The sequence below is a fragment of the Vibrio viridaestus genome, from assembly GCF_003856525.1.
GTDB lineage: Bacteria > Pseudomonadota > Gammaproteobacteria > Enterobacterales > Vibrionaceae > Vibrio > Vibrio viridaestus.
The window spans coordinates 346029-461371 of record NZ_RJVQ01000003.1 but is presented as its reverse complement, the minus strand read 5'-3'; the positions used below and the strand labels follow the sequence as shown (position 1 = coordinate 461371).

Sequence of the window (115343 nt, the reverse complement as noted above, 5' to 3'; positions counted from 1 at the left end):
AAACCTGTCTCCTTACAGCTTATAATTTGCCCATAACGTCACCACGGAAACCATAGATGATCCGTTCACCATCGATTTCAACTAACTCAACCTGTCTTGATTGTCCGGGTTCGAATCTCACAGCCGTTCCGGCTGCAATGTTTAAACGCATCCCCTTCGTTTTTTCACGTTCAAAATCGAGTGCAGGATTGGTTTCGTAAAAATGGTAATGACTACCAACCTGAATTGGCCTATCACCGTGATTAACGACAGAGACTGTTGTCGTTTTACGCCCTTTATTTAATTCAATCGGGGTATTATCAAGAATGTATTCACCTGGAATCATCGCGTTCGCTCCCTATTGAATCGGATTGTGGACGGTGACTAGTTTGGTTCCGTCTGGGAAAGTCGCTTCAACCTGAACCTCGTCTAACAATTCAGATATCCCATCCATCACATCATCACGACTTAATAAGTTGCGTCCTTCACTCATAAGTTGTGACACTGTTTTTCCTTCGCGCGCACCTTCCATGATGGCAGCGGAAATGTACGCGGCGGCTTCTGGATAATTGAGTTTAATCCCTTTGGCTAGACGTCTTTCAGCCAGCAAAGCTGCAGTGAATAACAACAGCTTATCCTTGTCTCTTGGTGATAGTTCCATAATGAATCCTCTAGGTATTCCATATTCTGGGAGGGCAAGCAGGTTTGCCTAACAACATAGGGCGAACCAACGTCCAGCAGTGTCTTAATTGTTGTTGTGCTTCTTCACTACAATGACCGAGGTAACGAATAACGAGCACGCCCATACGATAACTGGCGCTTAGCGTACCGGGTATCTGTGAGTAATGTTCTCTGATAATCGCCAGCGCTTCATCAGGGGTCTCCAGACCGTAGATAATCATTGTTCCTGATACTAAATTGCCGTTGAAACCACTCATTGCATGAATCAACGGATCATCAGCAGCAATGTACTGACGTTCGAGCAGTATCGGCGTTTGCTCTTTATAAATAGCGAGGCGCTGCTCGACACTTCCTGATAAAAAAGGGAGATCGCTTTTAGGTCGTCCGAGACAAAACACATCTATTCCGACAAATTTCGCGTTACCAAAGAGATTAACGCGAGTTTCAAGACGTCCATGAGCCCCATCAAACACAATCGTTTCCATGGGTAACCATTCAACACAGGCATCATTGACATCGATATTAACCTGCTGCTGTTGCACACCTTTTTTGCTATCCGCCTTATAGATTTTGCCTGCAGATGGAGTGGTCACTAAAGCATGTCCCTGCTCTGATGATTCAATATCAATAACGAGTTCATCACCCGAAACCAAACCACCAGGTGGGTGAAGCAGATACACATGACAAACATCGCCTTCAGGAAAAAATGGTCGCTGTACGCGCAGCGGACCATGAAACGACATTTGATGCATTCTTGTTTTACCATGTTGATAGTCGAAGCCCAGCGACAATCTGGCTGGCCAATGTCGCTGCGACTGTGTCGACAAATCAAGGTTTGGAAGAATCGTACTCATCACTACACCGTCAGATACTGTTTGACCAACTTATCATCAAGTGAGCTCATTTCACCTGATGCCACCTGTCGGCCACGGTCTAGAATACAAAAGTTATCAGCAACTTTGCGCGCAAATGGCAGCTTCTGTTCAACCAACAGGACTGTTAACCCTATCTCTTCGTTAAGCCGACGAATAATATCGCCTATTTCAGCAACCACATTGGGTTGAATACCTTCGGTTGGCTCATCAAGAATAAGCAGCTTTGGATTAATGACCAGAGCTCGACCAATCGCTAATTGTTGCTGTTGACCGCCCGATAAGTCTCCACCACGACGGTGAAGCATGTCTTTTAAAACCGGGAAGAGTTCGTAGATAAATTCTGGCACATTGCGGCTTTTATCACTGCGCATCGGTAAACCAATACGCAAGTTTTCTTCGACTGTTAGTAATGGAAAAATCTGACGTCCTTGCGGGACATAGCCAATCCCCATCGGCGCTCGTTTTTCAGCTGCCACTTTGACAATGTCATCACCCATAAATGAAATAGAGCCACTTTTAACGGGTAGAAGACCCATCACACATTGCAGTAATGTCGTTTTACCGACGCCATTTCGCCCCATCAGACAGGTACACTTTCCTTCTGGCACTTCCATATCGAGATCCCAAAGAGTGTGGCTCTGTCCGTAGAACTGGTTGATTCCCTGAATGCTTAACATCACTCTTCTCCCAAATATACTTCGACCACTTTTTTGTTGTTCTGTACTTGATCCATGGTTCCTTCGGCAAGTACTGAGCCCTGATGGAGTACCGTCACATCACGGGCAAGTGAACGAACAAAGTCCATATCATGTTCAACAAGGACGATCGTCCTCTCACCTGCGAGTTCAGTCAGCAACTCACCAGTTCGATCCATCTCCTGATGTGTCATGCCCGCAACAGGTTCATCTACAAGTAGCAGCTTGGGGTTTTGCATTAGCAGCATGCCAATCTCCAGCCACTGCTTCTGTCCATGGGACAACGCACCCGCTAGCAAGTAGCGTTGTTTGTCCAACCCAATTTGCTTAAGAACATGATCTATATAGTCTAGTTCACTCGACGATATTTTCGCGGTTAATGATGACCAAACCGTTTTGGGTCCTGCCATAGCAAGTTCAAGGTTATTAAAAACGGTCTGCTGCTCAAATACCGTTGGCTTTTGAAACTTACGGCCAATACCCGCCTGAGCAATTTCAGGTTCTGACAATTTAAGCAAATTAATGTTCTGTCCAAACCAAGCGGTTCCACAGTCAGGTCGAGTTTTACCAGTGATAATATCCATCATGGTTGTTTTCCCCGCACCATTGGGACCAATGATGCAGCGCAGTTCACCCTCTTTGATGTATAGATTGAGATCATTAATGGCTTTAAAACCATCGAATGTAACGCTAATCCCTTCCAAATAGAGTAAATAACCATGCCCAACATTGAGCATTGGGTTCTCCTGTGGACGAACAAAATCATATACATGTTCACGATCTTTTAGTGAGCGTGCTACATCGAGAATACTCATGCATTTGCCTCCTTAGAACGAATAAGACCTACAATCCCCTTAGGCAAAAACAGTGTAACTAACACAAACATGGCACCGAGGCTGAAAAGCCATACTTCAGGCAATGCAGCTGTAAGGTAAGTTTTCGCATAATTGACAGCGATGGCACCCACAACAGCACCATAAAGTGTTGCCCGCCCGCCCAGAGCAACCCAGACAACAAGCTCAATGGAGTTAAGCGGTGAGAATTCCGATGGATTGATAATGCCTACCTGCGGTACATATAAGGACCCAGCAACGCCAGCAAGAATGGCTGAGAAACAGAAGATGGCTAGTTTGACATACTCAACTTTGTAGCCAGTAAACCGAGTTCTCGCCTCAGCATCTCGAACTGCCATAGCGACTCGGCCAAGTCGGCTCACAACGATGAAACGACAAGCAATGTAGCCTATGCCCAAAGCCAGTCCGGATAGCACAAACAGCGAAAGACGCGTCGAATCGGACTGTAGGTCAAATCCCAGAATATCTTTGAAATCGGTTAGCCCATTATTACCACCAAAGCCCATTTCGTTGCGGAAGAAGGCCAGCATCAACGCGTATGTTAACGCCTGAGTAATGATAGAAAGATAAACACCGGTAACTCGCGAGCGAAAAGCAAACCAGCCGAACACAAAGGCTAGGACCGCTGGAGCCAATACAATCATCAGAGCCGCGAAGCCAAAGTGTTCGAAACCATGCCAAAACCAGGGTAACTCTTTCCAGTTGAGAAATACCATGAAATCGGGAAGATCAGGGTTACCATAAACGCCTCGATCACCGATTTGCCTCATTAAGTACATCCCCATTGCGTACCCGCCAATAGCAAAGAACGCCGCGTGACCCAGGCTAAGAATTCCGAGATATCCCCAGACGAGATCAACAGCCACTGCGAGTAATGCATAAGTCAGATATTTACCCATCAAGGTAATTGTGTATGTCGAAACATGCAGTGCGCTGCCAGGAGACAATATCAGGTTCAAACTCGGTATAAGACAAATAGCAACAGCTAATACCAATAAAAACGATAGCGTTGAACGATCAAACAACTTAGGTTGTTGTTCCATGAATTAACCCTCCGCCGAGCGGCCCTTCTGAGGGAACAAACCTCGGGGCTTTTTCTGAATAAATAAAATGATGAATACAAGCACAAGAATCTTAGCCAGTACTGCACCGGCCCAGGGTTCCATCACTTTATTCGCAATACCTAATGACATACCTGCAACCAGCGTACCCCACAGATTGCCCACCCCACCAAAGACAACGACCATAAAGGAATCGATGATGTAAGCCTGTCCAAGGTTTGGACCTACGTTGGTTAATTGGCTAAGCGCAACACCAGCGATACCGGCAATACCAGAACCCAATCCAAAGGTCATTGCATCAACCCATTCTGATTTAACGCCCATAGCTCTGGCCATACTACGGTTTTGCGACACAGCGCGAACTTCAATCCCCAAACGCGTGTATTTCAAAATCATGAAAAGAATGGCAAACACAATCAGACAAAACACAATAATGTATAAACGGTTAAGCGTCAGACTGAGCATTGGGTTTAAATGAATCACACCTTGCATCCACTCAGGAGTAGAAACGGAACGGTTTAATGGAGAGAAGATCGTTCTAACCGCTTGCTGTAGGACAAGACTAATACCAAATGTCGCTAATAACGTCTCCAAAGGTCTACCATACAAAAAGCGCATCACACCTCTTTCTATAGCGATACCAACCAAGCCCGAGACTATAAATGCCAAAGGTATTGAAACAAAGATTGATAAGCCGATGTGATTTGGCATCAGTGTTTGCACTACATACGTTGTGTAAGCCCCCAGCATAATTAATTCGCCGTGTGCCATGTTAATCACACCCATTACACCAAACGTAATTGCCAAACCAATCGCCGCAAGGACTAATACCGAACCTAAGCTCAAACCGAAAAATAACGTCTGAACCCAATCGGCAACATTTTCACGCTGCTCAATAAGACCAAGCGATTTTTTAGCTGCAAGAACGAGTGATGAATCGGCATGAGCATTGATAAAGAGTGATAGTGCATTTCGAGCGTCTGGCTGATAACTCGTTCCCAGAGTCTCTATTGCTGCAGCCTGAACTTTCTCATCATGACTATTTTTTAAGTCAAAAATCGCTAACGCCGTATTGCCCAGATCAGCAACATCTGAGTCTTCTTCGTCTTTGAGCTTCTGACTTAGCAAGGCGTACGAATCCTCGTCCATGCTGCCCATCAGCTGCGAAATCGCTTTGAGGCGTACTTCTGCTTTAGGGCTGGATAGGCTTAAGCCCGCCAACGATGATTTGATCGATCGACGAAGATTATTATTGATAGCAATCTTTTTGATTTTACGCTTTGAAAGCGTTTGTTGCTCTGAAGAATCTGTCGAAAACAAAGGAGCAACAATATAATCTCTGCCATCCTTACCGTGTATTGTTACCAATACATGGTCTGCTTTAATTTGATAGAGATCGCCACCAAGTAGTAATGTTAGAACGTCAATTGCTCTCTCATCTCCACTGGTACTGATTAACTCCACCGCCTGTTCAGTTTTACTAAACCCAGACTCAACAAGCTGCTGCAGTCCTTGATCGAATTTACTAGCAGTATCGGTAGTATCGGCTTGTACCCAAAAAGAAACAAAAAATGAGAGAACAGCAAATAAAGAAAGTGCCCTTAACTTCGCTTTCCTACCGCCTGAATCCGTGCGATTAAATAATGTCATTGGTCTGCCCTTATAAACAAAACACGCCAAAGGGTGACGCTGTCACGCCACCCATATTAATCAAAAGTGTTGATTAGTAGTTTTGTCCAGAGCACTTACCTGTTTTAACGTTGTAGTTACCGCAGCTTAAAGGTTCGCGCCAATCTGAGATAAGATCTTTAGAGCCCGGTAGATAATCGGACCACGCATCACCAGCGACTAGACCCTTGGTTTTCCATACGGTCTGGAATTGACCATCGTCTTGAATTTCGCCGATAAGAACAGGTTTAGTAATATGGTGATTTGGCATCATTGTTGAGTAACCACCAGAAAGGTTTGCTACCGATGTACCAATAAGCGCCTTCTGTACAGCGGCAGAATCAGTTGTACCCGCAGCCTGAACAGCTTTAACCCACATATTGAAACCAATATAAGTAGCTTCCATTGGGTCATTGGTTACACGATCTTCATCTTTCGTATACTTGTGCCATTCATCAATGAATTCATCATTTGCTTCTGAGTCGACACTTTCAAAGTAGTTCCACGCAGCAAGGTGACCAACAAGTGGCGATGTATCCATACCTGACAGCTCTTCTTCACCAACCGAGAATGCAACAACTGGAATTTCATCAGCCGTGATACCTTGGTTAGCTAACTCTTTGTAGAAAGGAACGTTTGCATCACCGTTGATGGTTGAGACAACCGCGGTTTTCTTACCTTGCGAGCCGAATTTTTTAATATCAGAGACAATAGATTGCCAATCAGAATGACCAAATGGCGTGTAGTTGATCATGATATCTGCGTCAGCAACGCCTTTCGCTTTCAGATACGCTTCCAAAATTTTATTGGTGGTACGAGGATACACGTAGTCTGTACCTGCCAGAACCCAGCGTTTCACGCCTTGATCCAGTAGATAATCGACAGCAGGTATAGCTTGCTGGTTTGGAGCTGCGCCAGTGTAGAAAACATTTTTAGAAGACTCTTCACCTTCATACTGTACTGGATAAAATAGGATGCTATTAAGCTCTTCAAAAACGGGAAGTACAGATTTACGTGAAACCGATGTCCAACAACCAAAAACCGCTGATACTTTGTCTTTCGAGATAAGCTCTCGAGCTTTTTCTGCAAATAAAGGCCAGTTAGAGGCAGGGTCAACGACAACAGGCTCAAGTTTTTTTCCTAGCAAACCACCCTTTTTATTCTGCTCGTCAATGAGCATCAACATAGTATCCTTCAGTGTGGTTTCACTGATAGCCATTGTTCCGGAAAGAGAGTGAAGTACACCAACCTTAATCGTATCGGCCGCGAGCGCATGCCCACTTAACAAAGAGGCCGCTAGAACGGCAGTCGATAGAAATGTCCTTTTCATTAGTTTCTTCCTTTAGTTTATTGATTATTACAAACAAACACACTTAACAAACTCGACATCTAGTATTAAAGAATATTGGTGATATGAATATGCGCGATCAGGGCACAATTTCTACGTAGAATTACGCATATTTTTATTGTTCAATTAGGCGTATAATGAATCGCTATTTATATCTTTATAAATAAACCAATTCCCCGCGCTTTACATGGCACCACACTGAATCATGGATGAACAGTGAAGAACAAAAATCGCAAAGTCCCGGTTACCCGACGTAAATACAATAAGCTGGTTGCAAACGAGCTATTAGAAGATTTCGCTCTTCGTTTCACAGCAAAAAGAGCCCGCAAGTGGTCGGCGAGTTGGATAGCAAATACCGCACTAGGCATTGTTTCCTTTCTCGTTCTTGAAGCTTTGGGTGGTACAATTGCGCTAAATTATGGAGTGGTCAATTCACTGTGGGCGATAGCAGGTGTGTCTGCCGTTGTGTTCATTAGCGGCGTTCCTATTTGCTACTACGCGGCAAAGTACGGAGTGGATGCAGACCTATTAAGTCGTGGCGCTGGATTTGGGTATATCGGCTCGACAATCGTATCGCTTATCTACGCGTCGTTCACATTTATCTTTTTTGCCCTCGAAGCAGCGATCATGTCAATGGCATTGCAATTGCTGTTCGGTATTCCCTTGTTTTGGGGCTACATTATCAGCGCCATTATCGTCATTCCCCTGGTCACATTAGGTATTACTCAAATTGGTCGCTTCCAAATGTGGTCACAACCGCTCTGGTTAGCACTGCAAATCCTGCCGCTATTCTATGTGTTTAATCATCCGGAAACACAAATATCCGACTGGCTCAATTTTGGTGGGTTACACGATTATCCCGCTCAATTTGACTGGCTACTATTTGGCTCAGCTTCCGCGGTGTTACTTTCCGTCATTGCTCAGATAGGCGAACAAGTGGATTTTCTTCGCTTTATGCCTGAGCAATCTCAATGTGGAAAATGGAAATGGTGGGGAGCCATGTTACTTGGTGGACCTGGCTGGATGATTTTTGGCGCGATGAAGATTGCATTAGGTGCCTTTTTAGCTTGGCTCGCCATCAATCACGGTGTTAGTCCGTCTCTGGCTGGTGACCCTGCGCACATGTACCTCAATGTGTTTGGCTATATGACCGATAATCAAAAACTGGCTTTGCTGTTTGCTGGTGTCTTTGTCATTATCTCTCAGCTTAAAATCAACGTAGCTAACGCTTACGCCGGCTCACTCGCCTGGTCAAATTTCTTTTCTCGCCTAACCCACAATCACCCCGGTCGTGTTGTCTGGATGATTTTTAATGTCCTCATCGCCTTACTATTGATGGAATTGGGTGTTTATCAACTCATAGAAAAGACGCTCCAGGTCTATTCGGTATTGGTATTAGCCTGGATTGGTACTATCGTTGCCGATCTTGCGATTAATAAACAAATAGGCCTGAGTCCAAAACATATCGAATTCAAGCGCTCCAAACTGTACGACATAAATCCGGTTGGTCTTGGATCTATGACGATTGCATCCATCGTCGGTTTCACCGCTCATTTGGGAGTGATGGGAATTGAGATGAAAGCGTTCGCATCTTATGTTTCTTTCGCAGTGCCTTTTTTTGCGGCGCCTTTGATTGCATTACTGACAAAAAGTCGTTTCTATTTAGTACCCAATAACATTATTATTTCATCAGCTCATGAAGAACATACGTGCACAGTTTGCGAACATACTTTTGAACACGAGGACATGGCTTACTGCCCGGCATACCGGGGCTATATCTGCTCATTGTGCTGTTCACTGGATGTGCGATGTCATGATAAATGCCGCCCACAAGCCACGTTTCATGCCCAGCTAAAAGCATTACTTAACCCAATACTTCCGCACCGATGGGTAACACAATTATCCTCTTCTGTTAGTCAGTTCATTATGGTGATGTTACTAATGAGCCTCACCATTGCCGCTATTTTAGCCCTTGCATACAGTCAGGTTCCTATCTTAGAACAACCAAGAATGGCAGCTCTTTCAATGAGTCTGGTCAAAGCCTTTTCTTTACTACTGATACCCATTGGCATCATCAGTTGGCTATTTGTATTGGCTCGAACCAGTAGCCGATTAGCCATGAAGGAACTTCAGGCCCATACTCAGTTACTTACCGAAGAGATTGATGCGCACGAAAGAACCTCGATTGAACTTGAACGTGCCAAGAAACAAGCTGAAACAGCTAATAACGCGAAAAGCCGGTACCTTGCAGGTCTGAGCCATGAACTGAGAACACCACTGAACGTGCTACTCGGTTATGCTCAATTATTAAGCACTGATGTTGAACTCAACGAAGAAAAGCGCAATTACGCCAAGGTATTACAACGTAACGGAAAACACCTTGCTGACTTGTTAGAAAGCTTGCTTGAAATATCGAAAATCGAGGCGGGTCGTCTCGAACTCCATCGTGATGAATTTAGTCTCCATCAACAGATCGATCAGCTAAGTGATATGTTTGCAATGCAGGCAGAACGGAAGGGGTTAACGTTTGAATACAAGCGCTCTCCTTACCTGCCAGAGTTTGTTGCAACGGATAAACAACGTTTACGGCAAATACTCATCAATTTGCTCAATAACGCTGTAAAATACACCGAGTTCGGAAAAGTAACTTTTTCCGTAATATACCGAAACCAAGTCACGCAGTTTATCGTCGAAGATACCGGTATCGGTATTTCAGCTGAAGATCAAAAGTTAATCTTTAAGCCTTTCGAACGAATTCAAACGGAAAGTACGACTCACATTTCCGGGACCGGATTAGGACTGACAATTTCGAATGCCCTGGCTGAACTTATGGGCGGAGATATTACCTGTGAGAGCCAGCTTGGAAACGGAAGCCGATTTACACTTAAAATTCTGCTCCCTACGATTTCAGATACACAGGTCCAACCCGAGCTACCTAATACTGATGTCTGTGGTTACCAAGGATCACCCAAAACCATTTTGGTTGTCGATGATCTTGAAGACCAAAGAGGTTTGATTAAGCATATCCTATCGCCAATAGGATTTAGTGTGTTAGAAGCTAACAGTGCAGAGTCAGCTTTGGCTCTCGCCGAAAGTCAGGCAATAGACTTGTATATGCTTGATATTTTCATGCCTCATGTGAATGGCTGGCAACTCGCTATTCAACTGCGTAATAAAGGAATAACCCAGCCTATTTTAATGCTGTCTGGCAATGTACAGGAACTGGAAAGCAGCAATCACCTTCAGCATCATCACAATGGCTACTTAACCAAGCCCGTATCAATACCGGAGCTTTTAGCAAAACTAGGAAAGTTATTAAAACTGGACTGGCAATACACCGCATCCTCTATCGATGTTGAACCGGTGATCGATCAACACAAGGCGGTACCAGATGCAGCACAACTAGATAAACTAAAGCGCTTTGCTGAAATAGGCTTTATGTCGGCACTCTCCGAAGAACTTGATATACTCGAAAAACAAGGATTAAAAGGTTCAATATTTATCGAAACTCAACGTGAGTATCTCGAACATTGCCGCTTTGATAAAATTATTGAGCATATAAACGGACTTATGAATGAATAACTTTTCCGATAACAATATTATCGTTCTGGTTGTGGATGATTCTCCTGAATCATTGGGCATGTTAAACGCAACTCTTAATAAAGCTGGTTTAACCGTGCTTGTCGCTCTTAGTGGGCTGCAAGCCATTTCGATTGTCAGTAAAGTTCAGCCTGATGTAATTTTGCTTGATGCCATTATGCCCGAAATGGATGGTTTCGATACCTGCCTCAAACTCAAAGAACTCCTTCCCTCCACCCCAATTATTTTCATGACCGGCCTTAATGATTCTAAACACGTAATTCGAGGCTTTGAAGCGGGAGGCGTCGATTACATTACTAAACCGGTAGTGCCTGATGAGGTTCTCGCGAGAATCAAAGTACACAGCTATAACGCCCGCCTCGCTAAATCGGCGCAGATAGCCCTAGATTACGCAGGTCAATACATATTGTGCGTGTCTACTGTCACTGGCAATCTCGAATGGTACACTCCGCACGCGCAGCAACTGCTGGCGGAAATAAGTAATTCAGCTGATATCGCCGCAGTTTGGCAAGGCATCCAATCGGAAATTGCCATATGGCTTTTGTCTAATGATAAAAAGACGCCCCTGTTACTCGATCAGTTTACCCAACCAATTGAGGCGATTTACGCTGGGGACTACAACACACTGCATGCGTTGGTCCGTATCAGCCCGCCTAAAGTTGTAGGTACCGAAGAAGACCTTCGCCAAACTTTCAATATCACTAAACGCGAATCTCAGGTTCTCTATTGGCTCTCTTTTGGTAAAACAAATTGGGAAATTTCTCAGATATTAGAGATGAGCCCACGAACGGTAAATAAGCATTTAGAACAGGTATACAAAAAGTTGGAAGTGGATAATCGAACCTCTGCTGTAAGTATGTCTATACGTGTTTTGGAGTCGAAATGACCGCCGTAAAATCACTCTTACAGATGATTTAAAATACAAAAATACAATAAACATATAACACTTGATCAGGTTGTAACATCTAGGTGACAATCCTTTGGCGTTGCCATAAATCGTTCATTCTCTCAGGCAACCCTTCCCTTGTTAGCCATAAGCATAGATGTAAAAAGGAAATAAGATGATCGGTCCTTTCGTAAATGCCGCTTCAATTATACTTGGTGGTGTTATTGGAACTGTTGCGGGTTCTAGATTCCCGAAAAAAATGCGGGAACGTATGCCTCTGGTATTCGGACTGACCTCAATGGGTTTAGGTATCGCGATGATAATGAAAGTTCAACTGCTACCCGCAATGGTACTTTCTATGTTGATTGGAACGGTCATTGGAGAGATTTTCGATCTCGAAGAAAAGATCAAGAAACTGGCCGAAGGTCTTAAAGGTTTTATTGAAAAAGCCCTACCAAAACCGAATGCAAGTATCAGCCAAAACGAATACATCGAAACGTTCATTTCTGTGTTAATACTCTTTTGTGTCAGCGGCACTGGTGTATTTGGTTCGATGAATGAAGGGGTTACCGGTGACCCGACCTTATTAATTGTGAAATCTTTTCTCGACTTCTTCACCGCGGTTATTTTTGCGATTCGACTTGGTTTTCCTGTTGCGTCTTTGGCTATTCCACAAACTATTGTCCAGATGATATTATATTTCTCAGCGTCGGCCATCATGCCACTAACTAATGATGTCATGATTGCAGATTTCTCCGCTGTCGGTGGATTGGTTATGTTCGCAACTGGATTTCGAATTTGTGGTCTGATGCAGTTCCCTGTAGCCAACATGTTGCCAGCATTAATTATTGCGATGCCAATATCAGCATTGTGGGCGTCGTTTGTCTAATACTATCAAGGTGATGTTGTGACTCTTCTTATTGATCAAATGGCAGAACGAGCTATTCAGAAATCGATAGAAAAAGGCGATTTAGATAATCTGCCAGGTCGTGGTAAGCCTTTAGAATTGGAAGACGAAACCTTCATCCCAGAAGAGCTGCGATCAGGGTATCGAATGTTAAAAAATGCAGGCTATTTACCACCTGAGTTAGAACAGCGTAACCACGCTATTCAACTCTGCGATCTCATTAATAGTGTCGAAACCGAAACACAAGAATTGCAACATTCAATCACTGCGCTACGTAACCTAGAACTAAAAATGCGCATGAAAGGTATTAATACCCGGTTTATCTATCAATACCTGACACGTTCACTGTACAACAAGACTATTTAGACTCAATAAACTTTCCTTTGCCTGAAACCGTCGCAACTCCGTTAACAATCAACTCAGCAGATAAAAAGATAATTCTCTTTTTCCTGCCTTCTATTCGCCCGCGTACTTGTACTTTGTCACCAACATGAATCGGTTGATGAAACTTCACGGTTAACTCAGCGGTTAGACCATTAATTTGCTTCCTGAGCAGACAGTAGGTCATGACGGAATCCAAAAGTGTTGAAGCCAGTCCTCCGTGGAGCAGCCCAGTGTAACCCTGATGAATATCGCCTACCCTAAAATCCCCAATCAGATCACCATCTTCACCTTGGCAGTACTGCATACCCAGACCAGTAGCCACCGGCCCACAGGCAAAGCAGTATTGGTGTTGTGTATACTGCGCACTGTGCTCAATATTCGCAGTGCTCATTTTTTACAGTATCTGTGGTGGTTTTTTCTTTGTCTGCTTAACGAATCGAGCGACTGACAACAGGAATTTTCTAGCGCATTTTCATGTCCGTGCTGTTCACAACAACCACCTTCAAATTGCTTACGATCAAAATTAATCGAGGTTCTAGCGCGTGATAAGTCAACCAGTCGAGTTACGTTAGGATCTTCCAAGAGTCCCTGCAGGTTACTCCGTCTGCCTTTATCTGTCATTAGCACTTCAATTTTGCTCTCAAACAAGCGAGATAACATCTTAGCTCCGATGTTCTTCACCACTACTCTATCAGCATGATTCGCTAGCAACATATCAACAAGGTGTTTTTTACCTGAACAGCCAGCTCCTAAAGAAGGATTTGGTGCAGAGCAGATGAGTGCTCCGTTATCATCAACAAAAACAAAATGATGAGCTTTAGTGAAGTGGTTAGACAGTTGGTTATCCACAATAGGTAAAGCAGTAATCATATTAACGCTCCTTAAATTAAATAGCATAAGCTAAATATACCCCAATAATAAGCATATGCCATTTAATTTGCGAAAATTTACATTTCACCATCGTGTAATCGGGTACATGACATTCTAAACATCTAAACAACAGACATAAAAAAACCACAGCCAGTTAATAGCTGTGGTTTTTGAAACTTGATGAAACAGGTTATTCAGAAGTGGTCATCATCAAAGCTTTTCCGTTCAATAGGCAGTCAGAAACCTTTTGTCTTCCTGCTTTTACTAGATTAGCCAATGTTTGGCGGGAAACCCCCATGACAGAAGCGGCTTCTAGTTGTAACATTCCCTGATAATCTACCAGTCTAATTGCTTCAAACTCATCTGGATTAAGAGTGATGCGCTCTAAATTTCCCATTGGGATACCATTAGGCTTAAAACAACTGTTCGCCGGAGCCCCACAAATATTTCTAGGGATTTTTGGTCGTCCCATAGACTTGCCTCTTTTAGACCGAAATAAGAATTAATCGTATTGTCATATTCAACAAGAAAGTTCAGCAAAACTCAAGTTTATTTAGCCTATTCTCAATAAAATAACAATTAAATAAGTTTGTTACATTGTCATGGTTAATAGATAAGCAACGATAACGTTTACATTGGGTTGAATTTTAGACAAATCCACTACAGCAACCATAATCCACATTTTTTGTGTAGTTGGTCAGAATATCTAGGCCATCGGCAAACTTCAATAAGCAACAAGACTTATTAATCAGTATTTTCTGTCGCTGGTACAGTAAAGGCCATATTCGCTTCAAGAAGAGATTTTATCAGCGAAGTCATTTGCGCCGTGTCATCATTCGTTTCATGTTGATAGATAATAGGTCCACAAATATCTTCAACTTCTAAAGGGCGTCCTTTCTCACGGTCCACCAACATCGACGTTTTAATGGCATCAAAATTGGAGATCAACTCAAACATTGAATCGATATCAGTTTGAGTAATTTCTACACCGGCATAATTTGCAGCTCGAGCGGTTTCCATCATTAACTGCAGTACAACATTTTTTAGATTGGGATCGGAGGTAATACGCTTTGTGTCTAGTCCGGTTAAAGCCGATAAAGGATTCACACTGTTATTAATGATTAGCTTATTCCATAGCGCATGTTCTATATCTTCGTGAACGGTTGTCGGAATACCACTTTCATCAAATATCTTCGCAAACTGAAGAACATCATTTTCAAGCATTGGAGACATTCGATGATTAGGCCACACGCCCATTTCTATTTGCGATATCCCCTTTACTTCCACGTGACCAGGAGAAACAATATGACCGCCAATACGCACAGCTAAACCACCAATAGTCCGCTCATTACCTAATACTGACGCAATTTTAGACTCGTTAGTTACGCCGTTTTGGATCGACAGAATGGGAGTGGTGCCATTTTTTGCCCAGTCATCTAACTCATTGAGGAAGTCATCAGTCGCAGAACTTTTGCTTGCGAGAATGATAAGGTCAAAACTGGAGCAAGAGAATTCGGTTTTTAATACATCCACATCGACGGCTGTCACTTGCTGAGAAAAGGCAAAATCCTTATGTTCAACACATAGCCCATCCGCTCTCATCGCATCTAAGTGTTCACCGCGAGCAACAAAAACAACCTCATGCCCACCAGACAGAAGTCTTGCTCCGTAATAACAACCAATTCCACCAGCACCTAAAATCAAAAATTTCATGTCATCCTACTCCATTAGTTGTTGAGATGTGACCAAGGTACATCCAGCTCCGGCCATAACTTGTAATGCGGCTTCTACATCACCTGGACTCATATTTACACCTTTAGTTGCGTCCGTTATAACGTATGTTTCAAACCCTAACTCAACCGCATCTAACGCGGTAAATTTGACACAGTAATCGGTCGCTAAGCCTGTAACATAGACTTTATCTATCCCCTGAGAGCGTAGGTGTTCAGCCAGGCCTGTATCATTGATTTTTTGGTTATCAAAAAACCCGCTATAGCTATCAACATCGACATGGGTCCCTTTATGAACAACGTGATCAATCTTGTTTGTCTGTAAAGATTCGATGAATTTCGCTCCGTCAGATTCCTGTACACAATGAACAGGCCAGACGATTTGCGGTATCCCAGCGAGTTCAACTAACTCGCCCGGCTCCTTGCCTTTATGCTGCGTTACAAAGCTACCATGATTCTCTGGATGCCAATCCAACATAGCAACCACAAGATCAAATCGATCGAGAAGTTTATTTACAACCGGCACTATCTTGTCACCTTGCGGTACAGGAAGCGCTCCTGAGGGAGAGAAATCATTTTGAATGTCGACAAGCAATAGTGCCGTTTTCATGTTTGTATTCCTTTTGGTATTAGGCTTCCTTAAGAAAATTGAAAAGAGACAACGTTGATTGAGTATGGGGATCAAGAAAGTCGAGATGCATACCCTGCCTTATTTCAGTATAACGAACATCGCATTTGAGGTTTCTAGCCTTTTCCATGTACTTATGAGTTTCCGCGACGTCAACATACTCATCACTATCCCCATGAATAACAATCTGGGGAACGTTATTTGGTAGCAGATCGATTGGTGAGAAAGATTGATATCGACTTAGATCTTGTTCAGGAGTGGTTTTGAGGAGCTGACCGACAGCATCCTCTCCCAGCTGTGCTCTGTGGCTTGCGACTAAATCGACCACAGGCGCCAATGCGTAGATTCTGTCTAATCGCACTTTAAGAAATTTCTGCTGATAACCCAACCACAAAGCCAAATGACCTCCAGCTGAGTGACCGACTATTTGTACATTTAATGGTATAGGCAAAGACAACTGGGAGATGAAATTTACTGCAGCAACAACATCTTCAAACGTATTTGGCCATCCGCCATCGCGCTCTCGTACTCGACGATACTCGATATTCCAAACGTAATATCCATCATCACGTAATGAATTCGCAATAGCGTTCATCTGCTCTTTTGAATGAGGATAACGCCAGTATCCACCATGAATCAGACAAATGAGTCCTTTGCAGGTTTTGGCCGAGTCAGGGCGATATAGATCAACGCACTGACTCTCTTCTGTTCCGTATTGATACGTGGTAAATCCATCTGCCATCTAAATTTTCCGATAAATATTTAAACTACTTAACTTTGTGATAAGTGATGTTTAATAGCCCTTTTTCTTGAATCAAAGTTTTGTCATCAACAATTTTCCAAACGTCGACTTCCTGATTGTTACGTTCAAAAACAAGGTATCTTTTACCGCCTGACGAGCGCTCAAAAATCTTATCGAACTGAGTCCGTTTACCTTCAATATCAATATAGTCCTCACCAATAACAATATTATCTTGTGGCGCATACTGAGCGATATTACTCAAAAGTTCATTATTCGCTCCAGTCTGAGCGGAATACTCACCTTCAAAACCATTTTTACAACCGACTAAAGCTAGCGCTAGCGCGATCACTAAACCGACTTTTTTCATTTATGTAGTAATCCTGTAGTAACAATCTTAATTATTTATGAGTCTTTCAGAAACGGTGAGACAGCATCTGCAATAGTGCTTTTACCGTCGGTTAACTCTAGTATTTGTTTTTTGATTTGTGGCGAGTCAATCAATTTAGCTAAGGTGTTTGCTACGTTTCCCCGCTTAACACTGCCATAATTAAGTGACCAACCGAGCGCGATTTTTCCATCTGCATCTTCATGAAGTAACGTCCCAGGGCGCAAAATTACCCAATCTAAATCGCTTGCGGTAACGTAGGTATCTGCCTGCTTTTTCACTTTCATGTAATGTTCAAACCCAGGTTTAGGATCGTTACCTCTTCCTGCTTCTGGAAACGCAGACACTAAGTATATACGTCGGATTCCATTACGCTCAGCCGCTTCAACCATCTTGACTGGGCCCTGCCCATCTATCTCACTAGTTCTAGGTAATCCGCTTCCAGCAGCGCCTGCGGAAAAAACAATGATATCGCAGCCTTTAGTCATATCTGTCAACTGTTCAGCCGTCATTTCCATCAGATCGGCTTTAACGGTTTCACAACCTATGGCTTTAAGCGTTTCTTTTTGTTCATCAGAACGGTACATGGCTTTCACCTTATGCCCGTTGTGAATAAGTTCAGGACAGAGTCTATGTCCAACACCGCCAGTTGCCCCTATCACAAATACTTTTGACAAACGTTTATCCCCCATTAACTCGGCTTTAAGCATGAAAACAATGTTAGCATGATTAAAACGCATAATTGAGACACACTATGTCATCGTTTTGATAATTGTTCTTCCAGATGCCAAGCGTATTCCATTTGCCTTGCAACCTTGGTGGCGGTTTCATTTGTTGTCAACGTAGCCAGAATCGTCAAACTCATGTCGATTCCAGCTGAAATACCACCTGATGTATACAAATTTCCCTGTTTAACAACTCTTTGATTTTCGACCACATTGAGTTCTGGATAGCGTTGCTTGAGATCTGAAATATCTTCCCAATGAGTGGTCACGGTTTGGTGGGTTAACACCTTGGCTTCAGCAAGTAAGAACGCCCCCGTACAGACAGATGCGGTAATTTGAGCGCTTATAGCGGCTGATGATATCCATCGAATTAAAGAACTGTCGTTCATCACATTGAGGTGAAAACCACCCACTACGATCAATACATCAATATCTGGACAGTCATGAATAGAATAATGCGGCAGGACATTATAGCCTCCACGAGCTTGAACAGTATCTGAACTTGCTGCAATCAAGGATACGTTCCAATCCAGAGCATTAATTCGTTTTGCGGTGGAGAATACTTCGAAAGGACCAGAAAAATCGAGGACTTCTGCATCGTCATAAATCACAATACCTATGTGCATACAACAATCCCTATGCTGCTATATGTATAGTAAAATATAACGTGCTGTATCAAAGTGTAAAGAGGTTATTGAGCGATGAGCCACTGCATCATGGTATATGCAGTGGAATCTCAAAATTCGGTGAGAGTTTTTCTAATTAAGAATGTCTAAATCGCTAAGTTTCGAATGCATTAGTTCAAAGTAACGTTACTTCCTTTAGCGCCAAGTTCACCAGTTGTGTACTGAGCCACGCCTTCAGCAAAACTCCAGTCTCCGCGTTCATTGGCAAAGAACGAAATCATCAGATCGGTCTCTTGCAAACCACAACGCTCTTTCAATTTTTCACATAGAGACTTCATGAAACGCTCTTTCTCTTCTACTGTTCGTGGACTGGTAAACACTCTCAGAACAACCATATCTTCTGTACGAGTGAAACCCAAACCTGTATCTTGAATTACCATACGAGTTGCTTTGTTCTCGTGAACAATTTGGTAACGGTCACGTTGAGGAACGTTAAACGACTCAACAACCACTTCGTGCGTTGCGTCTAGAAGCTCTTTGATCTCTTCATCACTACGACCTTCAACTACATCAAATACTAACAATGGCATAATGTTTTCCTTTTATCTAACTGACTATAACTCAAAAACGAAATTTAATTTTTAGTGATCTATGTCACAGGGTTAATATTAAGGAAATAAACGTTTCGTTTCAACACAAAATGAAATAATATTTTCAAATATGCTAAGAACTAAATCGAATAAGGCTCATTAATTCGCTTTCAAGTTCGAACCATTCGCACAGTTTTTCTCTATATTACCGTCAAGCGCTGCGATTAAATTGTCGGTCGCACACACAGCCATAGCATGACGCGTCTCATGTGTAGCGGAACCAATATGAGGAAGCAATACCGCATTAGGAATACTCATCAATGGTGATGTCTCAGGTAATGGCTCGACTTCAAAAACATCTAAACCCGCAGCAGCTATTTCTTTCGATAACAGCGCATCAACCAAGGCTTTCTCATCGACCACAGTCCCACGTCCAACATTGATAAACACTGCGCTCGATTTCATGAGTGCAAATTCTCTAGCTCCAATAAGGTGAAAGGTTTCTTCTGTGGCCGGAAGCAAGCTGACGACAAAATCACACTGTTTGAAGAGTTGCTCCAAAGGTAGCCAAGTGGCATCCAATTCAGCTTCTGTCTGGTCGTTTCTAGAACGATTATGATAGTAGACTGGCATGTTAAATCCCAGCTTAGCTCTTTTGGCAACGGCTGAGCCAATTCGGCCCATACCTATAATACCGACTGACTTTCCTGCAACGTTTAGCCCGTATAACTCCTCTCCAATACCGCTCTTCCAATCACCACGCAAAATGTAATTGGATAGCTCTACTGCTCTTCTTGCTGCACACATCATCAACATAAATGTGGTATCTGCAGTTGTTTCAGTCAGTACATCCGGCGTGTGCATGAGTGGAATACCTCTCTCATTTAAAGCAGCAATATCAAATTGATCAACACCAACTGAAATTGTAGAGAGAGCTTGTAAATCAGGTGCAGACGAAATTAATGCACTGTCAATAATAGCCCCAGAACCTATCGCACCGTGACTACAACGAAATGCCGTAACAAACTCTTCTTGGTTAGCCGTAGCATTATCAATCACCTTTACTTCATAGCGTTGCTCTAATTTTGATAATTCTGTTGCTGGCAAATCTTTGTACACCAGTACTCGCTTTTTCATGTTTATTTCCTTTAAACGTCACGAACTAATTTTGGTTACTGACTCTCTGTAATGACTTACGAGGGTCTCTTCCACCAGTCAGGCGTGCGAAGATAAGTGGACTATATTTGGCGCACACATGTGCCAAGCCAAAGACAACAAGCAAACATAATGGAAAGTTGATGTAAAAGGCATAGGCTTTGTCAAAATACGCATACGTAATATCACGCATGTAAACCAGAGGCACAAAGTGGAACAAGTAGGCAAAAAACGTCAGCCCTGAGAGATAAATAATCGTTTTATTATTTGCTAGATAAACAGATAACTGCATAAGCGAAATCACGCCTACAGCAATTGCCGTTTTATATATCAAGATAGACTGTAATGTATAATCATCGTCATACCAAACATTTATTTTAGGATCGATATATACACGGACTGCAGTTAATATTAACCAGACAAATAAGATAAATGATTTATATAACCCTTTAATATTCACTAATGCAAAAAACTTATCTTTATTATCGTAGGCAATTCGACCCAGCATAAAGTAAAACAGTGTTTCGATATTGACTAGATACCAACCAGACACAACGGGTAATGGCTGATAATCGAGCCACCACGAAACACCCATAATCGCTGTCGCACCATATGCCAAAACCCTTTCTTTAGTAAATAAAATAGGCGATGCCAGCGTTAGTATAATCAGATCGCGTAAAAACCAAAATTGGATCGATTTAGGGTGCATCACTATCACATGAAACAGATGTTCAGGGGAGATAGTCGAATTGCTTCGAGCTGGGTCTATCCACTTGACCGTTTCAGACAGAACAAATATTGCTGTAGAACCAATAACATAGGGAAGAATAAGTGTTTTTATCTTGCCAGAGTATATCGTTTTATAGGTTCTGTCAGATTGGAGCTGCTTAGCAAGAAAAAAGCCCGATGTGAGTGCAAAAAATGGCACCGCGACTCGCGATATACCATTAGAGAAAAACTCTTGAAACAGATAATTCCAACTTTCTAATTCTGGTCCATCTACATGGATTTTAGAACTGTAATGAATCGCTATTACAAATAAAGTAGCGATAAAGTTAGCGACCATCATGCCTGAAGTTACCGCTTTATTATTGTCCACAAGATCCTCTCTACTCTGGTTTTGTCGACAACAACATTAGCACTCAAAACTAAATCCGATATGGAAAACAATAAAAATTTACATATTTCTTACGTTATTATAAAAATAAATTTTCTTAGCGTAGTTTATGTAAACTTTAATTAAAAACCAAAAAACAATAATAAGAAAACTTATATATTGTAGATAAATAAAAATTTAATTAAATATGAAATAATTACACTTTAAATGTAGAAATGTAATATATTCAGTTTTATTAAATTAATTTAAACCTTTAAAATCAACCACTTAAAATCTGGCACATATATCGCTTAGTCCATTTCATACTTTCAAGAACGACCCAACTAGGAGATAACAAATGAAAAAATTACTTCCTGTAGCAACTGGCGCTTTTGCATTATTAACGCTTTCTGGTTTCGCGCAAGCTGCTGATAACGATTATGGCCTTTATGTCGGTGGTAATTATGGATATGTCAAAGTCGATGGTCAGGATGACTTTGATGACGATAATGATGTTTATCAGGGTCTACTGGGCTTTCGCTTTAACAAATACCTCGCTTTAGAAGGTAGTTACATTGATTTTGGCGACTACGGTAAAAGTGGCGCGAGTGCCAGTACCGATGGTTACACCGCCGCACTTAAAGTGATTGCTCCTATAGGCGAGCGAGTTGAGCTTTACGGTAAAGGTGGTCAGCTCTGGTACAACACCGATTATAGTGTCCTTGGAGTGAACGGGAGCAGAGACGATGAAGGTGTTTTTGCAGGTGCAGGTGTAGGCTTCAAAGTGACAGACAATTTCCTAGTTAACGTCGAATACACATGGTATGACGCAGACATCGACGCCGATGCCGTATCCAACGGTGCAGACACGGAAACAGACTTCAAACAGGCATCTGTCGGTGTTGAATATCGCTTCTAAAATCTCAAATCACTTTTCCATTATAACTTAATCCAATGCCTTTACAGCTACCCATTGGTAGCTGTCTTTTTTATTACGGAGGAAGCAATGAAGTTGAATCAAATCGGTATATGTAGCTGGACTCTCGGTATAAACGATCTCGATGAGTTGATGAAGAAGGTGAAGTCTCTGGGTCTCAATTCCATTCAATATTGTGAACCGATGGAACGACATAACCCAGAAGATGTGAAACAGGCAGCTGAGAAATACGGTCTAGACATTCTCGTATACGACCCGTTTGGCTATGGTCCTGGAGGTATTTACGGTGACGGTAATATCGAAAGTGCCATCACTATGTATAAAGATGTTGTTGATTATGCTCACGCTCTTGGTTGTGGAGCCACTCTACAAGGTTTGAGTGTATGGACAAAGGGTTGCGACAGCGATAAGGAAGCGTGGGATCAATTAGTCCGAAGCGTCCAAGTTATCAGTGACTATGCCTTGTCTAAAGGTGTCGATTTATCGTATGAGCCTTGTAATTTATATGAGGTACCCTTTATTCATACAGCGGACGAGTACCAGAAGCTAGTTGATGAAACTGGCTGTTCAGAAATAGCGGTTTTACTAGATAGCTTTCACATGAACATAGGTGAGAGAAATCCAATGAAAACGCTGCATGAGTACAGTAAACGCAACTCGATCTTTCATATCTCAGGAGCAAACAGAGAAGGTATAGCACAAGGTAATCTTGACTTCTTTGCTTATCACAAAGGTCTGGAAGATGGCGGCTTTGAAGGTCCGTTTGTCTTTGAATTTGTACTCAAAGGTAATCCAGTAAACACTCCCCCTCGCAACGACGCGGAAATGGAAGAACTTTCTCAACAAATTACTCAGTCGTTAAATATATGGAAGAGTTACTTTACGCAGCAGCAATAATTGATACAAAAAAAGCCAGCATTGCTGGCTTTTAAATTAAGTACGATGTGATTCTCGTTATACGGTTAGCTTTTCAAAATCTCTTTCATCTCACCAGCAATAATTTCTGCTTGCGGTCCCAGAACCACCTGGACGTTATGAGCATTAAGTTTAACAATACCGCTTGCTCCTAACGATTTAATTGTTGCTTCATCGATACTTGCCATGTCATTTACTGACAGGCGTAAACGAGTAATACACGCATCAATCTGATCCAAGTTTTGCGCGCCACCTAGTGCGGAAATGTATTGTCTTGCTACAGCCACCATGTCACCATTCTTACTTACGCTACCACTATTGCTGATACTTGTTTCTTCTTCACGGCCAGGAGTTTTAATGTTGAAAGCCTTAATCATGAAGTAGAAGACAACAAAATAGATCACACCAAAAATCAAACCAACCACAATCAACAGCGCAGGTTTAGTTGCTAAGCCCCAGTTGATTACAAAGTCAAACAGACCAGCCGAAAACCCGAAACCATCCAGAATACCCAGAGAGTTCGTCACAACTAAGGAGATCCCGGTCAGTACAGCATGAATTGCGTATAAAGCGGGAGCAAGGAACATGAAGGTAAACTCAAGTGGCTCGGTTACACCAGTCAAAAAAGCGGTTAGAGCAACTGAGGCAAGTAACCCCCCTACCTGTTTACGACGACTTTTCGGTGCGGCGAAATACATTGCTAGTGCTGCACTTGGTAGACCGAACATCATGATTGGGAAAAACCCAGTCATAAATACTCCAGCATCAGGATCACCAGCAAAGAAACGGTTTAGGTCTCCACGAGTTGTTTGTGCAGCAATCTCTTTAATTAGGCTACCATCAATATTTGGCAATGCTGCACCAATTGAGTAAGTTTTAGCTAATGCCGGATCAACACAGATGTTTTGAATCGCACCAGCCAGCTCATAAGTAACCTTAGTACACTCACCTAACCCAAACCAAAAGATCGAATTCATTACGTGGTGTAAACCAACCGGGATTAGCGCACGGTTTAATGTACCGTAAGCAAACTGTCCCAAAGCGCCAGAATTGGCAACCGCGTGACCAAAAGAATCGATACCATTCTGAATTGAAGGCCAAACAACACCCATAATTCCAGCTAGAATCAATGAAATTAAGCCAGTCATGATAGGGACTAAACGTTTACCACCAAAGAAAGCCAAATAAGCAGGCAAAGTAACATTGTAAAAGCGATTATAAGAATGACCTGCCACAATACCGGCCACGATACCACCAAAGAAAGACATATTAATATCTGCATTAATGGTTTTTGCAGCTTCAGTGAGAACTAAATAGCCAATTGCACCGGCAAGACCGGCGGCACCGGCATCATCTTTTGCCAGACCCACAGCGATCCCAATAGCAAACAATAAAGGAAGTTGCCCAAATATTGCACCACCACCTTGAGCCATAAACGCAATATTGAGCATGTCAGGCTGCCCTAATCTAAGTAGTATTGCAGCGACGGGGAGAATCGCGATCGGGAGCATGATCGCCTTCCCTAATTTTTGTGTGTATCCCAGTACGTTCATAGCTTCCTCCAGTTGAATTCTGTACTGCGAATAAAGTTTGTAATCATACTTTATCCATTGCTCACTCTTATCTTAGTTCATCCAATAAACTAAGTGTTAATATTTATGTCACACTTTTACTCTTATTGCAAAATTTTTCAGCTAATAACTTGCCAAATACAATTACTTTATTCAATATGTAAACAAAGAACACTAAATTTGATGATTTGAACGGAGAATGAACATGCGCTTACTACCATTAAAAAATAAAGTCCAGGTTGGAGAGTGGACCGCAAATTACATCGTAAAAAGAATTAATCAGTTTTCTCCTTCCAAAGAACGCCCTTTTGTACTGGGTTTGCCGACAGGCAGCACTCCTCTTACTACATATCAAGCATTGATTCGCCTTTATAAAGAAGGGAAAGTAAGCTTTAAGCATGTTATTACATTTAATATGGATGAATACGTAGGCTTGGAGTCATCCCATCCTCAAAGCTATCACGCATTTATGTTCGACAACTTTTTTAACCACGTCGATATCGACAAAAATCACGTCAATATCCTAAATGGTATGGCAAATGACCTTGATACAGAATGCCAAGCATATGAAGATAAGATTCGTAGTGTGGGTGGAATTCACTTGTTTTTTGGCGGTGTTGGAAGCGATGGTCATATTGCATTTAATGAACCAGCTTCATCTCTTAGCTCTCGTACTCGCATAAAAACATTAACCCCAGAAACCATTCAGGATAACGCGAGATTTTTTGATGATGATATCGCTTCAGTTCCTAAAATGGCCCTGACTGTGGGTGTAGGTACACTACTGGACGCGAGAGAAGTGCTTATTCTAGCAACTGGTGCTAATAAAGCACTTGCCGTACAAGCTGGCGTAGAAGGTGCAGTTAATCACTTATGGACGATATCTGCACTCCAGCTCCATGCTAAAAGTATTATTATTTGTGATGAGCCAGCCTCTATGGAGCTAAAAGTAAAAACTCTACGTTACTTTCAGCAATTAGAAGAGAAAGAAATCCGCGCCGTTGATGAGGGTAAATAAGTATGCTCGCTTTAACTAACGGTATAGTTTTTACTGGCTTTGATACCCTGCATAACAAGGCAGTCTTAGTAGAAAATGATACCATTGTCGATATTATCGACGAGACAGGAATTCCCGGCAGCGCGGAGATATTTGATACTCATGGACAGTGGATATGCGCAGGCTTCATTGATCTTCAGCTCAATGGATGTGGCGGTATCATGTTTAATGATAAACCTGACGTTGCTACTCTTGAACACATGCATCAGGTAAATTTGAAGAGTGGAACCACGAGCTTTTTACCCACCCTGATTAGCGACAGTGATAATACCATCCGATTAGGAATAGAGGCCTGCAAGCGCTATATGAGCCAACATAAGCATCAAGTGTTAGGCATGCACCTTGAGGGTCCTTACACCAACCCCAAACGTAAAGGAATCCATCCTGAAGCTCAGCTACGTCAGCCAAATGAGGAAATGATCTCTTGGCTAGCAGAACAATCCCAGTGGCTAAAAAAAATCACCCTCGCCCCAGAGATGAACAAAGAGGAGCATATTAAACAGTTAATAGATGCTGGGATTATCGTTAGTATCGGCCATACAGCAGCGACGTATGATCAGGCTCGTCGTGCGATTGAAAATGGCGTGTCATTTGCAACCCACCTTTATAATGCGATGAGCCCTACATCAAGTGGACGTGAGCCCGGAGTTGTGGGGGCAGTGCTTGATGCTCAACATATTTATGCTGGAATTATCGCCGACGGTTACCATGTTCACTGGGCAAACATCCGAATCGCTAAGTCTATTATGCAAGAAAGGCTTTGCTTAGTAACAGACGCAACAGCAGGCGCTAATGCGCCTAAAGATATGTCTTCGTTTGACTTTTGCGGTAGTAAAATACTCATCCAAAATGGGAAATGCGTTGATGAAAACGGAACCCTCGGTGGCTCAGCGCTGACTATGGATGAAGGCGTCCGTCTGTTAGTAGAGAAGGCGAATATTGCAAAAGAAGAAGCAATACGAATGGCAACACTCTACCCGGCTAAAGCGATTGGCGTAGATAACTCACTGGGACAAATCAAACCAGGATACACAGCAAACTTGATCGTTATGAATCAAGACTATAAAGTGTCAGCGTCCATAGTGAATGGAGTGATAATGAGGAATTAATTTCGATGAGTAATATTAGTGGTCAGGTTAAAACAAACGAAAAGGTTAAGTTTAATAACGCAGCCTTAGTCTACCAGCTCATCGACCTTAACGGACCGGTATCGCGCGTCAATATCGTACAGCAAAGCAACCTTGCCCCCGCAAGTGTCACTAATATTACTCGTCAGTTGATGTCGCATGGTCTTGTATCGGAACTTTCTCAAGAAGCTTCGACTGGTGGGCGGCCAGCTATCGCATTGACCACGAATCAAGCCTCACTTCACTTTGTCTCCTGTCGACTGGGTCGAACGGAACTGCATGTTGCAATGATGAATCTCGCAGGAGAAAGTCTCTCCCACGAGCGCATACCTCTGACAAATCATGATCCGAGCAGTATTGTTTCAACATTAAATACTGTCATTGGAGCTTCAATCAAACAGCATTCTAACGTTAAAATCATCGCCGTTGCGGTAACCCTAGCAGGTTTGATCGATACCCAATCCGGCCTAATACACTACTCACCCAACCATGAAATTGGTGGCCTTAATCTGGTCGATTCACTCAACGGATTTAATCTGCCGGTTTTCGTTGGCAACGACATCAGAGCTTTGGCACTTGCTGAGTACTATCTTGGTAATGCAAAACACTGCGACGATTTTATTCTCATATCGATCCACGGTGGTGTTGGTGCTGGAATCGTGTCCGATGGAAACTTACTAAGCGGTAAACAAAGAACCGTTGGAGAAATTGGCCACGTGCAAATCGATCCGTTCGGAGAAAAATGTCATTGTGGCAACTTTGGGTGTCTCGAAACTGTTGTTTCTAACCGAGCTGTTGTGTCCAGAGCAAAAACGCTCATTGATAGAGGACACCCTACTTCTTTAGCGTTCGATTCTTTATCCGTAGAGAATATCTGTGCTGCTGCGGAACATGGCGATGAAGTCGCAGTACATGTTGTCGAAGAAACAGCCCAGTATTTAGGTCAGGTCCTCTCTATCTTAGTCAACGTCTTTAACCCTGAGAAAGTTCTGCTGGCTGGTGAAATTATTGGTAGCTCTCAGATATTATTCCCTGAACTTCAGACTCAAATTGAGCGTAAAGCATTGAATAAATTTAATAAAGAAATGTTTCTATGTGTCGCTAAATTTCAGGAGCAAGGGACTATGGGTGGGTACGCACTTGTCAAAAGAGCAATGCACAACGGAGAGTTGCTATCACTTTTATTAGAAGAATCTTAATAAATTCAAGTAATTTGACGAAAAAAAGCATAATGCACTATAGTTAATTTGTTCCACATTAATTTTTAATGCTTTGTTACATCGTAAATTTGCACGTCAATTACGAATGAGGCACGATGATTGGTGGTATTTTCACCAAGGAGGCCAAAGGGTTATGCGCATTTTAAGTGTACTGTTTCTTCTTCTCGTAGCTGGATGTTCGAATGATGATTGGAGAACAGCAAGTCGAGCCCCCGCAGGTATAGCTATAGACCCAACAGAATATTCTGATGCCGTCATCGAAGCTTACGCGGCTAATGCGTATGGATGGAGAGGTATTTTTGCTGTGCACACATGGCTGGCAGTGAAACCAGAAAACGCCAAGGAATACACAGTTTATGAAGTAGTTGGATGGCGTTTGAAGCGTGGCCTACCCGCACTCCACGAATATCAAACTGCAACGCCGGATCGTTATTGGTACGGAGCGAAACCTAAAAAGTTCCTGTCGTTAACAGGCGAACAAGCAAAGGAGCTGATCCCGAAAATTGCAGTCGCAGTGTCGAATTATCCTTGGTCTGATGAATACACAGTCTTTCCGGGTCCAAATAGCAACACATTTCCTGCCTGGGTGGGAAAACAAGTACCAGAATTACAGCTTGATATGCCCTTTAGAGCAATCGGTAGTGGGTATGCGGAATAATGAACGCTTCAAAAGAAAACAGCCTCTTTATGGAGGCTGCTTTTTTATCTATCTATCACATGCGAACCAGTTATCTGGCCAATCCCAAATTAATTTATTATTAACCAGAACTTTCACTTTTCCATTGGCAGCATCTTCAGTATAGCCAACAACAACATCATCAAGGCTAACTTGGCACACTTTTGTACCACGTCTCAAGACTTTAGCGCGTGTATCAATACTTGCTTTCTGCATGGCCTGTAATCGAGCTTGACGCTCTATCTCTCTGTCATACTCAGCTTTCTTTTTAGCTAATTCCTGAGCTTTTTTATCATCAATACTTTTTTGTTTTGCAGTCTGAATTGAGTCAACATACCCTTTCTCCTTTGCTAGATTGAGAGCGTCATTCTGATCTGCGTTTTTTGGCACAATTGAATAAAAATCAATATCATACGCGCTAATATAATTACTATTCAATGAGCCTGACAGCTTATAATAAAATGCGATAATATCAGGATCCGAACTCAGTTCACATCCACCGTTATTCATACGTCCTTTTAATGTATGGCAATAATTATCTACCTGACTACGAATTTTAATCGGACTCGTGGGGGTAATATATCTCGCTGTAATAACAGAGAAACTACCGTGATCGTCTACATTGACATCAGACGCAAGCAGTTGATTGAGGAGCTTATCTCCCGGACCATAGGAATCATTAACAATTTTAACCAAGTGGTCTTTGATTCCGGGATCAATAGATATCTTTTTTGGTTGCTGTTGTTGAACGACTTTTTGTTCAGTGACCTGGCTAGTGAATGAAGTACACCCAGCCAACACTAGAGGACAAAGCATCGACAAACATATTGTCAGTCTACTTAACATATATTTACTGTTTTTATATCCAGTTGGATTCTTGTTATATCAAATTTAAGAACAATTTCAAGACGCTTGTGTCTCTTATACTAACGACTTACTCATAGGCAAAGCATTGATTGACATTAAGCTTTCATCACATATGCAATTCTGCTCACAACAATCGTAGCGAAGCTCAACTTTCGTCATAGAATGAAGGATTATTCGTCTCTTAAAATCACCCTAGCACAAATGCGATATAATACGCTTTAACAAGATATTTTTCTACTCCTTGATAAAACTATCTACACTTATATTAATTGATTCAAATTTTAAATAGTTGTCATTCACTAAATAAATATGACATTAAAATCAAAAGCTTAAAATCAAGAACAGCTCCAATAACAAAATTGACTTCAAAAACGATAGGCCTATTATATTTCTCGTAAAATAGATTTTATAATTCCTAGAAATTCAATGTTTCTCCAAATATAAAAATCACTTTGTATAATTTAAAGATAATTAATATTTAATAAATTTTAAATATTAGAAGGAGCATATAATGTCCAATATTGACAACTCAGATTACAGGCGATTATGGACTGGTAACTTCATCTCGCTTATTATTACAAACGGAGTGTTTTTTGCTGGATTTCACTTATTATTACCTGTTCTGCCTCTCTATGTATCTAAAATGGGTGGCACTCCAACTGAAGTAGGTCTTGTCGCAGGTATCTTCGTATTCTCTGCAATTATTATCCGAATGTTTTCAGATATAGGGAAGAAATACTTAGGTACCATTGGTTGCTTATTTTTAGGTATCATGATTTCTCTATTATGTGCTTGGGGATATTCATTATTTCCGAGTGTAGATGGAATACTGTCAATACGTATTCTTCATGGTGTAGGGTTCGGTATTGCAACAACATTTTATGCTACGCTAGCAGCAGTAATTATACCCCGCGCTCGAAAAGGTGAAGGTATGGGTTACTTTGGCTTAGGTACCACCGTAGCCATGGCAATAGCACCTGCATTTGGATTATGGCTGGCAACTGACTTTAGTTTTAACGCTGTATTTATATTTGCAGTTTCATGTCAAATCGTTGCTTTAATTTGGACTTATTTTTGCCACTTTGATAAACACTATTCATTTTCTAGCCAAGTAGTTGGTAATAAAATATCATTTTCAGACCAATTCGCGGTAAAAGGCGCACGATTTCCAGCATTGTTAACATTGTTATTTGGAGTTGGTTACGGAAGTATTTTAAACTTCGCTTCTGTTTTTTCTGAGGAGCAAGGAATAGGAAATGCAGGATATTTTTTCCTTGTTTCTACTATATGCGTCTGTATCTCTAGAGTATTTTCAGGAAGAATTTACGATAAGAAAGGGGCTGCATTCACTATTATTCCCGGAATCATACTCTTTTTAATTTCGTTCTACTCTTTGTACTACGTAAGAACACAGTTTAGCTTTTTACTCTGCTCTATTTTATATGGCTTTGGCCTAGGCGCCCTATTCCCAGCATTACAAACAGAGATATTGAATAGAGTCCCTGAAAGTAGAAGTAGCTCTGCAAGTGCAACATTTTACAACATGTTGGATATAGGCAATGGTTGTGGAGCAATACTATATGGCATGATCGCGGTAAACACAGGCTATGCCAAACTGTTCACCCTCTCGGGTGGCGTAATGACTTTAATGCTAATCCTTTATAGTCTAAATGTAGTGAAACGGAGAAACGTAACATCCAGTATCGAGGATGCGGTTCCTGAGCCTGTGATAACGGTTCCTGAATCAGATCTTTAGTGGCTATTCATAATGCGCAGCTCAGATGGTTATTTTAGGACTGGTCTGAGCCGCCTTGCTGACGCATCTCACGCTGTCTCATGGGCATTCTATCTATCTCACCAAACAGCTCTTTGAGCTCCATTTTATTCAGCCGTTGTTTTACACCACCATCTTTTCCAATGAGAAGAACGGCATCTTTTCCAAGACCGTAGCGTTCTTTTGAGTTCATATAGAGATCATTGGACACTTTACCCGTGTAATTAGTTTTAACGCCATCAGGTTGAAATATAAACCACACTACATCTCTCTCAGCAACGCCCGATACGCTATTTTGAAAGTAATTAATTGAATTTAAGTTATGTTTAGTTTCATCGACTAAAATGACTCTATTTTTCCACTGAAGATTTGAAATATCAGATAACTCAGATGCAATAGAGATATTCGCTGCCATGGCTAACGATACGATAGTGACGAACTTTGCTCCCTTCATGAGGTTACTCCCTTCAGATACACTTTTATTTGTAATATATTCACTTCCTGCAATCTTAAAGGTAGTCAAGTAACACTTATTTTCAATAACTTTGTAGCACATAAAATCATCAACGAAACTATACCGTAATACCGAGGTTCGCTAATTCTTGCTCGCATTGTCTCGCAGAATAAAATTGAATAGCTTGAATCCCAACAGCTTCAGCTCCCTTAACATTAGCTGCCATATCATCCAAAAAGACGCTCTCTTCCGCACGTAAATCAAATCGGTTAAGTACCGACTTATAAATAGTGGGATCGGGCTTAAGAACGCCTTCGTTAGCAGAAATAATGGAGCCTTCAAATAGGGACCAAAAGTCATAAGTTTTCTTTAAATAATCAATAATTTCAGTCACATTATCGGTTAATGCGTACAGCTTGTATCCAGCCTGCTTTAGTTTAAGTAGTAGCTCCATAGACCCATGCAACAAGATCTGAGTTGCTTTGACGTAATAGAACAGTGTCTCTGTATCGTCAGGACTCAAACTGAGTTTAAGTTGGTACTGTAATTTCGCTTCCTGCTCGGAAATAATACCTTGATTGAGTTTCAACCAAATTTCACTCTGAAATACCTGTTTAGTTTTATCATAAGGGCTAGGATCTTGAGGAAATGTCAGAGCAATAATTTCAAGAGGATTCCATCTAACTATTACATTTCCGATATCAAAAATTATATTTTTAATCATAAACTTACTTTAAATACCTCATCAATTGATAAAATTAATTTGGAGTTAAACATTTTAAATATAGTGGGGTCATCATTAATTTTTACATTGTAAATTTAAATGCTGTATAAAAAAACAGTATTGATGGTTTTTACATTTTCTCAAAGGGAGAATACTCTATCGTTAATTATATAAAACCAGTTCAATCTATGAAAAATATACGTCCAGCGACTGAAAGTGACATTTTGTCAATCGCACATATTGAAAAACTCTGCTTTCCTGCGGCAGAAGCTGCCAGCCTTGCTTCATTTAAATCTCGTTTTAATGCGTTTCCCGAATGTTTTTTCGTACTTGAAATAGATGGTGTTGTTGTCGCACATACTAATGGTTGTCGATTTAATCAACCCGCTTTGCCAGACGAATTATTTGAAAACGCTACACTTCATGAACCCAGTGGTAAATATCAAACTGTTTTTGGCCTGGCAGTTCTACCCACCTATCAGAGTAAAGGACTTGCTACTGAATTGATGCAACATTTTGTAGATGTGAGTAAGAGTAGAGATCTTTGCGGTATGTTTTTGACTTGTAAAGAACACCTTATCCCCTTCTATCAGCAATTTGGCTTCACAAATTTAGGGGTATCTGACTCTTGCCACGGTGGTGCAAGATGGTTTGATATGCGCCTAGATTTTTTGTAAATCAATAATAACTAGAAACTATTCAAAACTGCTTAAACATGTAAATTTTGCTATGTTTAACCTAAAGACTAAAATTAAGGTTGGCCAATGCAGCCCGAACTGCTCGACATAAAACAATTTCTGCTCCAATACCCTCCTTTCTCTGAAATACCTGAGGAGGAGGTAGAGGAACTCGTTCACCATATCGAAATATCCTACTATCGAAGTGACACTGACATTATTCCATTTGGTGGCAAGCTTAGAGACTTGTATATCATCAGGAGTGGTGCTGTTGAGCTATACCGAAGAAAAGGGGAACTCTATAATCGTCTAACTGAAGGCGATTGTTTCGGCCAAATGGGACTGCTCACTGACAACAAGGTCGTTTTCCCAGCAAAAGCGATTGAAGATACCCTTGTTTATTGCTTACCAGATACGTATTTCCAAGAACTATATGAAAAACACGAAGCATTCGCGGAATACGTCGAAGTTGATGATAAAGCCAGGCTTCGTCAGGCTGTATCAAACACAGGTGAACAAAATGACTTGACCACATCCAAAGTGAAAAAGTTATTAATGGGTGGCTCACCGTGGATAGATAAAAACTCCACTATCCGTGATGCTGCTCAAAAGATGGCTGACGAAAATTATTCCGCTCTACTCATCCTAGATAATGAGATTAATCTTGATACTGAAGAAGACGTCAGTTCCCTAATCGGAATCATCACAGACCGGGACTTGTGTACTCGTGTTTTAGCCACAGGATTAAGTCGCGATGAAAACATAGCAGAAGTTATGTCGACAGAGCTTATTTCTCTTGATCACAATGCGTATGTTTACGAAGCTATTTTAGCCATGCTGCGCTACAAGGTTAATCACCTGCCAGTAATGAAAGAAGGCAAACCGATTGGCATCATAGAGACATACGATATTGTTCGTTACGAATCGCAAAACTCTTTGCTACTAGTTAACAGTATTTTCCATCAAAACAGTATTGAAGAACTTGAAAGTGTTTCAAAACAAGTTGATGAAAGTTTTGTACGTATGGTCAATGAAGATGCCAATGCACATATGATCGGGACAGCTATGTCTGTCGTCGGAAGGAGTTTCAAGCAGCGAATTATCGAGTTGGCTGAAATTGAATTGGGTGCCCCCCCCATACCCTATTGTTTTGTCGCCATGGGGTCTATGGGACGAGATGAGCAACTTCTGGTGACGGACCAAGACAACGCAATTATTCTTGACGATAAATACGATGAAGATAAACATGGCGAATACTTTGCCGCCTTATCAACAATCGTATGTGATGGACTTGCTCGTTGCGGTTACAGCTACTGTACCGGGGATATTATGGCTTCCAACCCGATGTGGCGAATGACTCGCAAAGAATGGGAAGAGTGTTTCGCTGACTGGATAGATAATCCAAATGCCAAAGCCCTGTTAAACGCATCCATTTTCTTTGATTTAGATGGTGTATACGGCCGAGTAAAATGGGCAGAGCAACTCAACAGCTTCATTGTGAGAAGGGCTAAGAAAAACAATCGATTCCTTGCATGTCTCGCAAGAAATGCTCTAAACAGAACGCCTCCATTAGGATTTTTTAAGAACTTCGTGATGGAAAAAGACGGTCGACATAATAATTCAATCAACATGAAACGACGTGGGACCGCACCACTCGCTGACGTCATTCGTGTGCATGCTCTTGCTGTAGGGTCACGAGCTAAAAACTCTTTTGAGCGATTAGATGACATTATAGAAGCAGGTGTGCTGCCTAAAGGCCGAGGAGCCGATTTACGTGACGCAATGGAGTTTATATCCATGGTACGTATTCGCCACCAAGCCTACGATGTCGAAAATGGAATAGACCCAGATAATAACGTTGAGCCAGAAAATCTCTCTGATTTTGAAAGGCGAAATCTCAAAGATGCTTTTCAGGTTTTAAGTAATGCCCAGAATTTCTTAAAATATCGCTATCAAGGAAATAAGGGTCTGAAATAATGGGACTATTTAGCTTATTTAAACCGCCAATCATAGACTGGCCGAGTAAGTATGCCGCCAGAGAACAGCGTTCAGACAATACACTTCTGACGTCATTTTATTCTTCTGGTCTTCCCGCTCCTACTACTCCGATAGAAGAGATCGAGTTTCTCGCTATTGATTTAGAAACAACAGGATTAAATAGCCAGAAAGACGATATTATTAGCATTGGTGTCGTACCTTTCACACTTGATCGCGTCTATTTAGGTCATGCCAGAGAATGGATGGTCAAACCACGACGTAAGCTCAGTGAGGAATCGATCGTAATCCATGGTATTACACATAGTGATATAGCCAATGCTCCTGATTTTACGGAGATATTTCCAGACTTATTAAAAATGATGGAAGGCAGGATTATGGTTGTCCACTACCTAGAAATTGAGCGTACATTTCTTGATAAAGTGTTTAAATCAAGAGTGGGTGAAGGTTTCGAGTTCCCTGTTATAGATACAATGAACATAGAAGAAAAAGTATTGAAGAAGTCACAAAAAGGATTCTTCAATTTTCGCAATTCGCCCGAGAAAATTTCAACACGTTTAGCGCTCAGCCGACGTCGGTACGGCCTACCGAATTACCCGCCACATCACGCTCTAACCGATGCAATTGCAACGGCTGAACTACTTCAAGCTCAGATTGCACATTACTTTAATGCCAAGCAGGAAATCAGTCAGTTTTGGCTATAGAAAACAAAAGGGAGCCACTGGCTCCCTTTTATATTTATCACGGCTAACTGTCATTATACTTTGAAACGACGAATCTCTGATTCGAGCTCTTGCGATAATGACGATAGTCGAACCGCTTGTTCTGCTGCATCCTTGGCTTCTGCGGAGAATGCGTTTGAGACATCGCGAATGCCCTCAGTATTACGCGTAATTTCAGAAGTGACAGATGCTTGTTCCTCAGCAGCAGAAGCAATATGTGTCGCCATATCACTAATCGCAGAAACAACCTCTTTGATCTGTTCTAACGATACCGATGCACTGCTTGCGTCAGCGACACTCGTAGAGGCTAACGCTCGGCTATCTGTCATGATAGAAACCGCTTTACCTGTTGTTCCTTGAAGAGTTTCAATCATTTGTTGAATTTCTTTCGTCGATGCATGGGTGCGTTGACTAAGAACTCGAACTTCATCAGCCACAACAGCAAAACCTCGTCCCTGCTCCCCTGCACGAGCTGCTTCGATAGCCGCATTAAGAGCCAGCAGGTTGGTCTGCTCAGCAATGTCCTGAATGGTTGAAAGGATACTGCTAATCTGATTACCATGACCTTCTAACTCTTCAATAACACCTGTTGCAACTTCAACCTCTTTCGCAAGATTTTCGATAGACGACTGTGTCTGAGCTACCTGGTTTGCTCCGTCCTTACATGCAAAGACGGCATTATTTGAACTTCCAGCAGTTTGTTCAGCATTTCCCGCGATTTCATGAGTCGCTGCAGACATTTCGTTGATCGCAGTCGCGACCATATTGATTTCATCCTGCTGCTGTTGAATTCGTGCATTGTTCTGCTCAGATTGCTTAGCGGCTCTAACAGACTGCTCAAGAAGTTCTGCTGATACATGACCAAGTTTGGTCACCATTTGATGCATATTATCAACGAACTGGTTAAAGCTATGCGCTAACCGTCCCACCTCATCATCTGAATTAATCGTTAAACGTTGAGTTAAGTCGGCGTCACCCGACGCAATTTCTTCCAGAGCTTTGCTGACCCGAGATAAATCTCTTACTAGAAAATTCACTAACCATGAGACAGCTAAGAGTACCAACAATGTAATAACAATAGCAGTTGATATTAGCCCCCAGAGTAAGGAATCAGCTGATGCCATCTCCGTTTTTTTGTCTAGTTCAACGGCGAATATCCACTGCGTTCCTGGTACCGATTTAAAATAATACCATTTCGATACACCAGCTAACTCGACAGGAACCAAAGTCTGGTCTCTAGCGGCTTTATCAATCGTATTAATATCCAGTGACTGAGAAACCGTAGAAACTGGCTTTAGTGTTAAATCCTTATTCGGATGAGCTAACCAATTTCCATCTTGGGTATCGATTAACATCGTTCTAGCATTCTCGCCAGCATCAAACGAAAGGACATCAGAAATCAGCTGATCGATCAACACATCTGCACCAACGACACCAGAAAACTGCCCATTAATAAGCACCGGCTCTGCTATCGTGATCAAAAGCGCACGAGTCACCGCATCTTGATACGCTGTAGTCAGAATCATCTTTCCAGCAGAAGAAGCATCAATATACCAAGGACGTTTACGAGGATCATAACCGGCCTGATTTCTCTCTGGGTGCGAGCGGTACATGATTCCAGCAGTGGTTCCGTAATACAACTCATCAAAGCCGCCAGCAACACGCCCTTGCTTTAAAAATGGGATAGGATCACTGACGTCCGCATAATCTTTGAAAGCCGCTGTTATTGACTTGCGATCAGATACCCAATCTGAAATACCCTTGGATGCAGTAGCCGTTAATGTTTCGACCCTTTCCCGCATAGATTTTTGTGTTTGCTCGTATAGTCGATCGATAGACAACCATGTTAACGCGCCAGCCATAACCACTACAGCAGTCAGACTCGCTCCAATTAACTTTTGTTTTAGTGTAAATCTCATATTTAGTAGTTACCCACACATTTATTATTCTGTCGTGCGAGATACTAACCGCATTTTATCTAATATGCACTAATTATAGTAATTATAATTAATATAAGCTTTTGTTTTATATGGTAATAAGTCAAAAAAATGACTAAAATACAAAGAGGGCGACGTAATTCTGTCGAAGAGGTTATTTGTTGAACTAACTGTAATTTAAATAACAAAAAAACCAGCCGCACGGCTGGTTTTTGATTAATAATTGCGCAGTAAACTATCAGCGATAATCTTCTGTGCTCATGCCTTTAATTAAGCTTATACACATTAGAAGGAGGATAACTGTAAATGGTAATGCAGTAGAGATAGCACCAGCCTGAAGAGCTTGAACCGACTCAGTACCACCTACCCAGAGCAATGCCATTGCAATTGCCCCTTCAATAGAAGCCCAGAATATTCTTTGCGGTACTGGTGCATCAACTTTACCACCCGCAGTGATACTATCAATAACCAAAGAACCAGAATCTGAAGACGTGATAAAGAAGACCAGAACTAACACAACACCGACAAGAGAGAGCACTTTCCCGTATGGAATAACATCAAACATCTGGAACATCGCTAGAGAGACTTCAGTTAAGCCGTTTGCTCCCAGCTCACCAACTTTGTTGACTACCTGGTCTATTGCCATACCACCGAATACTGACATCCAGACTAGTGTAACTAGCGTTGGAACAATTAACACAGCAATCAGGAATTCACGTACTGTTCTACCGCGAGATACGCGAGCAATAAACATACCCACAAATGGTGACCATGAAATCCACCATGCCCAGTAGAATACAGTCCAACCTTGGAACCATGCTTCATCTGTACGTCCGTAGGGATTACTTAGAGGAAGAATATTTTCGATGTATGCCATCAATGTTGTTGGAATAGAGCTGAACGTTACTGAATAACCGATAAATGCAACAGCTACTAAAAGAATCAGTGCGATTACCATGTTGATGTTTGAGATGACTTTTACCCCACCATCAATACCACGAACTACTGATACGATCGCAAGTAACGTAACGCCAACAATGACACACATTTGTAGTGTCAAACCTGAATCAATGCCAAAGACATGGTGAATACCACTTGCAGCTTGCTGAGCGCCCATACCTAATGATGTCGCTAGACCAAATAGTGTCGCAACAACCGCTAAAATATCAACGATGTGTCCAGGCCATCCCCAAGCTCTATCACCCAGAATTGGATAGAAAATTGAGCGTATAGATAATGGTAAGCCTTTGTTGTAACAGAAAAACGCTAGTGATAACGCCACTACACCGTAAATAGCCCAAGGGTGCAGACCCCAGTGGTACATCGTCGCACCGAGAGCGAGACGAGCAGCTTCGGGAGTATTTGGCGTAACACCAAGTGGTGTCTCATACCAGCCTGTTAAGTACGCAACAGGTTCCGCAACACTCCAGAACATAAGACCAATACCCATACCGGCAGCAAATAACATAGCCAACCAAGACATAAATGAGTAGTCAGCGGTTGCATCTTGCCCTCCCAAACGGATTCTCCCATATGGGGTGATGATGAGTACCAAACAGAAAATAACAAAAATGTTACCAGCGTCAATAAACAGCCAGTCAAAATTGCCAATGATACTCCACTTAATTCCGTCTAATACCCCCTTTGCTGTTGCTGGGTCGGTAACAAGTGTCGCGATCAAAAAGATCAGAATTAAGCCAGCACTGATACCAAAAACAGGATTATGAACATCAAAACCCCATTTCTGAACATTATCTTGGCCAACGGTGTAATCAGTATTATCAATACTGTATTTATCTATACCTTTGGTCATATCCCCTCTCTAGTCGATTAGGTTAACAATCATTTATTGAAACGTACTATAACTAATTAGAAAAATTCGACATCCAATTAATTAGTACACATAGAAAATTATCTTATTAAAAACCGCTTAAATTTACACAAAATTTCCTTAAAAGTCCAATTTAGCGGACAAAAATCACAGATAAAGGCAATTTAAGGCGATTGTTTCACCAACTTTAACATTCTTGAAAAACATTACTTTAATTTGTACTCAAATGTTTTACAGTCGTTAATTACTACCTTACACTGTTTAGATATGAGGTTGATTTAATATACAAAGGCTCGACTACTATGTTTCGAAATTAAGGGCATCGTTTTCTTCAACCGAAACCTTCACATTAGTATAGAATATTCATTTGTACTCAAATATTTTAATCTCGTCTTTCACCAAGACCGACCATTACTCGAACAGTAAAAAAAAGAATGACGTCAATGCTTTCATTCTTACGTTATCTGAGGTAATGTCCGCGTATTAATTTGTTAACCTCAGCTTGGATTTTGATTTTGGAAAAACATGAAGAAGTGCTGGTTTCAATCCGCCAGATAATCAGAGCAATTGATTTACACTCCAAAAGACTTAGTAAGGTTGCTGGCCTAACTGGCCCGCAGCTAATTCTAATGCGCTCGATTAAAGAACTCGGTGAAGTGACAATTAGAGAGCTGTCTAGTCATACCAATATGAGCCAAGCAACTGCAACGACCATTCTCGATCGCCTCGAAAGAAATGGATATGTGACCAGAGTGAGAAGTGTTAACGACAAAAGAAAAGTACACGCACACTTAACTGAGTCTGGTGAAGAACTATTAAACAGGGCTCCCCAACCTTTGCAAGAAGAATTTGTAACTCAGTTTCAACAACTTGAGGATTGGGAACAAAGCCTTATCTTGTCTTCTGTACAACGCTTATCAGGTATGATGAACGCTGACAACTATGACGTTGCTCCAATGCTAGAGATTGGGAATATTGCCCACTCCGAGTAATATGATTTGATTCACTCTCTTCAGATATAAAAAAACCTCCTGAGTGGGAGGTTTTTTTATAGTAACTTAAAGTGATTTATACAGGACTTTGTTTCCTGCTAACTGCACTTTCTCTACTAGATTTTCGTCTAGAAGCTTTTTCAATGCACCGGTCGCCCAAGATGCCGCTTTTGAATCATCCTGTCCGGCTTCTAATCCAATTGATTTAGGATTTATGCCGTCAGAGAAACGAGCGACTATATCGAGCACCTGTTGCTGCTTAGGAGTTAACGCGACATCTTTTGATACTGTTTTAGATACAGATTCCACTTTTTGAGGCTGTGCGATAACAACAGACTTAACTGGAGAGTTTACTTGCGATTCTGAGCGAGCTAAAGTAACTCTCATCGCTTGGATTCGCTTTTGTAATTTCTTCTGTACCTTACGCTTGTGAGCTAGTCTCATTCAATGTGTCTCCGTGTTACTGCTAAGCGCAGTGTTAATTTGAAAGCGCGTTTTATATCAAAATTCGGGAGCGATTTGTAGCCTATTGCCGATAATTGCGGTGAAAAAGCCCCATTATGACAGCAACTGTGCAAGAAATAATCAATATAGTTTAATATCGATACTATACTATATTGATAATATTATTACTTTCAGGAGTGATTGATGAAAACGGTTCACGTCGCAAATTTCGAGTTCGATCCTAAAAGTAGACGCATACAGATCATCCTGCTTTTATACACGATCATCTCGCTTTCAGTAGTCATGTTTGCCGCCACGTTTACTCTAGCTGTGTTTTTCACTGTAATACTGTCGGCATTCGGATTGTTTACTTACTGGTTGGTTATGAAAAGCCAGGTAAGATATACGCTTACACCTACTCATTTCCAACAACATCTGTTTAAAGGTGGCTGGGTCGTCAAGTGGAATAATATTAGTCGCATTGATATCTGCACATATCAGAACCAGGGCTGGCATCAACCCCTACCTTGGATCGGTATCCGGCTAAAGCATTACTCTCCATTTTTAAACAGTATTTGCCCAAGGATTATCAGTGAATTGTTACTTTCTCAGAGAGGGCTGCTTTATTTAGGGATGAAACAAAGCGGAAGTGCGACTAAGTTTGAAGATATTGTGCTCGATCCTACAACGTTTGTTGCGGAAGATGGCAAGCGTTATAAAGGTTTACTTGCGATGCTAGCTAATCGAATGAAGTACCAACGTCAATATCACGGTTACGACATTTTTATATCCGTTGCAGATTTAGACCGTAAAGGCGACGAATTCGTTGGACTCAGCAGACGCTTTCTGGCGGCTGCTGAGCCAGATAGAACACTTTATTAATATAAAGGCATTTCATCAGCGACAAATGGATTACTTACTCGCTCTTTACCAAAAGTCGACGAAGGACCATGTCCAGGGATAAAGGTCACATCATTCCCCAATGGCCACAGCTTGTTCTTAATGGAACCAATGAGAGTATTAAAATCCCCTTTGGGAAAATCTGTTCGTCCAATACTGCCATTGAAAAGTACATCACCAACGAACGCCAATTTAGCCTCATCACTATAAAGTGTTACATGGCCCGGTGTATGACCAGGAGTGTGAATGACCTGTAAAGCCTGCTTGCCAAAAGTGACAACGTCACCCTCATCTAGCCATTGAGTCGGTTCAAATGATTTTGTTAAAGGGAAACCAAACATTTGGCTTTGACTTTCCAAACCTTGTAGCCAGAAAAGATCTTCTTTATGAGGCCCAACAACTCTTGGACTACTCAAGTAGCCAGCTAACTCCTCCGTTCCTCCAACATGGTCCAAATGACCATGAGTGAGAACAAGCTGAGTAACCGTGATCCCTAATTCACAAATGAGATCATATAGCTCTTTCGCATCACCACCGGGGTCGATAACAATTCCCTGACTCGTATCATCGCACCAAACGATCGAGCAGTTCTGCGAGAAAGACGTAACAGGAACTACTTTATATTTGAGAGACATAAGCAACCTTGTTAATAAACCAATAGGAATACTATGACATTGCTCTCATTTTATGACAAGAGATTCAACATATTCTGTAAGGAAATGGATAGAAGTTTAACGAAAACCTAACAGAATCATGTTGCAATGGCAGACCAATGATTATCCCATTGTACATTTACTGAACGATATCTAGGTTTTTCCGGATAATGGTGGGTTACAACATTTGCAGAGCCTGAACTGATCAAGAACGCATCATCATGGACGACAACTCCAGATGCATCTGGTAATGACGCAAGTTCAACTAACTCCCCAGAAGTCTTTGACCAAATTCCATAACAGCTCCCAGGAGGGGACGTCGCGAGAATCCACTTCTCATTTGCTGCGATACTAGCGATGTAATGATGAAAACGCGCCCACTCCTCCGGCTCAGCTCTCAAAGAGAGCATTGGTTTACCCGGCTGATGCATAGCAATGAGAGATGGGTAACTATCAGGCTCTCCCCTATACTGCTGTCCACAGAGCACTGTTTCATTTCCATCATGAGCTAAGTGTCGAATACTAAGATGATGATCACTTAGTGACACTTGCTCTAACACGAAACCAGTCGAGGAAAGATAGGTTAAGGATGGCTTCATTGTTGCGATATTTTTTGGCGTTCTACCATCCGTGTCTACACCTCCGACACCGACGACAAGGGTGCCATCAGCTTTTAAGATAATTTCGTGTGGACCGATACCAAAGCCACGAAACTCATCCACTTTTTTATAGCGCGAAAACGTATCATAAACGCCAACAATACCTTCAGATGTTCCTTTAACGCCTTCTGTCGTATATAACCACTGCCCATCATGCGAATAGACACCATGCCCATAAAAGTGTCTATCTGGCTTGCTCGGCAATAACGTCAATGCCTTTCCAGATACATAGTCAATGACCATCATAAAGGTTCCAGGACGCCGCCCGAACGCGACTGCATGTTGACTAATTGGCGAAATAGCAACCCCATGCCCCCGTGCAGGAAGTAAGACTTGATGAATCGGGATACCGTCTTGGTTTGCAACAACCATGTAGTATTTCCGGTTCCGGCCTATCGAACAGCCAATTAATGCGGGTGAAGTTTTTGTATCCTGAGCAGAAGTACAACCGAACGGCAGTAGCGGAACCGTCATTCCCGCCAAAGCCAATTTAAGTAAATCACGTCGGGTATTATCAGTCACCATCAGTTGCATTGAACCCCACTGTGACGCCCAGAGCAACGGAAACCTCATCGTGCATTAGGTATTTAAGTTGTTCGAGTTTGTTTCGTAACAGTAACGCTTGCCTGTATCCTGCTTTCGTTTGTAATGAATCGAACAGGTCATTGGATTCGGGCCAAGAAGATATCAAGTTATCAAGTTGCGATAGGGTTCTATCCGCAACATCATCATACCCTTTGGCTCTCAATAAACTATCGAGACCATAGCCATCAGCAATATACAATGTTCGGATTGCTTTTACATTGGACTTCATATTGGCTAATGACATTTTTGAACGCCAAGATTCGGCAAAATATGGACGTGGTTTTCCAATGTTAGCCATTGGGCGTACTAACTTAGAGAGAGAAAATTCAAGCTGATTTGAAAGAAGAGAGACATATTCAGATAGCCATCCAGCATGATCTAACTGTCTCCAAGGGTTTTCTTTCCAAGCGTTTGTCACATTCTCGGTGTTATTCGCTAAATTTTCACTGATAAGGGGCATCACAATGCAACCAGATGCATATTTATTATTCATTAGTGGCGATAAGTTATCGAATAGTAGCCACTCCAAAGCGCTTAGCCCTTGAATCGTTACACTACCTTTCTCTACATCCTCAAGCGTCACCGTTTCTTGTTCTAGCAACTGAGTCATTTTACGACCAGTGGTATTTTTCTTATCAGGCCAAAACTGTATATTCCAACTTTGCTTTAAGGCATCAGCGGGTCCACGTTCCTGACCTTGTAATGCCATCCATGATTGCATCGTATCCATCCACTGGTTTTGTAATTCCTGTAGTGATAGTGAATTAGAGCAAAATTCACTTACCTGCTCATTTAGGATCTGGCTCTTTCGCATTAAATTATTAGCAGCAAGGAACTCCAGCTCGTAAACATGCTGACTTTCATGGTTCGTTTTCTGTGCTTGAACCTCTCCTGATGATGACGTAATTGATTGACATCCCATCAACCCTACCGTTATCAGTCCTAAAGCGGCGATATTAATCTGTTTCATAGAGCCTCATTAAAGAGAGTTTAAAAAATCAATCAGAGCATCCCGCTCTTTCTTGGATAATTGAATAAATGCCTGCTTCGCAGGTTCCGCCTCACCACCATGCCACAGAATTGCCTCAAGCAACGTTCTTGCACGTCCATCGTGCAAATAATTTTCTATTTGACTTACTTCTTTTGTATAGCCGATTCCCCAAAGCGGTGGTGTGCGCCATTCAGAACCAGATGCCTCGGCTTCTGGTCTATGGTCAGACAGACCGTCCCCCATATCATGTAAGAGTAAATCCGTATATGGGTGAATCACTTGATTCGACAACGCGGGCCTATCCTTCACATTGCCAGTTTTGATATTCGAACGATGGCACGCTGAGCACCCCGCATCATTAAAGATATTTTTCCCAAGTATAACAGACTTACTTTCAATATTTCGACGTGACGGAACGGCCAGATGCTGACTATAGAATTCGATGAAGCGCATAATTCTGTCACTTACTTCAGGTTCTCCACCATGAGGTAGCTCAGTACATATACCCTGCGTTTGGCTGCAGTTTTGGTTTGGAAACAACGTAGATGTTAACCCCACATCGCCACTAAACGCTGCCGCATTTTGTTGCATCAATGTAGGCTGCCCAGCTTTCCATCCAAAACGGCCAACTTGATATTGTCTAGTTTTAAAATTCCATACCCGATTCAATTTACCCGATATTCCATCGCCATCCTTATCATCGGGATCAGAGAATGAACGCAACGTCTCTTCGGGTATCGCCTCTAGCAAACCTAATCCAATCATTGGCGGCGCAATTCGAGCCGAAAGCATCGTTTGGGGGTGTAAAGGACCGTATCCTAGATCAATGATTGTCACCGTTGGCTTACGTAAGCTTACGATTTCTCCATCAGATAACGTGATTGGAACTTTCGAATACGTGATATGAACCCTACCTTCAGGAACTTGGTTTGCTACTGCGAAATCTTGTAGCTGATCGCCATAATTAGGTTCAGGGACAACGCCAAGCTTAGCATAAAGACGACGATCGGCTTCATTCATTACGGGCACACTCATCCTTACGAGCATAGAAACGGCCAGATCGTTGTTGTCTTTTGGAGCGTGACCTCTCCCATCTTTAATATGGCAGTTTTGGCAACCATTTGTATTAAACAATGGTCCCAAACCATCTCGTGCCGTTGTCGATGAAGGAGCGGGTACCCAAGGATTACGAAAGAAACTATTACCGACACTAAAATCCAGTTTCTCAGCGAGAGGGAGATTGCTTGCAGGCTGCGAGAATGCATAAGGTCCCGATTTGACTATTGTTGTATCTCCACCAGACAGAAAATCATCTGCATAAGTTGAGAACGACACGAACAGCCCAGCAAGAAAAAAATGTGTCACTTTATTCATGGCAATTCTGTTTTACTAAAAACACAACAACCCAATACCTCAAGTCCATCATGGACTGCCGGTATTGGGTTAATTTAAAAGTCAGTATTTGGGTATTAATACTGATTAAAACTCGTGATCCGCCGTATCAGGGTTTAGATTATCGATACCAATAATCTTAGCAGCCTGTTCAATGGCCGCCGTCTGTTTAACCAATGCCTGAATAGCACCTGTGACTAGCTGATTACCCGCAGTATTGTCGGATGCAATTAACTGGTCAAAGTACACATGCTTTTCCTCAGCCGATTTAACTAATTCACCGACTTCAGAACGAGTCACATCAAACTGATTTTGGATATCGTTCGCCGCACTCTTATTAGATTGTGCAACCAAATTATTGATACTTGCGCCAGAAACTAATGTTCCATTCACACGTGAGTAAGAGCCCGTGTAAACATTGTAGATGCCTTGTTCATTGAAATAGTGTGAATTATGAGTATTGTCAGAGAAACAATCGTGCTCGTCTTCAGTAGAATTTGCTTCTAGAGCTACCTTCATGCGCTCGCCAGCTAATTCACCTAAAGATAGCGACCCCATACCAAACAACATTTTACGCAAGCCGTTCTCAGCGTTGTCGCTTAATAATGTTTCACGATAGTTGCCTTTTACGCCTTCAGCCCACTGCTGCTCCATCCATGCTAAATCAGAAACAAGTAATTCTGCGGCGGCTTTAAGGTATTGTCCACGACGATCACAGTGACCGTTAGTACACTGCGACCCTGTAACATAGTCAGTGTATGGGCGTTCGCCTGCACCTGGATTTGTACCGTTTAAATCTTGTCCCCACAATAGAAACTCAATTGCGTGATAGCCAGAAGCAACGTTTGCCTCTGACCCACCCAGTTCATTTAAACTCGCTATTAGCTCAGGAGTGATCTTTGCCGTATCGATGGTTGAAGAACCAATCTTTATTGAGGTATTAGAAATGATGTTTGCTGTAGCGCCTGCGTTACCCAATTCGTGTTGATAATCAGAAGAAACGTAGTCGATCAGACCTTCATCCAGAGGCCAAGCATTTAGTTGCCCTTCCCAATCATCAACCACAGCATTACCAAAACGAAACACTTCCGACTGTTGGTACGGAACTCGAGCTGCAAGCCACGCTTTTTTAGTTGCCTCTAACGTATCTTTCGACGGAGCGGCTAGAAATGCGTTAATTGACTGCTGAAGTGCTGTTGCAGTAATCAGCGAATCTTCAAAGACAGCATGGGCGATAGTCGCGTAGTTTTCAACAACTTGCTGTTTAGTTACGTCAGCGGAGTACACAGAGGTAGATGACAATGTCGCGCCAGCAACTAAGGCCGCGATTAATGCGGATTTAAATTTCATGGAAAGGCATCCTTGTTTACTAAACTTTACTAATAATGTTAATAGTTATCATTTGTTTTATGAATCATACAAAGATACGTAAATTTTTCAATAGCCAAATATAAAAAAACCCCACATATGTGAGGTTTTACATCATTTTAATAAATGGTAAGACGCTATAATTTGAGGTTATGATGTCCATGACAGACTTTCGCTTTCAAGTAGTTTTCATTACCGTGTTTGATATGCGCAGCCGTGTTAACAACCTCATCGATCTCTATGCCAAACTCTTTAAGCTCTTTTACTTTCTTGGGATTATTTGTGATTAATCGGATGTGATTAATACCTAATGCATCAAGCATCTGTGCTGCTTCATAAAAATCGCGCAAGTCGTCAGCAAATCCCAAACGATTATTAGCCTCGTATGTATCTAGCCCTTCACTCTGAAGCTTATACGCATCGATTTTATTGTACAAACCGATACCACGACCTTCTTGGCGAAGATAGAGAATAATGCCACCTTCTTTACCCATCTTATTAATGGTTTCTTCCAGCTGTTCTCCACAGTCACAGCGTGAAGAGTGAAACACATCTCCGGTTAAACATTCAGAGTGCATACGAACTAATGGAACAGACTGAGTCTTATCGGCCGATTTAAAGATAATCGCTACGTGCTCTTTATCTGTTTTTAAACCTTGAAAAGATAATATTTCTGCATCTATGTTGCTTTTTGCGCCGACTTTAAGGTCGACCCTGGCACGTACTTCCGCCATATTGTTTCTCACTTACTTTCATTATTTCTAAGATAGTTGGAGATTCACTATCATTTGATATGTTTAATACACCGAGATGAGTCATTTTACAATGAGAAAGATATTTGAAAACGATTTTGGGCATTAAATTAACTTGTTATAATATAACAATATCAGAAAACAGCAACAAAAAACCCAGTGTTTTACTCAACAACTGGGTTCATTAAATAAAAGAATCTGCTTTGCGGAAGGTTTTTTATCGCGACTGTTTCTGTTGCCACAACACAAGTTCAACCCATACTTTAGCGAGAGAACGAATTTCTTCTTCCGTGAGAAAAGACACTGTTGCTTTACAAACTGAACCATTTCCTGTACTGGGCTTGAGGTCAATGGGTTCAATTTGACGATAAAAATCTTCTTTAAGTTTCGTCGCTGTTACAGTCACCGCTCACATCCAATCTTTCGGCTAAACGTATAAAAATATTATCATTTTCTCATCAATTGTCTGTAAAATTATGAAAAATATGGAGCAATATCACATTTTAATGGGAAGGTATTTGTTAGATACGCCTTGAAATAAAAGATCTTTTAAGTTCAATAAGTTGATCAATAATTAGATCGAAATAAAAAAGGCCGATTATATAACCGACCTTTTAACATTAAATCACATTAATGTTTAGTTTTAGTCTTCTGACTCACCAGATGAATCATCTGAGCTTGATGTAGGCTCATCTGATTGTGGGCTATCCGCAACCACTTCATCAGATTCAGCCGAATCAACAATGTCTTCTTCATCAACTTCTTCGATACGTTGAAGTCCAACGACATGCTCATCTTCCGCTGTCTTAATTAGAGTAACACCTTGAGTGTTTCGTCCAACTTGACTAACTTCAGAAACACGTGTTCTCACTAGTGTGCCTGCATCAGTGATCATCATAAACTCATCACCTTCGACAGCCTGTACAGCACCGACAACCTGACCGTTACGCTCTGATACTTTAATTGAAACGACACCCTGCGTTGCTCGGCCTTTTTCTGGATATTCAGAAATAATGGTTCGTTTACCATAACCATTTTGAGTTACGGTTAGAATATCACCGTCTGTACGTGGAACAATAAGTGAAACCACCTTATCACCGTCGGCAAGTTTCATTCCCCGAACACCTGATGCTGTACGTCCCATTGGACGGACACCTTTGAAGTTAATAATTGGATTACCATCTTCATCAAGTTTTTGGTTGCCATTCTCATCAAGAGCTGGGATCTCTTCAGCTTCTTTAAATCTGACCACTTTACCAAATTTGGAGAACAGCATGATGCTATTTTCGCCATTCGTAATATCGACACCGATCAGCTCATCATCTTCACGCAGATTCACTGCGATCAGGCCATTAGAGCGAACATTAGAGAACTGATCTAATGACGTTTTCTTCACGGTACCGTCAGCAGTTGCCATCAAAATAAACTTATCTGACGAATACTCAGAAACAGGTAATATCGCAGTAATACGTTCATTCGCTTCTAAAGGAAGAATGTTGACAATGGGCTTGCCTCGCGCAGTACGCGTTGCGTGTGGCAATTGATATACTTTCAGACGATATGTTTTACCACGAGTGGAAAAACACAGAATATTGTCATGAGTATTTGCAACCAATAACTTCTCGATGAAATCTTCATCTTTCATCTTAGTGGCACTCTTACCTTTACCACCACGACGTTGAGACTCATATTCACTTAGAATTTGGTACTTAACGTAGCCTTCATGGGATAACGTAACAACAACATCTTCTTTCGCGATCAACTCTTCCATATCGATATCGTGAGTCGCCGCTGTTATTTCTGTACGACGAGTGTCGCCGTAAGTACTACGAACGATTTCTAGCTCTTCACGAATCACTTCCATCAGTCTTTCTGTACTAGAAAGAATATGAAGTAACTCTGCGATTTCGTCTAATAGGCCTTTGTATTCCTCAAGGATCTTATCGTGCTCTAAACCAGTCAGACGGTGCAGACGAAGATCTAGAATAGCCTGTGCCTGCTGTTCTGTTAGATAGTATAAGCCATCGCGAATACCATATTCAGGTTCAAGCCAATCTGGTCTTGCTGCGCCATCGTCACCAGCGCGATCGAGCATTGCAGCAACACTACCTAATTCCCAACCACGAGCAAGAAGACCTTGCTTCGCATCAGCAGGAGTCTGGGCCTGACGAATCAGCTCTATAATTTCATCGATATTAGCCAGAGCAAGTGCTAAACCTTCAAGGATATGCGCTCTATCTCTTGCTTTACGTAATTCGTAAATAGTTCTTCTGGTTACTACTTCACGACGGTGATCAACGAAGCACTTCAACATATCTTTAATGTTGAATAACTTAGGTTGACCGCCATCAAGAGCAACCATATTGATACCGAATGTTGTCTGTAGCTGAGTCTGAGCATACAGGTTGTTCAATACAACCTCACCAACAGCATCACGCTTACACTCGATAACGATGCGCATCCCGTCTTTATCAGACTCATCTCGAAGCGCACTGATGCCTTCAACTTTCTTGTCTTTTACTAGCTCAGCGATTTTTTCGATCAAGCGAGCTTTATTCACCTGATAAGGAATTTCGGTAACAATAATCGTTTCACGACCATGTTTGTCCGCTTCAATATCAGCTTTTGAACGCATGTAAATTTTACCGCGCCCAGTTTTATAAGCGTCTATGATTCCCTTACGACCACTAATTAAGGCTGCCGTTGGGAAATCAGGACCAGGAATGTATTCAATAAGCTCATCTATGGTGATGTCTTCATTTTCGATATAAGCAAGACAACCATCAATAACTTCCACCAAGTTATGAGGTGGAATGTTGGTTGCCATACCAACCGCAATACCAGATGAACCATTAACTAATAGATTAGGAATTTTGGTTGGTAGAACTGCCGGAATTTGCTCAGTACCATCATAGTTAGGTACATAATCAACCGTCTCTTTATCCAAATCCGCTAGCAATTCATGAGCAATCTTCGCCATACGTACTTCCGTATAACGCATTGCCGCCGCAGAGTCTCCATCTATTGAGCCAAAGTTACCTTGGCCATCTACCAACGTGTAACGAAGTGAGAACGGCTGAGCCATACGCACAATGGTATCGTAAACAGCGCTATCACCATGCGGGTGATATTTACCGATAACGTCACCCACAACACGGGCTGATTTTTTATAAGGTTTATTCCAATCATTACCTAGTACGTTCATCGCAAATAAAACACGACGGTGTACAGGTTTTAGGCCATCACGCACATCAGGAAGAGCACGACCCACGATGACTGACATCGCATAGTCCAGGTAAGAACCTCTCAGCTCTTCTTCTATGTTTACGGGCGTGATCTCTTTAGCTAGATCGCTCATAGAGCCATTATCCCTCTATATTTTGATCGTATATTGATACGTATAAGGTACGAAAATATAACACAGAATTCTGATTTGGGGGACTCCTTTAAATGAGGTTTTCTTGTGTTCTTACTCTCGTTCTGTGCTGAGTGATTACAAAATGTTCAATCTTAGCTTTTTATTCATACTCGGTCTGATGCACAGTGGTGAATAATGCTGTTCTGAGTATAATGCTCTGATTAACCGAAAAAGATGAGGATGCTCGTAAGTGGGCGTTCTGCAAAATAGAAGAGTATTTACAATGACTGACACTATTAATGTCGATCTTGACGAGATTAAGAAATTCGAAGACATGGCGTCTCGTTGGTGGGATTTACAAGGAGAATTCAAACCTCTTCATCAAATTAATCCTCTGAGACTGAATTACGTGCAAAAAAATGTTGGTGGTCTTTTCGGGAAAAAAGTGCTCGATGTCGGCTGTGGTGGCGGTATTCTTGCGGAATCAATGGCTAAAGAAGGGGCAACAGTGACTGGACTCGATATGGGTAAAGAGCCCTTAGAAGTGGCCAGATTACACGCACTAGAGTCTGGAGTTAAAGTCGACTACATCCAAGAAACAATTGAAGTCCATGCAGCACAAAATCCTCACAGCTATGACGTGGTAACCTGTATGGAAATGCTAGAACATGTTCCCGATCCCCTGTCGATTGTTCAATCGTGCGCCAAATTGGTCAAGCCCGGTGGCCATGTGTTCTTTTCGACATTGAATAGAAATATCAAATCGTACTTGTTCGCTATCGTCGGTGCTGAGCATGTGATGAAAATTGTGCCTAAAGGAACTCATGATCACAATAAGTTCATTCGCCCCTCAGAGTTAATGAAGATGGTCGACCACACTCCGTTAACGGAACAAGGAATTACAGGACTTCATTATAACCCGCTTAATGATAGCTATCGACTCGGTAAAAACGTCGATGTGAATTACATAATCCATACTCAGTACAACGTTTAAACAGCGTGTGATTTCTGCACTTTATAGGTGCAGAAATCTTCGAAAAATGAGCAGCATTTGTGCATTCGATTACTCTCTCATCAACGTCATTTTTGGTTCATTTTTTTTCTAAAGATCAAGCTATTTTTTTTTGATCATGTTTATGATTCCATCAATCTTTGATTCCAAAAATTAGTTGGTCTTTATCTAACTAAACTCGTCGGTGAGTAGACACTAACAGAATTTTTTTAAATTTTAACTTATCCACAAGCTGTCCCAGATCTGTAACTTGCAATGATGTCGGATTGGCTCTATCTTGTAACTCGACAACGTTACACCCCCTACATATTGTGTTTACCCTTCAATATGTAGTATTCCAAACAAAGCCGCACTTCATAGAAAAAATGCTAAAGAAGGACAAACGGCACTAAAAATCAGTTTGTAAGGGAAATTAAGCAGCATGAACCACCAACTTACAGTCACTAAACGAGATGGACGTAAAGAGCAGATCGATCTCGAAAAGATCCACCGTGTGATCGCATGGGCCGCAGAAGGTCTCTCTAATGTTTCCGTCTCTCAAGTTGAGCTACGCTCACAAATTCAGTTTTATGATGGAATCACGACAAGCGATATCCATGAGACTATTATCAAATCTGCAGCGGATCTTATCTCTGAAGATTCTCCAGATTACCAATATCTAGCGGCTCGTTTAGCTATATTTCACCTTCGTAAGAAAGCATACGGCCAATATGAGCCACCAACTCTTATCGATCATGTCCGTAAGCTGGTTGAAATGGGCAAATACGATAAGCATTTAGTAGTCGATTATTCTGAGCAGGAATGGCTAGAACTTGGCGCTTACATCGATCACACTCGTGACTTAAATTTCTCCTATGCAGCGGTGAAACAGCTCGAAGGTAAATACTTCGTTCAAAACCGAGTTACAGGACAAATTTACGAAAGTGCACAGTTCCTTTATATACTTGTTGCTGCCTGTCTTTTCGCCAAATATCCGACAGAAACTCGCCTTGATTACATCAAGCGTTTTTATGATGCGACATCAACGTTCAAGATTTCATTACCGACGCCAATTATGTCTGGCGTTCGTACGCCAACACGCCAATTCAGTTCGTGTGTTCTTATCGAGTGTGGTGATAGCTTAGATTCGATCAATGCAACAGCAAGTTCGATTGTGCGTTACGTTTCTCAACGTGCTGGTATCGGTATCAACGCAGGTAGAATCAGAGCTCTTGGTTCGGAAATCCGCGGTGGGGAAGCCTTCCATACAGGTTGTATCCCTTTCTATAAATATTTCCAGACTGCGGTAAAATGCTGCTCACAAGGCGGTGTTCGTGGTGGTGCGGCAACTGTCTTCTATCCACTATGGCATAAAGAGTCTCAATCACTTTTGGTTCTGAAAAACAACCGTGGTGTTGAAGAAAACCGTGTGCGTCATATGGATTATGGTGTTCAGCTTAACAGAACGATGTACTCTCGTTTAGTTAAAGGCGGTAACATTACGCTATTTTCACCTTCGGATGTTCCAGGGTTATACGATGCGTTCTTCGAAGATCAAGACGAATTCGAGCGTCTGTATGAAAAATATGAGAACGATCCTTCAATTCGTAAAGAAACCGTTAAAGCAGTAGAGCTATTTTCTCTACTCATGCAAGAACGGGCATCAACTGGCCGTATCTATATTCAGAACGTTGACCACTGTAATACGCATAGTCCATTTGATTCGACTGTAGCGCCAGTGCGTCAGTCTAACCTATGTCTAGAAATTGCATTACCAACAAAACCACTATCAAATGTAGAAGATGATCAGGGTGAAATTGCTCTGTGTACTCTCTCTGCATTTAACCTAGGTGCGATAACAACGCTCGATGATTTGGAAGAACTATCTGAGTTAGTCGTACGCGCTTTAGATGCATTGCTTGATTATCAGGACTACCCTCTTCCGGCCGCTCGTCGTTCAACAATGAACCGTCGTACTTTGGGCGTTGGTGTTATCAACTACGCATACTATCTTGCGAAGAACGGTGTTAAATATTCTGACGGCAGTGCCATTGGTCTAACACACAGAACGTTTGAAGCGATGCAGTACTATCTGTTAAAAGCGTCAATGAATCTTGCTAAAGAGCAAGGCCGCTGTCCATCGTTCCATGAGACAAATTACGCAAAAGGCTTAATGCCAACCGATACGTACAAAAAAGACATCGATGCAATATGCGATGAACCCCTACATTACGACTGGGAGCAACTCCGCAAAGATATTATGGAGTTTGGTTTGCGTAACTCTACTCTGACAGCTCTTATGCCATCAGAGACTTCATCACAGATTTCGAATGCAACGAATGGTATCGAACCACCTCGTGGTTACGTGTCAGTAAAAGCATCTAAAGATGGTATTTTAAAACAAGTTGTACCTGAGTTTACTGAGCTGAAGAATAACTATGAACTTCTTTGGAACATTGGTTCTAACGATGGCTACTTACACCTTGTTGGTGTCATGCAAAAATTTGTTGACCAAGCCATTTCAGCAAATACAAACTACGACCCAACACGCTTTGATACTGGTCGAGTACCAATGAAGCAGTTATTAAAAGATCTTCTGACAGCCTATAAATTTGGCGTTAAAACACTGTATTATCACAATACTCGTGACGGTGCGAAAGACGACCAAAAAGACTCAGCTCCAGTAGTGGAAGTCGAGGACGATTGCGCTGGCGGTGCATGTAAGATCTAACCGCAAAAAGAATACTTGAATAACGTATCCCCTTCTTCCGTAATAAAGAGGGGGAAAATAGAATTGAGGCGATCATGGCATACAGTACATTCACTCAGAAAAAAAATAATCAGTTAAAAGAACCCATGTTTCTTGGACAGCCAGTTAACGTGGCACGTTACGACCAACAGAAATATGAAATTTTTGAAAAGCTCATTGAAAAACAACTGTCTTTCTTCTGGCGTCCAGAAGAAGTTGATGTATCAAGCGATCGTATCGATTACAACAAGTTGCCAGAGCACGAAAGACACATCTTCATCTCAAACTTAAAGTACCAGACTCTTCTCGATTCTATTCAAGGACGCAGTCCAAACGTAGCATTGCTTCCTTTAGTGTCTCTACCAGAACTTGAGACGTGGATCGAAACATGGTCATTTTCAGAAACGATCCACTCGCGCTCATACACGCATATTATTCGTAATATCGTGAATGATCCTGCGGTGGTATTTGATGATATCGTTGAAAACGAGCACATCGTTAAACGTGCAAAAGATATTGCTCATTTCTACGATAACCTTATTCAGTTGACTAACGACTATCATCGATACGGTGAAGGCAAACATCAAATTAATGGTGAAACGGTTGAAGTCAGCCTAAACAAGCTGAAAAAGCAGCTTTACCTTTGCCTGATGTCAGTGAATGCGTTGGAAGCTATTCGTTTCTATGTCAGTTTTGCCTGCTCTTTTGCCTTTGCTGAACGTGAATTGATGGAAGGAAATGCAAAAATCATCAAGCTTATCGCTCGTGATGAAGCACTCCATCTCACCGGTACACAGCATATGATTAACTTGCTACGCAATGGTCAGGATGATTTTACCTTTATCCAGATCGCGGAAGAATGTAAGCAAGAGTGTTTTGATTTATTCAAAGAAGCCGCAGAGCAAGAAAAAGAATGGGCATCTTACCTATTTAAAGACGGCTCAATGATTGGTTTGAATAAAGACATTTTGTGCCAATATGTCGAGTACATTACTAATATTCGTATGCAAGCTGTTGGTCTGGAAGCGGCCTATCCGAATGCAACAAGCAATCCAATCCCTTGGATTAACGCTTGGTTATCTTCCGATAACGTTCAGGTTGCTCCTCAAGAGGCAGAGATAAGCTCATATCTTGTTGGACAGATTGATACTCAAGTAAGCGCAGATGACTTTGAGGACTTCGAACTCTAATGTCAAAAATTAAAATCAACGGTGTTATCTCCATTGAATCTAACCCATCAAACACGTTGTTAGAAACAATGGAAAATTCAGGAATGGAAGCGGAATACCATTGTCGCGACGGACATTGCGGAGCATGTAAATGTAGATTGGTATCTGGAGAAGTAGAATACGTTGGTTTTGCTATGGCATATACACAGGAGAACGAAGTTCTGCCGTGTATATGCCGGGCAAAAGGTGATATCGAGTTAGACTCAGTTCACTATAAACAAAAAGTAAAACGTGCTTAAAGATGGTGATGCAGAACTAAGGAACCAATCCCGCTTCTGCATTATCAATAAGTAGCGTGTCAGCAGTTAACATCGAGATTGCCTTGTCTGCAATCTCTCTGCCGTCGTCACCTATCAGAGATATCCCAAACCCAGGGTCTCCCAAATTCCCAAGTATAGAGGGTGTGTTCACCCACAATGATGTAAGTGTATTATTTTCGGTAAAACGAGCCTCACCTAATACTATCCGTTGAGTCGCAACCCGGTACCAAACTAGAATCTTTGAATGTGTTTCCATCAATTCGCCTCCTGCCACAACGATCCGTGAGCTTTTATATTAGACTGAATTTCATGTAATGGATCATCGCTTAAATGAGAAAAATGCAGATCAATTCTGAATCAGAGAGTTAGAGGTTAGAGTAATTTCTCATATGAGATGAGAAAATAAAGCATAAAATAATATGCTTTATTTTCATAAGATTAGATAAGAATTATTTTAAAACCTTCGCTGGAAGGTGCATTTTTTTTACTTCTTTCGCGATATTGTACTGACCTATAACGGGTTTTCCGCTTAGGTATCTGAGTAGCATATCAGTTGCAATTGTACCAATAATGATCTTCATTTCTTCTATCGAAAATTGACGGCGGCACTCTAAGATTTGTCCCCACTCCCCTTCAGGTGCAGACAACGCCAAACTGAATTGTCCATCTTCAAGTCTTCCAGTAACCAGAGCTAAATCTGTCTGACTTTTAGAACGAGTAGCACCAGCTAATGCTAAAGAAGCCGCCAGAGAGTCTTCTCCCGCCATGTTCTGCACAACAGCAGGCCCCAACACCCAGCTACTACCAATACAAGAGTGAATATAGGCATTATTAGATAAATAATTCGCTAACCAACCTGATGTGCTTTCCTCCGCTAGCGCAAAACACAACTTTTTATCTGCTAACAGCGATTCAAGTTGTTCAGGCATAGTCTTATCAATACTGACCGTCCACTTAGCCACCCGTTTATAGATATTCTCAATAACCTTAAAGGCTGTCTCAGAATCACCACGTGGACCAAACAGCTTAATTTCAATAAATGGGATATAAGATCGATAACCGAGCATGTAACCTTCAGGTAAGGCAAGCGGGTCTAGAAGCTCGGCAAGTTCTGATTCGGAACTTCCAAGTGTGAATATTTTATGGCAATCCATACCTTGATGACTTGGAAAAGAACGCTGTAAATCAGGAATGATTTGCTCTTTTACCATTCGCTTAAATTCACTTGGGACACCCGGCGTAAAATAGCACTCACATTCATTGATACGTAATTTAAAACCGCAGGCTGTACCAATTGGATTATCAAGTAACGTTGCTTTTTCCGGTAGCATTGCCTGTTTCAAATTCACTTTAGTCACTTCTTTACCGCGCTTGGCAAAAAACTCCGTCAAAGTATCGAGCCAGTATTGGGATAGAACGAGCTCCTGCTCAGTAATCTCAGCAGCTATTTGCGTCGTGAGATCATCCGTTGTTGGACCAAGTCCACCATTAACTACGACAATATCAGAATTAAGAGATAACATAATTAGCTCTTCTCTAAGTCTGGCTGCACTATCTCCCACTGTAGAGCGCTTTGTTAACTCGAAACCTTCTTCGAAGAATAAACGCGATAGCCAGGCTGCGTTTGTATCCACGATATCACCGTGCAGGACTTCCTCTCCTGTACTGAGCATTGCGATTTTCAACATAATAGATCCTGTTAGATACGGTCCTGAAGACAATCAATATCAGAGTAAGTGATTATAATCATAACGTTTCTGTTTTCTATTAAAACAAAAACCTTAAATATGTCGCAAAATTGGGTTGGAAACTTATCGAATACAAGATCCAAATAGCAAAAACCTCCGCTTCCCACCATCACTATCAAATTGCAGAACTAAACTTTCGATAGGAAACCATGCTTTGAAAGGTGACATCATGACGTTAGAAACATTTATCGTTGGTTTTACTGGCATAGCTACACCCAAGGATATAAAACGTTTTGCGGCAATTACGCATGATAACGGTGGAAAATGGCTCATCAGTAAGATTAATTATATTGATGAAAACGTAGCGGGCTTAATCAAAGTTCAAGCCCCATCAGAAAGCAGCCAATTGATTAAAGACGGCTTTCGCTCACATGAAGGAATTACGGTCGAGTTTACATCGGGAGAAGAAAACGATAACAAGCATCAGGATGTGTATCATTTGCGGTTTGACGCAACAGATCGATTTGGTATTGTAAATGAAATAACACACCTTTTAGATAATCAGAGAATTCGTGTTATCGATATGAATTGTCAACGTATTTTCATTTCAGGCGTAGACGGAATCAATACCAATTTATTTTCTGCAAATTTAACTATAAAGTTACCGAACAACATGCCGATAAAGGACGTTGTGAATGAATTAGAGTCTCTCAGTGAAGATACGAGAGTGATTATCGAGAGCTAGGAGTAATAAATGTGACCGCTCTCATTAATTACAAAAATCATAATAATCAATAAATAAAAGCATAAGTATATTGTAAATCTATTTATGTGAATAAAAGCATACCTTTACACACAAAAATTTATGTAATCGACTATTACTTATTACTAGATAACAAAAAGTAATAGTCACAAACAACGTCTTATAACCAATGGTGGTACGTCATGTTGATGCTAAGGAATATGAAGGTCAGTGTAAAACTGACTAGCCTAATCGTGGTTTCCGTAATCGGATTTATTCTTCTTTTAGTCGTTTCTGATAACGCTTTAAAAAGAAACCTAATGCAAGAAAAGGAAGCTCGTCTCGCCGCAGTAGTAGATTCAACAATCAGTCAAATCAACGCATTAAAGAAGCTCTATCCTGAAGCGGAGGCGAAAGAAAAAGCCAAGGCACTGATAGAAAATACTCGTTTTGATGGCGATAACTATACATTCGCTGTCAATAACAATCGCTACATGCTTGCGCATGGAACTCAGCAAGGATTGGTGGGTCAACAGATGGCTGCAGGTAGTAATCGCAATGCTGTCGATGGATTTTGGTTTGATATTATCGATATTGGTTCTCAATCAAAAGGTGGCGTTGTTATCTATCCTTGGAAAGGAACTAACGGCAAGCCCTCAGACAAAATGACGTTTGTTAAAACAGAGGGTTCATGGGGTTGGATCATCGGTTCAGGAATGTTGCTTGAAGATATACAAACAGAAATTCTAAACCAACAATTAAAAATGGGTGGGTTCACGTTACTCATCATCGCTGTCATGGTTATTTTAGGCTTTGTTATTACCAAAGCCGTCACAAAACCTCTGAATTCAATTCAAGAAGTGATGGCAAAAATAGCAAAAGGTGATCTGACAGCAAAAGTTCCTGTCTTAGGCAAAGATGACATAGGAATCGTAGCTGATCAAATCAACAAAAGTATCGCTTCTGTAAGAGATGCATTACATGAGTCGGTTCACTCAGCAAGAATGCTATCAGATGCAGCGACCCGAATCGCTGCTTCTGCAGAAGAAACCAGCCAGGCAGTCACATCGCAAAGAGACCAGCTGAACCAACTTGCCACGGCCATGAATGAAATGAGTGCAACAGTCTCTGAAGTCGCAGACCACGCAGAATCAACAGCAAGAGACACTCTCGAAGCCACCAACGAAGTTGGGTTGGGTAATAAAGATGTGGCCTCGAGCGTTTCGAGTATAAAAGCACTTTCTGTCGAGTTAGAAGCGGCCGTAAGTCAGGTAAACAAACTGAAAGAAGGCGTAATGCAGATAAGTGATGTAACCAACGTCATTAGCGGCATCTCGGAACAAACGAATCTGTTGGCTCTAAACGCTGCAATTGAAGCCGCTCGTGCCGGAGAACAAGGTAGAGGCTTTGCGGTTGTTGCTGATGAAGTTCGGAACCTAGCAAGCAGAACGAATCAATCTACCGAAGAAATACAAAGTACGATAAACCAACTTCAGCAACTGGCTGTTGGTGCTGCGTCTACAATGCAAAAATCCCAAGACCTCGCTTACGAAAGTGTTCAATGTGCTGAAAGTTGCGGTACGGATTTAACTTCGATTGTTGATCACATTCAACACGTAAGTGATAAATCGACCCAGATTGCAACGGCTGCAGAAGAACAAAGTATGGTCGCCGAGGATATGAATAGAAACGTATCAGGAATCAATGATTCGGCTCTGGAAATGTCTCAAGCAGCGAATCACCTAGCAGAAGAAAGTGAAACGTTGGCGGATATGTCACGTCAACTCGATTTAAAATTATCGTCATTCAAGCTTTAATTTAACGATGATAAAAAGCCCCATAGTGAAAACACCATGGGTTTTTTTGTTATTTAACTCGACTTATTTCACTGACCACTGAGAAAGTGTGCGTTTGAAATCTTCGTAACCAAACTCATTTAACTTTTCAATAGCACCATTAGTACGCTGACAATAAACAGATGGCATTCTCAAACCATTAAACCAGTTGAGTTTAACCATTGTGTAACCTGCACTATCCAAGATATGCAGCTTTTGCCCTACTTCTAATGGCTGTTCAAAGTTAGCAACACAAAACTGATCGCCGGCTAAACAAGAACATGACCCAATGACGTATTGGTGCTCACCACTGTCATTGGCTTCACCGATAGACGCTGGCTCATTATAGATCAACGTATCCAAACGATGAGCTTCAGTTGCAGAATCAACGATGGCTGTTTTTATCTCGTTCTCTACGATGTCGACGACCGTCACCACTAAATCCGCTGTTTTAGTAATAATCGCTTCACCCGGTTCAAGATAAAGTTGCACATTATGTTTTTGGGCAAACGCTTTTAACGCCGCACCCAACTTCTCAACATCATAACCTGGCCATGTAAAGAATACTCCACCACCTAGACTTACCCAACTGAGCTTATCAAGGAAGTGACCAAAATTATCTGAAATAGAGTCAAGCAGATTAATAAAGGCGTCCGGGTCTTTGTTCTCACAGTTCATGTGGAACATCACGCCATCAATAGAATCGAAAATACTTCCATCAATATGATCTGTCTGAACACCCAGGCGAGAATATTTACGTGCTGGGTTAGCTAGATCTTGTCCAGCGTAACTCACCCCAGGATTCAAACGAAGACCAATTGACGCTTTGCCTTCAACAATGTGACGATATGCGGCCATTTGAGACTGGGAATTGAAGATCATTTTATCGCAAATATCGGCAACTTCCCGGACGTCATCTTCACTATATCCAACGCTATAGGCGTGCGTTTCACCACCAAACGTCTCATAGCCCAATTTAACTTCGAATGGTCCAGAGCTAGTAGTACCATCGAGATAAGGCTTGATAATGTCAAAGACGCCCCATGTGGAAAAACATTTGAGAGCCAGAACAAGCTTTACACCAGAGATATCCTTCAGATGCTTTGCTACTTCCAGATTGCGCAACAGGCTGGCTTCATCGATCATGAAATATGGGGTTTTTAAGTCAGATTTGTTCATAATTCGAGACTCATTAAGTAAGAAAACAGCTGCGCCGAAGGCAAGCAGCTGTTTGATTGTATTGATTCACCTAAAGGTGACTATTTCAGGATCTGAATATCTGGCTGTCCAGGTTCTAGCTCTTCAAAATCCCATCCTAAGCCAATAGAAGGCATTGTTTCAAGGAACGGATCCGGGTCAAGTTGCTCCATATTGAAGACACCATGCTCTGCCCATTGCCCTTTGAAGTATTGTAAAGCGGCAGTAATCGCAGGAACACCCGTAGTATATGCGATCGCTTGATGCTCAACATCCTCATAAGCGACTTCGTGGTCGGCGATATTATAAATAAAAACACTTCTCGCTTTTCCGTCTTTCAAGCCCTGTACCCATGTACCAATGCATGTATTTCCTTTATACCCAGGAGCTAAAGACGTTGGGTCTGGTAATAATGCTTTAAGCACATGCAGAGGCTGGACTTCACGACCATCAGGTAAAGTAATTGGGTCTGGACTCAATAAACCAATATCACGCATGCAGTTGAAATAATTCAAATAACGATCACCAAAGCCCATCCAAAACTCGATACGTTTCGCTGGGATGAACTCTTTCAGTGAGCGAACTTCATCGTGTGCCATCGAATAAACTTTATGTTTGCCGACGACAGGAAAATCAAACTCGTGCATTCGAGTATGGCAACCAACACGCTTCCAATCACCCTTTTCCCAGTAAAAAGAGTCACCTTGGATTTCTAACATGTTTGTCTCTGGATCAAAATTTGTCGCAAATTTCTTACCATGGTCTCCAGCATTCACATCCATCACATCGATTGAATCTATCTCATCGAACAGATGTTTTACCGCATAGGCAGCAAATACGCTGACTACACCTGGATCAAATCCTGCTCCCAATATCCCTGTAATACCTGCTTCCTTGAATTTATCTCTGTATTCCCACTGCCAATCATAAGCTTGAGGGACAAGTTGACCTTCGGAACAAAGGTCAACTGCAACAGAAGTATCAAGATATGAAACTTTGGCCTGATAGCAAGCTTCCATGATGTTCATATTCACCCATGGAGGACCTACGTTGATAACGAGATCAGGCTTAACTTCATTGATCAAAGCTACTAACGCATCTACGTCATCGGCATTTACTGCACGAGCTTCGAGCTTCTTGGTAGAGTCTTTCAGGTTATTGCGACCTTTAATTGACTCAATGATTTTCTCGCATTTTGAAATGGTGCGAGACGCAATAGTTATATCACCCAGGACGTCGTTGTTTTGAGCCGCTTTATGAGCCGCAACCCAACCAACACCGCCTGCACCAATTTGTAGAATTGACATTTTTTCTTGTTACCCTTCTTAGTCTAGCTCAACTGCTAGATCCTCAATTTGTGAAAGTAAAGCATCGAAGTCTGACATGTTTAAACATGGGTTCAGAATAGTGAACTTAAGCGCTGTTTTGCCAGCAACAACCGTTTCACCCAGAACTGCGATACCACGGGTCAAAGCTTCCATTCTCAATTTCTGGTTTAGTTTATCCAGATTTTGTGAGGAAGACTTCACGACACGGAACAGCACTGTTGATAAACATGGCTGTGCCAATAGCTCAAACGATTCACTTTCGCTTACTCGTTGAGCAACTTGTTGTGTTTGCTCGATCAGATGGTCATACATTTGACCAAGTTCCTGAGGTCCAACACTTTGCATTGTCATATACACTTTCAATGCATCGAAACGTTTAGTCGTTGCAATAGATTTGTCGACCAAGTTAGGCAACGTATCATGCTCGCGATTTAGGTAGTCTGCGTGATGAAGAAGATATTTAAAATTATCTTTATCATTGACAAGCAGAGCACCACAGCTGATTGCTTGATAAAACAGCTTATGGAAATCAACCGAAACAGATTGAGCTCTTTCGATACCAGATAGGCGATCTTTATGGCTACTTAAAATTAACGCGCCGCCATAAGCACTATCCACGTGCATCCATAACTCATACTGTTGAGCAATATCAGCAACCACATTTAAATCATCAATTGCACCGTGATCGGTTGTACCTGCCGTACCAACAATCGCGAATGGAATTTCACCGCGAGCTTTTGATGCTTCGATAACGTCAGCAATCTTAGTCGCATCCATTGTTCCATTCTCATGAGCAGGAACCGTAAGGATAGACTTCTCACCCAGCCCCATCCAAGAGGCAGATTTCTGCACAGTAAAGTGAGCGTTTTCAGAACACACGATACGTAGCCTTGAAGCGTACTCAGGTAAACCGAGTTTCTGAACTGAATGGCCTGACATTTTGTCTGCAATCCAGTCACGCGCAAGCAACAGTCCCATTTGGTTACTCTGAGTACCACCACTGGTCATAATGCCATCGGCTTTTTCACCAAGGTGATATTTCTCACACATCCAATCCATAACACGCTGTTCCACATATGTCGCAGCGGATGCCTGATCCCAAGAGTCCATTGACTGGTTAAGTGAACCAATCATCGCTTCTGCAGCGATAGATGCCAATAGAGGTGGTGTATGTAAATGTGCAATGCAATTCGGATGCTGAACGATGATAGAATTCTTCGCCACTAAATCAGTCATATCAGATACAACATCGATCAGCGAAGAGCTGTTGTGATCGAGCTCAACTCGATTAACGGCTTTTTCAAGTTCCAGGGGATCTAGGCCAGAATATGGCGCTTCAACCTTCTCGAATACCGATTTCAGAGCCGCCGTCGTGTGATGCATCACTGCTGAAAACGACTTACTACCCTGTGCACCTGTTTGAATGAAGTGTTTTTTCCATTCAGCTTGATTATCTTCTTGAGTCTTCTTGCCACCGCCAGCGACAAGAATCGCTTCTTCTAGAACGCGTAAGGCGAAATCAATCTGTTCAAATGAAATAATCACAGGTGGTAAGAAACGGATCACAGAACCTTCACGGCCACCTTTTTCTACCATCAAACCACGCTCTAGCGCTGCACGCTGAATGCGTAATGTTAATGCGCCATCCGCTTTAGGCTCACCGAATTTATTCAACTCACCAGCAGGATCTTTAATTTCAACACCTAGCATCAAACCTTTACCGCGAACTTCTGCAACGCAGTTAACGCGGCTTTGAATCTTTTCTAGACCCAGGCGTAAATATTGACCAGCGATGTTTGCATGTTCAACAAGATTATCTCGTTGAAGAATTTCCAATGCTTTTGCACCTGAAACCATCGCTAACTGGTTGCCGCGGAATGTTCCAGTATGTTCACCTGGTTTCCAAGTATCGATACCGCGTTTAAGCACAAGCATAGACATTGGTAGACCGCCGCCAATCGCTTTCGATAGACAAAGAATATCAGGAACGATACCAGATTCTTCAAAGGCAAAGTTGTAGCCTGTTTTACCGACACCACATTGAATTTCATCAAAAATTAGTAGGATACCGTGTTCATCACAGATACGACGTAATTCTCTCAACCAAAATGCAGGAGCTGGAATTACACCACCTTCACCCTGAACAGGTTCAACAATGATAGCAGCAGGTTTCATGATACCGGCTTCATCATCACCTAATAGACGCTCGATATAGCGAATACTGGCACGAGCGCCCTCATCACCACCCAAACCAAATGGACAGCGTAAGTTGTATGGATAAGGCATGAAATGTACGTCAGACATCAGGCCGGTGCGGCGAGATTTTGTACCCAGGTTACCCATCATACCCATCGTACCGTTTGTCATACCATGGTATGCGCCGCGGAAAGCCATCATCGTATTACGACCAGTTGTCTGCTTAGCTAACTTAATAGCCGCTTCAACCGCATCTGCACCAGATGGTCCACAGAACTGGATAACACAATCATCACTCAACTCAGCTGGCAGAAAACTCTTAACGCGCTTGATATAGTTATCTTTTACTGGCGTTGTGATATCAAGAGTCTGATATGGCAGACCTGAATCTAAGTGTTCTTTTAATGCTTGGTTGATCTCTGGATGGTTATAACCCAACACCAATGTGCCAGCACCAGCTAGACAATCAAGAAATACCTGTCCACGAGTGTCTTCCACCAAAACACCGTAAGCACGTTTAATAGCAATAGGTAGACGCCTTGGATATGAACGAACCGACGATTCGTTCTGCTCCTGATCAAGTAATACCTGGTCTGGGGTAAGATCATAAATTCCGTCTACCTGAGGAATTTGGCTTGAAAAAATGCTATTGGCAGAATCGCCAACTTCAAAGGCTGTGCTCATTTATATTTGCCCTTAAAAAAATATTTACACTCTACTTGGACGCATAGTTGCGAAGTAGAAACAGCAAAACATCCACTTTTAAACAGAGTAAAAGCGGCGACATTGGGTCATTAAGAATGACAAGATTGATTGCTCGCCAGTATCAAGGTTCAGTTATACTGCTATCTTGTAATACAGGACATTCAGGTAACAAAAAGCTGATGAGTGATGGTGAAATATGTCTATTCAATGTTGGGTTTCCCATTTAAAGTCGCTCCCACGACAACAGTATCCCGTCTACTAGTAAAAGGCCTTACTAGTACCTACCCTACGTAGTTTTAACAATCAGCTTGAATGTTCACTACGCGTTTCCCCCAGATAAACTTACTCCCTCCGAGATTGTTCGCGAAATTAACACAAAAAGACTTTGTAATGCAAACATTTTTATTACTCTTAATGATAATTAAGACACCTCAGATTTTCGGACTTTCTATATCACATTGTATTTGCGCTAATTTTTGTGCCATCCCTTGTGCTATAAGGGGATGGCACAATATTCAATTGAATTAGGAAGAGACTTCTTCGCTTTCTGTAGCACGAGCCTTCGGTAAACTTTTACTCAACATAAAATAGCCAATAATTGCAGCAGTCGTTGAGCCAACCAAAATCCCCAATCGAGAATACGTGTCGAAGTCCGTTTCAATACCACTAAAGGCCAGTGACGAAATGAATATCGACATTGTAAAACCAATACCACACAGCACAGAGACGGCGAATATATGGGTAAACGATATGCCCCTTGGAAGCTGAGCGATTTTTAATTTAACTGCTAACCAGCTGAACGAAAATACACCGAGTGGTTTCCCTATAAAGAGCCCCAACGCGATACCGAGCGGCACGGGATGCGCTAATGTATTTAATGAAATACCCTCTAGAGATATGCCCGCATTCGCAAAGGCAAATATTGGCAATATCAGGAATGATACGTAAGGATGCAACATATGCTCTAAATGTTTTAATGGAGAGTGCTGCCCTTCTTTGCCCTTCATCGGTATCGCAAAGCCAATAACAACGCCAGCAAGCGTCGCATGTACCCCGGATTTGAGTACAGCTATCCACAATATTGTACCGACAATTAGATACGCGGTCAGACTGGTAATATTTTTGATATTCATGACCATCAAAAGCACTGTCATAGCAAAACCGATGATTAGCGCTAAAACAGAAAGATCACTACTGTAAAATAAAGCAATGATTACGATAACACCTAAATCATCAATGATCGCTAAGGCAAGAAGAAATACTTTGAGGCTAATTGGCACCCGATTGCCCAGTAATGCCATTATACCGAGAGCAAAAGCGATATCCGTCGCTGCAGGAATTGCCCAACCACCAATTGCTACCGGATTGCTATAGTTAAAGATGCAGTAGACCAAAGCCGGAGCAATCATCCCGCCAAGCGCTGCAATAGCTGGGAAAATGGCCTTTTCTTTGGATTTCAGCGCTCCAGAAATGAGTTCTCTTTTTACTTCCAGGCCTATAAGTAAAAAGAAGATTGCCATTAGACCATCATTGATCCAATGAGATACTGACATCCCACCAACATAGGCGTGGAGAAAATCATTATAGGTTGACGACATAGGTGAGTTTGCCGTAATCATTGCCGCCGCAGCAGCAATAACGAGCAGAATACCACCGGCAGATTCAAGCTTAAAGAATGCACGGATGATACCAATCATAAATAAGTCCCTTCTATTTAACACAGAGTTAACAAAACGCCTAAGAGTGTATCTAGGGAATGACAGATAGAAAAATCGATTGTTCGGATATAACTCTTCGGTTTTTCCGAATAGTCCGCCATTTAAACTTGTAAATAACGAAATACCATCAATATAAATACTAGGAAAAAAGCCAGAATAGTCAAAATTTTAGGGTGAGTTTACTTAAAGTGCATCTCTGAAGTACTGCATTGGGGAGCGAGTTAATAACTTAATCAGAGGTATGACGCCAGCGGAAACAAGTGCAAAAAGCGAATAAAAAATCGTTTTCGCATATTCAAGATAAGCCGGGTGAAGCTGAATCGACCAGCCAAACGTTTCTTTTACTAACGTATTGATGACCATCTGTGATAAGCCAATGCCGAGCGGCAAAGCAATCACTAATGCAATCACGCCAAATATCAACAACTGAAGGCCACCTATAAATATCAGCTCTTTATTGGAAACACCGAAGCAACGCAATAATGCAAAATGGCGCTGCCTGGTCACTTCACCGGCAATAGTCGCGAAAAAGATACCAACAACGGCGATGACCAACGTAATCGTTCCCAGAGCTTTTGCTGCAGCAAAGGTCCGATCAAAGGTATCCATCACTAAATGTCTAATGGTTCCAACACCATATATGCGTTCAGAGTCTAGCTGGTAACGTTGCATCAGCGCCTGCTCAATCATAGCCTGACTATCTGAGCTATGTTCCTTCGTCGCAACAGACAACGTAATATCCCCTTCGTCGGAGAAGAAATGCTGCCATTTTCTTGTGGGCATTATTACCTGATAAAACGGATTACCATAATCATAATAGACGCCAGCAATGGTCCATTTACTGTCTATAGGTTGTGGCAGATAGATATTATCGCCAGGTCTCAAATGCAGTTTTAAGGCAGTTGACTCGCTGATCATTACGCTACGACTATTGTGTAATACGCTCCAGTAATCAGGAACTGCGACTTTCACTGTCAGGCTAATTCTTTCTGCTTCTGACTTGCCAACACTGACCATCTGCAAAATGCCATTATCTGTAGTCAGGTCTCGTTCCCAACGTTCCCAAACATGGCTAATATTAGGCTGTTTCTCCAGCCAAGTTTGAATTGGCTGATAATTCTCTGGAGAGGCATATATATAAAGATCAGCAGATAGTCGCTTACTCAACCAATCTCCGGTTGTCGAGCGAAAACTCCCTGTAAGCGTTTCAACACCGATATTAGCAGACAAAGCAATGAGAAATGCCATAGTTGCAATACCTCGGTAACTCATACTGGCAGCAGCATCCGCAAAGAACCAACGTTGCTTAACCCCCTTTAACCGATATGAAAAAAAATCAAAAGCCTTCCAGATGATATAAGGCGCAAGCAGAGCGACTGCTATTAGTACAAGAGCCAGAATCATCAAAGCGGTTATTGGTGTCATTGTAAATTGATACATAATGACTGAGATAACAATCAGAATAAGAGCGATAATGGCCTGTATTGAACATTCTGACCCCGCAAATCGGATGAGAGACAGTCTGGCAGTTAACCTAATTGGTCTTGATTTAAGAAGTCTGAATAATGGCCATACGCAAGCACTTGCTGCACCAAATGAAGCAAGAATAAAGCTTAGTAAGCACCAGGTCCATTTCCATTCAATGAAATTGAACATACTTCCAGACGCAACATCATCGAGACTGATATAGAAATGAGGAGCGAGATACATCGATAAGATATACCCCAATATGTTTCCACAAATCCATGAAATCACAATAAACGTAAATAGCTCAATGGCTAACGCTCGCATTAAGTCCAGTCCAGATACGCCCGCTTGACGTAGCATTCCCACCAGGGGTTGTCTCTGCACAAAAGACAATGACATGGCTTGGTAGAAAATAAACAGTCCGACTAAAAAGGCAAGCATCCCCATAGCGGTAAGATTCATATGAAGTGCTTTTGTGTATGTGCCAAAATTTGAACGATGATTTCGCACCAACATCATTGTTGCTGGTAAAGCGCTTTTTAGGCGCTGTAAATCTTCAAATGGCATTTCACCGCAAGTGATCGCGGTTAAGTCCGTATTCGGTTTAAAGAGACGAGTATTCTTCGTCAACGTTAGGAGTCTATTGCCATAAACGACGTTATACCCATCAACGAGCACCGGGCCAAGTTTTTTCCCTGTTGATAATATTATCGTTTCACCACTTTTCACTCCCAATGTCTCAGCAAATTCGGAACTGATTAAAACCGTATGCTTGGTAGCTGAACTTTTGAGCTGTCCATGAGAAAGGGATTCTATTGATAATCCAGCGTGAGGACTGGCAGACTTCACTCCAATCAAAGTAAGTTCTTCACCTGAACGAGAATAAAGTTCCGCCCTTTCTAAAGGTAAACACTGTGAAAAACCGAGCTTAAGAATGTCGTCAAATGCGCTATGGGGAAGCTCATCATTCAGGTTTCTTGAGATAATGTGATAAGGAAGCGGATTGGCAAATAATTTTTCGCCGTGTTGATAGCTCTTAAGAATATGGTGGTTGATGGCGATAACACCAGTAAACAAAGACACTCCAAGTGTTAAACCCAACCAAACCAGTACAAATTGCAGAGGGTAACGACGATAGTGACCGAGAAGTGCTTTAACTACGGGCCACGACATGTAACACTCCTCCCTGTAATTTAACGCAACCTTCCATGTGGCTTGCGACTTTCTGACTGTGAGTAACCAGTAGCAGAGAACAATTAAGTTGTTTCGTAAGTGAGGTCAGAAGACGCATCACAGCAGCAGCATTACGTTCATCGAGACTTCCAGTTGGCTCATCCGCTAGCAGCAATTTAGGTTCCATGTATAGAGCTCTAGCGATTGCCGCCCTTTGCTGCTGCCCACCAGAAACTTCCTCCGGATATCGACCGAGCAGCGACATTAAATCAAGTGCCGACATGATTTGGCGCCACAAGCCTGGATCTTCAGGCAATCCACGCAACTGACGACAGAATCGAATATTATCAGCAAGGTTCAGTGTGGGAAGGAGGTTAAACTGTTGGAAAACATGCCCTATATAGTGCCTTCTGAATGCGGCCCTATTATGTTCAGATGCTTTATGCATGGGAAAATTGGGAAACCATATCTCCCCGGAATCCGCTTTATCAAGCCCTGCAATCAGGTTTAATAGCGTACTTTTACCGGAGCCACTTTCTCCCATAAGTGCTAGCTGTTCGCCTCGATTTAATGTCAGCTCGGTCCCCTGCAAAACGGGATGAAATTCACCACCATCAACATAGCCTTTGCAAAGGTTCGACAACTGTAACATTAAACTCTCTCGACGTTTGAAATTGAACTGGGAATCTACACTAAAATTGCGAGGATAGAAAGGTCTTTAAAATAACCACAAAACCATATTCTATAGGTACCATATAATCGTTCTAAAGTTAATACCACTAAGAATTATACCCGCCCGAAATCGGAACTTAAGTATTTGTATTTCAAGTTAGAGTATTATCCTTGTAATATAATATTGCTAATCCGTGAATCAGGAACGAATTCAATGATAAATAAGAATGTACTCGTATTGGGCGCATCAGGTTACATTGGTTCTCAACTTGTACCGATACTTTTAAAATCTGGTTACATTGTCACTGCAGCATCGAGAGAATCAGAGTTGCTCAATGATAAGTTTCCAGAACACCCCAATCTAAAAGTCTGCCATGTTGATCTGGAAGATAAAACGTCACTAAAGACACCATTGCAGGGTCAAGACATCGTGTATTTCCTTGTTCACGGAATGGCCCACAGTTCCGATTTTCTAGACTATGAAACAACATTAGCGTTAAACGCAGTAGACGCGATGAAAAACACACCATCGCTAAAACACGTCATTTTTTTAAGTGCGATTCAACCAAATAGTGGCGCGTCTCAACATATCGAAGCAAGAAAACGCACAGGCGAAATACTGCGTCAACTCTCGATTCCTGTAACGGAATTACGGGCCGGAGTTATTATAGGTCCAGGGTCAGCCGCATTTGAAATAATGCGTGACTTTGTCTATAACATGCCAATCTTGATAGCCCCTATTTGGGTTGATTCCAAAGCGAACCCCATCGCACTAAAAAATCTCAACCACTATTTAATCGAGTTAGCTAAAGCATCCCCCTCATCACACCGAATATACGAAATAGGTGGACCGGATACCGTAAGCTATCGCGAACAATTCAAAGTAATTAGCTCTCTGGCGAAGAAACCCTATCGGTTATTCTCTACGAAACTTCTCACCCCTCAAATCGCTTCGTATTGGTTATCATTAGTCACCTCTGTACCAAAAAACATTGGTCAAGCATTACTCTCAGGGCTAGAACATGACTACATTGCACACACTGGTGATATAGCGTCAATCTATCCACAAAATTTACTCTCTTACAAAGATGCCGTTGAAGACACATTATCGAAAGAGGGGCGATTTATTATCAGTAATGTGTGGGGTTTCGATCCAAATGCGTACAAACGGTGGCAACCGGGATATGGATACTATCCTAAAAATGCCGGCGCGAGCGAAATAACGCAGGCGTCAACACAACAGATATGGTCAGTCATAGAGAAAATAGGCAGTAAAGAAAAAGGCTACTACTTTGCCAATATTCTTTGGAGAACAAGAGAATGGATGGATACCATTTTCACCTGGAAAAAGCCTGTCAGACAATCACCTTTGGGGGCCGAACTGCAAGTCGGTGATTACATTGACTCTTGGAAGGTGATACGCTGTGAGAAAAATCGTTTTCTTTCTCTTTTGTTTGGGCTCACTGCACCAGGGCTTGGTCGACTTGAATTTCGAATCATAGAGCAGGGAACAAATAGAAAATTGGATATTAGAGCGTGGTGGCACCCAAAAGGTTTTCGTGGTCTGCTGTATTGGTTTGCCATGATGCCAGCGCACCTATTCATATTCCGCGGTATGGTTCGCAAAATATGCCGAGAAGCAGAACAAGAAAAAAGTCACTGACTTGCAGTGACTTAAGTGTAATTACGGTTGATAATCGAGAGGAATTTCTGCAAGAAATTCACCTTTGTTCTGCGGGTATATCAAATACTCGCCGTGATACTTAACATTCGATTTGTAATCGGTACGTTTATGGACAACGAAGCCCGCTTCCCACGCTTTCGTTATAAATTCCTGGTGATTCCCTCGGACAAACCAGCTCATAGGTTTAATCAGAACTTCCCCGTCAAAACAGGATTCACACTGATTTGAGCACAAAGCTAGAGAGTTATTCAATTCGGTAAGTATCTGAACTTTCCCCTCATTGACTAGCGGCTCGGAAGTAGAGACTTCCCAATCAGCGGCTTCCATCGTATCCAAAAAGTCTTCGATTTGTTTATCTGTTATCTCTTGCTCTTGCTTGAAACTATCTCGATAGAAACCAGAAATTTTCCGAAATAGAAGAGGTAGTGCTGCTCCAGAACCTTGTGAACGCCCCATTTTTTGCCAACGTATTAGATCACTGGTGACTAATTTTGAACAAGTTTGCTGTTTAAGAGACTTTGTTATCCATCTCACCAAAAAATGGTTATTCGATACCGGAGAATCAATCAATTTTCCAGCTTTATGCTGACTTGTCATCTCTTCCAAAGCGCTGTTAACCAGCTTTTGAATTTCTAAATAGTAATCACTCATTACGCATGTCTTCCAAATACCCAATAACACGTCGCAGATAATACTGAACAGGCTGCCATGCTCATTACCATTGGCCAAGAGACACCTCCCGGCATAGAAGCAACAACGGCACCAACAATAGAACCAAGACCAAACCTTACCGTACCCGCCAACGAGGATGCCGTTCCTGCAAGACGAGGATATTCACTTAAAAGAAGTCCCATTGAATTACTGCCTACCGTTGATATCGTCCCGATGAACATAACAACAAACGGAACAATTCCCCATAGTCCCCAATTCATCAGCCAACCAACAATCAGCATGAGACCAGCAATCAACTGAATTGTTAATCCTAACTTCAGCATAAAGTGCGAACCGACCTTTTTTACAATCCGCCCATTAAGCATGGTCATAAAGATCATCGCAACGATATTTAAACCAAACAGATAACCAAAAATATCAGGTGAAACATGATAAATATCGATATAGACGAAAGAACCAGCGGAGAGAAAAGAAAACATACCGGAAAACGAAAATGCACCACAAAACATCAGTCCCATCGCCTGACTAGAGCGACACAAGCCAAGATAGTGAGTTAACGTTTGAACTAAATGAAGTGGCTGACGATTTTCCGGTTTCAGAGTTTCGGGAATCTTCCACAACACCATCAAAACGACAAGAAGTGCAAATCCGACAAGAAACCAGAATATTGAACGCCAACCAAACCAAACCGCTAGATGTCCCCCCATCATGGGAGCTAACAATGGGGCAAGAGTGATGACTAACGTGACAAAAGACATCGCACGAGCAAAATCTTCTCGATCGAACATATCTCGAACGACAGCCTGAATAACCACCGCAACAGCTGCGCCTGCAAAACCTTGTGCAGCACGGATAATAGCTAGACCATTAATGTCGGTGATACTAGTACAGAAATAGGAACCCAAGGCAAACAGAATGAGTCCGACTAACATGAGAGGTCTGCGACCAAAACTATCCGATAAAGGGCCATGCAGTAACTGTCCTATTGCAAATCCAGCTGTATAGGACGTTAGGGTCATTTGCACGGCACCAGCGCTGACACCTAGATCACTTGCGATACTTGGCATCGCAGGCAGATACATATCGATTGCTAGAGGGGTAATCGCACCTAATGCACCTAGAATAATAAACAAAAGGAAACCGACATGGTTTCCTTGCCCCGATGAATGCTCATCGCTTTTAATCATATTTGAACCTGACTTTTTTGAAGCTGACTTTATTATCTTTTATTGAAATATAGATGCGATTTCGTCATCTGTAAGGTATCGATATTCTCCAGGAGCAAGATCATCATCTAATCGTAATGGTCCTATACGTTCGCGATGCAAGCCAACAACTTTATTACCTAGCGCTGCGAACATACGTTTCACCTGATGGTATTTACCTTCATGTATAGTCAGCAATACTTCAGTATCACTGATAATTTCAAGTTGCGCCGGACGAGTAGGCTCTTTCTCGTTGCGAAGTTCAATACCTTCAGCAAATCTTTCAATATAGTTATCCGTGATTGGATCGGCTAACCAAACTCGGTAAAGCTTTTCACATTTATGTTTCGGTGACGTAATTCTATGCGACCATTTACCGTCATCTGTCATTAAGACAAGACCCGTAGTATCAACATCAAGGCGCCCAGCAAAATGCAATTTAAATGCATTCGGCTCATCAAGAAGAACATAAACAGTATGGTTATAGTCATCTTCCTGAGAGCATACGTAGCCTTCTGGCTTATTGAGCATTATATATTTAGGCCCCGGCTTGGGTAACTCTCTGTCTTGCCATTCTACGCAAGCATCTATACTAACTTGAAACGCACCCGACTTCTGGATGTCTCCTTCGACAGTAACATCACCGCTTTTAATAATCTTAGTCGCTTCTTTACGAGTGACACCTAAGCTATCACATATAAATTTATCGAGTCTCATGGATACCTCTATCTCTTCGAGTCGGGTATTATACTCAGTCAGTATTGATTAGTTGAACTATTTCACATTTTTATTTCCTATGTATGTCCTTCGTCCTTACCAATCAGATGCAGTCAAAGCTGTTGTTCACTTTTTCCGTCGTTCCTCAAAGCCAGCAGTCGTGGTTTTGCCTACCGGAGCTGGTAAAAGTCTCGTCATCGCTGAATTAGCTCGTTTGGCAAAAGGCAGAGTTTTAGTCCTTGCCCATGTAAAAGAGTTGGTTGAACAAAATCACGCCAAATATGAAGGGTATGGGCTGCAAGCAAGTATCTTTTCTGCTGGCTTAGGGCGAAAAGAAACCGAACAACAAGTGATTTTTGCTTCAATTCAATCAGTAGCGAATAATTTAGACGATTTTAAAAATCAGTTCTCTTTACTTATCATTGATGAATGCCACAGAGTTCCTGAAAATAGAGAGACCAGCTATCAAAAAGTCATCCAGCACCTCATTGATATCAACCCTGGAATAAAAATTCTCGGACTCACGGCCACACCTTATCGGCTTGGTTTAGGTTGGATATATCAGTACCATTCAAAAGGTCTCATACGTTCGGAAGAACCGCGTTTCTTTTATGAATGTATTTATGAATTGCCAATTCAATATCTGTTAGATGATGGATTTCTGACCCCAGCAAGAGTGCTAGACGCTCCTGTTCTCAGCTATGATTTTTCTCAGCTGAGTCACTCTAAAACGGGTGTCTACAAAGAGTCAGACCTCAATCAAATTATCTCAAAGAACGAACGAGCAACACCTCAAATAGTCCAACAAATAGAAACGATGGCCGAGAACAAACAAGGTGTCATGGTTTTCGCAGCGACAGTTCGTCATGCAGAAGAAATACAGAATCTCTTACCAACAGCTAACTCAGCACTTATCACTGGCAGCACCCCGGTTTCTGAACGAGACAGCATTATTAACGCCTTTAAACAACGAGACATTAAATATCTTGTTAATGTTTCTGTTTTAACGACAGGGTTTGATGCACCTCATGTTGATCTAATCGCAATCCTGCGCCCGACCGCATCAGTGAGCTTATATCAACAGATTATAGGGAGAGGGCTGCGTCTTTCTGAGGGTAAAGACGAATGCCTAATTTTAGATTATGCAGGTAATCAGTACGACCTGTTTCAACCTGAAATCGGCGAGCCCAAACCAACTGCGGATAGCGAGTTAATTACAGTCCCCTGCCCGGCGTGTGGTTTCAATAACTCTTTCTGGGGCAAACTCGACTCAAATGGCTACTTAATTGAGCACTATGGACGGAAATGTCGTGGATTCTTCACCGACGAAGATACTGGTGAAAGAGAACATTGTGACTACCGTTTTCGAGCAAAATATTGTCGTGATTGTGGTGCTGAAAATGATATCGCCGCGCGCGTGTGCAACCAATGTGATGCGACATTAGTCGATCCTGATAAAAAGCTCAAGGACGCCCTAAACCTCAAAGATAACCTTGTTTTTGAATGTGTCGATATGACCTTATCAACAACGAAGACAGACAAAGGGCTGACCCAACTAAAAGTTACTTATCACAGTGAATCGGGAGCCCAAGTACATGAATTTTGGAATCTTAGGACAAAAAATCAAAAAGCAAAATTTATGCAGTTTTTTGTTCAGACACATCTCGCAGATAAACATCGGGTGTTTAATGAGTTATCACCGCAAAAAGTTGTCGATAATCAACACCGTTTTCGATTACCTAAGTACGTCATAGCCTCTAAGAACGGGCGATTTTGGTCTTTAAGAGATAGAATTTTCGCTGATGAACTAAGTAATTTGGCTATTTAGGTCGACTTATCCACGTTAAAGGTAGATTTTCCGACGTACGGATATTGCTCTGTAGTTAATAGAATGATAGTATCCGCGCTCACTTAAACGTTGAGTATTCTCGACTTTAAGTGAAACAGAGTTAGCAAGGTCGCATTGCTAACTAGAACATTAAATTTACTAATTTGAGAGTAAATACTATGAAATTTGAAGCAGTATTACGTACTGAACTAGGTAAAGGTGCGAGCCGCCGCCTACGTCTATCTGGCGATTTCCCAGCAATCGTTTACGGTGGAACTGAAGCGCCAGTATCTATTTCGCTAAACCACGATGACGTTATCAACCAAATGGATAAACCTGAATTCTACGAAGCGATTACTCTAGTAATCGACGGTAAAGAAGTTAAGGTTAAACCACAAGACGTTCAACGTCACGCGTTCAAGCCAAAAGTAACGCACATGGACTTCATCCGTATCTAATTTCCCACCAAGGAATTAGTTAGGATTAAATCCAATCCTTTTGCATAAAATCGGTCTTACCAACCGAGACAAAGTTTTCAAGGCCCCGATGCTACCAACATCGGGGCTTTTTCATGATGACTATTTTTCTTCTTCGTAGTCGTAATAGCTTACAAATCGACGCTGCTAATGGACATCAATAAGAAAAAGAATTAAAGAAGTCAAAAAAGCTCCAATAATAATTAGTAAAACATACTTTTACCCACATCTCCCCAACTCGCGAACATAACTGTATAAACGGTTAAGATTGCTCACGTTTCAAAATTATCATGTCACTATCCACTTCACATCGAGTAAATTTATACTCAAATATAAAGTGGCTTTAATTTTGTTTGGTTACACTGTTTATCTAATGAAACTTATGTACATACTTAAGAGAGTTTTTAAAGATCTAGCTCAAATATCAATGTGATATTGATCACATTTAATGACTATTTAAACAGATAAAGTTAACGACGAAATAAATGTTACATTCTTTGTTTTTTCAAAGGCTCAAGTCACTGATAGAGACTTGTTTTATTTCTTGACCTATTTTCGTAGTTATTGATCGAGTTGAGAATGTCATACCCCCATATGCTTCTTGCTACTCGAATCGTTATCAAGGCCCCAATGCCCAATGGCATGGGGTTTCTTTTTATCTGAAGAAGCCAAATCATCTATAGAGTTCTGATCGTAATACAGTGTGAATGCCGCCAGACGTGATTTAAAAGTTATGTACACAGTTTTGGAAGTTAATAAACCATAACCTACTGATTCTTTGTGGTTTATCTCACATAAATGCCTTTCTAAGGATAATAAGATCCTTCATAGAGTAAATGTTTCGGCTATTTATTCGAATAAATTCTTTCGTTATTTTTTGTATTTAACGAACGAATTTTCCTTGACCTACTTGGCATAGTTATTTGTTGGGCTATTTGAGAACCTCACGTATAAACACCTCAGATATCCAACACGCTATCCCCCCTCCGGGACTAACCATGCCGGAGGGTCTTTTTTACCTTACAAGATAATTTCCTCAGGTAATAATTCCTTGATATAACTTTTAATCGTGTCGAGCACATAAGTGACGCGTGCGGGCATGTAGTCTCTTTTCGGTAACAGAGCATGAACGACAGTCTGTGAATCAGTGGTGTATCCAGACAAAACTCTGACTAAACTACCTGCTTTAAGCTCTTCTGATACTGACCACCAAGATTTTGTCGTAATACCTCCTCCACTCATCGCTAATTGAGTTAGAAAATCACCTGTATTGCACATAAGTACCGCTTTAATTGGAATACGTTCTACCTTGTTCTCTTTATACAGATGCCAAAACTTGCCATGTGAATACGTTAGACATCGATGGTGACTTAAATCACTCGGTACAGATGGCTCGCCATTCTGTTGGATATAGTCCGGAGAAGCGACTAAGATTCTCGAATCTTTAAATAGAGGGTAACTTTCTACAAATGGTTCTGACTCTCCCCCGACTCTGAAACTGATATCAATCTCCTCTTCAACAATCTTTGATATCCCATCTTCCAGAAGTAGGTCGATGGTTAATTCAGGGTGATCCTTCATTAGTATCTGCAGAGGACGTTGTAAAAATAGTCGAGCGAAAGAGTGTGGTGCAGTAACTCTAACAACACCTTTCAGATTATGCTCATTCAGTCCACTGCTTCCAGGCCTACTAATTAGTTCACTTAGATCAAGCATTTGCTCAACATAACGAACCATCTGATGCCCTTCCTCTGTCAGTTTGATATTTCTAGTTGAGCGGATGAATAATGTTTTTCCTGTCATAGCCTCCAAACGTTGCATTCTTGTTGTCACCACAGCGGGCGAATAACCTAATCTTTCCCCAGCCTCACGAAAATTAAGTGTACGACTGATTGTGATAAACAGTCGTAAATCCGAAATATACTCAACCATAATTATTTAATATTTCCAAATATAGACTTCGTTATTTTGTCCATTATCAACTCAAACAAAATTAATTACACTATTTCTTTAATTATTCAATGCAATGAGGAGTTGTTATGAACAGAAGAAGATTAGGTAACTCCGCTATAGAGATTGCACCATTGGTCTTTGGCGGAAACGTTTTTGGTTGGACAGCAGATGAACAACAGTCGTTTAAACTGCTAGATGCACTTGTCGACTTAGACATCAATATGGTCGACACAGCAGATGTCTACTCTGCTTGGGCACCAGATAATAATGGTGGCGAATCAGAAAGTGTCATCGGCCAATGGATAAAAAAATCAGGTAAGCGAGACAAAGTCGTCATTGCAACAAAAGTGGGGATGGAATTACCCAATGGTAATAAAGGGTTATCTAAAGATTACATTATACGTTCAGCTGAAGCGTCATTAAAACGACTGAATACTGACCACATCGATCTTTACTATGCGCATAAAGATGATGAAACCGTTCCACTGGAAGAAACATTATCTGCTTTTGATCAATTGATTAAGGACGGGAAAGTTGGCGCAATCGCATCCTCTAACTACAGTGCAGAAAGATTACAGTCTGCATTAGAGGTCTCTCGTGCTAATAATTTGCCCTCGTTTATTGCCCACCAACCAGAATATAATCTGTTCGACAGAAAAGGATATGAGGGTGCTCTTGAAAACGTCTGTAAGTCAAACGAACTAGGTGTCGTGACATACTTTTCACTGGCAAGTGGTTATCTATCAGGTAAATACCGTAGTTTGGATGATGTAAAGAACTCGAAACGCAACGATTTCGTACAGAAATACATGACATCTCGAGGTGAAAAAATACTTCAGGCATTAGAACAGGTAGCCGTTAACCATAACGTTCCAATGGCGTCAGCCGCATTAGCATGGATAATTCATCGTCCATCAGTCACAGCACCTATTGCCAGCGCCACCTCGATTAAACAGTTAAACGAGCTTGCCCAAGCAGCCGAGTTATCCCTGTCAAACGAAGAGATGAATTTACTAAACACCGCCAGCAAAGAGTAAAATATGAGTAGCTTATTTGAGCCGCTTACCAAGGGTAAGCTAGATTTTAAAAATCGAATTGTTATGCCACCGATGACTCGCTGTCGTTCAGCTCAGCCTGGTAATATTCCAACGGATCAAATGGCTGAATATTACGCTCAGCGTACCTCTGCGGGCTTAATTATTGCGGAAGCAACACAAGTATCGGAAGACGCCCAGGGGTATTCATATACTCCTGGCATTCATTCTGATGAGCAGATAACGGGTTGGAATAAAGTCACTGACGCTGTACATAAAAATGATGGGCAGATTTTTCTCCAAGTCTGGCACACAGGTCGAATGTCCCATGAGTTGTTTCATCATGGTAAGGCGCCTATCGCACCATCAGCGATCCCTACACCAAAAGGAATAGGCGTTTGGATTGCAAACCGAGATGGAAATGGTGGAAAAGAGCATGAATGTACACCACCCAGAACAATGAGTTTAGATGAGATACATCAGGTTCAGCAGGATTTTATTCAGGCAGCAAGAAATGCGAAGGAGGCTGGCTTTGATGGTATCGAGCTGCACGGTGGTAATGGCTATCTAATCGACCAATTCTTGCGTAAAAGTTCAAATCAGCGACAAGACATGTACGGTGGTTCGCCAGAAAATCGTATTCGTTTTCTGATGGAAATTCTGGATGGAGTGAAAACTGTTTTTGCTCCAGAAAGAATTTGTGTACGGTTCGCACCACACAACCAAGCCCGTGGTATGGATGACCCAGATACTCCAGAAACTGTTCTGCTAGCGATGAAACAGATGGGTGAAATGGGAATTGGGTTTGTTCATTTTGCCGAAGTAGACTGGGATGCAGAACCTGACGTACCAGAAGAGTTTCGAGCCCTCGCAAGAGCCATCTTCCCAAATACGATTATCGTCGCAGGTAATTACACCAAAGAGCGCGCAGATTGGGTTCTGGGTAAAGGCTACGCAGATTTAGTCGCGTTTGGGCGTCCTTATATCGCTAATCCGGATCTACCGTATCGCTTAGCTAATAACATTCCATTCAATGACATATTAAGTGATTATCTTTATGGCGGTGGCGAGACGGGATACACAGACTATCCTTGCTGCAACAAGTAACTTGAATCAGGGAGGTATACCCTCCCTGCTCTTCCATCCTATTCTACAGTTTAAATCTACCGACTAAATGAGTAAGATTCTGTGAGTGTTCGGAGAGTTCAGCAGCAGCGACCGCACAACGCTCTGAATTGCTACTGTTATGGTGTGTTACTTCGTCAATCTGATTGATTCCTTCCGCAACTTGGTCAACACCGACTGACTGCTCTGTCGATGCTTGAGCTATCTCAGTCATCAATGAAGAAACCTCACTAACATTCTCAACAATTTCAGATAGCGCAAGCGATGTTTCTTCTGAAAGCTCAATACCTCTCTGCGTCTTGGTAGCAGAGGCAGCAATCAGCTTAGAGGTTTCCTGAACAGCCTCGGCACTTCTTGCAGCCAGCTTTCTTACTTCATCCGCAACAACAGCAAAACCACGGCCAAACTCGCCAGCACGAGCAGCTTCAATGGCTGCATTTAGTGCCAGTAAATTGGTTTGTTCAGCGATATCTTCTATTGCGCCGATAATGTTGTTGATATCATTGCCAGAACTTTCGATTTCAACCATTGCGTCTTTAAGCTCATTCATTAATCCATCACCGCTTAATGCTAACGAGTGACTCTTACCTGATAAATCACTCGCTTGCTGAACATGAGAAGAACTTTGACGTATTTGCGCTGCAATTTGTGTAATTGTCGCGCTGATTTCTGTTACGGATGATGCAGATTGTGTGGCACCGCTGGCAAGATCTTGGCTGAGATCAGAGACTGTCACTGAATTTTTCCCAATAACGTCTGAGCGTTGGCTAATTTGCCCGACGAGATCGTTGAGATCGCTTACCATGCGCTCTAACGCTTTACCAAGTTGATCGTGTTCCGAAGAGAGAATAACTTCTGCGGTCAAATCCCCCTGAGCTATTTTCTCTGCAACATTAACTTGTTTCTCTAATGAAGAAGACATTTGATCGAGCGCATCACTCAATTGACCAACCTCATCATCCGAACGATAGTTAAGGCGACTACCAAATACACCTGATGAAATCGTTTTCGCCATGCTGACTGCACCCAAGATAGGTTTGGATATTTTATTTGCCACATACATCAAAATGAGAATAGCCATTACGGTAATCACCAAACCAATAATGACCTGATAAAGCGCATCCGTATTGTTTTGTTCATGAAGCGATTGTTCTAAAGAGTTTACATTTGCCAAGATCTGGTTTTTATCGACTTCGAGAGTAATACCCCATTTAACTCCAGTCTGCCCCAGCGCTATAGGAACCAATACCTTGTACATATTATTTTCTTGATCGTCTCGCGTATAAAGCTGACCTTTTTTTATAAGATCGACAATTTTACTCGCGTCATTACCATATATTTCTTCTACTTTTTTACCAACAAACTCCTTATTTTGACTGTCAGCAATAATCAATCCTTGATCAGTCGAAATCGTTACGTGAGAATTGCCCTGGTAAATTCGCTGCGCGACTTTGGTCGCTAAGTCTTGGACAAAGTCCAAATTGAAATCAACCCCTACAACACCATAAAACTCCTGCCCCACCATCACAGGTGCAGAAATAGTTGCAAGCCACACTTGTTTTCCTTGCACAATATAGGGTAATGGTGCAGTTACCGTTTCAAGGTGATTGGCTTTTGGTGTTTGGTACCAAGCGCCTTTTACGATTCCATTGGGATGAGATTCCTTAGAGTCATACTCTACCAGTGGTTGCACTTCAATGTGTCCGGAATCCGTTCTGGTCCAATAAGGTGTAAATCGTCCAGTCTGCGGGTTGCTCCCATCATTTGCGCTTTTGAAACGGTCATCATGGTCATCAAAAGCATTCGGTTCCCAACAGCTGTATGCGCCATTGAGATCCTTATTACTGTTTAATACCGCTAGTAATGAGTCATTAAACGATCGCCTATTTAAGCTATGAGTATCTTGCATCAGATCGTAATACTTTAGTGCCGATGTAGACGATGCAATTGTGCGCGCAATACTCAATCCTTCATTAATTCTTTGATAAATTGTTTGTGCAGACTCAGCGGCAGTCGCTTCAAATTGCTGCAAGGTAACTTCTTTAACTAGAGAAGAGGTTTTTTCAGAGACAAGGTCTAAAGATTGATTAGAAGAGAAAACACTGTATCCGACAAGCGCTGCAGACGTAACAATCAGGCAAAGCCCGGCAGCAAATGCGATTTTCATTCTTATTGATTTAATTCTCATGGTTCGAACTCGACGATGTTAATCCGGCGGAAATTGAAAGCTGATAAATAAATTTATAGATTTTAATAACAATAGACATCGGCCATAAGCATGAAATCTTTAATAAAATTTGTTACAAATTTAATGATATAAGTGAAAAAGAATCTTAATTTGAATACCTATGTATCTAAAATCATCGACTACCTTACATTGAACAGTCTTTACTCTTATCCAGCTTTTCGAAAGTAACTAGACTATCTTAGATCATCAAGTTTAACGTCATATATCAATTCTCGCCTTTTGCTTTTTCTTTAAGAGATAGTATCTTTTTCAAAGATGCGCAGTGTAAACTTTTATTAAAAAAAAGAAACATCACTACTAGAATATATATTGCCGCCAAATAAATTTAATTCATAAAAAGCAAACCATAACCTTTCAATATAGACAAAATAAAATAATTAATGTCACAAAAAAGACAAGCAAAAAAAAATAAAACAGCAAAATTGACTTCGCCCCAAAACAATAAAATATAAATTAATATACGTTTGACCATAAAATTAAAAAAACTTATATATTTATATAGATACCATATATAAATGGAGAGAGATAATGAAAAGAAAATACAACGTAAGAGTTAAAGGCGATGAATTAATAATTATAGTTATAAAAGATACACCTTATATCGTGGTAGATGGTTTAATTTCTTCTTTTGGATTAAGCTATAATCAATCAATAGTAGATTTAAAATCTAATCATGATTTAAAAAGTATAGAAATTAGTAATGATGGCAATGTTCAAAAAAAATTTTCATACCCCTAGCTAACCTTTATTTTTGGTTAATAACGATTACTGAACAGGACTTGAACGATGAATCTAAAAAAAAAGTTGAGTTTTATAGAAAGATAGGATGTGCCACACTGTATCGTTATTGGTTGAATATCCAGAAAGAAGTTAATAAAAATGAAGAAATATCCAGAAAAATCGAGAAAAACCAAACAATGATAAATGTAAATAATTACTCTGGAAGGTTATTGTTAACAGTAGCAAATGGAGAAATAATAAATAGTAGTTCACTATCAGAGGATTCATTTATACTAAAAAAAGATAAAATAAATAAATTAATAGAAGAGCCGGGAATTTTAACAGTTAATGAAATCATTATGATAAACAGATCACTGCAAAATAGAATTAATGACTTATTAGGAGTGAAATAAATCAAAAGCCATCTTCTGTGAAGATGGCTTTAATTTCATCAGAAGTTAATATTTATATGACGTTAATCAGAACAGAATCCCAATAAGTATGTATTTTTTTACTAGCAGAGTTCGATGTTGAATAAGAAACTAAAGATACTCGTGCGTAAGCTGTACCATCAGGGGCAGAACCGAGTAGTTCGCAGTGTTTCCATCCTTCGCAATCAACCTCATAATCTGTATTATCATAAGAAAATGAGTAAGTCTCTTCTGAAGCCTCAGTATTGACAGAAAACGTTTTCGACCATGCAGTAGATATCGTATTCTTTTCTGCGTCTAAGAACTTTAACGAAATTAAAATTTTTCCTGTAACGCTTCCAGTGGTATCATTGAGTAGTTCTGTAAGCCATTTACATTTTGCTATTCCTTGAACTAATTGACCTCTGCTACATTGAATATCCTGATACGTATGGGTAGAGTTCCAAGTCTGCCCCCCATTATAGTCAACGGTTGTTTTCAAACTATTAGTGCCAGCCCAAGCGTAATCATCTGAGACAACGGCTCTTCCAGAAACATAACTACCACTTGTATCCTCAACCCAATAATTAGCTGCATCCCCTACCGTATCATCTTCGAAGTTAGAGTTTGAAATGGATCCACCCGATAAAGACTGAGATAGTGGAATTGGCTTATTACTACTAAATAGCGAATTAACATACGCACCTGAATTACAATAGATACGACCTGAACCGCCAATTAAAGCCAACGTATCATCGCTATCGAATGACGTACCAAGTGTTTCTGCAACTCGAGAAGCCATATCCGGACGATATTTAGCTCGCGATTGATAGCACGGCGCATTCATAACGAGCCCTCCAGAAAAAGGAAACCTATCTTTATAACCATCGCCGTCATTATCTGCTGACCAATCGCCACTGACGCAATAAAAGAGATTTGAGAAAATATATGTATCTCTTATAACAATCTGAGGTGAATTTAGTACACAATAAGCATGTGACCCCGTCACTTCTAGAAATCGCTTATTCATACTTGTCGAGGTTGGATTTTCAAAATGCGGGTTATTCATTTTTACGCAGGCATCTCCGCCTATCACCACTTTCATATTATCGAACGAACCGCCTTCAAATAACCACTCACCACTATTTAACGAAACGGTTCCGTAAGTGCTATCGACCAATCTTGAGTGGTTATCTGCAATAAAACAGTGAGATATTTTAATGTTTTCACCAAAATCGGTGTCAGCAGAATTAGTAGGTGTAGTCCAAGAGCCTCCCATAGTATGAACATGCTCTAATTCACAAGCCCAAACTCCAGGATAAAATGCAATAACATCATCAAAGTCGAAAATATTTATTCTACTTAGCTTAAATTTACTTGTCACAACGCCATTCGAAGTTGACGTAAGAGAATCAGCATACCCAATTTGTAAACCAATACCCTCTCTCTGGGCGTTATACTCTCCTATTGTAAAACCACTAAACGGTTCGAAGTTTGATGTATTCACTCTACTTGCATATTCGCTATCATAATCGAATCGCCCCTTAATACGAACTGCATATCCCGATGTCGGACTGTCGTTCCAAATTAACTTACAGTTCCCAGAACAATACCAACCACCAGATTCAACATATATATCAAACGAATCTTCTTTTTCAAAAGTGTAATCAATTCCATTATCAAAAATTAGCCGGTTGTTAGTTGTTGCATCCATGCAATAACTATGAGCTTTTCCCACATATTCACTTTGAGTTAGAATACCATTATTAAAATCTTCTACATATACGTCACCAATTGCTTTTAAGTAGAGATTATCATTCAATGAGAATGGAGTTTCTGCATCGGTAACTATCCATCTAGTATTACCAGACTCATATTCACTACCAAGTTCATGGTCATTTTTATCTAAAATTTCGATAACATTCATTTTGATTCTCCTATCGTATTACAATGATTTATTTTTTATTACACTCGTTTTATGTTAATTTTTTAAAACCTCCTTTTTTTGATTATTAATATTATTACTTTTGCATCTCAATCCAATCTAGGTATTCCTGTGTTTGATTTGCACACTTTCCTAATGCGGATTTTAGCCTCGGTATATCATTGGTAATAACACTAGGCCAAGTACCGATAACTTTTGGCTTTTGACATGGAACAATTAGACCAGCTGGTGGTAATAGAAATTCAGTTGTTACAACCGGGTGACGATCAGTAATTAGACTGCAACTGCTCAGTAACAGATTGAGGAATATTACAATTAATATCTTCAAGCTGTTTTTTAAGTGAATCAATCTGTTCATTTAATCCAACCTCCAAATCTCTGGCCTTTATCTCCCTTTGACTAAATAAATCATTCATATATTCTTTTTCTTTACTTAATTTAGAAATAACATTTTCTTTAACCATATTTTGCACCTGTTCATTTTTTATTTGTTGATTTAAATATTCATTTTTAGTTGCTAGCGTTTCCAAACGATATAGAATACTCCCAATAATAGAAATAACGATTACGACAAGACCGATAATAATGTATTTAGTCATGAGCTATTACCTCCCTATCTGTTTTAGATTTATTCATAATTGATAATGCTTGTTTTACTGATATTTCGTTTTTACATAATTGCGTTTCAATATTTCGTCGCTTCACTATTCCATAACAGTTATTTTTTTTAACTCTGCAATCCTTACCACCAACGTAAACCCAACGATTAAATTCATCACAAATATATTGTTTATTTTTTAACTTATAATAGAGAGTCGATCGTCTTAGAGCATTGGTCCCTAAGTTGTAAGTGAAATCTAATACCGCGATATGTATGTTAGGTTTCAGTTGATAATGCAGTTCTTCGAAAGGTTCATTATGATAACTTAGAGAAACTGCAAGCATCTGCGCGCACTCTTCATCGCTAAAACTATCATCTAAGCTAATACCTTCTGTTTCGCCATAACATGCTGTTGGAATACCTGTCATATCTTGATAAGTGTCATTCCTTAGACCTTCAATGGCTCCCGTTAAAGCCACCGAACCAAACAGTACAGCACCCATTAATTTGTTAGGTCTCATTCGTCTTCTCCATTAAAAAGATGCCGAGCTTGGAACCATCTCAACGTCGAAACCGCAACACCAGCAGTTGATAAAAGAGTTCCTACAACAAACGCAATATCACTTCCATACCAAACAAAATTCCCGGCAAGAATTTCGACTAAGCTTGAATCAAGCATTGAGCGGTAGTTGTCTACGCCCTGAGCTACGCCTACGCCCATCGTGGTACCACTACCCATTGCGATTGACAAAGTAGCCCTATCGAAAAGAATTGCTCCAGCCGAAGTGGCTTTGATCAAAGAAAAAAGTGAACTCATTTTTGAAACCTCATACTCGTGTTTATCACTATCAGTGAATAACCTCGTGCAACTACGATTAAGTTATTAATTTCAATCAGATCCTAGCGACACATCCGATAATGAGCTCACACCACCGAATGCATGTATGTAAACATACATCACATGTAAGAAAATAGGCAAGTTTTTTTTAAGGAAACATACATAAAAAAAATAGATAATGTACAAAAACATACATTTATAATTGGAAGCTTATGGAAACAATTGGAAAGAGATTAGAATGGCGGCGAACTCAACTCGGTCTAAAGCAAGAGGAGTTAGTTTCAAAAGTTAAAAGACTGCTACCTGATGCTAGTTTCAATCGTGTCAGCGTATCGAACCTCGAGAATGACGTTCAAAAAAGTATGAAAGACTCTGTTTTTCTTATTGTATGCCGTGTTCTAAAATGTCGCCCAGAGTGGCTGGCTTTCGGTTCTGGTGCGATAGAGTCAATAGAAGCTGGCCCCCCAGTTGAGCAGAAATGTCCTTTATTAAGCTGGGTTCAAGCTGGAATGTGGACCGAGATGCCCCCAGCAATGAACGTTGATGATATAGACTATATCGCTTGTCCCATTCGCTGTTCATCATCAACGTTTGTTTTAAAAGTAAATGGTGACTCCATGGCAACAGAGTATCTTGCTGGAGACTATATTTTCGTTGATCCTACCCAGAAAACACCAAGAAATGGAGCTCATGTTATCGCTATGCTTGAAGATACAAAAGAAGCCACATTTAAACAGTATGTGGAACTTGATGGCAAGGTGATGCTTAAGGCTCTAAATCCCGAATATCCTCCAAGTATTCGCTTTCTACCAATTCAAGACACATGTTTGATTTTGGGAACTGTGGTTTGTAGTGTAAGGGTTGTTAAATCATAATGTATGAAAAATGACATTTATTTCTTTCACGAAAGTAATACAACTATAAAAACTTTCATTTATTATTATGTAAGTTTTTATAGTCGTAATGGTGGTATGTTTCACATTTCAAAGTGATCAAGCCTCCTACCGTTATTGACACCAAACATGACCAAGCAATTAAAGCGCCGAGTTCACAGCGAACATTTATCAGTGACTAACTTTATTCAATACCCCAACTTAGATCAATTGGAGGTGCTTTTTGTCTTCACTCTCTGACAAGTCCTATCAATCGTACAAGACCATTCATTTCAACTATATGATAAATTGTTACTTTTCTTGATATTTATGAATCAACCTATGGTATTTAGGCTATACTCTTGTGCATTAAATAACCCTTTGAACTTCCAGTAAGATCTCTCAACTTAAGCGAGTCTTAATTGTAAGGAAGTATATTCAACTTGATTATTATGGTTAATCGCCTTTGGGAAGGCTTATGATGAAAACACGGAATTACCTTACACCTTTGTTTAAATTTTTAATTCTAGCAATTGTATTTCTAACGTTATCTCGGTTGGGATTGTCTCTTTGGCAATCAAGTCGATTACACGGGACTGGGGAGTGGATGAAGCTCTTTATTGGTGGATTCCGTGTCGATATCTCCACACTATGCTATCTCCTGATATTGCCCGCTTTAATTCACTCAGTCATTTCTGGGAATCACTTCCTCGGCAAAGCCTGGCACTACCTTTTAAGAATTTGGTTAGTTGCTGGTGGTTGGCTCTTAGTCTATATGGAAGTAGCAACTGTCCCATACATCCTTGAATATGACTTGCGTCCCAACCGAATCTTTGTTGAATACCTAATTTATCCGAAAGAAGTTTCTTCAATGCTTTGGAGCGGTTACAAGCTCGAGCTATTTATCGGTTTAGTCGTTTCTGTATTAACCATCTGGTATTTGTGGAAAGCAACAGGACGTTGGTGCCGTAATTTGTCTTATCCTAAGTGGTATTATCGCCCATTTATTGGCGTCATCTTAGTCGCTCTTGGCGTTCTTGGCGCGAGAAACAGCCTCGAACACAGACCAATGAACCCTGCGATGGTTTCGTTCTCAACCGATCCACTGGTCAATGATTTGGCGTTAAACTCTTCATATTCAGTCATCTTTGCGATGTCACAGATGGAAAGCGAAGCCAGCGCATTAAAAATGTATCCTAAAATGGATAAATCCGCTGTGATAGAAACGATTAGAGAGCAAAGTGAGTTGCAATCTGATGCTTTCGTTTCGGATAAGTACCCAACGCTTGCATACCATCAAGCTACCGGAGATAAGCAAAAAAATATTGTGATTCTTTTGCTTGAAAGTCACGGTGCACAATTTGTCAGTTCATTAGGTGGTGAAGACTTGTCACCGAATATCGACAAACTAATACACTCTGGTTGGGCATTTACCAACTTATACGCCACCGGAACGCGCTCGGTAAGAGGGATAGAGGCTGTTACGTCAGGATTTCCTCCAACCCCAGCCCGCTCAACCGTTAAGCTAGGGAAAAGCCAAAATAACTTCTTCACTATCGCGGACGTGTTGAAAAAACGGGGTTATGCCACTCAGTTTATCTATGGTGGAGAAAGTCATTTTGATAATATGAGGCGCTTTTTCTTAGGCAATGGATTTAACAATATCCAGGATGCATCAAGCTTTAAAAATCCCGAATTTGTAGGCTCTTGGGGAGCAAGTGACGGTGATTTGTTTAACAAGGCCGACGAACAGTTCACTGAATTTACAAAAGAGAACAAGCCATTTTTCAGCCTGGTATTCACCTCATCAAACCATAGTCCTTTTGAATATCCAGAGGGTAAAATCACTCACGTTAATGAACCAGCAGCGACGAGAGAAAATGCGGTTAAGTACTCCGATTACACTATCGGAGAATTCTTTGCAAAAGCGCGCAAATCAAATTATTGGGATAATACGGTGTTTCTTGTAATCGCCGATCATGACGCAAGAACCTACGGTGATCAGATTGTCCCTATTACTCACTTTCATATCCCAGCGGTCATTACTGGAGGTGGCATTGAGCCTAGGCTAGATGATCGATTGACCAGTCAATTAGACATGCCTTCGACACTCCTATCACTCGCAGGTATTAGTGCTTATACTCCAATGATTGGCCATGATATGACTCAAAATATTCCGATAGAAAAACAACGAGCGTTGATGCAGAGAGATCATACTTTCGCTTGGATGGATGCTAATCATGATGTGGTCGTTTATCAGCCACAAAAAGAAGCCCAAACATTTCATTATGATCGCCAGACAAAACAGTTAACAGAGGCAGATGTGAGCCAACAAGCCTTGAAAGACGCTCACGCATTTTCTCTGTGGGGAAGTATTGCGTATAAGGACAACCTATACACCCAATTAGAGAACTATCAGAAAAAACCTGTCGCTAAGTAAGCTGAACGCAGTATTTTATTGATATTGAAGCCATACCTCTGAGGTATGGCTTTTTTACTTAAAAATAATAATATTTCTGTATCTTATTGATATTTAATATACGTCAAAAAAGTACCAACGAAACTACATTGACCAACTTCTTATTTAGGCCTAATTTTTATAGGGTTCGTTATCAATAGGAGGTCAAGAATGAAGCGCTCTAGTTCCGCATATCGTCTACAAATGATTAAAGAAGTTGCTACTCGAAATCAGCACCACGATCAAAATGTGAGTGACACAGACCCTATGGCGGACTACATCAAACATCTACTAGTGGACAAGCCTAAGAAAGAAGTCAAACCCGAAATGAAAAGAAGCTTCAATGGTGCTCACTTTGATGAAAAATCAGGTGGCTGGGTCAGTGACCGATGGAAATAATCTATCGGAGCTAAAACAATTCTGGTTGTTGATCATTATCAGAAGCATCAGAAGCCGTTGGGATTATTTCCGACGGTTTTTTAATATTGAGCTGTTCCATGCGTTTTCTTCTGTATCGGCGCTGACACAATTTAATGACATTCAGTTTTTCCTCTGTCGTCATATTTAACCAATTAAAGCGCTCCTGCCTATTACGCATACACCCTTGACAATAGCCTTTTTCGTCCACAGTACAGACTCTTACACAAGGGCTTGGTACATCAAAAAACTCTAATTGCTCCATAAAGCGAAATTCTCGGTTTTAAAATTGAATTATTTCCTGACTCATATAAACTTTGCCGCAAATAAAACATTAATGATTAAAACGTCATCGTTATTATTACTTTAGCGTATAAGGTTGGTTATATGAAGTTCAGTTTAAAGCAAATTGTTACTATTTCGGCAATTGCACTTGCTATGACTGGGTGTAAATCGACTGGTACACAAACGTCCAGTTATACACTTGAAGATTTGCAGATGCAAAAGTGGTCATTACAGCAAATAGATGGTCAAGCAGTACAAGTGTCAGATGGAAATACAGTTCCGTATTTGCGCATCGACGAAAAGATGATGGCGGTTGGTTATACTGGTTGTAACCGCTTCTTTGCAGAAGCGAATATCAAGCGCGATAAACTCTCAATAGACAAAATGAATTCAACGCGTAAAGTTTGTGAAAAAGACGCTGTTGAACTAGAAAATACGTTTAAGAAACATCTGAGCGAAGAGAATGCGATCAATATTAGCGATAATACACTAACGCTTTCTAACGGTGATACTAACCTACTTTTTACTGTAACAAACTGAAAATCAGTCCCTTTACGGCTCTGGGCAGATGGCTCCCCTATTTTTACTGGGGAGCTTTAAACCAAATAAGCAGAGCTTTTTACTGGAATAACATCACTTTTAATCCCGCTTCTTTATCATCATCAGGAAACTCTTTCGGGTTATCCAATCGCTCATGAAACGTATATTGCGGTGCATGCTCAGCCATCTGTTCAACAAGAAAACGACTGGAAACCGCAGGAGAGTTCACACACGCCATAATCATGCCATCTTCGGCAACGAGTTCGGGTAATCTACGCAGAATTTTCTTATAATCGCTGGTTAACGCAAAGCTGCCTTTTTGAAATGACGGTGGATCAATGATGACAATATCATAGGGGCCGCTTTTCTTTATTTTTCCCCAAGATTTAAAAATATCATGCGCTAAGAATTTTACTTTAGAGAGGTCATGTGCGTTTAATCTGTGGTTATCTCGTCCTGTAGACAAAGAATGCTTGGCCATATCGACGTTAACGACTAGATCGGCTCCTCCCGCAACAGCAGCGACTGAAAAGCCACAGGTGTATGCAAAGAGATTTAAAACACGTTTATTTTCACTATGCTCTTTGACCCATTGTCGGCCATTTTTCATATCTAGAAACAGACCACTATTTTGATTACGCCCCAGGGACATTTGAAACTTTAAACCATGCTCCGTAACAATAGGTTCCCATTCAACATTACCAAAAACAACTTCGGTTTCAGCACCTTGAACATAACGATATTGAATAAGCACAGTAAGACCACCAGCTTGTTTCCAAACAGGTTTATCACTTAGAGCGAATAGTTCTGATTTAAGTTCTGAGACAAAATCAGCAGCGGGCTCTTTATATAAAGCAACAACTAACTGTCGATCAATCCAATCTACTGTCACTTGCTCTAGGCCTTCCCAACAACGACCTCGACCATGAAAAAGACGCTTAACCTCATCCGAGCTGTGTTCTAGTTGGATTTCAATCTCATTAATTAAAGTGCGGATTGATTCTACTTTCATTTTATTCTCTATTTATTTTTTGGTGCTGGCCATGGCAAAGATGTTGGATCGGCCCAATCGTATGTTAATTTTTCCTCAATCCCAGTGGAGCTCCAATATTCGCCTTCTATTGAACTATCAGGACGACAACAAAACTTAAATGGTGAGCCATTAAATTCAAAAGCCAAGAAATATGCGTGTAAGTAGCCTCTATCAGCATGAGACGCAGAATTATAGATTGGGTCACCGACTATAGCGGATCCAATTGACTTAAGAGCCACTCTGATTTGATGCGTTTTGCCCGTTAACGGCCGGCAAAGAAACAAACGGCATCCTGGTGACGTTGTCACACTAAAAAACTGAGTTTGTGCTGGGTTGGTTTGGGTTTTACCTAACTTCCACGATGAACGTCGTGATCGGGACATATCACCACTAATAAGACCTTGCTTTTTCTTCGGCTTTTTGTCGCTTATAGCAAGATAAAACTTATCGATAGCATGCTCTTGAAAAAGGTGGCCAAATACCGCTGCCGCATTAGAATTTCTAGCTACAATGAGTAACCCTGAGGTCATCTTATCCAGACGATGAACAAGGTATAATTGCTTATCTCCACTCTCTTTTGCAATCTCCTGCAATAACATAATGTCACCATCATCTTTATGCACCGATACGCCAGAATGCTTATTAATAATTATAAAGTCATCATGTGTGTACAATATCTCAAACATAGCCACCTCTTTTATCGGCATCGGATTATAGAGGGTTGCTACTTTGATTACTACAAAGAAAAAATGGTCCTGATGGACCATTTTTCTCTTAACAACACATTATAGGTGTGGGTAAGCAAATACCATGAGTATGGCAACTGGACAGATAAACTTCACATACCATGGCCAAATACGCCAGAATAATGAAGAGGCAATTTCTGGATTACCTTGTTTAATCTCTTCGAGAAGATTGTTTCTCTTCCAAATCCATCCAACCACAACAGCCCAAACCGCACCAAGCAGCGGCTGCATATATACCGTTGTAACATCCACAACCAATCCAAACAGCGCACCAAAATTGAGCGATATAACGATACTCACCAAAAGAATGAGTCCACCGATGATCCAAGTCGCTGCTTTACGGTTCCACCCCAGCTCATCTTGAGCCGCGGCCACAGGAACTTCTAGCAGAGAAATTGCAGACGTTAATGCAGCGATAATCATCAGTATAAAGAAGCCGCAACCTAGGACAATACCAATACTCCCCATCGTCTTGAACATCGAAGGAAGAACAGCAAAAACGAGATCAACAGAGCTTTTCAGCGCACCATCTTCAGTAAAGATCTCAACTCCGTTATTTTTCGCCACGAACATAGCAGGAAGAATCAGAAGACCAGCAAAGAATGCGACAGCCGTATCGATAGATGCTACCTGAGCAGCCGTTTTAGGAATATTGACGTCTTTCTGAAGGTACGAACCGTACACCATCATTGAACAACAACCCAATGACATAGAGAAAAATGCCTGTCCCATTGCATCAACCAATAATCCACCATTAATGTGGGAAAGGTTCGGAACCAGATACATTTTCAACCCTTCCATTGCACCGTCCTGCGTGAATATATATGCGATCATCACACCAAATAGAACGAACAAAAGGGGCATAAGACGAGTAGACCACTTTTCGATACCATCAGAAACGCCTTTCTGAACGACGAAAATGGTAATAAGACTGAAAAGTACAGCGAGAACAATATTCCGGGTGTCTCCAAAAGTCACTAACCAATTCGTCAGATGATTAAATCCCATGAGTTCAGTGATAGGTGCACCAGCATAACCGACTAACCAACCCGCGATAATGGAATAGAAGCTAAGAATGAATGCGGCGGTTAGCAAACCAATAAAGCCCAGGAACCCGGCACCAAAACGGTTGTTCTTCCAAATAGAGCGCAAAGACGAAATCGGATTCGCCTGTCCATAACGGCCAATTGTAAGCTCCGCGATTAACATCGGGTACGCTAACAGGAAGACCATCACCAAATAGATAACTAAAAATGCTGCTCCACCGTTTCCAGCCGCCTTTGTTGGAAATCCCCATACATTTCCAAGTCCAACAGCTGAACCAGCTGCTGCCATAATAAAACCCAGTCTAGAAGAGAACTGGCCTCTGTTGTTGCTTGCCATGTTTTTATTTACCGATATTTAATTTTCAACTATTCACGGCTAACGCCATGCAATAAAAATTAGGTGTAAAAAATTTTGTACATCCTGAAATTCTGTCTGTGCTTTTTAAAGCGTGGCAAGTAAACCAGTTTGAGCATACAATTGGAAGCTCAAAATTGTAAATCTCTCTATTTTTTTGGCGCTATCAAGTTTTATGTCCTGCATTTAATAATTAAGATCAAATATAAAACCAGTCATTAACTTAGAATCAACACATCAACCTACTCAAGAAACTCCTCTTGTTGCACATTAAAAACTTCACTATTCCTTAGTAAAAAACTTTAGTAATAAATACGATATTAGAGCGTAAAATTGGAGCTATCCCCGCTTTTTTGACTTATTTGTCTATAACTACCTAAAAAGTCCGTCCTTATTAAAAATCTCTTCTAAAATTATTTTGGTATTCGCAATGAAATGTTACTTCCCATTTTAAATGAGATCCCTTGTATGACATTTAAATCGATTCAAACAAAAATAGCGCTTACAGCTGGTCTTTGCCTGTTTATTACTGCAGGTATTTTGGTCGCTTTTAGTATTTACTCTTCGACAACAACTCAAACGTTCGTCAATCAGAACGTATCACTTCTTGTTAGTAAAACCACTGAGGAAAAATTGGTCGCTACTGCACAAGATTATGCACAGGCAATAAGTCGACGCTTAGAAGATGGTATTGGTGCCGCACGTGCCACGGCTAACGCAGCCTCAGCAAGTAAAGAATATGATGAAAAGAATAATACCCAATCGTTAAATCGCACACTTTTTAATGACATGCTAGTAGAGGTCCTTAACAGTAATATGGATCTCAACGGAACCTACTCATGCTGGGCGCCGAATTCCTTTGACGGCAAAGACTCTCAATTTAGGAATGGGCAAAATGGTAATAATGCTGAAACCGGCCGTTTCACTCCTTATTGGGTTAGAGACACAGCGGGGAAAATCGAAGTTCAATCACTGGTTGAATACGACTCAACAGAGCCTCATCCAAATGGCGTCATAAAAGGTGCATGGTACCAAGTGCCAAAAGCAACTTTAAAGGAAACAGTGACGGCACCATTACCATATGTTGTACAAGGCAAAAATGTCTGGTTGGCGACTCTTTCCGTTCCGATTCTCGTCAACGGAAAATTTGAAGGTGTTGTGGGTGCCGATTATAATCTCGACTTTGTTCAAAAACTCGCCGTAGAAGTTGCTCAAGAGCTATATAACGGACAATCACAAGTTACGATAGTCACTCAAGATGGCTTGGTTATAGCAGACAGTCGTCAACCCAAACTCATTGGCCAGTCGCTGACTGGTATCTTCAATGATAAATCAGATGAAGTCGTCAATGCCGTCAAAGCAGGTAAAGGCAATGTGGAGGAAGATGAGCAGACCAATACTATGATGGTTATGGCTCCCATTACTCTTGGTAAGACTGGCATCAAATGGGCAATAACCATTTCAGTGAATAAATCCCTAGTTCTTGCCGATGTCGATAACCTTGTTTCTGAAATGTCGGCAAACAATCAATCCGATATTAAATGGCAGATCATCATTGGTATTGTGATTACGTTGGTTGGTATCGGTATGCTCGTACTAATGGCAAAACGCATTGCAGTCCCTGTAATGAAAGCGGTTGGAATGGCTCAATCCATAGCAAAAGGTCAATTTAATCAACGCCTCAAATACAAAAGTGATGATGAAGTCGGTCAACTTGCAGCATCCCTGGATAACATGGCGGAATCCCTTCAAGGGCAAGTTTTCATCGCGGAGAAAATTGCTAAGGGTGACCTGAACGTAAATGTGCAACTTGCCTCTAGCGAGGACCAATTAGGTAAGGCACTGGAATTAATGGCCAAAGATCTTAATAACTTAGTTGGACAAATCAAGCAACGTTCAGAAGTCATTTCCTCGACAGCTGTCAATGTATCCGGGCTTAGTCATGATCTTTCCAGTGGTGCTAACGAATCGGCGTCGGCTATCACAGAAATTAGCGCGACGATTACCCAAATCGCAGCACAGATACGCCAAACCTCAGATAACGCAGAAAAGGCAAGTGATCTTTCAAAAGCCAACTTTGTTTCCGCAGAAAAAGGTAATGCTCTCATGGCTGAATTGCAGGACGCGATGCGAGAAATAGAACAGTCTGGCAAGGACATTAACAATATTATTGGAGCTATCGAAGATATTGCAGAACAAACCAATCTGCTAGCACTTAATGCTGCAATTGAAGCGGCCCGGGCGGGCGAATTCGGACGTGGCTTTGCGGTCGTAGCGGATGAAGTACGTAAGCTTGCCGCGCGAAGCGCAGAAGCCGTCCAACAAACAAGTCGTTTAATCGAAACCTCGGCAGCAAAAACACAAAATGGTATTCAGTTATCGCAAGATACGGCAAACGCACTGGATCAGATTGTTGATAATGCAGGTGAAGTTTCTGGAATTATGAATGAAATCGCACAAGCCTCGGGTGAACAGGCCGAAGGTGCTGAACAAGTATCTCAAGGTATTAACCAAATTGATGAAGTTACTCATCAAAACAGTAGTAACTCGGAAGCTTGTTCAGCTGCTGCAAATGAGTTAACTGAACAGTCAAACAGACTGAATGATCTAATTAAACAGTTCAAACTTAAATAAAAATTGACAGTGCCCTTGTACAAATTTTAAGTACAGGGGCATTGCTCTCTTTTAACTCAGTGCTTTTCCATTTACTATCCTAATTCACCCTTGGAAAGTCAGGATTATATGGATAAAGTTTACCATCTACTTACACTCGCCTTAATCGCCATATACTGGTTACTAGTCGCTTCCGTAACAATTCGTGTTGTTTTAAAACGCAGCGCTGTCAGCGTTTCTCTAGCCTGGTTAATGGTTATTTATATACTCCCCATCTTTGGCGTCATCTGTTATTTCTTATTTGGTGAACTCAATCTCGGGCGGAAAAGAGCCGAAAGAGCTCAAGAGATGTACGAGCCCTACCGTGCTTGGTTTCGTCAGTTAAACGATTGTCAGGCTCATGTAACGGAAACTATGGGAGCCCATATCTATAAAATCGATGAATTGTGCAATCACCGCATGGATATTCCTGCTTTGAGTGGAAACAAGCTCACGCTGATGCATGATCCTAAGACAATTTTAGAATCCATTATCGATGATATTCAGACAGCACAAACGTCCATTGAAATGGTGTTTTATATATGGCACCCAACGGGACTGGTCGAGAGCGTATCAACCGCTCTGATTCAAGCGGCTAAACGTGGCGTTAAAGTTAAGCTTTTACTCGATGCAGCAGGCAGCCATCGTTTCTTTGCTACGCCCTGGTATCAGATGATGAAAGATGCAGGGATTAACGTCGCTGCTGCTTTGGAAGTTCGTTTGTGGCGTATATTTCTTCGCCGTATCGATCTTAGACAACATAGAAAGATAATCATCATTGACGAAAAAATTGCTTATACCGGTTCGATGAATATGGTCGACCCCAACCATTTTAAACGTAATGCGGGTGTCGGTGAATGGATAGATGTCATGGTTAAAGTCACAGGGCCCACAGTCAATGTTTTGGGTGCTATCCACAGTTGGGATTGGGAATTTGAAACAGGAGAACGCCATTTCCCGAGTTTACCTGAATGTATTATTACACCAGACAATGCACCTCATCCGATCCAGGTCGTTCCCTCAGGTCCGGGGTTGCCTGAGAATTTAATTTTACAGGTACTAACATTAGCAGTGCATCAGGCGAATAAGAGTGTCACCATTACGACGCCCTATTTCGTCCCAAGCGCCGATCTTCTCGGTGCGCTAAAACTCACTGCACAGCGCGGTATTGACGTGAATATCGTTATCCCACAACGCAACGATTCTTTAATGGTAAAATGGGCATCTCGCTCATTCTATGGTGATTTACTCCAATCCGGTGTCAATATTCACGAATTCTATGGCGGTTTGCTACACACCAAATCCGTTGTGATCGACGAAGAGTTTTGTCTAATCGGAACAGTGAATATCGATATGCGCAGTTTATGGCTTAATTTCGAGGTGACGCTAGCCGTTGATGACCGAGAATTCACCCGAGAGTTATATGAGATTCAAAAACAGTATATAGCACAATCATCCCAAGTGCTTTATTCTGATTGGCAATCTCGTCCGCTATATAACAGAGTACTAGAACGAATTTACTATTTGTTTAACCCATTGTTATAGTGGGAGCCGAATTAAGAGTATAGAAACCAGTGTCTCAAAACGGCTCTGGTTGATTCTTTTCGTAACAAGGACTCGTAATGTCAGAAAGCAAAAAAACACAACTCATCACGATGGGACGCAAGAAACAGTGGACCCATGGTGTTGTCAATCCACCGATTCAGAGAGCATCAACTGTATTGTTCGAATCGGTCGAAGAGAAACACAAAGCAACCGTTAATCGCGCCAACAAAGCATTATTTTATGGTCGCCGGGGGACAAATACTCATTTTGCCTTTCAGGATGCCATGACTCAACTCGAAGACGGAGCTGGCTGTGCGCTATTCCCGTGTGGCGCTGCAGCCATTGCAAACACGATTCTTTCGTTTGTCGAAACTGGTGATCATATCCTAATGGTCGATACGTGTTATGAACCGACCAGAGACTTCTGTGAAGTTATTCTCAAGAAGATGGGCGTTGAGACTACCTATTATACCCCAACGCTTGGTGCAGAAATTGAATCCCTAATTCAGCCAAATACGAAAATTCTGTTCACTGAATCGCCGGGCTCTATCACGATGGAAGTTCAGGATATTCCAACGCTTGCTGAAGTTGCCCACAAACACAATATAATTGTCATGATGGACAATACTTGGTCAGCCGGACTGCACTTCGATGCACTCAATAAGGGTGTAGACATCTCGATCCAGGCGGCGACAAAGTATATTGTTGGCCACTCAGACACAATGATGGGAACTGCGGTTGCTAAAGAAGCATACTGGGATCAATTGCGTGAGCAAGCTTATCTGATGGGTCAGTGTGTTTCACCTGATGACGCTTATGCTTCATTGAGAGGTTTGAGAACGTTAGATGTTCGTATGAAACAACATCAGGAAAGCAGCTTAAAAGTAGCCAAATGGTTAGAAAGCCAACCAGATGTCGACCACGTCCGTCACCCAGCGCTTGAGTCTTGTCCTGGTCATGAATTCTTCGAACGAGACTTCACTGGAGGAAACGGCTTGTTTTCTTTCGTGATGAAAAGCAGCTATCCAAGAGCAACGACCGCATTACTAGATGGAATGGAGCACTTTGGCATGGGTTATTCTTGGGGTGGATTTGAAAGCCTCATTTTGGCAAATGAACCCAAAAGCTTTACATCATTGCGCACAGTTGCAAATCCTCAATTTGAAGGCACATTATTCCGTATCCATATCGGATTAGAAGATGCCGATGATCTAATTAAGGATTTAGAAGCAGGTTTAGAACGCTATCGTAAGGTACTAAGCGAAAAGCCAGAATAAGACTGCCTGAGTAACAATAACATGAGCCCATAAGCACTCGTTTATGGGCTTTTTTATGGCATCTATTTATTAAGCACATAGACAATTAGCGCTATGCTCATTAATCACACCACAGGCTTGTAAGTACGAATAACAGATAGTTGATCCAAAAAAACGCATACCACGTTTTTTTAAATCTTTACTAATTCGATCCGAAAGTGGCGATGTTGCAGCATAATCGTTAATGCTATCTGGCCGCAAGATCAAAGGTTTGTTATCGACAAAACCCCAAAGATAGGCGCTAAACGATCCAAATTCGTGCTGAATCTGAATAAAAACTTGAGCATTAGTTACTGCTGCCGCTATTTTCCCCCGATGGCGAATAATCGCGGTATTGGTCACTAGCTCTTCTATTTTTGCATCATCAAATTGCGCAACCGCCTGAGGATCAAATTGCGCAAATGCATCACGATATCCTTCCCGACGTTTTAAAATCGTGTACCAGCTTAAACCCGCCTGAGCAGACTCTAGAATAATAAACTCGAACAAAACTCGATCATCATAAACAGGTTTTCCCCATTCTTCATCATGATAGCGAACGTAGTCTTCTTTTGTCGTATCCAACCAAGGACACCTTATAATCTGCTCACTTTCTGGCATAATTTCCCTATAAATTTTTAAATTCTTTATTCACTTTATGAGCTTCTGAAGTCACATACGCCTCCATTTTTCGAACTGTTGTCTCCATGTATGAAAACTCGGCACTTAAATTGCCAAGTAGCTCCGATGGCGATTCGCCTTGTTTCCATGGACGTTGCTTGAGAGTGTGTTCCTTGTGATAATTATTTACTGCCTCATCCGATGCAATACGTTTTTCCAGCATCAAGCTTAGCGCTATATACGCTAAAACAACAATAAACGCGCCACCGAGCAACGCCACTGAAATCACAATAATCCGAACTAGCCAAACTTCTAAAGAAAAGTAGTTCGCGATCCCCGCACATACACCCGAGATTTTGCCTTCAACCGGATCGCGGTAAAGCTCTTTACCTGCCATTATACTCCCTCCAGTTCGGTGCCTCATCATCAAGAATTTTTTCTAATGTTCTTATTCGTTGCTTAAGGGACTCAGCCTGTCGGGTTAACTCATGCAATTGTCCCATATCCTGTTCGTTCAGCCCTGAGTCCGCCTTGCGCTTGCTGCGATAATGTAAGATTAACCATAATGGTGCGACAAACACTATAAAGGCTAACAGTGGGAGAAATACAAAAGAAAATGTCATCATTCTTTATCACCTGCTCCTTTATTCATTTTTTGTTTCAGCTCAGCCAATTCTTTTTCAATTTCATCTTGAGCCTGAAGTTCAGCAAACTCGTCGTGTAATGAACGTTTACTATTTGATTGAGCATATAGGTCGGCTTCCGCATCCAGCTCATCAATTTTTCGCGAAAACTGATCAAATTTGGCCATTGTTTCGTCAGTTTGACTACGATAAAGATGCTTTTGTATGTTTCTACGTCCACCAGCGGCAGAGTTTCTGATTAGTAGTGCTTGTTGCTTTGCTCTCGTCTCAATAATTTTTGCTTCGAGTTTACTCACTTCACCAGTTAACTTTTCTATCGTATCCTCGACCAACGTGGCTTCATTTTTTAACTCTTTAATAATATCGAGTAACTTCTGCTTTTCGATGAGCGCTGCGCGAGCCAAATCTTCACGTTCCTTAGATAAAGCAAGCGATGCTTTGTTCGCCCAATCATCAGCTTGTTCCTCAAGACTGACAATTTTACGACTTAGCTCTTTTTTATCCGCGATTGCCTTCGCAGAGTCACTTCGAACCTCAACTAATGTATCTTCCATTTCCTGAATAATAAGCTTAATCATTTTCTCGGGATCTTCCGCTTTATCCAGTAATGCGCTGATATTTGAATTTACGATATCGGCAAATCTTGAAAAAATACCCATATTATCCTTCCTGCTCGTTTCGATGATTACCTACCTAGTTTTAATCAATGTTCGTGCCAAAATATAAAACAATAAAAATCAATTAGTTAATAAAAATCACAAAGCATGAAAATGAATAATGGTGAATAAATAACTTCTTAGTGGTATTTTTAACCAAACTGGAGGTGTCTATGAATCGTCGCAATAACCTTATTGGAGAATCACCCGCATTTCTTAATGTATTAGAAAAAGTATCTATTCTTGCCAAAGCTGAACGACCAGTTCTTATCGTTGGTGAACGAGGATCAGGGAAAGAGCTTATCGCTTCTCGGCTTCACTTTCTATCAACACGCTGGGACAAACCTTATGTGACCATGAATTGTGCTGCTATGTCTAAAGAGTTAGTCGATTCGGAATTATTTGGACACGAAGCAGGGTCGTTCACCGGTGCCAGAAGCCAGCATAGTGGTAAATTTGAACGAGCAGAAAAAGGCACATTGTTTCTAGATGAGATAGCGACTGCTCCCCTCCACGTTCAGGAGAAGCTTCTCCGAGTTGTAGAATACGGTGAATACGAACGCGTCGGTGGTAGTAAAACATTATATTCAGACGTACGCCTTATAAGCGCGACCAATGAAGATTTAACTGAGTTAATCAAACAAAACAGATTTCGAGAAGACCTCCTCGACCGACTCACATTCGATGTTATCCATGTACCTCCATTAAGGTACCGTAAAGAAGACATCATGTTATTGGCTCAACACTTTGCTATCAAAATGTGTAAAGAAATCAATCGCTCTTTCTTTGCAGGGTTCAGTAAAACGGTCGAACAGGAACTGTTGGACTACAACTGGCCTGGCAATGTAAGGCAACTAAGAAACGTAGTGGAACGCGCGGTATTTTTGAATTCGGATCCCAACCAACCTGTCACAACAATTGTACTCGAACCTCTAAAAAGTCCTTTCGTTTCGGCACAAGATAAGCCTGACGAAGCCAACAAACCACTCTATACCTTACCTATGAATCTCAAAGACTGGCTAGAATCCACGGAACAACAAATTCTCTCGCAAACATTAGCTAGCAATAACTTAAATCAAAAAGATACGGCTCACCAACTAGGACTGAGCTATCATCAATTGAGAGGGCTGGTAAGGAAATATGGGATTCCGACAAAAAACAGTTAATTAAGACGACTGCCCACACCTTTATGATTGGTAGACTATGCTAAAAGTGTTAAAGTGGCGCAAGTACAATGGGATAGTCACTTCCCTGCATTATCAGACTTCTTTAAATATGAAAATACTATCAGATGTGATGCTAGGCATTTTTAGCTTGGTCATACTTTCAGCTTGTAAAGATAACGTTGAACATAGCAAAGTTCGGGATACCGGCTTCGTCTATTGTGGTCAAGGAAGTCCCACGACTTTCAATCCTCAGTTGACCGAGAGTGGGATTGTAACTAATGCCCTAGGTCCTCAAATATACGATTCACTTCTGATACTGGATGACAATAATCAAAAGCCCAAACCTAGTATTGCTGAATCTTGGCAGGTAAGTGAAGATGGTACTCGTTATACTTTTTCGCTCAAACACAATATCGAGTTTCAGAAAACAGCGTGGTTTTCCCCATCAAGAAGTTTAAATGCTCAAGATGTCGTGTTCAGTTTTGACCGTATCATTGATGAAAATAATCCTTATCATGAAGTCGGCGGCGGCCGTTATCCTTGGTTTGACGGTATTGGATTTAACCGTCTCGTAGAATCGGTAAGAGCGCTGGATGATTACACGGTTGAATTCGTACTACGCCATCCAGACAATAGTTTTCTTTCTAACATCGCGACTTCTCACGCAGTCCTTTTATCTAAAGAGTATGCAGACCAACTTTTGTTGGCCGATGAGAAACCCCTCATCGATAAAAACCCAGTTGGTACGGGTCCTTTTTATGTTTCCGAATACCACAACAATGACTTTATTCGTTTGAAACGCAACGATTCCTATTGGAACGGTGTAGCTAAAATGTCTCAGGTTGTGTTCGATGTATCCCAAAGAGGGACAGGTACGCTAGCCAAACTTCTACTCAATGAATGTGACGTACTAAGTACACCAATCTCAAGCCAGATTCCAATAATCGAAGAAAGAGAGCACGTTAGTCTGATGTCTGCGCCTGCGATGAATGTTTCGTTTATTGCAGTAAACACTGAACATCCGGCCATTAATGATGCTCGCGTGCGCAAAGCGATTAGTTTTGCTATTAACCGCAATAAGATTCTCGATTCTGTTTACTATGGAACAGGCAGTATTGCCTATAACATTCTTCCTCCCTCCTCTTGGGCATACCAAAAAGATACTGTTCAGGTACGCTATGACAGAGGATATTCTTTAGGATTATTGCGCGATGCTGGGTTTTCTTCTGGTTTGGAGCTAACGATGCTAGTGCCCTTGAGACCATCAGCTTATAACCCGAGTCCACGAAAAACGGCGGAGCTCATACAATCAAATCTTAAAGATATTGGCATTACGTTGCATTTAATATCCGAAGAAAATGTCAGTCGCCGTGAATTAAACTCCGTCGATTTAATATTGACAGGATGGTCAGGTCAAACACCAGATCCCGACTCTTTTTTACGACCTATTCTCTCGTGCCCTGCCGTTAAAACCGGCATAAACCTGTCAAAATGGTGTAACGAAGATTTCGACTTTTTGTTAGACTTAGCGCTCGAAGTGAACCGCCCACGCTATCGTCTAAACTTATACAAGCAGGCTCAAAATATTATTAACCAACAATTCCCAGTAATTCCTCTGGCGCATGGAATGCAATTTAAAGCCTATAACAATAGCCTTAAAGGGTTTCACGTAAATCCATTTAATGTATCCCCGTTTAATACCGTCGAGAGGATCCATTAATGCTTATTTATATGCTGAGGAAGTTTAATCTCTTCATCATTACACTGCTGATTTTAACTATCGTTGGTTACAGCATTATGCGATTGGATCCACTCTCCCATTGGGCCCAGGATAATTACTGGTCTGGATGGCTTGTTTATTTAAGAGAGTTATTACAGCTTAACTTTGGGGTAAACCATCAAGGCACCCCGATACTTGATGAACTTAAAATAGTGTTTCCAGCTACACTGGAACTGTGCATTCTATCCTTCACAATTGCATTAGTTGTCGGTATTCCTCTCGGCACAATCGCTGGAATGAAGCAAGGTAAATGGATCGACACTGTCGTTTCGTTTATCGCTATGTGTGGTTACTCAGCACCTATTTATTGGATTGCGTTGATTCTGATAATGGTTCTGTCTCTAAACTATCAACTTTTCCCAGTATCCGGACGCTATGACCTTTTATATAATATCGACCATATCACGGGATTTACTCTAATCGACGTGTTCCTATCTCATAAGGATGATAGAGCTCAGGCTATTCAAAGTGTCATTCAACATATGATAATGCCTTGCGTTGTTTTAGCTTTGTCACCGACTACACAAATCATTCGTTTAATGCGGGAATCCGTGGCTGACGTCATGAGTCAAAACTATATTCGTGTTGCTAGAATTCGCGGGTTATCTCAGTACAGTATCGTACGTGAACACGTGTTGAGAAACGCGATACCGCCAATTATACCGAAGTTCGGTTTTCAGCTATCAACCATGTTTGCTCTCGCTATCATTACTGAGTCTATCTTTAACTGGCCAGGTATCGGCCGCTGGTTATTAGACGCATTAGCGAAAGAAGATTACGTTTCAATCCAGGCTGGCGTCATTGTTGTTGCTACAGTCGTACTATCAGCAAACATTATTTCCGATCTGATAGGTGCCATTATCAATCCACTGGTAAGGAAGACTTGGTATGCTCAGCAATAACGTTTATCAAGAAGATAAAATCCCTAGCCAATTTGAACGATTCTGGCGTAGTTATCGCTCGAACAGCTTGGCTATGTTTGGTTTATGGTGTCTATTAATTCTGCTGATCATTACGATTCTAGCACCGTGGATCGCGCCGCATAATGCGCAAACCCAGACAGGCAACTTACTATTACCCCCCTCTTGGGATCCATCAGGAAGCGTCGACTATTTTTTTGGTACTGACGATTTAGGAAGAGACATTTTATCGAGAGTGATTGATGGCTCGCGTCATTCTCTTGGAGCCGCAGTGCTAATCACTCTAACGTCAATGGTGGTGGGTTGCACTATCGGCATACTGGCTGGGATGACATCAGGTATTCTATCGAGCACTCTGAACCACTTACTCGATACCATCGCCTCGATTCCGTCGCTTCTACTGGGGATTATTTTTGTTGCTTTCCTTGGGCCTGGTGAGTTTCATGTACTTTACGCTATCGCGCTAGCACTGATACCTCGCTTTATCCGCTCTTTGTATACAGCTGTGCATAACGAAGTTGCGAAAGACTACATAATGGCCGCACGTTTAGATGGCGCCAGTGATATCTATCTATTGTGGAATTCAATTATACCGAATGTACTGACAGTTATCGCATCTGAGATTACTTTTGCATTATCGGCGGCGATTCTTGATATTACCGCGCTTGGTTTTCTCGGTCTCGGAGCTCAAGCGCCAAGTCCTGAATGGGGTGCCATTTTAGGTGATTCGGTAGAGCTATTGTATTTAGCACCCTGGACCGTTACCCTACCCGGGTTAACCATCATGTTTACAATTATTGTTGTGAATCTCGTTGGTGATGGAACACGTCGAGCACTAAGCGCGGGGATTGAATAATGCCGATCTTAGATATTCGCCATTTAACGATTGAAATCGATACACCTCAGGGCATTGTAAAAGCGGTCGACCGAATGAGCGTCACCATGAATGAAGGCGAAATCCGTGGATTAGTTGGTGAGTCAGGTTCGGGGAAAAGCCTTGTTGCTAAAGCACTCGTTGGTGTGTGTAAAGAGCAATGGCGCATTACTGCTGACCGTATGCGACTGGGAAATGTCGATCTGCTCCAATTAACACCACGAGAAAGACGCCGTATTATCGCACGCGATGTCGCTATGATTTTTCAGGAGCCTTCTACCTGTCTCGACCCTTCCGACAAATTAGGCAAGCAACTGATCGAAGCGATTCCTTCTCGCGCCTTTGATGGCGCCTGGTGGCAAAGATTTGCATGGCGCAAAAAGCAAGCTATTGCACTGTTGCACAAAGTGGGTATAAAAGATCACAGTCGCATCATGGACAGCTATCCCTATGAGTTAACAGACGGTGAATGTCAAAAGGTCATGATTGCGATGGCAATTGCGGCAAAACCAAAATTATTGGTTGCTGATGAACCAACAAATGACTTAGATCCGATAACCCAGTCTCAAATATTACGCTTGTTAAGTCGTATGAATCAGGTTGATAACACAACCATTCTTCTAATTGGTCACGACTTAACAACCATCACCCAATGGGCCAACCGAATTACCGTCATGTATTGTGGTCAATCGGTTGAATCTGCTGCAACGGAAGATATTATCGCAGCGCCCAAGCATCCTTACACTGTTGCCTTGTTGACCGCAATGCCAGACTTTAGTGATGCCATCCCGCATAAGCAAAAGCTGCACTCTTTACCAGGTTCGATTCCACCATTACAGCATTTACCGATCGGCTGCCGGTTGGGGCCTCGCTGTCCTTATGCCCAACGCCAGTGTGTTGAAGTGCCGCGAAGTACGATAGTCAAGCGTCACAAATATGCTTGCCATTTTCCGCTTAACGTTGAACAGAGAGAAGAAAAATGAGTATTCCATTATTGGAAGTGACTAATTTATCTAAATCGTTTTCTAGTCACTCTATCTTCTTTCAAAAGAAAACGTACGAAGCAGTAAAACCGGTCAGTTTTTCTCTCGAGGTCGGACAAACAATTGGCTTCATAGGTAAAAATGGCTCTGGAAAATCGACACTAGCAAAGATCCTTGCTGGCGTTGTCGAGCCGACGACAGGTAAAATCAAGGTCAATGGAGAAGAGTTACACCATAAAGATTATGAGACGCGCTGCAAGCTCATTCGGATGATTTTTCAGGATCCGAACACCTCTCTTAATCCTCGGATTCAAATTGGTCGAATTCTTGATGGTCCTTTAAGACGAAATACCAATATGTCTCTGGAAGACAGACAGCGTCGAGTTAAAGAAACTTTATTGAGAGTGGGACTGCTCCCAGAACATGCTTACTTCTACCCCCAAATGTTAGCAACAGGCCAAAAGCAAAGAGTCTGCTTAGCCAGGGCGCTTATTCTACAACCCTCCATTATTATTGCTGACGAAGCATTAAATGGTTTAGATATGGCAATGCGCTCACAGATAATTAACCTGATTCTTGAACTTCAGGAAGAAATGGGGGTTTCCTTCGTTTATGTTTCACAGCATATTGGCATTATTAAGCACATAACTGATAAAGTGATTGTTATGCATGAGGGCGAAGTCGTGGAATCTGGCTATACTCAAGAAGTATTGTCAAATCCTCAACATATCGTCACACAACGTATGATTGAAAGTCACTTTAATAAGTCACTGGTGTTTTAATATATTGAAGAAAATTGGTCTATTTTTATTAATCGTTTTTTCGATTGTGTATCCTATATTCTCTGACGCACTGGAAAGAAACTCCGGTTGGCGTGATCTCCCCTTTGTTGAAAATGCGTTTTCAGACGTTGTACTAGAAAGCGAGTTTAGCTCAGGCTTGACTCCTGCATTAAAATGGGAAAACCCAATCAAAGTTTGGGTTAAGCACGATGTTGGTAACGAAGAACTTCATAACCACCTTCTCTCACTTCATCTACAGCAATTGCGCAAATTGACCGGCTTATCGATCACCAAGGTTAGTAAACGATACGAAGCCAATATGCTTATCTTCTTTACGAAACAAGCGCTCTGGAAAGATATTGTTAGACGAGAGATGGGAGAAAAATCGGCAGAGAATACATACGGTTCGACCTGCATGTTTAACATTCGATCAGAACGTTCAACATCAAGAATCGTGCAAGCCGTCATTGTCATACCTGTCGATCAAGCTCGTGAACAAGGAAAATTAGTCTCTTGTATTGTTGAGGAAACCACTCAGGCTCTGGGACTAAAAAACGATTCTGACCGATCATTTCCCTCAGTGTTTAATGACCATACACCAGACATCTTTTTGACTCCGCTCGATATAACTCTGGTTAAATTATTGTATAGTCCCGAAGTAAAAGCGGGCATGAATAAGACAACATTAAAGCCAATCCTGATTAGACGATATAAAGAAATGCAGCGAAATGGTGAATTGGACGAAATTTACTCGCAATCTATTTATTCCCCTCTCAGACAATACTTAGGTATGTAAAAAAGACACGGAAGACCTAATGAACAGTGTTATTGATATCTCTTGGCTGCAACTTGCTCTGTTTAGCCTTACCCTCCTTATTCCTTTTGCTATTAGCCGCCACTTAAAGTTAAGAGTTGAGAAAGATATCTTAATATCTGTGACACGAATGGGCGTTCAGCTTGCACTTGTCGGAATCTATTTAAGCTATCTTTTTAATTTAAATAGCTTAACGGTGAACAGTCTTTGGCTGGTCATCATGATGCTTATTGGAGCATTTTCTATTATTGATAAAGCGAACCTTCCGAAGAAAAAGCTTTGGCTGCCAGTTAGTCTTGGGCTATTTTGTGGCTGTATTCCAGTCTTATTGATTTTGTGCCTTTTTATTGTCAAACCAACCCCGTTTTACAACACTCAATATATGATTCCTTTGGCAGGTATGCTTTTGGGGAATACTCTGAGCAGTAATATTATTGCATTACAAAATTTGTTTACTTCCTTTAGAGAACGTAAAGCCGAATACGAAGGTGCGCTTTCTCTGGGCGCATCTCCCGCTTACGCTAGCCAGCTTTTTGTCAAAGATGCCGTTAAGAAGGCAATAGCGCCTATTCTTGCTTCTATGACAACAATTGGCCTCGTGACTCTTCCGGGCATGATGACGGGACAAATACTTGGTGGTGCGACCCCCATCACAGCCGTTAAGTACCAGTTCATGATCATGATTGCTATCTTTGTGGTGTTAACCGTTTCATTATTAATAACAATAAAAATGGTGATACTCAGATGTATATCAAATGAAGGTCGAATATTAGTTACTTTTATCCCAGAAGAATCGCTTGACAACTAACGTTTTTAATAGCGTAAATAACGTTTAAATTAAGTATTATTTTTCAATAAGTTAAATCTATCAACTTACTATAAAACAGGTTATCCACAGATTTTGTGGATAACAATAAAAAATGGCCAGTATTTACATACTGGCCATTTTTATGCGATCTCATAATGCTACAAGTTTTCGGGACTCAATAAATCCCCTTTCGCTGCCTTTAGATATTGCAGCATCGACCAGTAGGTTAATACTGTCGCAACGTAAATTGATAAGTAACCAAGCCAAATCATCCATTCATCATAGCGCCAAACCAAGGCAAGAAGAGAGAACATCTGTGTCATTGTCTTCACTTTACCTACCCATGAAACAGCAACACTCGCACGTTTACCAATTTCAGCCATCCACTCTCTAAGCGCAGAAATAATAATTTCACGGGCAATCATGGTGACAGCGGGTATCGTAATCCAGATATTGTGGTAGTAATCAGTGATAAGAATTAATGCTGAGGCGACCAGCACTTTATCTGCGACCGGATCAATAAACGCACCAAAGCGAGAGGTTTGACCTAGCTTGCGCGCTAGCATGCCGTCTAACCAATCGGTAATGCTCGCGATACAGAACACTAATGCAGCGCCAAAAGGAGCCCAATGATAAGGAAGATAAAAAATAATGACAAAAACAGGAATTAAAAATAATCGTATTAAAGATAAAATATTGGGTATATTCAAACGCATATCACTTGCTCTTATTAGTCGCGTTGGGTTTTGAGTCTAATGTTTCAATTCCTGATAAATCGTCTCTGCGAGAGTCAGGCTAATGCCAGGAACCTTTGCAATTTCTTCTACACTTGCTCTTTTTAATTCTTGCATTCCTCCCATGAATTTTAGAAGTGCCTGACGTCGTTTCGGACCAATCCCTTCAATGTGTTCCAAAGAACTTGTCCGTCTCGCTTTACCACGTTTAGCTCTGTGGCCACTTATAGCGTGATTGTGGCTTTCATCGCGGATATGCTGAATCAAATGCAATGCTGGTGAGTCACTTTCAAGATGAAATTCATCGCCGGTAACCAAAACGAGGGTTTCAAGCCCAGGTTTTCGGGTAACGCCTTTGGCAATACCAATCAAAGTAGGTCTTTTCGGCCAATCTTGCCAGCATTGCTGGATAACGTCATAGGCACGAAACAATTGACCTTTACCACCATCAATAAAAATAACATCTGGGATTTTATCAACATCAAGCTGTTTTGAATATCGTTTTTCTAACACTTGGGCCATTGCGGCGTAATCGTCTCCGCCAGTAATTCCTTCGATGTTGTAGCGCCGATACTCCTGTTTCACTGGTCCTTCCTGATTAAATACAACGCAAGAAGCGATGGTGTTCTCACCCATCGTATGAGAGATGTCAAAACACTCCATTCGACCGATCGTTTCCATCCCCAGAGTATCACACAATTCACGTGTTCGTTGCGCAATCGTCATTCGATGATTAATTTTCGTGGTAATAGCGGTCAATGCATTAGTATTGGCAAGTTTCAAATACCGACCTTTTGTTCCGGTGGGCGATGAATGAAAATTCACTTTTCTTCCGGACAACTCGGATAATACCTCTTCTAACGCGGAGGTATCTTCAAGAAGTTCAGAGTTTAAAATAATCTTATTTGGAATCGTGCGGCTTTCGCTGTGCGCCAAATAATACTGTTTAAAGAAACTCTCAAACACTTCTTCTTTAGTCGTATTATTGGGAATCTTCGGATAGAAACTCCGGCTACCAAGAATCTTACCTTGTCGGATCATCAAAATATGGATACACGCAAGTCCATTCTCCTGAGCAAAGCCTGCCACATCGATATCGTCGCTACTGTCGTCAGATACAAACTGCTGCTCCTGTACACGACGGATAGCTTGAATTTGATCTCGATATTTAGCGGCATCTTCAAACTTAAGCTCTTGGCTTGCCTTCTCCATCTTATCGACCAATGTCGTTAATACTTGCTGATCTTTACCTTTTAAAAAGAGGCGTAAATATTGTACTAATTCAGCATATTCATCATCAGAAATAACAGAACTGACACAGGGCCCCGCACAACGACCAATCTGATACATTAAGCAAGGACGTGTTCGATTACTATAAACCGAGTCTTCACACTGTCTTACAGGAAAAATCTTTTGCACTAAGTGGAGAGTATTGCGCACAGCACCAGAGTCAGGGTAAGGCCCAAAATATTCACCCTTCTTTTTCTTAGCGCCACGATGAATGGAAACCCTAGGGTGTTTATGTCCACTAATAAAGATGTAGGGATAGGACTTATCATCTCGCAATAATACGTTGTATTTGGGTAAGTATTGCTTGATGTAGTTATGCTCTAAAATAAGAGCTTCGGTCTCTGTATGAGTAACTGTGACGTCGATCTTAGCAATATGAGTGACCAAAGCTCGAGTTTTCTCGTTATCCACATTTTTGCGGAAGTAGCTCGATAAGCGCTTTTTTAAATCTTTTGCTTTTCCGACGTAGATAACTTCGTCTCCGGTGTTATACATTCTGTACACACCGGGCTGACTCGTTACACTTTTAAGAAATGAAATATGATCGAAAGGATTAGC

The 115343-nt window shown here is 41.4% G+C and carries 105 protein-coding genes and 2 pseudogenes (1 of these 107 only partly in view); 44 read left to right on the top strand and 63 right to left on the bottom strand.

Features of this window, described 5'->3' with window-relative positions; genetic code table 11:
• Positions 1–19: 19 nt before the first annotated feature.
• From EES38_RS09700 to urtA, 8 genes and pseudogenes are all read right to left on the bottom strand, one after another.
• Positions 20–325 (bottom strand): urease subunit beta, encoded by a 306-nt coding sequence (locus EES38_RS09700; RefSeq protein ID WP_124936978.1) that lies wholly within the window; start codon positions 323–325, stop codon positions 20–22.
• Positions 326–337: 12 nt separating this feature from the next.
• Positions 338–640: an urease subunit gamma gene (gene ureA, locus EES38_RS09695; RefSeq protein WP_124936977.1), complete on the bottom strand. Its 303-nt coding sequence runs from the start codon at positions 638–640 to the stop codon at positions 338–340.
• A 10-nt stretch (positions 641–650) separates the two neighbouring features.
• A complete protein-coding gene (locus EES38_RS09690) occupies positions 651–1514 on the bottom strand; it encodes an urease accessory protein UreD (RefSeq protein ID WP_124936976.1) in 864 nt (287 codons plus the stop codon).
• A 2-nt stretch (positions 1515–1516) separates the two neighbouring features.
• On the bottom strand, positions 1517–2212 hold the full coding sequence (urtE, locus tag EES38_RS09685) for an urea ABC transporter ATP-binding subunit UrtE (RefSeq protein ID WP_124937202.1): 696 nt from the start codon (positions 2210–2212) through the stop codon (positions 1517–1519).
• On the bottom strand, positions 2212–3045 hold the full coding sequence (urtD, locus tag EES38_RS09680) for an urea ABC transporter ATP-binding protein UrtD (RefSeq protein WP_124936975.1): 834 nt from the start codon (positions 3043–3045) through the stop codon (positions 2212–2214). Before urtD ends, urtE begins: the two co-directional genes overlap by 1 nt.
• The gene (gene urtC / locus EES38_RS09675; RefSeq protein ID WP_124936974.1) at positions 3042–4127 is read right to left on the bottom strand and encodes an urea ABC transporter permease subunit UrtC; all 1086 of its coding nucleotides are present in this window, start codon (positions 4125–4127) and stop codon (positions 3042–3044) included. Before urtC ends, urtD begins: the two co-directional genes overlap by 4 nt.
• A 3-nt stretch (positions 4128–4130) precedes the next feature.
• Positions 4131–5012: pseudogene (urtB, locus tag EES38_RS22935) on the bottom strand (urea ABC transporter permease subunit UrtB); the annotation flags it as partial.
• Between the two features lie 856 nt (positions 5013–5868).
• A complete protein-coding gene (gene urtA, locus EES38_RS09665; protein ID WP_124936972.1) occupies positions 5869–7143 on the bottom strand; it encodes an urea ABC transporter substrate-binding protein in 1275 nt (424 codons plus the stop codon).
• 234 nt (positions 7144–7377) lie between these two features.
• On the opposite strand from urtA, the gene EES38_RS09660 reads away from it, so the two are divergent.
• The 4 genes from EES38_RS09660 (at position 7378) to EES38_RS09645 (ending at position 12920) form a co-directional block, all read left to right on the top strand.
• Positions 7378–10743: a hybrid sensor histidine kinase/response regulator gene (locus EES38_RS09660; protein WP_124936971.1), complete on the top strand. Its 3366-nt coding sequence runs from the start codon at positions 7378–7380 to the stop codon at positions 10741–10743.
• Entirely contained in the window at positions 10736–11647 is a 912-nt protein-coding gene (locus EES38_RS09655; RefSeq protein WP_124936970.1) for a response regulator transcription factor, read from the top strand. The genes EES38_RS09660 and EES38_RS09655 overlap by 8 nt, the downstream gene beginning before the upstream one ends.
• Positions 11648–11822: 175 nt before the next feature.
• On the top strand, positions 11823–12536 hold the full coding sequence (locus tag EES38_RS09650; RefSeq protein ID WP_124936969.1) for a DUF554 domain-containing protein: 714 nt from the start codon (positions 11823–11825) through the stop codon (positions 12534–12536).
• Between the two features lie 18 nt (positions 12537–12554).
• Positions 12555–12920: a DnaJ family domain-containing protein gene (locus tag EES38_RS09645; protein WP_208020423.1), complete on the top strand. Its 366-nt coding sequence runs from the start codon at positions 12555–12557 to the stop codon at positions 12918–12920.
• Here EES38_RS09645 and EES38_RS09640 read toward each other — a convergent pair.
• The 12 genes from EES38_RS09640 to EES38_RS09585 form a co-directional block, all read right to left on the bottom strand.
• Positions 12913–13329, bottom strand: a complete 417-nt coding sequence (locus EES38_RS09640) for a PaaI family thioesterase (RefSeq protein WP_124936968.1) — start codon at positions 13327–13329, stop codon at positions 12913–12915. The two genes, EES38_RS09645 and EES38_RS09640, sit on opposite strands and share 8 nt — an antisense overlap.
• Positions 13326–13808, bottom strand: a complete 483-nt coding sequence (locus tag EES38_RS09635) for a NifB/NifX family molybdenum-iron cluster-binding protein (RefSeq protein ID WP_166434234.1) — start codon at positions 13806–13808, stop codon at positions 13326–13328. The genes EES38_RS09640 and EES38_RS09635 overlap by 4 nt, the downstream gene beginning before the upstream one ends.
• 190 nt (positions 13809–13998) lie before the next feature.
• A complete protein-coding gene (locus EES38_RS09630; RefSeq protein ID WP_124936966.1) occupies positions 13999–14280 on the bottom strand; it encodes a DUF134 domain-containing protein in 282 nt (93 codons plus the stop codon).
• 272 nt (positions 14281–14552) lie between these two features.
• Positions 14553–15521: a ketopantoate reductase family protein gene (locus EES38_RS09625; protein WP_124936965.1), complete on the bottom strand. Its 969-nt coding sequence runs from the start codon at positions 15519–15521 to the stop codon at positions 14553–14555.
• A 6-nt stretch (positions 15522–15527) separates the two neighbouring features.
• The gene (pncA, locus tag EES38_RS09620) at positions 15528–16148 is read right to left on the bottom strand and encodes a bifunctional nicotinamidase/pyrazinamidase (protein ID WP_124936964.1); all 621 of its coding nucleotides are present in this window, start codon (positions 16146–16148) and stop codon (positions 15528–15530) included.
• A gap of 19 nt (positions 16149–16167) precedes the next feature.
• Positions 16168–16908 carry an alpha/beta hydrolase family protein gene (locus tag EES38_RS09615; RefSeq protein ID WP_124936963.1) on the bottom strand — a complete coding sequence of 247 codons (741 nt, stop codon included), beginning with the start codon at positions 16906–16908 and terminating at the stop codon, positions 16168–16170.
• A gap of 25 nt (positions 16909–16933) precedes the next feature.
• Entirely contained in the window at positions 16934–17275 is a 342-nt protein-coding gene (locus EES38_RS09610) for a hypothetical protein (protein WP_124936962.1), read from the bottom strand.
• 35 nt (positions 17276–17310) lie between these two features.
• Complete coding sequence (locus EES38_RS09605) at positions 17311–18033, bottom strand: SDR family oxidoreductase (protein ID WP_208020422.1); 723 nt, start codon at positions 18031–18033, stop codon at positions 17311–17313.
• Positions 18034–18050: 17 nt separating this feature from the next.
• A complete protein-coding gene (locus EES38_RS09600; RefSeq protein WP_124936961.1) occupies positions 18051–18644 on the bottom strand; it encodes a DJ-1/PfpI family protein in 594 nt (197 codons plus the stop codon).
• 170 nt (positions 18645–18814) lie between these two features.
• Positions 18815–19234, bottom strand: a complete 420-nt coding sequence (locus EES38_RS09595) for a tautomerase family protein (RefSeq protein ID WP_124936960.1) — start codon at positions 19232–19234, stop codon at positions 18815–18817.
• A 159-nt stretch (positions 19235–19393) separates the two neighbouring features.
• Positions 19394–20371 (bottom strand): 2-hydroxyacid dehydrogenase, encoded by a 978-nt coding sequence (locus tag EES38_RS09590; protein ID WP_124936959.1) that lies wholly within the window; start codon positions 20369–20371, stop codon positions 19394–19396.
• Positions 20372–20396: 25 nt separating this feature from the next.
• Complete coding sequence (locus EES38_RS09585) at positions 20397–21488, bottom strand: acyltransferase family protein (protein WP_124936958.1); 1092 nt, start codon at positions 21486–21488, stop codon at positions 20397–20399.
• A gap of 355 nt (positions 21489–21843) precedes the next feature.
• On the opposite strand from EES38_RS09585, the gene EES38_RS09580 reads away from it, so the two are divergent.
• Positions 21844–22404 carry a porin family protein gene (locus EES38_RS09580; protein WP_124936957.1) on the top strand — a complete coding sequence of 187 codons (561 nt, stop codon included), beginning with the start codon at positions 21844–21846 and terminating at the stop codon, positions 22402–22404.
• 87 nt (positions 22405–22491) lie between these two features.
• Complete coding sequence (locus EES38_RS09575; protein WP_124936956.1) at positions 22492–23319, top strand: sugar phosphate isomerase/epimerase family protein; 828 nt, start codon at positions 22492–22494, stop codon at positions 23317–23319.
• A 65-nt stretch (positions 23320–23384) separates the two neighbouring features.
• Here the strand turns inward: EES38_RS09575 and nagE are convergent, their stop codons facing one another.
• A complete protein-coding gene (gene nagE, locus EES38_RS09570) occupies positions 23385–24890 on the bottom strand; it encodes an N-acetylglucosamine-specific PTS transporter subunit IIBC (RefSeq protein WP_124936955.1) in 1506 nt (501 codons plus the stop codon).
• 223 nt (positions 24891–25113) lie between these two features.
• Between nagE and nagB the strand changes: the two genes are divergently transcribed.
• From nagB to EES38_RS09550, 4 genes are all read left to right on the top strand, one after another.
• Positions 25114–25926, top strand: a complete 813-nt coding sequence (nagB, locus tag EES38_RS09565; protein ID WP_124936954.1) for a glucosamine-6-phosphate deaminase — start codon at positions 25114–25116, stop codon at positions 25924–25926.
• Between the two features lie 2 nt (positions 25927–25928).
• Positions 25929–27074: an N-acetylglucosamine-6-phosphate deacetylase gene (gene nagA / locus EES38_RS09560; protein ID WP_124936953.1), complete on the top strand. Its 1146-nt coding sequence runs from the start codon at positions 25929–25931 to the stop codon at positions 27072–27074.
• Positions 27075–27079: 5 nt separating this feature from the next.
• Positions 27080–28291: an ROK family protein gene (locus tag EES38_RS09555; protein WP_124936952.1), complete on the top strand. Its 1212-nt coding sequence runs from the start codon at positions 27080–27082 to the stop codon at positions 28289–28291.
• Between the two features lie 154 nt (positions 28292–28445).
• On the top strand, positions 28446–28970 hold the full coding sequence (locus EES38_RS09550; RefSeq protein ID WP_124936951.1) for a DUF3750 domain-containing protein: 525 nt from the start codon (positions 28446–28448) through the stop codon (positions 28968–28970).
• A gap of 48 nt (positions 28971–29018) precedes the next feature.
• On the opposite strand, the gene EES38_RS09545 is transcribed toward EES38_RS09550, so the two are convergent.
• Positions 29019–29804, bottom strand: a complete 786-nt coding sequence (locus EES38_RS09545) for a hypothetical protein (protein WP_124936950.1) — start codon at positions 29802–29804, stop codon at positions 29019–29021.
• A gap of 562 nt (positions 29805–30366) precedes the next feature.
• Between EES38_RS09545 and EES38_RS09540 the strand changes: the two genes are divergently transcribed.
• Complete coding sequence (locus EES38_RS09540) at positions 30367–31611, top strand: MFS transporter (protein WP_124936949.1); 1245 nt, start codon at positions 30367–30369, stop codon at positions 31609–31611.
• Between the two features lie 34 nt (positions 31612–31645).
• Here EES38_RS09540 and EES38_RS09535 read toward each other — a convergent pair whose 3' ends face one another.
• Positions 31646–32083 (bottom strand): DUF4174 domain-containing protein, encoded by a 438-nt coding sequence (locus EES38_RS09535; protein ID WP_166434233.1) that lies wholly within the window; start codon positions 32081–32083, stop codon positions 31646–31648.
• A gap of 118 nt (positions 32084–32201) precedes the next feature.
• Complete coding sequence (locus EES38_RS09530; protein ID WP_124936947.1) at positions 32202–32807, bottom strand: HAD family hydrolase; 606 nt, start codon at positions 32805–32807, stop codon at positions 32202–32204.
• A 188-nt stretch (positions 32808–32995) separates the two neighbouring features.
• Between EES38_RS09530 and EES38_RS09525 the strand changes: the two genes are divergently transcribed.
• The 3 genes from EES38_RS09525 to EES38_RS09515 all read left to right on the top strand — a co-directional run bounded on the left by EES38_RS09525 (position 32996) and on the right by EES38_RS09515 (position 36183).
• Entirely contained in the window at positions 32996–33484 is a 489-nt protein-coding gene (locus EES38_RS09525; protein WP_124936946.1) for a GNAT family N-acetyltransferase, read from the top strand.
• 87 nt (positions 33485–33571) lie between these two features.
• Complete coding sequence (locus EES38_RS09520) at positions 33572–35461, top strand: DUF294 nucleotidyltransferase-like domain-containing protein (RefSeq protein WP_124936945.1); 1890 nt, start codon at positions 33572–33574, stop codon at positions 35459–35461.
• Positions 35461–36183 (top strand): 3'-5' exonuclease, encoded by a 723-nt coding sequence (locus EES38_RS09515; protein ID WP_124936944.1) that lies wholly within the window; start codon positions 35461–35463, stop codon positions 36181–36183. The genes EES38_RS09520 and EES38_RS09515 overlap by 1 nt, the downstream gene beginning before the upstream one ends.
• 53 nt (positions 36184–36236) lie before the next feature.
• Here EES38_RS09515 and EES38_RS09510 read toward each other — a convergent pair whose 3' ends face one another.
• Positions 36237–38120 carry a methyl-accepting chemotaxis protein gene (locus tag EES38_RS09510; RefSeq protein ID WP_124936943.1) on the bottom strand — a complete coding sequence of 628 codons (1884 nt, stop codon included), beginning with the start codon at positions 38118–38120 and terminating at the stop codon, positions 36237–36239.
• A 256-nt stretch (positions 38121–38376) separates the two neighbouring features.
• Positions 38377–39951 (bottom strand): BCCT family transporter, encoded by a 1575-nt coding sequence (locus EES38_RS09505; protein ID WP_124936942.1) that lies wholly within the window; start codon positions 39949–39951, stop codon positions 38377–38379.
• 533 nt (positions 39952–40484) lie between these two features.
• Between EES38_RS09505 and EES38_RS09500 the strand changes: the two genes are divergently transcribed.
• Positions 40485–40961 (top strand): MarR family winged helix-turn-helix transcriptional regulator, encoded by a 477-nt coding sequence (locus EES38_RS09500; RefSeq protein WP_124936941.1) that lies wholly within the window; start codon positions 40485–40487, stop codon positions 40959–40961.
• Positions 40962–41027: 66 nt separating this feature from the next.
• Here EES38_RS09500 and EES38_RS09495 read toward each other — a convergent pair whose 3' ends face one another.
• Positions 41028–41405, bottom strand: a complete 378-nt coding sequence (locus EES38_RS09495) for a MarR family transcriptional regulator (RefSeq protein ID WP_124936940.1) — start codon at positions 41403–41405, stop codon at positions 41028–41030.
• 204 nt (positions 41406–41609) lie between these two features.
• Between EES38_RS09495 and EES38_RS09490 the strand changes: the two genes are divergently transcribed.
• Complete coding sequence (locus tag EES38_RS09490; RefSeq protein ID WP_124936939.1) at positions 41610–42287, top strand: DUF2982 domain-containing protein; 678 nt, start codon at positions 41610–41612, stop codon at positions 42285–42287.
• On the opposite strand, the gene EES38_RS09485 is transcribed toward EES38_RS09490, so the two are convergent.
• The 8 genes and pseudogenes from EES38_RS09485 to gyrA form a co-directional block, all read right to left on the bottom strand.
• Positions 42284–42940, bottom strand: a complete 657-nt coding sequence (locus EES38_RS09485) for an MBL fold metallo-hydrolase (protein ID WP_124936938.1) — start codon at positions 42938–42940, stop codon at positions 42284–42286. The genes EES38_RS09490 and EES38_RS09485 overlap by 4 nt on opposite strands.
• A 116-nt stretch (positions 42941–43056) precedes the next feature.
• Positions 43057–44151, bottom strand: coding sequence for a DUF1513 domain-containing protein (locus tag EES38_RS09480; protein ID WP_124936937.1), 1095 nt, complete (start codon positions 44149–44151; stop codon positions 43057–43059).
• Positions 44132–45172: an imelysin family protein gene (locus tag EES38_RS09475; protein WP_124936936.1), complete on the bottom strand. Its 1041-nt coding sequence runs from the start codon at positions 45170–45172 to the stop codon at positions 44132–44134. The genes EES38_RS09480 and EES38_RS09475 overlap by 20 nt, the downstream gene beginning before the upstream one ends.
• 9 nt (positions 45173–45181) lie before the next feature.
• Positions 45182–46567, bottom strand: coding sequence for a di-heme oxidoreductase family protein (locus EES38_RS09470; protein WP_124936935.1), 1386 nt, complete (start codon positions 46565–46567; stop codon positions 45182–45184).
• Between the two features lie 105 nt (positions 46568–46672).
• Complete coding sequence (locus tag EES38_RS09465; protein ID WP_124936934.1) at positions 46673–47935, bottom strand: imelysin family protein; 1263 nt, start codon at positions 47933–47935, stop codon at positions 46673–46675.
• A gap of 155 nt (positions 47936–48090) precedes the next feature.
• Positions 48091–48687, bottom strand: a complete 597-nt coding sequence (locus EES38_RS09460; protein WP_124936933.1) for a GTP cyclohydrolase II — start codon at positions 48685–48687, stop codon at positions 48091–48093.
• 235 nt (positions 48688–48922) lie between these two features.
• Positions 48923–49111, bottom strand: coding sequence for a hypothetical protein (locus tag EES38_RS09455; protein ID WP_124936932.1), 189 nt, complete (start codon positions 49109–49111; stop codon positions 48923–48925).
• Positions 49112–49461: 350 nt separating this feature from the next.
• Positions 49462–52063, bottom strand: a pseudogene (gene gyrA, locus EES38_RS09450) (DNA topoisomerase (ATP-hydrolyzing) subunit A); the annotation flags it as partial.
• A gap of 283 nt (positions 52064–52346) precedes the next feature.
• Between gyrA and ubiG the strand changes: the two are divergent.
• The 4 genes from ubiG (at position 52347) to yfaE (ending at position 57271) form a co-directional block, all read left to right on the top strand.
• Positions 52347–53057 carry a bifunctional 2-polyprenyl-6-hydroxyphenol methylase/3-demethylubiquinol 3-O-methyltransferase UbiG gene (ubiG, locus tag EES38_RS09445; protein ID WP_124936930.1) on the top strand — a complete coding sequence of 237 codons (711 nt, stop codon included), beginning with the start codon at positions 52347–52349 and terminating at the stop codon, positions 53055–53057.
• Positions 53058–53496: 439 nt separating this feature from the next.
• Entirely contained in the window at positions 53497–55785 is a 2289-nt protein-coding gene (gene nrdA / locus EES38_RS09440; RefSeq protein ID WP_124936929.1) for a class 1a ribonucleoside-diphosphate reductase subunit alpha, read from the top strand.
• Positions 55786–55859: 74 nt separating this feature from the next.
• On the top strand, positions 55860–56993 hold the full coding sequence (gene nrdB, locus EES38_RS09435; protein WP_124936928.1) for a class Ia ribonucleoside-diphosphate reductase subunit beta: 1134 nt from the start codon (positions 55860–55862) through the stop codon (positions 56991–56993).
• Positions 56993–57271 (top strand): class I ribonucleotide reductase maintenance protein YfaE, encoded by a 279-nt coding sequence (yfaE, locus tag EES38_RS09430; protein WP_124936927.1) that lies wholly within the window; start codon positions 56993–56995, stop codon positions 57269–57271. Before nrdB ends, yfaE begins: the two co-directional genes overlap by 1 nt.
• A 16-nt stretch (positions 57272–57287) precedes the next feature.
• On the opposite strand, the gene EES38_RS09425 is transcribed toward yfaE, so the two are convergent.
• Positions 57288–57548 carry a 30S ribosomal protein S6 modification protein gene (locus tag EES38_RS09425; protein WP_124936926.1) on the bottom strand — a complete coding sequence of 87 codons (261 nt, stop codon included), beginning with the start codon at positions 57546–57548 and terminating at the stop codon, positions 57288–57290.
• 193 nt (positions 57549–57741) lie between these two features.
• Positions 57742–58980, bottom strand: a complete 1239-nt coding sequence (locus EES38_RS09420) for a CinA family nicotinamide mononucleotide deamidase-related protein (protein WP_124936925.1) — start codon at positions 58978–58980, stop codon at positions 57742–57744.
• A gap of 229 nt (positions 58981–59209) precedes the next feature.
• Between EES38_RS09420 and EES38_RS09415 the strand changes: the two genes are divergently transcribed.
• Positions 59210–59725, top strand: coding sequence for a glycine cleavage system transcriptional repressor (locus EES38_RS09415; protein ID WP_124936924.1), 516 nt, complete (start codon positions 59210–59212; stop codon positions 59723–59725).
• 200 nt (positions 59726–59925) lie between these two features.
• Positions 59926–61539: a methyl-accepting chemotaxis protein gene (locus EES38_RS09410; RefSeq protein ID WP_124936923.1), complete on the top strand. Its 1614-nt coding sequence runs from the start codon at positions 59926–59928 to the stop codon at positions 61537–61539.
• 63 nt (positions 61540–61602) lie between these two features.
• Here EES38_RS09410 and nspC read toward each other — a convergent pair whose 3' ends face one another.
• The 6 genes from nspC to EES38_RS09380 form a co-directional block, all read right to left on the bottom strand.
• A complete protein-coding gene (gene nspC, locus EES38_RS09405; protein WP_124936922.1) occupies positions 61603–62736 on the bottom strand; it encodes a carboxynorspermidine decarboxylase in 1134 nt (377 codons plus the stop codon).
• Positions 62737–62816: 80 nt separating this feature from the next.
• A complete protein-coding gene (locus tag EES38_RS09400) occupies positions 62817–64061 on the bottom strand; it encodes a carboxynorspermidine synthase (protein WP_124936921.1) in 1245 nt (414 codons plus the stop codon).
• 18 nt (positions 64062–64079) lie between these two features.
• The gene (locus tag EES38_RS09395) at positions 64080–66962 is read right to left on the bottom strand and encodes a pyridoxal phosphate-dependent class III aminotransferase (protein ID WP_124936920.1); all 2883 of its coding nucleotides are present in this window, start codon (positions 66960–66962) and stop codon (positions 64080–64082) included.
• Between the two features lie 545 nt (positions 66963–67507).
• The gene (nhaA, locus tag EES38_RS09390) at positions 67508–68680 is read right to left on the bottom strand and encodes a Na+/H+ antiporter NhaA (protein ID WP_124936919.1); all 1173 of its coding nucleotides are present in this window, start codon (positions 68678–68680) and stop codon (positions 67508–67510) included.
• 204 nt (positions 68681–68884) lie between these two features.
• Positions 68885–71341, bottom strand: coding sequence for an ABC transporter permease (locus EES38_RS09385; RefSeq protein ID WP_124936918.1), 2457 nt, complete (start codon positions 71339–71341; stop codon positions 68885–68887).
• A complete protein-coding gene (locus EES38_RS09380; protein WP_124936917.1) occupies positions 71322–71993 on the bottom strand; it encodes an ABC transporter ATP-binding protein in 672 nt (223 codons plus the stop codon). Before EES38_RS09380 ends, EES38_RS09385 begins: the two co-directional genes overlap by 20 nt.
• A 234-nt stretch (positions 71994–72227) precedes the next feature.
• On the opposite strand from EES38_RS09380, the gene EES38_RS09375 reads away from it, so the two are divergent.
• Positions 72228–73676 carry a DUF2867 domain-containing protein gene (locus EES38_RS09375; RefSeq protein WP_124936916.1) on the top strand — a complete coding sequence of 483 codons (1449 nt, stop codon included), beginning with the start codon at positions 72228–72230 and terminating at the stop codon, positions 73674–73676.
• 21 nt (positions 73677–73697) lie between these two features.
• Here the strand turns inward: EES38_RS09375 and EES38_RS09370 are convergent, their stop codons facing one another.
• The 3 genes from EES38_RS09370 to rsuA are packed head-to-tail and all read right to left on the bottom strand — an operon-like array spanning position 73698 to position 76291.
• Positions 73698–74348, bottom strand: coding sequence for a DUF2913 family protein (locus tag EES38_RS09370; RefSeq protein ID WP_124936915.1), 651 nt, complete (start codon positions 74346–74348; stop codon positions 73698–73700).
• The gene (locus EES38_RS09365; RefSeq protein ID WP_124936914.1) at positions 74348–75556 is read right to left on the bottom strand and encodes a Bcr/CflA family multidrug efflux MFS transporter; all 1209 of its coding nucleotides are present in this window, start codon (positions 75554–75556) and stop codon (positions 74348–74350) included. Before EES38_RS09365 ends, EES38_RS09370 begins: the two co-directional genes overlap by 1 nt.
• 39 nt (positions 75557–75595) lie before the next feature.
• Positions 75596–76291 (bottom strand): 16S rRNA pseudouridine(516) synthase RsuA, encoded by a 696-nt coding sequence (gene rsuA / locus EES38_RS09360; RefSeq protein ID WP_124936913.1) that lies wholly within the window; start codon positions 76289–76291, stop codon positions 75596–75598.
• Positions 76292–76370: 79 nt separating this feature from the next.
• On the opposite strand from rsuA, the gene radD reads away from it, so the two are divergent.
• Positions 76371–78119, top strand: a complete 1749-nt coding sequence (gene radD, locus EES38_RS09355; RefSeq protein WP_124937199.1) for a DNA repair helicase RadD — start codon at positions 76371–76373, stop codon at positions 78117–78119.
• Between the two features lie 179 nt (positions 78120–78298).
• Positions 78299–78577 carry a 50S ribosomal protein L25 gene (gene rplY, locus EES38_RS09350; protein WP_124936912.1) on the top strand — a complete coding sequence of 93 codons (279 nt, stop codon included), beginning with the start codon at positions 78299–78301 and terminating at the stop codon, positions 78575–78577.
• Between the two features lie 1038 nt (positions 78578–79615).
• On the opposite strand, the gene EES38_RS09345 is transcribed toward rplY, so the two are convergent.
• The gene (locus EES38_RS09345) at positions 79616–80527 is read right to left on the bottom strand and encodes a LysR family transcriptional regulator (RefSeq protein ID WP_124936911.1); all 912 of its coding nucleotides are present in this window, start codon (positions 80525–80527) and stop codon (positions 79616–79618) included.
• A gap of 107 nt (positions 80528–80634) precedes the next feature.
• Here EES38_RS09345 and EES38_RS09340 point away from each other — a divergent pair, with 107 nt between their 5' ends.
• Together EES38_RS09340 and EES38_RS09335 are read left to right on the top strand one after the other, a co-directional pair.
• Complete coding sequence (locus tag EES38_RS09340) at positions 80635–81585, top strand: aldo/keto reductase (RefSeq protein ID WP_124936910.1); 951 nt, start codon at positions 80635–80637, stop codon at positions 81583–81585.
• 3 nt (positions 81586–81588) lie between these two features.
• Complete coding sequence (locus tag EES38_RS09335; protein ID WP_124936909.1) at positions 81589–82689, top strand: alkene reductase; 1101 nt, start codon at positions 81589–81591, stop codon at positions 82687–82689.
• 43 nt (positions 82690–82732) lie between these two features.
• On the opposite strand, the gene EES38_RS09330 is transcribed toward EES38_RS09335, so the two are convergent.
• Complete coding sequence (locus EES38_RS09330; protein ID WP_124936908.1) at positions 82733–84895, bottom strand: methyl-accepting chemotaxis protein; 2163 nt, start codon at positions 84893–84895, stop codon at positions 82733–82735.
• 588 nt (positions 84896–85483) lie between these two features.
• Between EES38_RS09330 and EES38_RS09325 the strand changes: the two genes are divergently transcribed.
• Both EES38_RS09325 and EES38_RS09320 read left to right on the top strand, forming a co-directional pair.
• Positions 85484–85693, top strand: coding sequence for a hypothetical protein (locus EES38_RS09325; RefSeq protein WP_124936907.1), 210 nt, complete (start codon positions 85484–85486; stop codon positions 85691–85693).
• A 41-nt stretch (positions 85694–85734) separates the two neighbouring features.
• Positions 85735–86088 (top strand): IS630 transposase-related protein, encoded by a 354-nt coding sequence (locus EES38_RS09320; RefSeq protein ID WP_166434232.1) that lies wholly within the window; start codon positions 85735–85737, stop codon positions 86086–86088.
• 52 nt (positions 86089–86140) lie between these two features.
• Here the strand turns inward: EES38_RS09320 and EES38_RS09315 are convergent, their stop codons facing one another.
• The 5 genes from EES38_RS09315 to EES38_RS09295 all read right to left on the bottom strand — a co-directional run bounded on the left by EES38_RS09315 (position 86141) and on the right by EES38_RS09295 (position 89448).
• On the bottom strand, positions 86141–88012 hold the full coding sequence (locus EES38_RS09315) for a hypothetical protein (RefSeq protein ID WP_124936905.1): 1872 nt from the start codon (positions 88010–88012) through the stop codon (positions 86141–86143).
• Positions 88013–88106: 94 nt separating this feature from the next.
• Complete coding sequence (lysC, locus tag EES38_RS22930; RefSeq protein ID WP_439333247.1) at positions 88107–88388, bottom strand: Rz1-like lysis system protein LysC; 282 nt, start codon at positions 88386–88388, stop codon at positions 88107–88109.
• On the bottom strand, positions 88297–88629 hold the full coding sequence (locus tag EES38_RS09305) for a hypothetical protein (RefSeq protein ID WP_124936904.1): 333 nt from the start codon (positions 88627–88629) through the stop codon (positions 88297–88299). The genes lysC and EES38_RS09305 overlap by 92 nt, the downstream gene beginning before the upstream one ends.
• Positions 88622–89152 (bottom strand): glycoside hydrolase family protein, encoded by a 531-nt coding sequence (locus EES38_RS09300; protein ID WP_124936903.1) that lies wholly within the window; start codon positions 89150–89152, stop codon positions 88622–88624. The genes EES38_RS09305 and EES38_RS09300 overlap by 8 nt, the downstream gene beginning before the upstream one ends.
• Positions 89149–89448 (bottom strand): hypothetical protein, encoded by a 300-nt coding sequence (locus tag EES38_RS09295; RefSeq protein ID WP_124936902.1) that lies wholly within the window; start codon positions 89446–89448, stop codon positions 89149–89151. Before EES38_RS09295 ends, EES38_RS09300 begins: the two co-directional genes overlap by 4 nt.
• Before the next feature lie 233 nt (positions 89449–89681).
• On the opposite strand from EES38_RS09295, the gene EES38_RS09290 reads away from it, so the two are divergent.
• The 3 genes from EES38_RS09290 to EES38_RS09280 all read left to right on the top strand — a co-directional run bounded on the left by EES38_RS09290 (position 89682) and on the right by EES38_RS09280 (position 93198).
• Positions 89682–90344 carry a S24 family peptidase gene (locus EES38_RS09290; protein ID WP_124936901.1) on the top strand — a complete coding sequence of 221 codons (663 nt, stop codon included), beginning with the start codon at positions 89682–89684 and terminating at the stop codon, positions 90342–90344.
• Positions 90345–90819: 475 nt separating this feature from the next.
• Complete coding sequence (locus EES38_RS09285; protein ID WP_124936900.1) at positions 90820–92781, top strand: LTA synthase family protein; 1962 nt, start codon at positions 90820–90822, stop codon at positions 92779–92781.
• 189 nt (positions 92782–92970) lie between these two features.
• Positions 92971–93198 carry a hypothetical protein gene (locus EES38_RS09280; protein WP_124936899.1) on the top strand — a complete coding sequence of 76 codons (228 nt, stop codon included), beginning with the start codon at positions 92971–92973 and terminating at the stop codon, positions 93196–93198.
• A gap of 10 nt (positions 93199–93208) precedes the next feature.
• Here the strand turns inward: EES38_RS09280 and EES38_RS09275 are convergent, their stop codons facing one another.
• Complete coding sequence (locus tag EES38_RS09275) at positions 93209–93481, bottom strand: DUF1289 domain-containing protein (protein ID WP_124936898.1); 273 nt, start codon at positions 93479–93481, stop codon at positions 93209–93211.
• Between the two features lie 122 nt (positions 93482–93603).
• Here EES38_RS09275 and EES38_RS09270 point away from each other — a divergent pair, with 122 nt between their 5' ends.
• The gene (locus EES38_RS09270; protein ID WP_124936897.1) at positions 93604–94041 is read left to right on the top strand and encodes an META domain-containing protein; all 438 of its coding nucleotides are present in this window, start codon (positions 93604–93606) and stop codon (positions 94039–94041) included.
• 79 nt (positions 94042–94120) lie between these two features.
• On the opposite strand, the gene EES38_RS09265 is transcribed toward EES38_RS09270, so the two are convergent.
• From EES38_RS09265 to EES38_RS09255, 3 genes are all read right to left on the bottom strand, one after another.
• Positions 94121–95053: a class I SAM-dependent methyltransferase gene (locus tag EES38_RS09265; protein WP_124936896.1), complete on the bottom strand. Its 933-nt coding sequence runs from the start codon at positions 95051–95053 to the stop codon at positions 94121–94123.
• Positions 95054–95061: 8 nt separating this feature from the next.
• Entirely contained in the window at positions 95062–95760 is a 699-nt protein-coding gene (locus EES38_RS09260; protein WP_124936895.1) for a TIGR01621 family pseudouridine synthase, read from the bottom strand.
• A 99-nt stretch (positions 95761–95859) separates the two neighbouring features.
• Entirely contained in the window at positions 95860–97203 is a 1344-nt protein-coding gene (locus EES38_RS09255) for a sodium-dependent transporter (RefSeq protein WP_124936894.1), read from the bottom strand.
• A 486-nt stretch (positions 97204–97689) separates the two neighbouring features.
• Between EES38_RS09255 and EES38_RS09250 the strand changes: the two genes are divergently transcribed.
• From EES38_RS09250 to EES38_RS09240, 3 genes are all read left to right on the top strand, one after another.
• Positions 97690–99855, top strand: coding sequence for a methyl-accepting chemotaxis protein (locus tag EES38_RS09250; protein WP_124936893.1), 2166 nt, complete (start codon positions 97690–97692; stop codon positions 99853–99855).
• A gap of 108 nt (positions 99856–99963) precedes the next feature.
• Positions 99964–101418, top strand: a complete 1455-nt coding sequence (gene cls / locus EES38_RS09245) for a cardiolipin synthase (RefSeq protein ID WP_124936892.1) — start codon at positions 99964–99966, stop codon at positions 101416–101418.
• 77 nt (positions 101419–101495) lie between these two features.
• Complete coding sequence (locus EES38_RS09240; protein ID WP_124936891.1) at positions 101496–102695, top strand: cystathionine beta-lyase; 1200 nt, start codon at positions 101496–101498, stop codon at positions 102693–102695.
• Positions 102696–102764: 69 nt separating this feature from the next.
• Here the strand turns inward: EES38_RS09240 and EES38_RS09235 are convergent, their stop codons facing one another.
• From EES38_RS09235 to pspA, 4 genes are read right to left on the bottom strand one after another with little or no spacing between them, the layout of a single operon-like run.
• Positions 102765–103334 carry a DNA-3-methyladenine glycosylase I gene (locus tag EES38_RS09235; protein WP_208020421.1) on the bottom strand — a complete coding sequence of 190 codons (570 nt, stop codon included), beginning with the start codon at positions 103332–103334 and terminating at the stop codon, positions 102765–102767.
• 7 nt (positions 103335–103341) lie between these two features.
• On the bottom strand, positions 103342–103758 hold the full coding sequence (pspC, locus tag EES38_RS09230; protein ID WP_439333250.1) for an envelope stress response membrane protein PspC: 417 nt from the start codon (positions 103756–103758) through the stop codon (positions 103342–103344).
• On the bottom strand, positions 103721–103957 hold the full coding sequence (gene pspB, locus EES38_RS09225) for an envelope stress response membrane protein PspB (RefSeq protein WP_124937196.1): 237 nt from the start codon (positions 103955–103957) through the stop codon (positions 103721–103723). Before pspB ends, pspC begins: the two co-directional genes overlap by 38 nt.
• Positions 103957–104637 carry a phage shock protein PspA gene (pspA, locus tag EES38_RS09220; protein ID WP_124936889.1) on the bottom strand — a complete coding sequence of 227 codons (681 nt, stop codon included), beginning with the start codon at positions 104635–104637 and terminating at the stop codon, positions 103957–103959. Before pspA ends, pspB begins: the two co-directional genes overlap by 1 nt.
• Positions 104638–104807: 170 nt before the next feature.
• On the opposite strand from pspA, the gene pspF reads away from it, so the two are divergent.
• The 8 genes from pspF to EES38_RS09180 all read left to right on the top strand — a co-directional run bounded on the left by pspF (position 104808) and on the right by EES38_RS09180 (position 112761).
• Positions 104808–105800 (top strand): phage shock protein operon transcriptional activator, encoded by a 993-nt coding sequence (gene pspF / locus EES38_RS09215; protein WP_124936888.1) that lies wholly within the window; start codon positions 104808–104810, stop codon positions 105798–105800.
• A 109-nt stretch (positions 105801–105909) separates the two neighbouring features.
• Positions 105910–107520 carry an ABC transporter substrate-binding protein SapA gene (sapA, locus tag EES38_RS09210; RefSeq protein ID WP_124936887.1) on the top strand — a complete coding sequence of 537 codons (1611 nt, stop codon included), beginning with the start codon at positions 105910–105912 and terminating at the stop codon, positions 107518–107520.
• Positions 107520–108482 (top strand): ABC transporter permease, encoded by a 963-nt coding sequence (locus EES38_RS09205; RefSeq protein ID WP_124936886.1) that lies wholly within the window; start codon positions 107520–107522, stop codon positions 108480–108482. Before sapA ends, EES38_RS09205 begins: the two co-directional genes overlap by 1 nt.
• Positions 108469–109356: a putrescine export ABC transporter permease SapC gene (gene sapC / locus EES38_RS09200; protein ID WP_124936885.1), complete on the top strand. Its 888-nt coding sequence runs from the start codon at positions 108469–108471 to the stop codon at positions 109354–109356. Before EES38_RS09205 ends, sapC begins: the two co-directional genes overlap by 14 nt.
• Positions 109356–110357, top strand: a complete 1002-nt coding sequence (locus tag EES38_RS09195; RefSeq protein WP_124936884.1) for a peptide ABC transporter ATP-binding protein — start codon at positions 109356–109358, stop codon at positions 110355–110357. Before sapC ends, EES38_RS09195 begins: the two co-directional genes overlap by 1 nt.
• The gene (locus EES38_RS09190; RefSeq protein WP_124936883.1) at positions 110354–111139 is read left to right on the top strand and encodes a peptide ABC transporter ATP-binding protein; all 786 of its coding nucleotides are present in this window, start codon (positions 110354–110356) and stop codon (positions 111137–111139) included. The genes EES38_RS09195 and EES38_RS09190 overlap by 4 nt, the downstream gene beginning before the upstream one ends.
• A 4-nt stretch (positions 111140–111143) precedes the next feature.
• Positions 111144–111935, top strand: coding sequence for a DUF2927 domain-containing protein (locus EES38_RS09185; RefSeq protein ID WP_166434231.1), 792 nt, complete (start codon positions 111144–111146; stop codon positions 111933–111935).
• Positions 111936–111954: 19 nt separating this feature from the next.
• Complete coding sequence (locus EES38_RS09180; protein WP_124936881.1) at positions 111955–112761, top strand: ABC transporter permease; 807 nt, start codon at positions 111955–111957, stop codon at positions 112759–112761.
• A 158-nt stretch (positions 112762–112919) separates the two neighbouring features.
• Here the strand turns inward: EES38_RS09180 and pgsA are convergent, their stop codons facing one another.
• A complete protein-coding gene (pgsA, locus tag EES38_RS09175; RefSeq protein ID WP_124936880.1) occupies positions 112920–113477 on the bottom strand; it encodes a CDP-diacylglycerol--glycerol-3-phosphate 3-phosphatidyltransferase in 558 nt (185 codons plus the stop codon).
• A gap of 36 nt (positions 113478–113513) precedes the next feature.
• Positions 113514–115343, bottom strand: partial view of an excinuclease ABC subunit UvrC gene (gene uvrC / locus EES38_RS09170; RefSeq protein WP_124936879.1) — the 3' portion only. 3 nt of this gene lie beyond the right edge of the window; the window shows 1830 of its 1833 coding nt (coding positions 4–1833); the start codon falls outside the window, past its right edge — the gene reads right to left on this strand; the stop codon is at positions 113514–113516.

Coding starts and splice junctions, on each gene's coding strand:
- EES38_RS09700 (WP_124936978.1), bottom strand. CDS start 325: ATGATTCCAGGTGAATACATTCTTGATAATACCCCGATTGAATTAAAT.
- ureA (WP_124936977.1), bottom strand. CDS start 640: ATGGAACTATCACCAAGAGACAAGGATAAGCTGTTGTTATTCACTGCA.
- EES38_RS09690 (WP_124936976.1), bottom strand. CDS start 1,514: ATGAGTACGATTCTTCCAAACCTTGATTTGTCGACACAGTCGCAGCGA.
- urtE (WP_124937202.1), bottom strand. CDS start 2,212: ATGTTAAGCATTCAGGGAATCAACCAGTTCTACGGACAGAGCCACACT.
- urtD (WP_124936975.1), bottom strand. CDS start 3,045: ATGAGTATTCTCGATGTAGCACGCTCACTAAAAGATCGTGAACATGTA.
- urtC (WP_124936974.1), bottom strand. CDS start 4,127: ATGGAACAACAACCTAAGTTGTTTGATCGTTCAACGCTATCGTTTTTA.
- urtA (WP_124936972.1), bottom strand. CDS start 7,143: ATGAAAAGGACATTTCTATCGACTGCCGTTCTAGCGGCCTCTTTGTTA.
- EES38_RS09655 (WP_124936970.1), top strand. CDS start 10,736: ATGAATAACTTTTCCGATAACAATATTATCGTTCTGGTTGTGGATGAT.
- EES38_RS09650 (WP_124936969.1), top strand. CDS start 11,823: ATGATCGGTCCTTTCGTAAATGCCGCTTCAATTATACTTGGTGGTGTT.
- EES38_RS09640 (WP_124936968.1), bottom strand. CDS start 13,329: ATGAGCACTGCGAATATTGAGCACAGTGCGCAGTATACACAACACCAA.
- EES38_RS09635 (WP_166434234.1), bottom strand. CDS start 13,808: ATGATTACTGCTTTACCTATTGTGGATAACCAACTGTCTAACCACTTC.
- EES38_RS09630 (WP_124936966.1), bottom strand. CDS start 14,280: ATGGGACGACCAAAAATCCCTAGAAATATTTGTGGGGCTCCGGCGAAC.
- EES38_RS09625 (WP_124936965.1), bottom strand. CDS start 15,521: ATGAAATTTTTGATTTTAGGTGCTGGTGGAATTGGTTGTTATTACGGA.
- pncA (WP_124936964.1), bottom strand. CDS start 16,148: ATGAAAACGGCACTATTGCTTGTCGACATTCAAAATGATTTCTCTCCC.
- EES38_RS09615 (WP_124936963.1), bottom strand. CDS start 16,908: ATGGCAGATGGATTTACCACGTATCAATACGGAACAGAAGAGAGTCAG.
- EES38_RS09610 (WP_124936962.1), bottom strand. CDS start 17,275: ATGAAAAAAGTCGGTTTAGTGATCGCGCTAGCGCTAGCTTTAGTCGGT.
- EES38_RS09605 (WP_208020422.1), bottom strand. CDS start 18,033: ATGCGTTTTAATCATGCTAACATTGTTTTCATGCTTAAAGCCGAGTTA.
- EES38_RS09600 (WP_124936961.1), bottom strand. CDS start 18,644: ATGCACATAGGTATTGTGATTTATGACGATGCAGAAGTCCTCGATTTT.
- EES38_RS09595 (WP_124936960.1), bottom strand. CDS start 19,234: ATGCCATTGTTAGTATTTGATGTAGTTGAAGGTCGTAGTGATGAAGAG.
- EES38_RS09590 (WP_124936959.1), bottom strand. CDS start 20,371: ATGAAAAAGCGAGTACTGGTGTACAAAGATTTGCCAGCAACAGAATTA.
- EES38_RS09580 (WP_124936957.1), top strand. CDS start 21,844: ATGAAAAAATTACTTCCTGTAGCAACTGGCGCTTTTGCATTATTAACG.
- EES38_RS09575 (WP_124936956.1), top strand. CDS start 22,492: ATGAAGTTGAATCAAATCGGTATATGTAGCTGGACTCTCGGTATAAAC.
- nagE (WP_124936955.1), bottom strand. CDS start 24,890: ATGAACGTACTGGGATACACACAAAAATTAGGGAAGGCGATCATGCTC.
- nagB (WP_124936954.1), top strand. CDS start 25,114: ATGCGCTTACTACCATTAAAAAATAAAGTCCAGGTTGGAGAGTGGACC.
- nagA (WP_124936953.1), top strand. CDS start 25,929: ATGCTCGCTTTAACTAACGGTATAGTTTTTACTGGCTTTGATACCCTG.
- EES38_RS09555 (WP_124936952.1), top strand. CDS start 27,080: ATGAGTAATATTAGTGGTCAGGTTAAAACAAACGAAAAGGTTAAGTTT.
- EES38_RS09550 (WP_124936951.1), top strand. CDS start 28,446: ATGCGCATTTTAAGTGTACTGTTTCTTCTTCTCGTAGCTGGATGTTCG.
- EES38_RS09545 (WP_124936950.1), bottom strand. CDS start 29,804: ATGCTTTGTCCTCTAGTGTTGGCTGGGTGTACTTCATTCACTAGCCAG.
- EES38_RS09540 (WP_124936949.1), top strand. CDS start 30,367: ATGTCCAATATTGACAACTCAGATTACAGGCGATTATGGACTGGTAAC.
- EES38_RS09535 (WP_166434233.1), bottom strand. CDS start 32,083: ATGAAGGGAGCAAAGTTCGTCACTATCGTATCGTTAGCCATGGCAGCG.
- EES38_RS09530 (WP_124936947.1), bottom strand. CDS start 32,807: ATGATTAAAAATATAATTTTTGATATCGGAAATGTAATAGTTAGATGG.
- EES38_RS09525 (WP_124936946.1), top strand. CDS start 32,996: ATGAAAAATATACGTCCAGCGACTGAAAGTGACATTTTGTCAATCGCA.
- EES38_RS09520 (WP_124936945.1), top strand. CDS start 33,572: ATGCAGCCCGAACTGCTCGACATAAAACAATTTCTGCTCCAATACCCT.
- EES38_RS09515 (WP_124936944.1), top strand. CDS start 35,461: ATGGGACTATTTAGCTTATTTAAACCGCCAATCATAGACTGGCCGAGT.
- EES38_RS09510 (WP_124936943.1), bottom strand. CDS start 38,120: ATGAGATTTACACTAAAACAAAAGTTAATTGGAGCGAGTCTGACTGCT.
- EES38_RS09505 (WP_124936942.1), bottom strand. CDS start 39,951: ATGACCAAAGGTATAGATAAATACAGTATTGATAATACTGATTACACC.
- EES38_RS09495 (WP_124936940.1), bottom strand. CDS start 41,405: ATGAGACTAGCTCACAAGCGTAAGGTACAGAAGAAATTACAAAAGCGA.
- EES38_RS09490 (WP_124936939.1), top strand. CDS start 41,610: ATGAAAACGGTTCACGTCGCAAATTTCGAGTTCGATCCTAAAAGTAGA.
- EES38_RS09485 (WP_124936938.1), bottom strand. CDS start 42,940: ATGTCTCTCAAATATAAAGTAGTTCCTGTTACGTCTTTCTCGCAGAAC.
- EES38_RS09480 (WP_124936937.1), bottom strand. CDS start 44,151: ATGCAACTGATGGTGACTGATAATACCCGACGTGATTTACTTAAATTG.
- EES38_RS09475 (WP_124936936.1), bottom strand. CDS start 45,172: ATGAAACAGATTAATATCGCCGCTTTAGGACTGATAACGGTAGGGTTG.
- EES38_RS09470 (WP_124936935.1), bottom strand. CDS start 46,567: ATGAATAAAGTGACACATTTTTTTCTTGCTGGGCTGTTCGTGTCGTTC.
- EES38_RS09465 (WP_124936934.1), bottom strand. CDS start 47,935: ATGAAATTTAAATCCGCATTAATCGCGGCCTTAGTTGCTGGCGCGACA.
- EES38_RS09460 (WP_124936933.1), bottom strand. CDS start 48,687: ATGGCGGAAGTACGTGCCAGGGTCGACCTTAAAGTCGGCGCAAAAAGC.
- ubiG (WP_124936930.1), top strand. CDS start 52,347: ATGACTGACACTATTAATGTCGATCTTGACGAGATTAAGAAATTCGAA.
- nrdA (WP_124936929.1), top strand. CDS start 53,497: ATGAACCACCAACTTACAGTCACTAAACGAGATGGACGTAAAGAGCAG.
- nrdB (WP_124936928.1), top strand. CDS start 55,860: ATGGCATACAGTACATTCACTCAGAAAAAAAATAATCAGTTAAAAGAA.
- yfaE (WP_124936927.1), top strand. CDS start 56,993: ATGTCAAAAATTAAAATCAACGGTGTTATCTCCATTGAATCTAACCCA.
- EES38_RS09425 (WP_124936926.1), bottom strand. CDS start 57,548: ATGGAAACACATTCAAAGATTCTAGTTTGGTACCGGGTTGCGACTCAA.
- EES38_RS09420 (WP_124936925.1), bottom strand. CDS start 58,980: ATGTTGAAAATCGCAATGCTCAGTACAGGAGAGGAAGTCCTGCACGGT.
- EES38_RS09415 (WP_124936924.1), top strand. CDS start 59,210: ATGACGTTAGAAACATTTATCGTTGGTTTTACTGGCATAGCTACACCC.
- EES38_RS09410 (WP_124936923.1), top strand. CDS start 59,926: ATGTTGATGCTAAGGAATATGAAGGTCAGTGTAAAACTGACTAGCCTA.
- nspC (WP_124936922.1), bottom strand. CDS start 62,736: ATGAACAAATCTGACTTAAAAACCCCATATTTCATGATCGATGAAGCC.
- EES38_RS09400 (WP_124936921.1), bottom strand. CDS start 64,061: ATGTCAATTCTACAAATTGGTGCAGGCGGTGTTGGTTGGGTTGCGGCT.
- EES38_RS09395 (WP_124936920.1), bottom strand. CDS start 66,962: ATGAGCACAGCCTTTGAAGTTGGCGATTCTGCCAATAGCATTTTTTCA.
- nhaA (WP_124936919.1), bottom strand. CDS start 68,680: ATGATTGGTATCATCCGTGCATTCTTTAAGCTTGAATCTGCCGGTGGT.
- EES38_RS09385 (WP_124936918.1), bottom strand. CDS start 71,341: ATGTCGTGGCCCGTAGTTAAAGCACTTCTCGGTCACTATCGTCGTTAC.
- EES38_RS09380 (WP_124936917.1), bottom strand. CDS start 71,993: ATGTTACAGTTGTCGAACCTTTGCAAAGGCTATGTTGATGGTGGTGAA.
- EES38_RS09375 (WP_124936916.1), top strand. CDS start 72,228: ATGATAAATAAGAATGTACTCGTATTGGGCGCATCAGGTTACATTGGT.
- EES38_RS09370 (WP_124936915.1), bottom strand. CDS start 74,348: ATGAGTGATTACTATTTAGAAATTCAAAAGCTGGTTAACAGCGCTTTG.
- EES38_RS09365 (WP_124936914.1), bottom strand. CDS start 75,556: ATGATTAAAAGCGATGAGCATTCATCGGGGCAAGGAAACCATGTCGGT.
- rsuA (WP_124936913.1), bottom strand. CDS start 76,291: ATGAGACTCGATAAATTTATATGTGATAGCTTAGGTGTCACTCGTAAA.
- radD (WP_124937199.1), top strand. CDS start 76,371: ATGTATGTCCTTCGTCCTTACCAATCAGATGCAGTCAAAGCTGTTGTT.
- rplY (WP_124936912.1), top strand. CDS start 78,299: ATGAAATTTGAAGCAGTATTACGTACTGAACTAGGTAAAGGTGCGAGC.
- EES38_RS09345 (WP_124936911.1), bottom strand. CDS start 80,527: ATGGTTGAGTATATTTCGGATTTACGACTGTTTATCACAATCAGTCGT.
- EES38_RS09340 (WP_124936910.1), top strand. CDS start 80,635: ATGAACAGAAGAAGATTAGGTAACTCCGCTATAGAGATTGCACCATTG.
- EES38_RS09335 (WP_124936909.1), top strand. CDS start 81,589: ATGAGTAGCTTATTTGAGCCGCTTACCAAGGGTAAGCTAGATTTTAAA.
- EES38_RS09330 (WP_124936908.1), bottom strand. CDS start 84,895: ATGAGAATTAAATCAATAAGAATGAAAATCGCATTTGCTGCCGGGCTT.
- EES38_RS09325 (WP_124936907.1), top strand. CDS start 85,484: ATGAAAAGAAAATACAACGTAAGAGTTAAAGGCGATGAATTAATAATT.
- EES38_RS09315 (WP_124936905.1), bottom strand. CDS start 88,012: ATGAATGTTATCGAAATTTTAGATAAAAATGACCATGAACTTGGTAGT.
- lysC (WP_439333247.1), bottom strand. CDS start 88,388: ATGAACAGATTGATTCACTTAAAAAACAGCTTGAAGATATTAATTGTA.
- EES38_RS09305 (WP_124936904.1), bottom strand. CDS start 88,629: ATGACTAAATACATTATTATCGGTCTTGTCGTAATCGTTATTTCTATT.
- EES38_RS09300 (WP_124936903.1), bottom strand. CDS start 89,152: ATGAGACCTAACAAATTAATGGGTGCTGTACTGTTTGGTTCGGTGGCT.
- EES38_RS09295 (WP_124936902.1), bottom strand. CDS start 89,448: ATGAGTTCACTTTTTTCTTTGATCAAAGCCACTTCGGCTGGAGCAATT.
- EES38_RS09290 (WP_124936901.1), top strand. CDS start 89,682: ATGGAAACAATTGGAAAGAGATTAGAATGGCGGCGAACTCAACTCGGT.
- EES38_RS09285 (WP_124936900.1), top strand. CDS start 90,820: ATGATGAAAACACGGAATTACCTTACACCTTTGTTTAAATTTTTAATT.
- EES38_RS09280 (WP_124936899.1), top strand. CDS start 92,971: ATGAAGCGCTCTAGTTCCGCATATCGTCTACAAATGATTAAAGAAGTT.
- EES38_RS09275 (WP_124936898.1), bottom strand. CDS start 93,481: ATGGAGCAATTAGAGTTTTTTGATGTACCAAGCCCTTGTGTAAGAGTC.
- EES38_RS09270 (WP_124936897.1), top strand. CDS start 93,604: ATGAAGTTCAGTTTAAAGCAAATTGTTACTATTTCGGCAATTGCACTT.
- EES38_RS09265 (WP_124936896.1), bottom strand. CDS start 95,053: ATGAAAGTAGAATCAATCCGCACTTTAATTAATGAGATTGAAATCCAA.
- EES38_RS09260 (WP_124936895.1), bottom strand. CDS start 95,760: ATGTTTGAGATATTGTACACACATGATGACTTTATAATTATTAATAAG.
- EES38_RS09255 (WP_124936894.1), bottom strand. CDS start 97,203: ATGGCAAGCAACAACAGAGGCCAGTTCTCTTCTAGACTGGGTTTTATT.
- EES38_RS09250 (WP_124936893.1), top strand. CDS start 97,690: ATGACATTTAAATCGATTCAAACAAAAATAGCGCTTACAGCTGGTCTT.
- cls (WP_124936892.1), top strand. CDS start 99,964: ATGGATAAAGTTTACCATCTACTTACACTCGCCTTAATCGCCATATAC.
- EES38_RS09240 (WP_124936891.1), top strand. CDS start 101,496: ATGTCAGAAAGCAAAAAAACACAACTCATCACGATGGGACGCAAGAAA.
- EES38_RS09235 (WP_208020421.1), bottom strand. CDS start 103,334: ATGCCAGAAAGTGAGCAGATTATAAGGTGTCCTTGGTTGGATACGACA.
- pspC (WP_439333250.1), bottom strand. CDS start 103,758: ATGAGGCACCGAACTGGAGGGAGTATAATGGCAGGTAAAGAGCTTTAC.
- pspB (WP_124937196.1), bottom strand. CDS start 103,957: ATGACATTTTCTTTTGTATTTCTCCCACTGTTAGCCTTTATAGTGTTT.
- pspA (WP_124936889.1), bottom strand. CDS start 104,637: ATGGGTATTTTTTCAAGATTTGCCGATATCGTAAATTCAAATATCAGC.
- pspF (WP_124936888.1), top strand. CDS start 104,808: ATGAATCGTCGCAATAACCTTATTGGAGAATCACCCGCATTTCTTAAT.
- sapA (WP_124936887.1), top strand. CDS start 105,910: ATGAAAATACTATCAGATGTGATGCTAGGCATTTTTAGCTTGGTCATA.
- EES38_RS09205 (WP_124936886.1), top strand. CDS start 107,520: ATGCTTATTTATATGCTGAGGAAGTTTAATCTCTTCATCATTACACTG.
- sapC (WP_124936885.1), top strand. CDS start 108,469: ATGCTCAGCAATAACGTTTATCAAGAAGATAAAATCCCTAGCCAATTT.
- EES38_RS09195 (WP_124936884.1), top strand. CDS start 109,356: ATGCCGATCTTAGATATTCGCCATTTAACGATTGAAATCGATACACCT.
- EES38_RS09190 (WP_124936883.1), top strand. CDS start 110,354: ATGAGTATTCCATTATTGGAAGTGACTAATTTATCTAAATCGTTTTCT.
- EES38_RS09180 (WP_124936881.1), top strand. CDS start 111,955: ATGAACAGTGTTATTGATATCTCTTGGCTGCAACTTGCTCTGTTTAGC.
- pgsA (WP_124936880.1), bottom strand. CDS start 113,477: ATGCGTTTGAATATACCCAATATTTTATCTTTAATACGATTATTTTTA.